This window comes from Shewanella loihica PV-4 (genome assembly GCF_000016065.1).
GTDB classification, from domain to species: domain Bacteria; phylum Pseudomonadota; class Gammaproteobacteria; order Enterobacterales; family Shewanellaceae; genus Shewanella; species Shewanella loihica.
The window spans coordinates 229,101-344,443 of the sequence record NC_009092.1; the positions used below are offsets into that span (position 1 = coordinate 229,101).

Consider the following 115,343-nt stretch of genomic DNA (forward strand, 5'->3'; position numbering starts at 1 on the left):
TATCGATAAGCAGGTTGCGCGTACCCAGCGTGACAAGCGTCGTCCACTACTTCAGGTTGAAGACCCAAGAGAAGTGTTAGAAAAGCTTGCTGAGATCCGTAATCCACTGTACGAAGAGATTGCCGATGTCATAGTCAAGACTGACGAGCAGAGCGCAAAAGTTGTTGCAAATCAAATTATTGACCAATTAGGCTTCTAAACATTAGGCGGTAGAATGGAACAGATTCAGGTTGAACTTGGTGTACGTAGTTACCCTATCTTTATTGGCCAGAATCTCCTCGAAAATAGCGATTACTTTTCAAGCTATCTTCAAGGCAAAAAAATTCTAATCGTAACTAATGACACAATAGCGCCTCTGTATCTGGCTAAGGTACAGGCGCTATTGGCTTCCTACCAATGTGCCGATCCTGTCATCTTACCCGATGGCGAGCAATACAAGACACTGTCGCAGATGGATGCGATTTTTACCTCGCTGCTCGCGCAGAATATGGGGCGTGATTCCGTATTAATTGCCTTGGGTGGTGGTGTCATAGGCGACATGACGGGCTTTGCCGCCGCTTGTTATCAACGCGGTGTCGATTTTATTCAGATCCCAACGACCCTGTTGTCACAGGTCGATTCTTCCGTGGGGGGCAAGACGGCCGTCAACCATCCCATGGGCAAGAACATGATAGGTGCCTTCTATCAACCTAAGATGGTTGCCATAGATACTGCGTGTCTGCATACCTTACCGGCCCGTGAATTTGCCGCCGGCATGGCCGAGGTCATCAAGTATGGCATTATCTGGGATGGCTCATTTTTCAGTTGGTTAGAGCAGAATGTTGCGGCGCTCAAATCGTTGGATGAGGCGGCGCTCACCTATGCTATCGCCAAATGTTGCCAGATTAAGGCCGACGTAGTGGCGCAAGATGAGACCGAACAAGGGGTGCGTGCCCTGTTGAACCTGGGGCACACCTTTGGTCATGCCATCGAGGCGGAGATGGGTTATGGCGTATGGCTCCACGGTGAAGCCGTGGCGGCTGGCACAGTACTTGCTGCGCAAACTGCATCTAAGATGGGGCTGGTGGATCAGTCAATTGTTTGTCGAATCGAAGCGATATTCGAGGCATTTGACCTACCAACAGAGGCCCCAGAGGCGATGGACTTCGAACAGTTCATCAAGCATATGCGGCGTGACAAGAAAGTGCTGAACGGAAAACTCAGACTCGTGCTGCCAAAGGCCATTGGCCAGGCAGAGGTGTATGGCGAGGTTTCCGAGTCCCTTCTACAAGAGGTCATTAGCCGCGCCTAGTTTGTGTGGTGATTAAGTGACATTTCAAACAGCTATTCTCTTACCCAGCCAGGAGTCTCTGCTACATAGATTGCAGCATGTGGTCTTGTATGGCCAGCAGTTGACTGTGTTGACGGGAGAAACCGGCGCGGGAAAGACCACACTCGCTACGGCGCTAGTGGACACATTGGATGATGTCAGCTCGGCCCTGGTTGTTTGTCCACAGCATGTCGATAGCGCCGAGATCCGCCGTAAGATCTTAGTCCAACTCCTAACCGAACCGGTTTTCGACGACGAACTGCCGCTGCCTGAGACCCTGTTGCGCCTCGGCGATGCCTTGCCCTCACACAGCCATATTGTGCTCGATGATGCCCAATATCTGCCGCTAGAGCTGTGGGCGGAATGTATCGTCTTGAGCCAGCTGAACATTGCGGGCAAAAAGCTTTCGCTGACACTAACGGCCCCCGCGGATTACTTAAATCAGATCTTGACCCAGCTACCAGAGACTCAGCGTCCGCTCTTGTTGCCTGTCGCCATATCGCCTTTAACCTTGCCAGAGCGTGAGGGTCTCTATTATACCCTGTTGCATCGCAGCGAAGAGACACCTTTTACGCCGCGGGATATTGTCAAAGATCAGCTGCAGCGTCAGCAGGGGACACCGGCCGAAGTCTTGAACCTGCTCTACCTGGCACTGCACGGTGAACCAGCAGCCCCCAAGAAAAATCCTTGGCCTGTCTATTTGGTCATAGGTGCCTGCATGGCTTCTCTGCTCGCCAGTCTCTATTGGTTGTGGGCTGAACCTGAAGAGCTCATGACCAAGTCTAAGGTGCAGACCGTCGCGGCGGTGCGCGCGGCCGCGTTTAACACTCAATATGGTCAGCGCCTGTTGAGTGCTTATTTCGAGCAAGGCTCACAATTGCGCAATACGTTGACTAAGTCTACTGATGCTGCGCTGCCTGCGACCAAGACTAAAATTGAGTCTGGCGACCAGATTGAAACGCTGACGCAAGCTCTGCCAGATGCTCAGCCAAGCAGCGCCTCGCCCAGATCTCAGTCTGATTCTCAGTTAAAAGAGGTGAGTGAAGAGCAGCGGCCCCAAGCTGAAGCTCTCACTTATCAAGAAGCGTCCGAGCCAGAGGTGGCTGAGCAACCGTCGCAAGTTGCAGGAGAAATAGAGCAAACGCAACAGAGTCAGGTATCGGATGAGGCTAGGGCTGCTAAGCCAGTGGAAACTTTTGCCCTGGTGCCGGTAAGCGAACCCAAAGAATCTCGTAAGTTGGCGGCATCGCAACCACACCCTGCGGGCTTTACGCTGCAGCTGGCGACGGTGAAACGCCTTGAGTCGCTCGATGCGACGATCGCCAAGCTGCCCGACGTTAATCAAGTGCAGATTGCCCGCTACAAGAGCTACTGGGTACTCCTCTATGGGCAATATACAGATAGGCAAGCGGGGCAGCAGGCCGCCCTCGATTTAGCCCAGACGAGTCAATTAGCCTCTCCATGGGTGAGAGCCTGGGTAGATTTATCCGGCTATGAGCTGCAACAAGGGGCAGTGAGTCGTGAAATTCATTAATAAACAGAGTACAATCGACAACTTGTTTTCATTGTGCACTCAATCGATTTAGATGATTAAAAAACAGAGAGCCTTCTTAAAATGGGCCGGCGGTAAATTTAAACTGGTTGATGCGCTCACCCAGCACCTGCCCGAAGGCGACAGATTGGTGGAGCCCTTTGTCGGCGCTGGCTCGGTATTTCTAAATACCCATTACAAGCGCTATCTGTTGTGCGACATCAATCAGGATCTGATCAATCTCTATCAGATAGTGCAATCCACACCGGAAAAATATATCACCGAGGCTAAGGCGATGTTTGTCGAAGCCAAGAATGATAAAGAAGCCTATTACCAGGTGCGCAGTGAATTCAATCAGACTCAAGATCCCTTCCTGCGCTCTGTCTATTTTCTCTATATGAATCGCCATGGGTTTAATGGTCTGTGTCGTTACAACTCTAAGGGCGGTTTCAATGTGCCTTTCGGGTCATACAAGAAGCCCTATTTCCCCGAAGAGGAGATCAAGGCCTTTGCCGACAAGGCGCAGGTGGCCGAGTTTAAGTGCATAGGTTATGAAGAGGCCTTCGATCTGACTCAGCCGGGCGATGTAGTCTATTGCGACCCACCTTACGCACCACTGTCAACCACGGCCAGCTTTACCACTTATGTGGGTTCGGGCTTTAGCCTGGACGATCAGGCACTGCTGGCGCGTAAGTCTCGTCATACGGCGATTGACAGGGGCATCCCCGTGCTTATCAGCAACCATGATATTCCCCTGACCCGTGAGCTATATCATGGTGCCAGGTTCGATACCATCCAGGTGCAACGCAATATCAGTCAAAATGGTAACAGTCGTAAGAAGGTCGATGAGCTGATGGCCCTGTACGATGACAGTTACCACAGCGAAAATGATTAAGCCCAGGCTAAGGCATTAGTTAAGGCATTAGCTAAGGTTCTAGTTAAGGCGGTTAACTAGGCGGTTAATCGAGGCTAGGCCAGCACAAGTTTCACGATAAAGATGAGTGAAGCGACCAGTGCGATGGCCAATAGAATCCCCATCACTATAAAGGGCACCGGCGAGCGGGACTGAAAGTCGCGAACGCGGTTTTGCTCTGTCTGTACGCCAAAGAAGGCGGCCAGGGTGCTAAGAAAGAGTTGCAGCAAGAGAGGGCCTAGAGGCGCTGTTTGCTGGTGGGAGTCACATCGTCCATGGGGCTGTCTTGATGACCATGGAGCAGCTCGAGCAGATCGACAAAGTGCAATTGATTAGAGCGGCTTCGACCCGTTAACCAATTACTCCAACTGACATTATCTGCCTGCTGGGCGCAGCGGTTCTTTGGGTGACTGGCGGGAAGTGAGGAGTTGTAGCTGGCGTTGCTATCGCACACGCAGGCCAGATTGGCCTCATCTTCACTGAGACTCTGAACGCCAATGGCGGTAAAGGCAACAACAGCGGCGGTGACGGTAAATACCGTTGCCGATTTCATCTTGGCTGAAGCTTTGGCCTTATCTCTCATCTCTACATCCTGTGAACATGGAAACCCCTAATCAGAGCATTATAGCAAAGGCGTTTATATTTTGAACATAATTTTTCGGTGAGGCGATTTGCCGCCAGTGAAATTTACTCAATTCTGAACCAGAACACGTTTAATCCAGCATCGCCTATAGAGGCTAGGCTTGGCTATAAGGTAGAATAGCGTAATTCTTATTCAGATTAGTGAGTTTATCATGCGTCCATTTCTAATTGCTCCCTCTATCTTATCTGCCGACTTTGCCCGTCTCGGGGAAGATGTCGAGGCCGTGCTTAAGGCCGGTGCCGATGTGGTTCACTTTGACGTGATGGATAACCATTATGTGCCTAACCTGACCATAGGCCCTATGGTGTGTAAGGCGCTGCGTGATTATGGCGTGACCGCCGATATCGACGTGCACCTCATGGTGAAGCCTGTGGATCGCATCATTCCCGATTTCGTCGATGCAGGCGCCTCTATTATCACCTTCCACCCAGAGGCCTCTGAGCATATCGATCGCACCCTGCAGCTGATCAAGGAATCTGGCTGTAAGGCTGGCCTGGTCTTCAACCCAGCAACGCCGCTGCACTATCTGGATCATGTGATGGATAAGTTGGACGTGATTCTGCTGATGTCGGTAAACCCAGGTTTCGGTGGCCAGTCATTTATCCCGTCGACACTGGATAAACTGCGTCAGGTGCGTGAGCGTATCGATGCCAGCGGTTTCGATATTCGCTTAGAAGTCGACGGTGGCGTTAAGGTCGACAATATCGCCGAAATCGCGGCGGCGGGTGCCGACATGTTCGTGGCCGGCTCGGCGATTTTCAATAAGCCAGACTACAAGGCGGTGATCGACGAGATGCGCAGCGAGCTGGCTAAGGTCGATGCCTAAGTATGAAAGCCCAATCTATTAAGGCGATCGCCTTCGATCTCGACGGCACGCTTATCGACAGCGTGCCGGATCTGGCCGCCGCCACCCAAGGCATGCTCGCCGAGCTTGCCTTGCCCCTGTGCGACGAGGAGCAGGTGCGAAGCTGGGTAGGCAATGGCGCCGCCAAGCTGGTGGAGCGCGCCTTGACCTTCGCCCGCGGTGAGGCGGCAACACAGGCCTATATCGATGCGGCAATGCCGCTGTTTAGCAAGCATTACGAGGCAAATCTGCAGCAGCACAGCCGCCTCTATGATGGTGTTAAGTCTGTACTCGAGCAGCTGGTGTCGCTGGGTTACCAACTGGCGATTGTCACCAATAAGCCCTATCGCTTCACCGTGCCTCTGCTGGAGGCCTTCGGCATAGCTCACCTGTTTAATCAGGTGTTGGGGGGCGATTCGCTGGAGAAGATGAAGCCGGATCCCCTGCCGCTGACGCACCTCAAACAGGCATGGCAGCTCGAAGATGAGCAGCTTTTGATGGTGGGTGACTCCCGAAACGATATTTTAGCGGCGAAAGCGGCGGGTATTTCCTCGATCGGCTTGACCTACGGGTACAACTACGGTGAAGATATTGGGCTCAGCGGCCCGACGGCCGTTTGTAACACATTTAGCGAAGTATTGGCGCAGATAACAGATAGCCAAATAGCATTGGAGCAATAAATTTTATGACTAAACCTATTGTGCTTAGCGGTGCCCAACCGTCAGGTGAATTGACCATTGGTAACTACATGGGTGCACTACGTCAGTGGGTTGCGATGCAAGATAGTCATGATTGCCTATATTGTGTGGTCGATCTGCATGCCATTACCGTACGCCAAGATCCGCAGAAGCTGCGTGATGCCTGCTTAGATACCCTGGCCCTATACCTGGCCTGTGGTGTCGATCCTAAGAAGAGTACTGTGTTTATCCAGTCGCAGGTACCGCAGCATACTCAGCTGGGTTGGGCGCTGAACTGCTACACCCAGATGGGTGAGCTGAGCCGCATGACTCAGTTTAAGGACAAGTCGCAGAAACATGCCAACAACATCAACGTCGGCCTGTTCGGCTATCCGGTATTGATGGCTGCAGATATCCTGCTGTACCAGGCAAACGAGATCCCTGTGGGTCAAGATCAGAAGCAACACCTTGAACTGACTCGTGATATCGCGACACGTTTCAACAATGCCTATGGCGAGACCTTCACCATTCCCGAGCCTTTCATTCCTGAGCTGGGTGCCAAGGTGATGTCGCTGCAGGATCCATTGAAGAAGATGTCTAAGTCTGACGACAACCGCAACAATGTGATCGGCCTGCTGGAAGATCCTAAAGCGGTCATGAAAAAGCTGAAGAAGGCGATGACAGACAGCGACGAGCCGCCGGTAGTGCGTTTCGATGTCGAAAACAAGCCAGGCGTCTCTAACCTGCTGAGCCTGATGTCAGGCGTGACAGGTCAGAGCATTGCGAGTTTGGAAGCTGAGTTCGAAGGTAAGATGTACGGTCATCTTAAAGTGGCTGCCGGTGAGGCGGTTGTCGGCATGCTTGAGCCGCTGCAGGAGCGCTTCAAGGAGTACAGAGCCGATCAGAGCTTCCTCAATCAGGTGATGCACGAAGGTGCCGAGAAGGCTCAGGCCCGCGCTGAGGTGACCCTGAAGAAGGTCTACGAGAAGATAGGCCTACTGCTCTAATCGAACAAATAAAACAGCCGGCATCAGCCGGCTTTTTTAATGGATAAATATTAAGGAGGACTCGCTAGTGCTGCTGAGTCAACCAGTGGACGAAGGCGGCGATGGCGGGCTCCTGCAGGCGGCGCTGCTTGCAGAGGAAGTTAAACTCGAAGCCGGTATCTATGCCGGCAAAGGGAAGGGCCACCAGGCGCTGCTTGGCGATATCATCCAGCACCATGAAGTCTGAGGCCAAGGCCACCCCCTGACCGGCAATCGCTGCCTCGATCGCCATCAACACATGGCTGAAGAGCTGTTGTTGTTCCTCCTCGGGTTGAGCCACTCGATGATGTTCAAACCAGCGCTGCCAGTCCAGCCCCAGTGGTCCCTCATCTACGGTGAGCAGCTGCTGGGTGCTGAGCCAGTCGAGATCCAGCTTGTCGCTGCTGCTGATAAGCTCCGGGCTGCAGACGGGGATCAAGCGCTCGGCGTGCAGTAGCTGTTGCCAGTAGCCCTTCTGATCTTGCTGGCCCGTGATAAACATGTCGGCGCTGCTGTGGGAGAGCACAGGGTCTTCGGTGATCATATCCAGGCGTACCTGAATCCCTGGATGTAGGCGGCGAAAGCCGCTGAGCCTGGGGATCAGCCACTTTACCGCGAAGGAGCTGTAGACCGCCAGACGTAGCGCCTCTGGCTTCTCGCCCAGTAACCTGAGATTTAGCTCTCCCAGCTCATTGAAAATCCTCGCCGTCTCCTGAAACAGCTGCTCGCCCTTGTCGGTGAGTCTCAGGCTGCGGCCCTCGCGCCTGAACAGGGGCAGGGCGAAGTGTTCCTCCAGTAGACGAACCTGATGAGACACCGCACTCTGGGTAATGCACAGCTCCTGCGCAGCCCGGGAGAAGTGCTGCAAACGGGCGGCGGCCTCGAATACCTGCAGCGCCCTGAGTGGGGGGATCTTTCTCATCAAGTGTCTCCTATACCTGTTTCAATAGATGAATTTAATTCATCTATGATAAGAAATCATCATTTTAGCTACAGTATCTTGCTCGCTATCATGCAGCCAGATGAATCTTGATGATGGAGGCTGTAATGCAGCGCAATCTGATGTTAGGCCTCGGCCTCTTGCTGCTGGGGAATGTGTTTAGCGCCCTCTACGATGTGTCGATCAAGTGGCTGCCAGCGCAGAGCGATGCCACCATGTTTCTGCTACTACGTCAGGTGACGGCGATTGTGATGATGCTGCCGCTCTGGTTGTACGCTGGCAGGCCGAGAACCGCCTTCTTGAAGCTCCACATGATTCGGGCCAATAGCGGCGCGGTCGGTGGACTATTGCTGATCCTCGGCTTGCTTTCCCTGCCTCTGGCGACAGTTAGCTCGCTGTTCTATTCAGCGCCCTTGATGATCATCGTCATGGGCATGCTGTTCCTCAAGGAGCGACTCAGTAGCCAGCAGATCCTGGCGACTGTGCTCGGTTTCATCGGCATTCTCATCATACTCAGGCCAAGCGAGATGAACCTGGCGGCGCTGGCGGTATTAGTGTCGGCAATTGTCTTCGCGGCCAATCAGCTGATGCTGAGATGGCTGCCCAGCAGCGAGGCGGCGAGCGTCACGGTCATCTGTTACAACCTCTTGAGCCTGCCCTTGGTGATAGGCTTTGCCGCCTGGCAGGGATTCGCGGGCTTTAGTTGGCCAGTATTGGGTATTGCTGTGCTGAGCAATATTTTCCTGCTCGCCTATCAGCTCTTTAGCGTGCCGGCCTATCGTAAGGCCCAGGCGGGCGAGATAGCCGTTGCCGAATACAGTGGTCTGTTGTTCTGTGTGCTGTTTGGCTGGCTCTGGTTCGACGAGTGGCTGGATCCTTTAGGCTGGCTGGGCGCCGCCCTGATCGTGTTGCCGACCATACTCTTGCCTGTGCTGACGCGAAGATGGCGTAAGGTGAGGAAAGCCAGGCTCGCCTAGGCGCAGCAAGCACCCGGCGTGCTAGCTGTTTGGCGTATCGAAGACCTTGATAACCTTGCGTACACCGGCCGTGTTGCGGGCGATATCCACCGCCAGATCGGCCTGATCGCGACTCACGACACCCAGGAGGAAGACCTCGCCATTTTCGGTGATCACCTTGATGCGGGTGACATCCAGATCTTTGTCGTTGAGCATACGCGTCTTCACCTTGGTGGTGATCCAGGTGTCGTTGCTGCGGGTGGTGAAGGAGGTCGGGTTACCTATGCGGATCTGATTGTGGATCTTGCCGCCCAGGTTAAGTTTTTGCACTGTGTTGATCGCCTTGTCACGCAGCATGGAGCTTGGCGCCTGGCCTATCATGAGCACGTTGCCGTTCATCGCCACACCAGTGATATTGGTTTGGTTCTTAATATCTTCGTGTGCCGCCAGGGCACTGGCGATCTGAAAGTCAGCGTTGGTGTCGTCCAGTTGGGTCGAGAAGCTGCGTTCATCGTTGGCCATCATGGCCCCACCCACTGCGCCGACCATCACGGCCCCGGCGCAGCCTTGTAACAGCAAGAGTACGGCTAGGATTGGGAGCAGAGCTCTCATGCCTGGTCATCCTGCGGGAAGAGGGTGCGGTCGATGTTGTCGCACAGGCAGTGGATCACTAACAGGTGCACTTCCTGAATACGCGCGGTGACGTTTGAAGGTACGCGCACTTCCACGTCGTTTGTGCCCATCAGACCGGCCATGGCGCCGCCATCCTTACCCGTGAGGGCCACGATCGTCATGTCACGGCTTAGCGCCGCTTCCATCGCCTTGATCACGTTACCCGAGTTACCACTGGTCGAGATGGCCAGCAAGATGTCGCCAGGTTGACCCAGTGCCAGGATCTGCTTAGAGAAGATCTCGTCATAGCTGTAGTCGTTACCAATCGCGGTGATGGTCGAGGTGTCGGTTGTCAGGGCGATGGCCGGTAGTGGCGGACGCTCGATCTCGTAGCGGTTCAGCAGCTCAGCAGAGAAATGCTGTGCATCGCCGGCGCTGCCACCGTTACCACAGGCTAAGATCTTGTTGCCGCCAAGTAGACACTGCACCATCATCTCGGCCGCCTTCTCAATAGACTCAGGTAGCGCCTCAGCCGCATCGATCTTGGTCTGGATAGAGTGGGTAAAACTGTCTTTAATACGTTCTAACATGGAATTATCCTTCAAAAATAAAACTGTTTAACAAGTCTTCACTTGCATAGTGGTGGCTGAGTGGAGCACTAAAAGGCGTTGGTGATCCACTGAATGTCATCGCCATCTATGGCCAGGAGATCGAAGCGACACTGCGCATCTATCTGATTGAGCTGCATATAATGGCTTGCCGCTCGATTAAGCCTTGCTATCTTGCCTCGGCTAACTGCCTGTAACGCACCGCCAAACTGTTTCGATTGGCGGTATTTTACCTCAATAAAAATCCATTTGTGACCTTGGCGCATTATGAGGTCAATTTCGCCAAATGGGTAGCGTACGTTTCGTTCGACCAGTTTGAGTCCCTGTTGTTCCAGATAGGCCAGCGCACGATCTTCCGCCTGCTGGCCCTTGGTGAGGTGCTCGGCACTCGTCATAGGGGTCTCAAATTGCCTCGCTGGTAACGTCCCCAGCTGAGCTGACGGTTAATCGTACCATCGGGCGACACGGAAAGCAGGCCGCTGCGACCCGAGTACTGGTAGCCGGGCAAAGCGCGCATCTGCGCCAGCTTACTCACCAGTTGCAGGGCATCGAAACCCATCACATACAGGCGTTTCTGGCTGTTACCCCAGGTCGGCCAGAGACGGGCGACCTCGGCGGTTTCGGCGTTAGTCTCGATCAACCAGGGAATATCGCTGATGGTCAGGTTATTCAGCTCCTGGGCGGCGGTGCGCGATTGGCTCTCGATACGGCTGCGGCTGGTGGTGTATAACGGCACCGGCTCGGCAAACACGCTGAAATTCACGTCGATAAAGGGCTTGAGCAGCGGCAGATCTTGGCTGCTGGCGATCATATAGATGGCGTCGATATCGCGGCGGGATCTAAAGTCGGCCTCGATCTTATTGCCCAGTAGCGTCTTGATACGGGCGATACGCTCCTTACTGTCGATCACCCCAAGGGACTTCTGCACAGTGACCTTCATCTCGTCGCCGCGCTTGTAGTAGTGGATCTCGGCCGCTTCATGGGTGAGCTCCTGCCACTTACCGTTAAAGGCCTCGGCCATGCGGCGACCGACTGCGTCGTCGCTGGCGAGCAGCAGCGGCTTCTCTATGCCGTCGTTATAGAGCTTCTGCGCGGCATCTACCGCCTCGTCGGTGGGTGAGAGCGCGAAGAAGAACTGGTCGTTCGATGGCGTGAAGCTGTCCACATGGTTGAGAAACAGCTGGGGCACCTTAGGCTGTACTTGAGCTTGAGCTTGAGCTTGAGCTTGAGCCTGTGCTTGAGCGCCAGGCTGCTGTTGACCATTGGCTTGCTGGCTGGCTTTCTGCTCCGCCTGCATCAGGCTCTCCACCTCAGACTGTAACAGTGGGCCTATGATGAAATCGGCACCGGCGGCAATCGCCTGCTGCTGTGCAAGCTCGGCGCCTTGGGCCGTGTCGAAGAAGTTAACCGATACCGAGTCGTCCGGATTGGTCAGGTAGCTGGAGATGATCCCCTGCTTGACCGTGTCGGCGATGGCGGCTCTGGGGCCGGTGAGCGGCAGCAAGACGGCAATCTTCTTTGGCTTGTAGGGCTTGGTATTCAGCGCGCGCTCGAGATCCGTCGGCAGCTTCTTGGCGCCCGGATGGCCTGGGTTGTCCTGCTGCCAGTTACCCAGTTGCTGCACCAATTGCTGAGGGTCTATGGCATAATGCTTGGCGATATAGGCCAGCTGCAGCCAGCCGGCAAAGATGGGGTTGCTGCTATCCTGACTAAAGGCCAGCAGTGTCTGCTCGTGCAGGGGCTGCAATATGCCCCAGATCTCGTCGTTGACTTCACTCGCCTCGGTGCTCGGCAGATAAGTCGCCAGCAGAGTGAGTTCCTTGGCCTGCTCGATTGGCGATTTGCTCAGCTGAAACAGACGCGCCTTGAGTTGATGGTAGGAGACCATCTGCCAGTTGGCGAGTCGCCACTTGCTGGGATAATTGAGTTGAGCCAGGGCCTGATCATAGTTGGCCGTCTGCTCCAGTACTCTGGCACTCAGGTATCTGTGCTCGGCCAGGATCTCTGGCTTGTTGACCAGGCTAGGTTTTACGGCCGCTAGCGTCTTGCTGGCATTGCCCGTGTCGCCTTGGTTGATAAAGGCGTGGGCGGCGAGCAGCATCAGACGGTTCTTCTGCTCGGCATCGGAAGCCTGCTTGGCATCCGCCAGGTACTCTGCAGGGCTTTGGGTGGCATTCACCAAAGAAACTTGGGTGCTGGTTTCTTTCACTGGGGTTGGCGCCGTGGCACAACCGAATAATACTGTGGCCAACACAGCGGCGGAGATAAATTTAGTTGTATTCAGTCTTTTTAACACAGGACTTCACTCTGGTAAGATGCTGGCTGTAGTTTAACCTTCTCTTACGCCTGACGAAAGTCTTGTGACAATCATTACAGAGGTAGATATGGACCTGTCGGTCGCACTTTACATAGTTCCTACTCCAATCGGTAACCTTGGAGATATCAGCAGCCGCGCCCTAGAGGTATTGAATCAGGTATCCCTTATCGCCTGTGAGGACACCCGCCATAGCGGTAAATTGCTGAGCCATTTCGGCATAGAGACCCGCAAGACGGCGCTGCATGATCACAACGAACGCGACCGGGCTCAGGGGATCATCCAGAAGCTGGCCAATGGTGAGTCTGTGGCGCTGATCTCCGATGCCGGTACGCCGTTGATCTCCGATCCTGGCTATCATCTGGTGTCACAGGTGCGTGAAGCCGGTTTCAAGGTGGTGCCGCTGCCGGGCCCCTGTGCGGCTATCACGGCGCTGAGCGCCTCTGGGCTGCCGTCGGATCGCTTCTCGTTCGAGGGCTTTCTGCCCGCCAAGGAGAAGGGACGTCTCGATAAACTGACCGAACTGAAAGAAGATCCTCGCACCCTGATCTTCTACGAGTCGCCACATCGCATCGTTCACAGCCTAACCTCTATCGTGGCGGCGCTTGGCGGCGATCGTCAGGTGGTGATGGCCCGTGAAGTCACCAAGACCTTCGAGACCTTCCTCTCTGGCCCCGCCGCTGAGGTGCTTGCGACAGTGAGTGAGGATCCCAACCAGCAGAAGGGCGAAATTGTGCTCATGTGCCACGGACATCGCACAGATGAAGATGCCGGCGTGCCCGCCCAGGCGCTGGAGACGCTAAAGTTACTGAGTCAGGAGCTACCGCTGAAGAAGGCATCGGCGCTGGCGGCGCAGATCCATGGGCTGAAGAAGAACGCCCTCTATAAGCTGGGCCTAGAGCTGGATCTCTAGTCGGCAACTATCGGCAGGCACTACGCCAATATATGGTGGTGCGCCGCGTCGCATTAGGCTATAATCCGCGCCGAGTTGGCCAGACAGTTGCCGCGCTCAATAGAGCGGGGAGGAAAGTCCGGGCTTCATAGAGCAGGGTACCAGGTAACGCCTGGGCGGTGTGAACCGACGACAAGTGCAGCAGAGAGAAGACCGCCAGTCTTCGGATTGGTAAGGGTGAAAGGGTGCGGTAAGAGCGCACCGTGCGGCTGGTAACAGTCCGTAGCAAGGTAAACTCTACCCGAAGCAAGACCAAATAGGGTTCCACTATTCTTAGGAATTAATGCGTGGCTCGCGTTGGAACCGGGTAGGTCGCTTGAGCCTGTGAGCGATTGCAGGCCTAGATGAATAACTGTCCACGACAGGACCCGGCTTATCGGCCAACTCAACACATTAGTAAGGCCCGTTTGTTTATGACAGACGGGCCTTTTCTTTTTTACAGCCCATTTCCCGTAGCCGCTCTCTCACAATATTAATAAGGCATGCTCTTGGGCGTAAAATCTGTTTGTGGCAAGCGGATCGGCTGCATCTGATATTTCTGGTAGATCTTATCCAGGCGTCCTTCCTGTAACAGCCTGAGAAACAGGTGATTAAACTGGCGCACTGTCTCGCTGTCGGTGAAGGCCTTGTTGAAGGCGACACAATACAGAATCGCCCTTTCGGCGCTGAGATAATGCAGCTGGCTCAAGCCAACCTGTCCGGCGTAGAAACGGCCCACATCCTTGTTGACATAGTAGGCGTCGAACCTGCGTTTCTGCAGCATGCGAACCGGCAAGGCATCGCCCTGGGGATAGATGTCGGTGAGCAGGGGCGGCAGCGACAGCTGCTTGAGTTTTTCCTGTTGGCGCATGAGCGAGGTGTAGGTGTTGGAGGGGCCATAGACGCCAATCACCTTACCCGCCAGCTGACTCAGGTCGGTGATCGGAAAGTCATTTAAGGTGTAGAAGCCGTATTCCGTCTGCACCAGCGGCAGGGAGAACCACATGGACTCGGCCCGCTCCCGGTTCCAGCCGAGAAAGATCCCCTTAGCCTCGCCGCTGGAAAACATGTGCATCGCTCTGCGATAGGGACGAATCGAGATGTCGCAACGTCCCGGCCACTGCAGGCAGATCGCCTGGGTCAGTTCCACCAATATCCCCTGGGCCCGACCTCGATTGTCCTCATAGCTAAAGGGAGCGAAGTCGTGATAGACGATATTGAGATCGCTTGCCTCGGCCCATGACGAAAGCGGCAGCTGCAAGAGCATGATCAATAACAATATTCTGAGTTTTGGCGAGATCATGATGCGCGTTCTACCTTTATGGCCACGACATCTATCAGTTTAGTCGCTGGGCAGGGATCTGCGCTGGGGCTAAAAATGGGTCTTTACCTGGAAGCGCCATTCCCAGCTGTTCACCTCGGCGCCGCTGGTAAAGGGGAGGGTGAGATCTATGTGGGCTACGTTGCCATAGCTGGAGCGAGAGGAGTAGATGCGTGCACCTATGCCGACGCTGCCGATGGGGCCCGAGGTTTCATTGTCTTGATCCGGGCCGCCGCTGGCCTGGCCGACATCGGTAAAGACCGCCCAGCCGAGTTCGGCCAGTTGGTACAGGTTGATGTTGGGGTAGTTTCTAATCTCGGCGCTGAATAACCATTGGTTGTCACCATGCTGGTAGTCGTTGGGGTAGCCGCGCACGCCTGTGTTGTCTCCCATGGCGAAGGGTGCGTCCAAGTAGTTGTTTTGCGAGGTGCTTAGGCGCACCTTTGAGTAGGCGGTCCACTTGGGATTGATCTGATAGAAGTACTCGGCGGTGGCGTTGACCTTAAAGTAGTCGGGCTGGCTGGTGGCGAATACCCCTTCGCCATCCATTCTGAGCAAGATTAGCTGATCGTCGCCCTTATAGCCACGGGAGGAGTACCAGTTGACATGGTAGCCCAGGGGGTTGCTGCCAGCCGTGTCCTGGGTCTCCAGGCCAAGTTTGACATAGTGTTGCCAACCCAGGTTGAAGTCTTCGTTATAGTTGATCAGATAGACGTTGTTGAGCACCTTATAGTCGTCTTCGATAAACTGATAGGCGACCCAGGGGTAGAGGAAGTCCCTGTTCTGGGGTAGTTCGCTGGTGGGGAACTGCGGGATATTGGCGAAGCTATGCTTGTCCTGGGTTACCCCGACTATGATGCGCGAGCGCCAGTCGTCCACCTTGTTCAGACGCCAGCCATATTGAGCATTGGCGTATTCCACCTTATGTTCAAACTCGTTCACGTCGAAGCCGTTCTGCCTTATGGTGTCGGTGCGCAGATCATCGATAAAATGGCCCGAATACATGTCTTTGGTATCCAGACGATAGAAGGGCTTAGTGAAGTCTAAGATGGTGGCCTGACCGTCGCTGTTGTCGTAAAAGTTGGCGGTGAGGGTCGAGTGCTTCACCAGCCAGTCGGTGGGCACGCGAAAGGCCAGCTGATAGCCGGTGCGATCGGCGGTCGACTTATATTTCAGGCGGGTACGTACCCCTAGTCCCAGCAGGTTATCCTCTTTGATGCCGACGGAAAACTTACTCTCGCCGCCGCTGTGACCGGCGCTGAAGGTGGGTAGCAGCGACCAGTTGTCCCAGGTTTCCACCAGTATGGTCTCGCCTTCGCCTGTCTCCTCTGCACCGGCATCTGGATCGCGTTGGGCAAAGTTGATCCTGGCATCGCGAATGTAAGGTTCATAACGCAGGATGCGCTGGGCCTCATCGAGATCCTTCTGCGACACCTTGTCCTTATCGTTGAAGCTGAGTTTGTTGAGTATGGTCGACTCCCGCGTGTTGATATGCAGGTAGTTGGCCCAGCGATGGATAAAGAAGGCGTCGGGATCCGACTCGTCGAAGATGGCGTTGCTGACCACCACTATCTTGTTGATCGACTTCTTCTGATTGAGCTGCGCCTCGTCGGCGGGGCTGCCGCCCGAGTTGAGCTGCTGAGTCGATGCATCTGCGGCTACCGCTTTATCTGATGCGCTCGCTTGCTGTGGCTCGGCCGCGCACAGGCCGCTCGCCAATAGGCAGCCAAACAGCAGAGAGTAGCGCGCACCAGTCAGCATAGCGATCATCCTTATCTTTGCTTTTATCGTTAAGGAGAACTCAGGGGGTTATAAGTTAGACACAATTTAATAACACACCCGCAACGCTAAATAGTCAAGCGGCGAAGATAAAATAAGCTGATGATTTTACTTGCGCAAATCCTGATGCAAGCGTCTAGACCGCATCAGGACTTGGCTGGTCAATTAGAGGGTACGACGCGGCGGTACGGCGACGTTGGCAAAGATGAGTCCGGCGATGAGCGACATGAAGATCAGGAAGATCTGCGTGCCAATGTGGGACTGGTTGAGCATGGTCTCGCCGAGGATAAGAGTGTTGAGGCCGATATAGGTCTTACTGCCGGGCACCAAGATCACTATCCCTTGTAGCAGGGCGATGGAGGCGGGCGACTTCATCCAGCGGGCATAGAGGTTAGAGTAGATCCCCACCGCCAGGGCGCCGAAGAAGATACCGATAGATTCCCCCAGATAGATCCCGGCCAACATGGCGGAGAAGAAGGCGACGATACCGGCGAATATTCCCCAGGGAGAGTCTTTTAGCCTGGCCTTGAAGATGATCACCAGCGCGGCGGAGAGCAGCGGCACGGCGGACCAGATAGCCCAGCGCGGCAGAGGTTCTGGCTCGAAATAGATTGCCTCACCAAAGATGGCGTTGCCTATCACCATGCCGAAAATGGCGCCGAAATAGAGCTTAAACAGTAACATGGAGGCGTCCATGATACGCGCCGTGCCCGAGATCAGATCCCGCGCCGCCAGTTCGGCCAGCCCCAGTGTCAGTGCCAGTCCGGGGATAAAGACTATGATGCCCGAGAGGATCACCACGGGGATATTGATATAAGGGTCGAAGTAGGCGATGCCGCAGGCGGCGATGGCGCACAAGATGGCGGCCAAGGGCTCAAGGGTCTCGGCCATGCGCTTGGAATGTTCGGCGCGGTAGACAAGGCCATAGACCATGAAGCCGAGCAGCGCCGACCAGAAGACGTCATTCCAGCTGGTGCCCATCAACATGGCGAAGGCACCGGCAGAGGTGCCAAAGGCCAGCAGGGTCAGCAAGGGACCATAGGGATTAGGCTTGTTAGCGATCTCTTCGAGTCGCTCTAGCGCCTCGGTCAGGGTGCGCTTGCCAGACAGAACCTCTTCCACCAACTCGTCGGTACGGGCCAGGGAGCCCAGATCCAGCTCGCCAGGCTTAACGCGCGCCATATGGTTGTATTCCTGATCTGTATCGTGTTGCAACACAAAGGTCATGGAGGTTGGCGAGATCAGAAAGTAACCCTCGATACCTAAGACCTTAGAGATCGATTGCAGATGGGCCTCTAGACGGTAGGCAGGGGTACCAAACTTGTGCAGGGCTTTACCTAATTTTATGATAAATCTGCGTTTTTCAAGAAACTCTGCGTTATCCAATTGTACAGTCCATGATGGTGAAATCTGGGGGTGATGCTCAAGCGAGCGCATCTTAACCTATCTTGTACCAAAAAGGTTAATGGCTTGGGAATTTTTTTAAATTCGGGTTAAGTTAGCCAAGGGCAGGATTTCCAGGCACTTTTCACTGGCTTGTCCAAGCTTTCAGTTAATAGGGCTAAAGGCTGTTATTTGCCAGGGTTGTAGTCTGGCGTGAATGAAATTGGTGTCATTAAGGATAGAGATATGTCGGTAAGCGTTTCGGGATTTTATATTGCTCTCACGGCCATCATGGCGGTGTTTTTCACCTATCGCGTGGTGCGCCTCAGGCGCGGACTCAAGATAGGCCTGGGCTCAGGTGGCAGTGAAGAGCTACGCCTCGCCAACCGGGTACATGCCAACCTCATCGAGAACGCCCCGATGGCGCTGCTATTGTTGCTACTCGCCGAGCTTAACGGCCTGGCACCCGTCTATCTGCATGCGGCAGGCACCGTTTGGCTGGTGGCGCGCATTCTACACGCCATAGGTCTGACCCAGGGGCGTGGCGGCTATCACTTCGGTCGTTTCTGGGGTGTGCTGCTCAGCTGGCTGGTGATACTGGCCCTGGCGGTGGTGAATCTGTTTTATTTCATCTTGGCATAGAAAATCGCCATTATTGCTGCTTTTTTGTTCACACTTAAGCAGGTTTCGCTGTTATACTCCGCCTCCTTTTAGTGGTCGCCGCTTGGCGACTACACTTACTCTTTGGTTTGAAAGTTAGGCAGTATCATACATGCAGGTCGAATCCACACTCTTTACCTATCCCAAGTATCTGGGCCGCAATGAAAAGCCGGCGCCCTTCTTGCCTATGTCGCGCAAGGAGATGGCCAAGCTGGGCTGGGATAGCTGTGACATCATTATCGTCACGGGTGACGCCTATGTAGATCATCCCAGCTTCGGGATGGCGGTGATCGGCCGCATGCTGGAGGCCCAGGGCTTCAGGGTCGGCATCATCTCTCAGCCAGACTGGTCGAGCAAAGAGGATTTCATGAAGTTGGGTAAGCCCAACCTCTACTTCGGTGTGACCGCGGGTAACATGGATTCGATGATCAACCGTTACACCGCCGAGCGCCGTCTGCGTCATGACGATGCCTATACGGCCGGTAACGTCGGCGGCAAGCGTCCGGATCGCGCCGTGACCGTCTATACCCAGCGCTGTAAAGAAGCCTATAAGCAGGTGCCCGTGGTGATCGGCGGTATTGAGGCCAGCCTGCGCCGCATCGCCCACTATGACTATTGGTCAGATAAGGTGCGCCGCTCGGTGATCTTGGACGCCAAGGCCGATATCTTGGTTTACGGTAATGCCGAGCGCCCGCTGGTGGAGCTGTCCCATCGTCTCGCCGCCGGTGAGAGCGTCGGTGACATCCATGATGTGCGCGGCACTACGGTGATCCGTAAAGAGCCCCTGTATGGCTGGAAGGGGATGGACTCGCGCAAGCTGGATCAGCTGCACAAGATAGACCCTGTTCCTAACCCCTATGGCGCCGACGATGTGGGCTGTCAGAATCTCTCTGGCCCAAGCGACGTCAAGGTATTCGATAATGACGCGCCTAAGCCTATTTCGGTGCAGCCGCCACGACCTAAGCCTTGGGAGAAGACCTATGTCTTGCTGCCAAGCTATGAGAAGGTCGCCGGCGACAAGTATCTCTATGCCCACGCCTCGCGCATTTTGCACCAGGAGCAGAACCCAGGCTGTGCCCGCGCCCTGTTCCAGCCCCACGGCGAGCGTGCCATCTGGGTCAATCCACCGGCCTGGCCGCTCAATACCGACGAGATGGATGGGGTGTTCGACCTGGCCTACAAGCGTGTGCCGCATCCCGTCTATGGCAAGGAGAAGATCCCCGCCTATGACATGATCAAGACCTCGATCAACATCATGCGTGGCTGCTTCGGCGGCTGCTCCTTCTGCTCTATTACCGAGCACGAGGGCCGCATCATCCAGAGCCGCTCGCAGGACTCGATCATCAAAGAGATCAAGGACATTCAAGACAAGGTGCCAGGATTCACCGGGGTGATCTCAGATCTCGGTGGCCCGACGGCCAACATGTATCGCCTGGGCTGTACCTCGGTGAAGGCCGAGAGTACCTGTCGCCGACTCTCCTGTGTGTTCCCCTCAATCTGTGGCCACCTGGATACCAACCACCAGGCGACAATCGATCTCTACCGCGCCGCTCGCGATGTGCCGGGCATCAAGAAGGTGCTTATCGCCTCAGGCGTGCGTTACGACCTGGCCACGGAAGACCCGCGCTATGTGAAGGAGCTGGCCAGTCACCATGTGGGCGGTTACCTGAAGATCGCCCCCGAGCATACCGAAGAGGGCCCGCTGAACAAGATGATGAAGCCGGGCATGGGCACCTATGACAAGTTCAAGGAGCTGTTCGACAAGTATTCCGCCGAGGCGGGCAAGAAGCAGTATCTGATCCCTTATTTCATCTCGGCCCACCCGGGCACCACGGATGAGGATATGGTGAATCTGGCGCTCTGGCTCAAGGGGGAGAAGTTTAAGCTGGATCAGGTACAGAACTTCTATCCGTCACCTATGGCGAATGCCACGACAATTTATCATACCGAGCTGAACTCGCTGAAAAACGTCAAGCACAGCAGTGAGACTGTCGAGGTACCTAAGGGCGGCCGTCAGCGTAAGCTGCACAAGGCGCTGCTGCGTTATCACGATCCGGCCGGTTGGCCGATGATCCGCGAAGCCCTGATTAAGATGGGTAAGGAACACCTTATCGGTGGCGGCGCTAACTGCCTGGTGCCGGCGGAAACCCGCCAGGAGCGCCAGGGCTATCGTGCCAAGACAGCTAACACACCTGCGGGTAAGAAGGCGGTGACCCGTTTCAGCGCCAACCAGTTCGATGAGCGTAAGGGCAATGGCCAAGGTAATGCTCAAGGTAAGAGCCAAGGCAAGGGCAAGTCTCAGGGACAGGCGGCAGGTAAGGGCGTTTCTGGCAAGGGAAGCACGGGCAAGGGAAGCGCGGGCAAATCAAGTGCAGGCAAGGCTGGCTCAAGAGGTAAGCCTGGCAAGCGTCCGGTGAAGAACGCCTGGGGCACTACGCCTAAGCATCAACGCTAAAGCATCGCTGGTCAAAACGATGAAAAAAGGGGAGTATCTAACCACTTCCCTTTTTTATTGCACAGGAGCTTCCAATGAGTGACTCACATCGCGGCCAAAATGGTGAGGCTGGAGTCGATGGTTACAGCGACGAGGGCTTTTGGCACAAGGTTAAGCAGTTTGCCAAGCTGGCCGGGCGCGAGGTGATCGACAATGCCCTGTGCCTCTACTATGCGGCGCAAAGGCCGGACACGCCCAAGTGGGCCAAGACGGTGATCTTCGGCGCCCTGGCTTATTTCATCACGCCGCTGGACGCCATACCGGATCTCACTCCTGTGGTGGGATTCTCAGACGATCTCGGCGCCCTGGCCGCGGCGCTGGCCATGGTCTGCATGTATATCGATGACAGCGTGAAGCGTCAGGCGGCCGAGAAGCGCTCGGCTTGGTTCGACTGATGCCTCGATTGCATTAGCCCGCCAGTCGTTCCAGAATCAGCCAGTCATCTAGGCTGAGTGCCTTGGCGCCGCCAAAGCTCAGGGAGATGAGATTCGCCGCCACCAGCTGCTCGCCGCTCAGATCCTGACTCTCCCAGGAGAGGCTCGGGGCGGCAATGGCATCACTTATCACCTCACACTCGAAGCCTGCCTTGACGGCGCTGCGACACAGAGTCTGCACACAGGCCTGGGCCATGGCGCCGACGACCACTAGTTTGTCTATGCCCATCTCGATCAATGTCTGAGACAGAGCTGTGTCGATGAAGCTGTCCACATAATGCTTGATGATGACAGGCTCATTGCCCTTGGGCGCGACCATGTCGGCGATCTCCACACCCTGGGTGCCTGCCTGGAAGAAGCTCGCCTCGGGATCCTTGAAGATGTGCTGCACATGGATCACCGGCAGTTGATTGCTGCGAAAATGATGTAGCAGCTTGGCCGCGTTGGCCGCCGCGGCCTCACAGTTATCCAGTGCGAAGCGGCCACCCTTAAAATAGTCGTTTTGCAGATCTACCAGCACCAGGGCGCTGCGCATCCGTGGCGCCAGGGGCTCGCTCAGCTGGGTCAGCACGCTAAAATCATCCTCTTCTAGATACCAGTGGCCGTCGTCGGCCAGGGTCCACAACTCCTTACTGATAAACCCGCTGGCGATGTTCATGCGCCAGTTGGCTGAGAGGATTGCCTGACTGTCGCTGAGCACCTTGATCTCTACATTGCGATAGACCAGCTCACCGGGATTCTGCTGGGCGAAGCCGAGCCAGAACTGGCTAATGGCTTCAACGCCATCGAAACGGCCGAAGGGAGAGACCTGCATCTGTGCCTCTGGCAGATAGCGGGCGATGCAGTCGGCAAAGGCCTGACGGTTGAAATCGGCAATCCAGGCTTGGCTGGCTTGCATGACGGCTTGGCGGATAGATTGACTCATGTTGGCTCCTCGTAAGCTACTCGAATTAGTCGTTGGAACTAGTTATTAGGACTAGTCGCTTGAATCTGTTGAGGCGCCAGTCTATTGTTATTTCTTATTGTGATATTTAGGTCTTGATTGATAAGAATGTTCAGAAAAAACGAACAAAAGCGGCTGGCATATCAGATGTTGGTATTCGACGAGGTGGTCAATCAGGGCTCCTTCACCGCCGCGGCCGAGGCGCTCGGTCATACCAAGTCGGCGGTGAGCCAGTATGTGAGCCAGCTGGAGCAAGATCTCGGCGTCAAGCTGCTGACCCGCAGTACCCGCCAGCTGCATCTCACCACTCAAGGGGAGGCGATGGCTCAGCGCAGCCGTCAGCTGTGGCGCCTGCTGACCGAAACCCTGGAGGCGGCCCATGACCAGCAGGCGGTGCCCGGTGGGCGCATGGCGATCACCGCGCCCCTGGCCTTCGAGGCGCCGCTGCTCACCCCCATCATTGCCGAACTCTGTGGCGAGTTTCCGCAGCTGCTGCCAGAGATGCACTATGACGATGCCCGGCTGGATATCTTGCAGCACAACCTGGACATGGCGATCTCCGTCGGGCCGCAGAAAGACAGCGGCTATCATGCGATTCCTATCGGCCGACTCGACAGCGTCCTGGTGGCCGCCCCTAGCTATATCAACCGCAGCGCCGCCATTACGGCGGAGAGTCTGCGGGGTCACAGCCTGATAGTCCTGCCCTGGCAGCGACCTCTGGTGCTGCAAGGCCCTAGCGGTCTGGCCTTCGAGGCGGCTAAGGAGATCAAGGTCAACACCTCCATCAGCGCTATCAACAGCGCCATTGCAGGTGTCGGCATTGCCCTGGTGCCCTCAATCTTTATCGAGACTGAGCTTGCCGAGGGCAAGCTGCAGCGGGTGCTACCCGAGCACAGCGGCCCGTCGCGAGAGGTGTTTGCCATTCACGCCTACCAGCAACAGTTACCCCTGGCGTTGCGTTTAGTAGTGGAGAGGTTGAAAGAGGCCTTCAGGCAGAAGGCCCCGGTAAGCGGCTGAGCCTTGTGCCTCAATCGAGTTTGAACTGTCCCACTATCTGTTCCAGCTGCTGATTGGCGGTGGCCAGATTAACGGTTTCGTTGCGGCTCGACTCGCCGCTGCGAGCCAGTTCGTTGGCCATGTCGCAGATGGCGCTCATGTTGCGGGTGATCTCGGCCGAGACAGAGCTTTGCTCTTCGGCGGCGGTGGCGATCTGGGTGTTCAGGTCGTTGATCTGATTAACCGAACTGCCGATGGCGTCGAGATCCGTGGCGACCCTCTCAGTGGTGCTGGCGGTTTCCAGACAGGTCTGCTTGGTGACCTCCATCGAGTGGATCGCGCTGTTAGAGGCGTCTCTGAGATTGCTTAGTGTCTCCTCAATTTCCGCCGTGCTGTCCTGGGTGCGCGCGGCAAGGGCCCGCACCTCGTCGGCCACCACGGCAAATCCCCGTCCCTGCTCGCCGGCTCGAGCGGCCTCGATGGCGGCGTTGAGGGCCAGTAGGTTGGTTTGGTCGGCGATGTCACCAATCACCTTGAGCACCTGGGTGATATTGATGGTGTCACGATCGATCTGACCTATCTTGTCGGCGGTATGTTCCACCTCCCTAACTAGGCGGTTGACCGTCTCTGTGGCCTGAGCCACTACCTGCTTCGATGCCAGCGCCTGTTCGTTGGTGAGTTGGGTAAAGGAGGCGGTCTCGCTGCCATTTTGGGCGACGTCGTTGGCGGTGGCGCTCATCTCTTCCACCGCGGCGACTATCTGCTCTGTCTCTTTGGTGTGAGCCGACAGGATATGGCGATTGGTCTCTGTCTCCCCATTGAGTCGCTCGACACTGCCTGAGATATGGGCCGAGGCTTGCAGCACCTCGCGCATCATGGCCTGCAGGTTGGCGATAAACTGATTGATCCCCATGGAGATCTGCCCCAGATCGTCCTCGCAATGTATCTCGAGTCGTTTGGTGAGATCGCCGTTGCCCTTAGACAGTTCGGTAACCATGGCCTTGAGCGACAAGATAGGGCGATAGAGGAGGTACAGGACCCCAAGCAAGATGCTGATGGCGCACAGCAACATGATGGCGGAAGAGACGAGGGCGCTGGTAAGGGCCTGGTCGACCACGGCGTAGGCGTTCGACTTGTCCAGGCCGATGAAGAGGAACCACTGCTTGCCATTAACCAGGGGGATGGCTTTCGAGAAGCCCAGCTTATCGACGCCGTCGATGCGATATTCCTGCATCACCTCGTCGCTACCGATGATTTTCTGCTGCACCTGAGGTAGGCCGAAGTCGCTGAAGCGGCTGCCACTGACCAGGGTGGGGGATTCTGACGCCAATACCTTGCCGGTTTGATCTGTGATGAGGGCGACCGCCCCAGGATAATCTATGGCACTGACAACATCATGAAGATAGGTGAGTTCTATATCACCCAGCACCACGCCGTCGCCCAGGTTCTTCAGGATGGAGATCACCTTGTGGCCCGAACCGTCGTCTATGTAGATGTCGGTGACGTCCAGCTGAGTTGTGGCCTTACCCTGCTGATACCAGGGGCGGGTTCTGGGATCGTACTTGCCGGGGATCGCCTTGCCGTTTAGCCACTTGTCGCCGGTTTCGGTGGAGTAGGCGCTGCCGTCATCGAAGCCGAAATAGATGCGGGCGACCCCGGAGAGATCTGTGGCGAGACGCGCGGTGTTGACATAGTTGTCCTGGTAACTCCCCAAACGGTAGTGGCGGGCCAGTTCATCCATTGCCTGGGCCTTGGCGCCAAACCAGGTGGCAACCTTGGCCGACTCGTTACGGGTGACGCCGGTGAGTTTGTCGTTAACCCTGGCGATGGTGGCCTCTTTAATCTGGACGTAGGAGAGCCAGTTCGAGATCAACAGGCAGAGGGCGACTAAGGTGACCATAGAGGCCACGAGTGATTTCTTGAATCCCATCAATTACTAACTCCATGAGGTGTGGAATAGAAGAGGCCAGAGATGGCCTCTTCTGGAGGGAGCCTGGTCGGGAGGTTAGCCTTTCCAGTTTAAGTTGAAGTCATAGCGGAAGCCGACGGTAACGGCGCGATCGTCGTTTAGGTTGTCGTAGTTCTTATCCAGGTACTCAAGGTGTACGCGCACGTTGGCCAGCGGGTTCCATTCCAGCGTGGTGTTGAAACCGTCATAGTCCATAGAGCTGATATCCTCGATACCGTCTTTAAACTGGAAGTAGCCCAGCTTGATCTTGTACTCGTTGCTCAGTGGATAGGCTAGGGCGGTATCTAAGGTGCTGCCGCTGCGATCGCCATGTTGCACCTGATTATCGAAGTTGTATTGCTTGTCCTGGTAGCTCGCCGCCAGGTAGAGGCCGTTATCGAAGGTATAGGCCACCACACCGCCCAGAGTCTGGTTGTCGCCGTTTACCTGGCCGTTCTCCAAACTGTCTTGAGTGACATAGCCCAGACCCAAATGCAGGGCTCCGACATCGTAACCTACGCCTATGTTGACGAAATCCGCGCCTGTGTCGCCCTTATCGCCGTCAAACTGGGCGCCGGCCATCCAGGTGAAGCCGCCAGTGACCAGCTTGTAGGTCACGAAGTTGTCGACGAAGAAGGGACTTTCATGGTCGTAGGCGTAAGGGCTGTTGCCGTGGTTGAAGATATCCACGTATTCGGCGATCAGGCTGTATTGGGCCGGACGTTGTTTACCTATGCCCACCTGGCCGTAGGGGGATGCGATGGCCACATAGGCCTGTCTCGCCTTGCCGAAGTTACCAGAGTTGGCGATATCGACACTCCATTCACCCTGGGCGATGGCGCGCCAGCCGTCGGCAAACTCAGTGCTGGCCTTGATGCCGACGCGAGAGAGGGCGTCTCTCACATCCCAGGTTTCATCAGTGCTGTCGTCGAGGTAGCTGAGTGTCGGACGGATAGAGCCGTACAGGCTGACTTCGCTATTCTTGAACTGTGACGGCGCGGCTTGGGCTTCTAGTTGGGCGATGCGCTGGTTGAGTGCCTCGACCTGTTCACTCAAGGGCTGCTCGGCGGCATAACCCTGAGTCGAAGCGAGTGCCATTGCGGCGGCGATCATTGAGGTGCGAAAAATAATCTTATGGTTTTTCATGGCTTTCTGCCTTCAATTGGTTTTCTTAGGCATGCGAGTCTCCCTCCTGCCATCTTGTCGATGGAGGATAGGGGCGCCGCAGGCGTTTAAAAAAGGGAGTTAATAGGCCCATGACATCTGCCATGGGCCGGGTTTTGGTTAAACCTTGCCAGCCTTCTTCAGGTCGGCGAACCAGAGGTTGTGATGCTGTTTGGCCCAGTTTTCGTCACAGTAGCCAGAGGTCATGTTTGACATGCCGCCTTCGGACATCACGGTCGCCATGAAGATATGCACCACAGAGAAGGCGCTGATGATGACGGTTGAGGCAATATGCAATACCAGCATCAGATTGGCCGTGTTCTTGGTGACGCCATAGGTCTCGGGGAACATCATCGCCAGGCCAGAGACCACCATGACACCGCCGAACAGGGCGAATACCCAGAACCACAGCTTCTCACCCGCGTTGGCAAAGCCCGCATCGGGATGCTGTTTCTTGCCGAAGTTGATGTAGCCGCCCAGTACGGCAAACCATTTCAGGTCATAGCTTGCGGGGAACTGCTTAGGCGCCCACATCAGTACCATCAGCACATAGCCGAGGATGAAGGGGAAGGCCATCAACTCATGTAGGCTGCTGGATAGGCCCACCAGGGCCGACCAGGAACCCGCGTTCATGCCAGGCTCGAAGTAGAAGCGGCCGCCGCCGAGCACCAGGCCGGTGAGGATCAGCAGGATGCAAGGGATGGCACCCAGCCAGTGCACACTGACGCTAAGGCCTGACCAACGCTTGATCAGCTTACCCGAGAAGCCATGGTCCAGTTTAGAGACGCCGTTCACCACCACGAATAGGATGAAGAGGGCGGTTACGCCAAACAAGCTGGCAAACAGGGCGAAGGCGATGGTATCGGTCGCGCCCAGGTAGCCCAGCAGCGACTCGTCGGCTTGCTGTGGAATCGACGCTGGCATCAGCAGCTCAGGCTGAGTCGGTAGGCCACGGATCTCAGGAATATCACCAGAGATGGCGTGCTCCTGAATGGTTTGCCACTGCTGCGGCTGCAGGGTGGCGGTCTCTTCGGCCAGTGCATAACTGGATGCAAACAGACCGAGCACAATAAGGCTTAACCATCTTATTGCTTTACTCATTGAAAACTCCTTGCGACATCGCTGGTCGCGTTGGAATCTGCCTGTCGCCAGGCAGACTCGTCGATCATTCGGCGCCGTCTAGGCTGGGCGCCGCTTGAAGTTGTTGATTGATAAACTGCAGTAGCTCGTGAGCCAACAGCGGCCAGAAAGGCTGTTTCGCATGTTTGGCAATGCCCTCACAGAATGGAGTGATCCAACGCCCGAGATGGGTTTGGATAAACTCCGCCGCGAGTTCATTGAGCGCCTCGACATGTTCGCTGTTTTCCAGCGCTTGTTGCTCGGCGGCCATGGCGTGCAGGCAGTAAAGGAACTCGAGTTCGTTACCGATAAAGTCGGCCGGCTCGTTGAAGCTATCGTCGATGACCAGACCAATTTGTTGGTAGAACTCGGCCACCCTGACGGTTTCCTCGGTGAAGATCTGATGATTGCCACTGAGGTAAACCGATTCATAGGGGGCGACTAACAGCTTGTATGGCCCGATACACATGCGATTAAAATCAAACTCCAATTCGGATGCGTCGTCACTGAACTTGCGTGCCTCTATGAGTAGCGGGCTGTCTGGCGACTCCTGCTCCAGGTAGGCGATTAAGCCTGCGAGAGCCTGAGTATCCGAGGGCGCGAACATCATAGATTTGAAGGCATGGTAAGCCATTGCCGTTGGGCCATATTCTGCTGTCATTATGCGCGTTCCTTAATGATCACTAGGTTAGGTTTGGTGATGCAATCGCCATAGCCTATGCCTTGTTTGCTTGCCGATGGACGCTTGAGCACCTCTTGCAGATTGCCGACATCCAGGCACTCTACCGGGCAGCCACTCACACACGCGGGTTTCATGCCGCGGTCCAGCAGCTCCACACACATGTTGCACTTGTCTGCCTTGCCGTCGTCCTCGCGGATGCTGACGGCCGCGTAAGGACAGGCGCTGGCACACAGGCCACAACCGGTACACTTCTCACGGTCCAGCACCACGATACCGTCATCGCGCACATGGTAGGCTTTCGCCGGGCAGACCATGAGACAAGCGGGGTTTTCGCAGTGCATGCATGAGTGGGACAACCAGACATCGATAGCGCCATCGTCACGCTTCACTTCATAGCGATCGACTTTACGGAATCTATGGTTCTCGGGCAGTTCATTGTGGATCTGGCAGGCAACGGTACAGGCACCGCAACCGACACAGTTCTCTTGTCTGAACACAAAGCCCACTTTCTTATTTAACGACATCGTTTACTCCTTAGGCTTTGGCAATCGCGACGCGAGTGGAATGATACGCAGAGCATCCACCCATATCGGTCAAGGTGTCGGTGGTGAGGTTGTTGGTACAGCTGTCTTTGCCCTGTGGGTCCATGCGACGCCAGTTATTCTTCGGCGCCATAACTGTTCCTCTGACCACCTGGGTAGAAACCTGAGCGATAAAGTGGGCCTCACCACGTTGGTTGCTGAGCCTTACCCTGTCGTTGTTCTGAATGCCCAACTCTTTGGCATCTTCGGCGTTGATCTTGGCGAAGTAGGCCGGGAAGTTACGAATGTACTTCACGTTGTAGAAAGAGCTGTTGGCACGCTGCGGAATGGCAGGAGACAGCAGACGGAACGGCAGTGTCTTCTCTTCCTGTACCATCTCATCTTCCGGCAGGCCGAAGTCGATCACTGGGTGGTAGCCGGCTTCTTTCATCATTTCTGAGTAGAATTCGATCTTGCCGCTTGGCGTCTTATATTTGCCATCGCCGAAGTAAGGGCGTTGGTCATATACGGTGACAAACTTGTCGCGAATGATCTGCTCATAGGTGATGTTATTGTGTCTGAAGGCGGGCTCTTCCGTGTCGAGGAAGTCACGCAGGATCTGCTCATAGTCCACACGCATCTCAGGGAAGCGGTCTAGCCCCATGCGGGCGCCCAGCTCCTTGAAGAAGATCCAGTTGTCTTTCGACTCGCCGAGTGGCTCGATCACCTTCTCAGAGGTCTGCATGTGATAGCAGTTGTAGTCGGTACCCATGTCTGGGAACTCGAACTGGGTCGCAGCCGGTACGATAATATCGGCCAGCTCTGCGGTGTCTGTCATCAGGAAGTCGTGAACCACCAGGAAGAGGTCATCACGCATCGCGCCGCGGCGACAGGCATTCGAGTCCGGTGCAACCGAGACGAAGTTACCGTTGTAGTTGATCACCGCCTTAATCGGTTTGATCGGCTTGCCATAGGCCATTGGGTTCTCTGGGTCGAGCGCCTTGGCTATCTCCGTCATGTTGACGTGGCCTACTGTGTCTGGGTTCGGGTGGATATGATCCGCACGGCCCTTGCTGTAGTTCAGGCTGTCATCGGCCTGGGTGTTGTCATAGATGAAGCCGTTACCTATCTTGCCGTACTGGCCGGCAACCGCGTGCATCATGGCGATGGCGCGAGACATACGGGCGCCGTTGTAGTTACGCTGCATACCGTAACCCAGACGCAGTACAGACAGCTCTGACTCGCCATAGACGCGGGCGAATTCGAACATCTTGGCCTTAGGCACGCCGGTGACACGCTCGATCTCTTCGTAGCTCATGGTGTTGAGGCGCTCGAGCAGCTGGTCATAGCCAAGGGTGTTGGCCTTGATGAACTCGAGATCCGCTAGGTCATGCTCTACCAGGTACTTCATGATACCTGTCGCCAGGTGGGTGTCGGTACTCGGCTTAGGCTGCAACCAGATATCGGCCTGAGAGGCGATAGGGGTGCGCACTGGGTTAACTACCAACAGCTTGGCACCTCGGTCACGGGCCTGGTTGATGAACTTGATGCCGTGCACGTTGGTGGCCGTCTCGTTCTGGCCCCAAGAGATGTAGCAGTTGGTATAGATGTTGTCGTATGGATCCGGGCCCTGGTAGGTACCTGTCACCGACTTCAAGCCTTCATAGGCGGCGAACACACACACCTTACGGTCGAGCTTGCGGGCACCAACGGCGTTGAAGAAGCGGCTAGGTCCGCCGTATTTACCGATAACCCCTTCGTGGCCCGAGTAGCTGTAGGGCAGGATAGAGTCGGCGCCGTGATCTTTGATGATCTGCTGCAGACGGCTGGCTATTTTGTCATAGGCCTCATCCCAAGAGATGCGGCGCCATTTGCCTTCGCCCTTCTTGCCCGCGCGTTCCATCGGGTGCAGGATACGGTCGGCGGCATAGGTGTATTGCACATAGGCATGGCCTTTCACGCAGGGAGAGGTGCCCATCTTCTTCAACTCTGAAGCGCCTTCCACGTAGGTCATGCGGCCGTTTTGTACCGTGAACTTCAACAGACAGCGGTCGGCGCAGTTACGTTGGCAGGTGTGGTACTTAATTTCTCCTTGGCGTTTCAAGAGTTTGTCGGGCGCGCCGCCTTTTTCGCCTGCACTGGCTATGCCGGGCATAAGACCGGATAGCGAGCCGACGACGGAGCTGGCTCCGACACCTTGCAAGAAGGTGCGTCTGTTCATTTTCATAAGTGTTCCCCATCTTGATGCGTCTTAAGACGCTTTTTACAGACATTGCTCAAATGTTTGTGAGTCAAAGACTCGCTGCATACCTGTTTTGTTATCGTTTTTCGATTTAAAAAGATGGCAAGACCAGCTGCGAAAGGGGTATGCAAGAGTGCCTCTGGTAGCTTGTCGGTCTCGCCATCAAAATCCTTGTCAGCGTTCTGCCGCCCTGCGCCAGGCGCTTTCCAGGCCGCAGATGAGCTTAGACTTCACCCAGTTGAAGGCGGCCGACTGATTCACGTTGCCATATAAGAGGTAATTGCCTATCTCGCGGTTTTCCCGGCGACGAATACGGCAACGCTTGGCCAGCTCTTCGGGCAGCTTGACCCACTGCACAGCGGGCAACATGTCGACGAACTGGCGGGTAAATTCGTTGCAAACTAAGGTGATGGCGTCAGACTCGCTCAGCAGGCGCATGGCGGTGGCCACGCTGTCGGTATAGCCGTCGACCTCCATGCACAGCTCCTCTTCGCGGCAGAGGTTCACCAGCAGCGGGCAACTCAGGTCGTCATAGTTGTCTATCTCTAGGCAGGCATATTGGGTGATGTTGGCGAGGGTGAGTTCCTGCTTGAGGATCGGATGGCCGGTGCGCGCCAGGATGTAGAGATTGTCTGTTGCCGAAAACATCTCGGCGTTGAGGTTCTTACCGTTGAAGCCTTCATAGACCACCACGAAGTCGACATCGCCATTGGCGAGATCGCTGCTGCAGTCATGGGTCAGCACCCTGACATCAAACTTCATGTTGGGCGCCTCGGTGAGGATCTCGTTGCGGATCACCTGTTGTACTGGGTAGATGAACTCATCGTAGGCGTGAATAACATATTGGCCGCCCGATTCAGCCGGGGTAAATACCGAGTGCTGCATCTCGAGCTTTTGATAGTGGGCCACCAATTCTCTGGCCATAGGGATCAGCTGGTGGGTCTTCTCCGTCGCGACGAAACCGGAACAGCGACGAATAAAGAGCGAGTCTTTAAATATGTCTCTTAAGATCTTAAGGGTGCGGCTGACACCTGAAGGCGTAATACCCAGTTCATTGGCAGCCTGATGACTCTGCCCGTGTTCATAGACGGCGATGAACACTTTTAATTGATTGTAATTAAGTTGGTCAATCTTATTCATGGTTGTGAACTGGGTAAATATATTGAGTTATTATCATCTATATATATCTACACACGTTCAGTGTTGAAAGTCACACTTTTAATATGGCCATTATTTAAAGTTTGCATTACTTCTCATGTTTTAATATCTGCATTTTGCAAAATGCGATATTTAAAATTTGCAGTCCTTATATATCTCTCAGTCTAACTGGTACGAACGAACAACTTGTAGGCGGGCTATAGGCTAGGCCTTGCTATCTCTGGGGTAAACCTAAGTTGCTGTTTAGGTGAGATAACTGTTCGATTTGTGAACTTTCGATTTTATTTCATCAAATTTAAATTTATTTTTAATATGAGATGTTCGTCTTTTTATCGCTACTATTATACCCGCTCTCTATAAATAATTTCATAGAAATTATATTTTTATTTGAATCGTGATCTCTATTTAGTTTTCAATTTATAGCTTTATTGTCTGTTGCAAGTTTTATTATTGCGTGTGTATTTTAAATAATAAGAAACCTTCCAGAAGTCATGTTTTTATTTTAGAAAAACATAGTTAAGGATCTCGTTATGTTAGATCGGCGCTCGATTTTAAAAATGGCGGCAGGTGGAGCTCTGCTTTCATTGGTGCCCGCCAGCACGCTACAAGCGAAAACCCTTGGAAAACGCTATGCCATGGTGTTTGACGTTAGACGTTGTACCGGATGTCTCTCTTGTACCGTTTCATGTTCCGTTGAAAATCAAACCGATGCGGGTCGATGCCGTACCCGCGTCAATCAGGCTAGCCTGAGCTTGGGTGAGCGCATCGCTACCCTTGCGGTGCCGAACCAATGTAACCAGTGTGATAATCCTGTCTGCACTCAGGTCTGTCCGGTAGAGGCAACCTACAAGCGTAAGGAAGATGGCATAGTGGTGATCGACCACGAAGAGTGCATTCACTGCCAGCTGTGTGTCGATGCCTGTCCTTATGGCGCGCGCCGCAAAGATGAGAGCCTGGATAACCCGCCCGAGAAGTGCAACTTCTGTATTCACCGCGTCACTCAGGGGCTGTTGCCTGCCTGCGTCGAGACCTGTATCGGCGGCGCCCGTACCTTTGGCGACCTCAACGATCCCGACAGCCAGGTCTCTAAGCTGGTGCGGGACAACAAGGTCTACGCCATGCTGTCCGAGGCTGGCACCTCGCCCAACATCTTCTACATTGGCTTACCGACATCGACCGATGATCAAGCCATTTTGAATCTCAATTACCTCGATTGGCAGCGCTAGGAGTCAAAGATGGATAGACGTAAGTTTTTAACTCAAGCCGGTCTGGTATCTGCCGCGACCATCACAGGTGCCGCCTGCAGTCGAGTCGATGCCGAGTCTGAGCCCAAGAAGACCCAGGACATTTCACGCTTTGGTCATCCCGTGGCGGCCGAAGGGGGCTTCGATGCCCAGGGTAAATGGCAAAAGACAGCAGGAGTACGCACCGTCTATTCCCGCTGCTTTAGCTGTTACAACATCTGCGGCCTCAGGGTGCGAGTGGATGAGAAGACAGACAGAGTCTTGAAGGTGGGGGGCAACCCCTATTGTGAGAACAACTCCGGCTCGCCACTGCCGCTGAGCACAGAGGTGAAGCAGAGCTTTATCGCCCTGGCGGGTGAGGCGGGGCTGAAGAATCGCGCCACCACCTGTGCCAAGGGGGCCAGCTGCGTCGATTCGGTGGACGATGAGCGCCGGGTGACTCGGGTGCTAAAACGCGCGGGCAAGCGCGGCGGTGGCGAGTGGGTCACCATCAGCTATGAACAGGCACTTGCGGAGATTATCGAGGGGGGCGATCTCTTTGGCGAAGGCCATGTCGATGGCCTGCGCGCCATTCGCCAGCTGGATCAAGAGGTGAAGCCGGGCCATAGCGAATTTGGCAGCAAAGCGAATCAGCTGTTTGCCACCTTCTGCGCCGAAGATTATTTGCGCGGAAGCTTCTATTCTCGCTTCATGATGCAGTCATGGGGCACGGTTAACCTGGGGACTAAACACGCCTACTGTGGCGCCGCCCAGGCAACGGGTTATAGCCTGGGGATGGCGGCCGGATTCGAAGAGTGGCTCAACGATGTCGACTGGGAAAACGTCGAGTATGGCCTGTTTATGGGCACCAGCCCAGGCTCCTCGGGTGTCAGCCTGAACCGCGTCGGTCGAGGTCTTGCTAACAGCCGTGTGGACCGTGGCTTTAAATATGTGTGTGTCGACCCCCTGCTGCGTACCACGGTCGCCGCCGATACCAATGCCACCTGGCTACCGGTCAAACCCGGTCAGGATGCGGCATTCTCCTTTGGGGTGATCCGCACCATGCTCGAGGAGCAGTGGTTTAACAAGGCGCACCTGGAAAATCCGAGCCAGAAGGCGGCCGAGGCCTCGGGTGAGCTTAACTACACCAACGCAGGTCACCTAGTGGTGATGGATCCTAAGCACCCAGAGTATCGCAAGTTTGCCAAGGCGAAAGATTTTGGTCTGGGTGGCGATGAGGCACTGATCATCAAGGCGGGCACTCAGACCTTAGCGTCGGCGGAGTCAGGCGACAAGGCCGAGCTGTTTGTCAGCAAACGTGTCACCGACAGCCGTGGCCGTAAGGTGACCTTGATGTCGTCTCTCTATCTGCTGCGGGCCGAGGCCCAGCGCACCAGCATGGAGGAGTACGCCAAGCGCAGCGGCATTGCGGTAAAAGAGATGCGTCAGGTGGCGAAAGATCTGGCGCACTATGGCCGCAAGGCCTGTGTGGCAGGCAACGGCGGCACCAACTCATCTGATGGTTTCGTGATGGGCTGGATCTGGGCGACGCTTAATACCCTGGCGGGTTCCCACGATGCCAAGGGCGGCGCCATCTATGGCAATGGCCCCATCGGCGGCATGGAAGGTTTGTACGATCTGGCCAACATCGAAGGTGGCGTGTCGCTGGACGGTATCGTCAACGCCTGTCGCGATGGTGCCTACGAGGCCTCGACCGAATATCGTCTCAAGGTGGAGCAGGGTAAGAACCCTTATCCCGCCAGCACCCCTTGGCATGAGGTTCTGCCCGCCATGAATGCGGCCGAGCAGTGGACCAGCCACGCCAACGGCGACCCCTACAGCGCCAAGGTGCTGTTCAACTGGCGCAACAACTTCCTCTATAGCGCGGCGTCTATCAGTCAGGAGGTTGTGGCCAGCATCGCCGATCCTAAGCGTTTGCCGCTGGTGGTGGGGATCGACTGCCACATGAACGAGACCAATCGCTACGCCGACTACCTGATCCCGGATCGCTCCATGCTCGAAGAGTATGCGGCGGATCGCATGTGGGGCGCCCATAAACTGGGCGTGGTGGCGGCATCGCCTGTGGTGACTCCGAGAACCGAGAAAAATGAGGCGGGTGAGCATATCTGCATGGAGCAGTTGCTGATCGATATCGCCCTCAAACTCGACTTGCCTGGCTTCGGTAAGGGTGCCCTGGCGAGCAGCGATGGCCGTAAGGTGGACCTGTTAACCTTCGAAGATTGGCACGCCAGATACCTGGCCAACGTGGCCGCCCAGTGCGAGCAGCTGCCTAAGGTGACCGAGGAAGATCGCCTGTGGGCCGGGTTGGATTACGCCATGAAGCCGCTCAAGCCAAGACTTACCGCCGAGGAGGCCGCCAAGGTCGAGGCCCTGCTGTCACGCGGTGGTTACTACCAGGAAGATGACCGTTATGACGGCGACTTCATCAAGGGCGCTGGGCCTAAATGTCTGCAGATCTATCATCAGGAGGTAGCGCAGCTGCGTCATGCTTACTCGGGCGAGTTTTACCCAGGCACGCCGACCCTGCAGGAACATAAGTTCTGGAACGGTGACACCTGGGAGAGCCATTGGCCCCAGAGCGAATATCCGCTGCTGTTCTCCAGCTACAAGGCGACGGTGCGCTCTAATTATGCGGTGGCCTTCAAGCGGATCGGTGAGATCAGTCCCACCAACTTCGTCTATATACACACAGATACCGCCAAGGCCCAGGGGCTGAAGGATGGCGACCAGGTGCGCATAGTGACCGCCAACGGCAAGCCCTGCGTCGGCACCCTGCAGACAGATGTGGGGGTCGCCAAGGGGGCAATCTGTGTCTCCCATGGCTTTGGTCATAGCGAGGGCTTTGGCGGTGACGATCGCATCATCAACGGCGAGAGATTAGCGGGAATCGCCAATCGCGCCGGCGGCACGGCGGTTAACCAGATGATCCCGGCGGATCCGACCCGCAACGGCGCCGCCAGTATGCTCAACGACTACTGGACCGGAGCCAACTGCCGTCACGGCATTCCGGTGCGGGTGGAGAAAGCCTAATCCTTGAATCGAATCATTAACCAAGCATAGTTTTAACCATAGCTTTTCTAAACATAGTTATCCTGTAAACCTTTCCCCCGTCGCCTCGGCTTCGGGGGCTTTTTTTATTCAGCTTCAATTTATCTGTTCGTGCTAGTGTGAAGGTTCAATTTGATGGAGCATAAAAACAAGATGACTAAATCCCTATCACTATCTCTTGGCGCCAAATCACTTGGTGTTAGCGCCGCCCTATTGTTAGCCGCCCCCGCCATGGCCACCACAACCGAGCAGACTCAATTTTTCGATGCGATTGCCGCCCATTGCGGCCAGGCCTTCGAGGGTAAGGTGACGGCGGGTAACAGTGCCGACTCGGCCTTCTCGGGTAAGCGTCTGGTGATGCATGTGCGCGAGTGTAGCGACAGCGAGCTCAAGGTGCCGTTTCATGTGGGTGAGGATCACTCCCGCACCTGGGTGATCACCAAGACAGACACAGGGCTGCGCCTCAAGCATGACCACAGACATCAAGATGGCAGCGAAGACAAGGTCACCATGTATGGCGGCGACACCCAAGATGGCGGCAGCGCCGAGCTGCAATCCTTCCCGGTCGATGCCTACTCTATCGACAGCTTCAAACAAAATGGACTGACCCAATCGGTCACCAATGTGTGGCACATGGGGATCACCGAAAGCCAGTTTATCTACCGCCTCACCCGAGAGAATCGCGACTTTAAGGTGGAGTTTGATTTGACCAAGCCGGTTGCCTTGCCGCCTACTCCATGGGGGCATGAGTAGCCTTGGAATGAAGGCTGGGCATTTTGCTTTGATGCCTGGCCTAACGGTTATTGGGGAGACTATTTGTCGGGCGAACCTTCATTTGAATTGATAGCCTGCGGCTCGCTTATGTGCAGATACATCTGCTACACGCCGTGAAACCTTCCATGGTGGCTCGACGATGGCATCCCTGCCATCGACGTCCGCAGATGCATCTACACTCGGTATCTAACGTCTCTTCGATTTGGCGTTTTGCGCGATGTTAGCGGTTAGTGGGGGTTGGGCTTGCAAAGGAGGGTTAGAGGAGTAAGCTGGTGGGCCATCTGCATGGGGTTGGGTGATAACCCTTATCTCATCTTGCTAAGGATTGCTTCCATCGTTTCGCATAAGGACATCATGAATACGCTATTTACTTACATCAAGGCTATCCATCATCAAGCGAGTGATGTGGCCATCATAGATAAGCTTACTAAAACAAATCTTTATTGCGATGATGGTGTGCAGATCAATGAAGAAGAGACGAGTTATCACTTCGATAACGGCGTGGTGATCTGCCATCGGGTCGAGCGTGACAATGCGCCGAGCGAGCTGCTGTGCGAAGAGTGCTGGATAAGCTATGAGGTGATCGATAGCGCGCAGCATGCTATCACCCCCTGTCGAAAGACTTTCCATAACGCCTGTCAGGAAAGCTTTTGGCTAAAGATGCAGGCGAGCATCGCCTAATCACACTAGGCTATAGTGTTTCCCTCTTTGAGTAAGACCTTCCCATGACGACTGAATTGACCACCGATCGTACCCGCATCCGCCTCTTGGAAGGCCATGAAGCCCAGATGTTGCTGCGATACTATCTTGAAAACCGTGAACATCTGGCCCCCTGGGAGCCTGAACGCCGCGACGATTTCTTCATGCTTGCCCATGCCCAATCTGTCGTGGCCGAGAATACCCGTCTGTATAAGGCGGGACTCGCCTTTAGATTCGCCATCCTGAATCGAGAGCAGACTGAGATCATAGGGCTGTGTAATATCACCAACCTGGTGATGGGGATTTTCAAGGCGGCAAACCTCGGCTATTCGGTCGCCGAGCGCTACCAGGGACAGGGCTACATGAGCGAGGCGCTGCGGGCGCTACTTGACTTCGTCTTCCACGAGGTGGGGCTGAATCGCGTGATGGCCAACTACATGCCTAACAATGAAAAGAGTGCCCGGCTGCTGGCCTCACTAGGCTTCGAGCGTGAAGGCTATGCCAAGTCTTATCTCAAGATTGCAGGAGAGTGGCAGGATCATGTCCTAACCGCCAAGTTGAATCCCAATCGGGATAAAGTTTAGGAGGTTTTATCTCAGCGCTAGCATCCGCTGGAATTCTTGTTGGGGGGATTTCTGAAGGCCGAACCTTCATTGCTTTCGAACACCTGTCCGGCGGAGGATGGATTTTTAGGCTTTGTAGCCTTTGACTGCATTTGGTATTTGTTGGGGTTTTGAAGGCCGAACCTTCATTGCTATCTATCGCCTGCCCGGCGAGGGATGTGCAAGCACTCTTTTGGCACGCTGTGAATATGTCCCTATACGCTTCACGGCGGCGTCCATGCCGCCGAGAGCCAAAAGCGTGCTTACACCATGTATCTAACGTCTATCCGATTTGACGGTATTTGGATGAGTCGGGGGTTAAAGCGCTAAGCTATTTATGCCCCTTTTCACGTTAGGGTAAAAATTCCTACAGTACTAGTTAACAGATTTTGCCCTACAAATTGTAATCCTCATCAGAGCGTAAATGCGATTCAATGTCACCAATAACTTGGGTTATCTATCGCTTTCAAGCATGTTGGTTTGCACACAACGTGAGGGACCGCTTCACCGACTAAAGATTGTGCAATCCAACCTTCAGGGTAGGACAAGTCCAACGGAGCTTGAATTACGTCCTGACTGATTGTAACGAATCCTGTTTTTGAGTAAAAGTTGATATCCCCGTAAGTAATGGCAACGGTGACGCCTTTTTCTTTCAGTGTCGCTAAGCCAAATTTGATCAATCCTTGACCTACACCTTGCCCATGACAATCTGTTGCAACGGCCACGGGGGCTAAAAGGAAGATGTTTTCACCATTTGGAAACGATAGGCGAGAGAAAATGATGCTACCGACAATGCGTTCACTTTCATCTTGAGCAATAAACACATAAAGATCCTCATCTTTGGTTGGTAAAGTGAGAAAGTCTTCCACGAGTTTTGCAATTAATGCACCTTCTTCTTTACCTTCTGAATCCGAAAATGTGTCCTTGAACAGTGTAATGACTTCTTGAGTTTGTTCTTGTTTGTACAATGCGTATTTCATATCTCTATCTCTAGTTTGCAAGTTTTAAAATAAAGTACTGATAGGTAAAGTCTTTTGCGGCACTGCGCTCGTAAACTGAAATCTCTTTCTTAATGTCCAGTAACGCTTGGGACGCAGGCATAACAGCTTGTAATTCCTCAACTCGGCCTTGCAGCGGTTGCCAGTAGTTTTGCCATGCATCGACGCCTAATGAGAAGTGTTCGATCACGTCGTAGCCATGCTTTTTGAACAGAGTGAGTCGTTTAGGTATCGATTGAATATCTGGGTAATCTGCCAGCCAAAACTGTTTTGTCTCTTCGTCGGGAGAGTCAGTGAGCCAAACCAAGTCACTTACCATCAAGACGCCATTATCTTTTAACAGAGGCTTCCATTGTTTTAGTGCGTTCTCCATTCCCATAATGTAGACGCAGCCTTCCGCCCAAATGGCATCAAAACTCTTTGCCTGAAATGGCAGTTCCGTCATGGAGGCACAAACAGGAGAAATCCGCTCATGTAACTGTGCATTTTGGATTTTTTTATTGAGCTGTTCGATGGCGATAGGCTCATTATCCACGGCGGTAATGTGCGCGATACTGTTATCGGCTAGCAGTAATGTTGAGGTGCCAGTGCCACAACCAATGTCTAAAATATCGGTCATTGTCTGAGGAGACATTAATGAAATCGCTTTTAAAGAGTCCTTGTGACTCCCTGGCCCCCATCTTTCTAATGTTGCAAAGACCGTCATAAAGTCTTTCATGTAACTCTCGTGTTCGTTCATATCTTTTGATAACCACTTTAATCTGAGCGCTTCTTTTTCACTGTAACCCTGCGTACTTAACCAGTTTAAGTAAGCGTTAGGTGCACTTTGACTCAGAGAATGGTGTAACTCTCTTTGTGGACGTTCCCCAAGTAACGCCAGTAGCAACTCACGAGCGTGGATTTTTTTATCAATCTCATGGTTGAGTTGCGTTAGCCGATTTTCCAATAAGCTTCTACTTAACTTCGCGTCCAAGCATTGTTCGCACTCCTTCAATGAGAGTCCTGCGCTTTGAAGTTGCTGAATCAATAACAGTCGCTGCAAATCGTTTTCGCTGTAATAGCGATATCCATTGTCAAGACGCTGGCCGTTAATCAGCCCTAACTTCTCGTAATAGAGTAAGGTGGTGCGAGAGATACCCGCCTTCGCTGCCAGTTCAGAAATCAAATACATGTGCGATTTGACCCAAGTGTTTTTAGTATTGGGATAGTATGAACTGTAGAGTAGTAGACAGGTCAAGTAGACTTGTTCGAATTTTTCGCCAACAGTGGTGGAAGTGAGGTGAGGGCTGTGGATTATTTTGAGTTATTAGTAGGTAGTTAGTAGCCAGTTTTCAATGCCAGAACTTATTTATGAATAGCTAAATTAGCAAACTTCCTAAAACAGTTTTATCCAGGGGTTTCTCAGCGCGATCCTAGCTAACAAACTCCTGTCCACGGATGATTCTGATCACCCTGAACGACTGCTTGATCGATGGCTATCAAGGCTGGAACAGTTTCAGTTTATAGCCAGACTTTATGTTGACCAATAATATCGAAGAGGAGGTCAACATGAGAAAGTTATCTTCGGGAAAATGCAGCGGCATTAAACGACCATTCAAGTTGGAAGAAATTTGGCGAATTAGAACTAGGCTAGAGCTTGAAAACGACCTAATGCAGCTTGCACTATTGAACTTAGCCATAGATAGCAAGTTGAGAGCGAGTGACTTGCTAAAGCTACACGTTTACGATGTTTCTTCGCAAGGTGTTATCTATGAAAGGGTTCAGTGCATCCAACAAAAAACGGGGACCGATGTCCATTATGAGATTACTCCGAGAACACAGCAAAGTATTAGCCGATGGATCTTTTCAGCATCCCTAGAGGCAAGTAGTTTTCTATTTCCGAGTAGCCGACGCTCAGGGCAGCCTATCAGCTACTCATTCTATCGCTCAATTATCAGAAACTGGGCTGCAAAACTGGGACTGAATGCTGACTATTATGGAACTCACTCCATGCGTCGAACTAAAGCTACTTTGATCTATGCCAGAACGAAAAACATTAGGGCGGTTCAGATTCTACTTGGACATTCGAAGGTAGATAACACTATTCGATACCTTGGCGTTGAGCTAGAAGACGCTCTGAGGCTTTCTGAGAAAACAGACTGCTGATAAGCACCTCTACAGGCTTTTCTTCGCGTCTGAAAAGCCTGTGCCCCACTCTTTACATCATATTGGTGCTACTTGCACGCAGTACAACTTATCCACAAATAAGACAACCAAGCCGAGTTAAACGTAGGCTTGGTTGTTGTGACATTAAGTTCTAGTTCTAGGGTATAAGATAATCAAACTCATGATACCGATTAATACAGCGGCAAAAACCGAAGTAAAACGCACGAGGTCATCTGAAATCGCACTGATACTTGTTGAAGTAATCCCATAGAATACTAAAACCACATAACTTGAATACATCAGTTGAATTGAGTTATAGCTAGCTTTCTTTGTAACGGCATGAATCCCCATAAATAAAGCACTGACGACAGCAACACCCACAGTTCCTACCAAATTGACTTGCAGCAAACTCATGATTAGGGGAGGAATGGCATACAGCACGCTCGCGTATGTTGTAAGCAGCCTTCTTAAACCATAATCTTTACCAATACTAGGATCAGGATCTTTAATCATTAACGCGACGATGATGGTAATAATCGTACTTTGCTCTAAGTCCAATTGTATCGTACACACCATCATGGTCATGACAATGACCGCTTTGAGCAAGGTTTGCCAATCAAGCAAATATTTCGTTGTCGAATTGACAGGTGGCATGTTTATCGCGAGTGGCTCACCTCGTGGAAATAGTAGGTAGGCCAAATAGGCGGTGAAGCCAGCGATAAAAATATTTTTTAGCAGAGCCATGGGGATTTGCTCAACGCTAATCCCTTTTTGCTGCGTAAAAACAGCAATCATTGCGGTTGAGACAATCAGCAATATAGCAAATACATCTTGCGAATTTTTCTTGGTACGCTCCATGCACCAGTAAAAAATTCCAAACAAGAACAGATAGTAAACATGTACGTAATCAATCAATAGTTCACTCATTAGTGCCTGAAACCAAGCAGTAATGAATAAAATTCCCCCCATAACAAACACCATAATTACAGGCGGTGGTTCATGAGTTGTAGTGAGAAAAACCGCACACATCGCTGGAGCGAGTAAAGGCAAATCCGTCCCATATACATATTGCCAAAACAGCAAAAGGACAGGGAATACCGCAACTCTTATAATTGGGTTAGCGGCACTATGATACATAACTGATATAACTCCATGCCCAGATCCACAAATCTTGTAGTCTCTCACCTAGGTAGCTTTCATCAGGGTAGAAACCCACCACAGCTCGACCACCGTATCTCAGATTTAGATCGGCAGGCAACGAAGTGAACTCGATATTGACGGGGAAACGCTGTGCTTTTGAACTGCTTGTTGGTGAGGTCATAAGGCCATTACTGGCATCTTGGGCAAGGCTACCATTACCGCTACTTCCCCAACCGATTGAAGAAATTTTTCCTTCATAGACCTCTCCTGGGGTTGCATCAAAAACAATTTTGACTTTATCGCCAGGCTTTAGATGAGCCAGTGAATTCTCTCTCACCATGGCCGTCAGCCATAAGTTGTTGTTATTGATAAAGGTAAGAAGTGGCTGCCCAGCAGCAGCATAATCGCCAACAGCAACATCCATATTAGTGATCACACCATTAGCAGGTGCTGTCAGTTTGGTGTGATTGAGGTTTAGTAGAGCCTGCTCTTGTCGGTTTAATACCGATTGGATTTCAGGGTTATCAATTCCTCTCGGGCCAAACTCTTGTTTCGCTTTTTCTAGTGCTGATGACGCTTGAGCCAACCCCGCTTGGGCCGTCTCTAGTTCGGCGATTATGTTATCCATTACCGCTTGACTTATCGTTCCTTTATTGGCAAGTACGCGATTACGCTCCACATTCTTCTTGGCATTATTGACCTTAACACGAGCTGCGACTTCATTTGCTTGAGCGACACTGATTGCTGCTGAATCCGCTTCATAAGACTGAGCTGCTTGTTGCAAATCAAATTTGGCGGCCTTAACGGCTAATTCAAAAGGACGCGGATCGATCGTGACGAGTTCATCTCCTGCCTTGACAATACTATTGTTAGTAATAAGTACTTGTGAAATAGGGCCAGATACTTCTGGGCTAATGCGGATCAATTGGCCATTTACTCTAGCTTGATCTGTCATTGGCGTCATTCTGTCCGCCCATAAGGTATAAAGCCAAAGAGCAGCAACTAAGGCAAAAATGTAGTAAGTGAAAGAGCGAGCTTGGCTAATTTTTTTATCGCTTTGTTCAGCACTGGTGTGGACATTGTTATCTGACATTTTCTGTTCCTACTGTCGTTTACTGAGGTTGTTCCAGTAAATTTATCTTTTTATAAATGATACTTTTCTTAGTTCGTACTTCGACGGCAATGGTAATGATGAATGCAAATAGGCCAACCAGTGCAACAGCACTTGAAGAAGAGACCATCACTTCGCCAGCGTATTTTGTCCAGATCACAGCTATTGCCACAAACCAGCCAAATAACGCTGCTGCATGGGTGACTGCAATAGGAACAAGGTGAGACCAAAAACCACTCTGAAGTTGACTAATGTGTTGTGGGTGGGATTTGTTGAGCTGATGAATAAATAGCTTGGATGTGATCAACGACAAAATGATCCCTAAACCAAAAGTTAGAGATACCGCTTGTCCCCACACAGTCACTTCAGAATTCGTGATCACGTTAAGCGACATTGGTACGCTATCCATTCCCTTGAAATGGTGGCTCGCAATATAGCCATTGATAACGCCGTTAATCACGCCACCAATCAATGAATCTTTCACTTTGATATCCACGTCTAGCACCTTCACTGTTGTACAATAAACTCTTACTGATTATAACGAGAATGTTCGAATAAATGCATATCAAACATGACCATTTTTGATACTGTTGCGACTAGAGCATACTTGTGCGCCATGATAACTGTGGAAAGGAGTCAATCATGAATCTCGATAAAGCGTTGTCAAATATTAGCGAGAAGAATAACTTCATCTACTTAACGTTAGCTTTAATCATGCTGTTAATTGCCGCCGCCCTCGTTCAACTACTACAAGACAATGTGATCGAATACGTCATACAGGGGATTATGGTAGTGATTTTTATTGTTTGCTTTGTAAGTTTGCGCTTTGATCGAAAGTGGACGCATTTTTTAAGAGGTTTAGCCGTGGTTTGGATAGCTGCTATTGCCGCGAAACACCTCTTTCATATCAAAGAGATGAGCATATTGATGCTTTCTCTGACTTTTGTCTTTTTCTATGGCACTTTCCAATCTTTAGTAAGAAAAATCTTGTTTTCAGGCCAAATAGACACCAACAAACTTATTGGTTCTGTAGCCCTATTCTTATTGCTTGGTTTAATGTGGGCGGTGGCTTACCTTTTGTTACTTGAGCTAGACCCTTTCGCATTTCGCGGGTTAGAAGCAATTCCATGGGAAGATAATTTTTCTAATAGCGCTTATTTTAGCTTCGTGACCTTAACCACTCTCGGTTATGGGGATATCAGTCCAGTGACTCCAATTGCGAAAACGTTAGTCTATTTAGAGTCGGTTGTTGGTGTTTTTTATATGGCAGTAGTGGTGTCTAGTTTAGTCAGTTCGAATTTAGGTAGAAACGCGGCTAGATAAAAGATATCCCTTAAGTGGTCAAGTTATCGCTAATGACAATTGCTATATTCACATTGCTTCATAATATGATAAGGGACTGTTCCGAACCTTACTTTCTAATCAGTATTGCCGTTTGAGTTTTGGATTAGTAAACGTTATGTCAAAAAGCAGTATGGTTTTTTAGCTCTAAATGATTTCTGTCCAAAAGTGATTTTGCTTTTAACTTTTCAGTCAGGTTCAAAAGCGGCTAAATCGAAGAGATGGAAAACTTGGTGCAGGTGCGTCTGAGGCCTTCGGCAGCATGGATGCTGCCGTAGAGCGCCCAGGGACGGGTTTACAGCGTGCCTCAGAAGTACCTGCACGAATGGCTTGCCGCAGGCAATAAGTTCACCATGAAACTATGGCTTCAAACTCCCTTCATAAACACCTCAGAAGGTTGAAGCTTCACTCTGAGAAACCAATCTGCCGTAATGGCCTATCAGCTTATTAAAGTTGTCCCGGGGGCCGGGAAGAAAGGAGGGAGCCATCTGACTCCCTACCAGATGCCCGCTATTTGGGTTCAAAGGTAAAAGACTGCCCGGCCAGTGCGGCTTCATACATCAGGCCACCCTTGGCGGCGGTGAAGATTGCCATGCCGTTGATGTAGGCGGCGCTGGCGGCCTTGTTGGCCCCCGAGTGGCCTGCGCCCGCGGAGTTACCTGTGGTGCCCACCTGGGCATTGGCGCCGACATTGATGGCGACCGCCGAGGCGGTGGCGCCGAACTCGAAGCTGCCGCTGGTAAACTCTTGATAAGCTTTGGCATCTTTGAAGAAGATGATCTCGCTGTAGGCCTGTCCGCCGAGCTGGAAGCCAATGGACAGCTGGGTCAGGCTGGAGTCGCCGGTATGGGCACCGCCCTTGTAGACACGGCCCTTACCGTAGGCGGCACCTATGCCTATGCCGCCCTTGCCGACGGTGGGAAAGATGGCGTAGCCATAGGCGGAGTTGAAAAACTTCTGGGTGTCCGGGGCTTTCTTGAAGTTGGCGATCGCCTCGCTGTAGCTGTCGGCGGCGAGCGTCATGGGGGACGTCAATAATCCCAATGCCACACAACAGCTTAGAATTAAGGTAGACAGATACTTATGCATGATGACCTCCATCGATTTGGATGGTTTTAGCATAGTTCGACTGATTAAGAATGAAAACGGCTGTTGATTAAAAAAGCGCCAAAATTGGCGCTTTTTCGATTGATGTCAGCTCGGGTTCAGCTAACAAATAGGCTTTTACTTAGCTTCGTCCATCTGCTTACCCAGCACATAGTGCTCGAACCACAGCTTGTCCCAGTCCATCTTGGCCTGTCTGTGCTGGTACTTGCTCAGACCATGGCCCTCACCCGGATAGACCACCAATTCGACCGGCACATTCAGGTAGTGCTTCAGGGCGCGGTAGAGCCCCTGGGCATGACCCAGTGGCACACGCTGGTCGTTTTCGCCTATGTGGATCAAGGTCGGTGTCTTGATCTTGTCGGCATGGGTCAGCGACGAGCCGTGGGTGTAGGCCTCTGGCTTCTCCCAGGGCAGGCCCTGCATGAAGTTGATCACATGGCCTGGGGTATCCTCCAGCATCCACTGCAGACGCTGGTCGAATACGCCGGCCCCCGAGCTGGCAGCCTTGAAGCGATTGGTGGTGCTGATGAGGGCGTTGGTGAGATAGCCACCGTTGCTCCAGCCCATCACCGCCATCTTGTCACCGTCGGCGATGCCCTGTTTGATCAGATGATCGACACCGGCCATGATGTCGGCCACCTCGATCTCATGCTCCTGGCCCACTAGGTCCGTGAGGAACTTGTCGCCATAGCCGGTAGAACCGCGGTAGTTAGGCGAGAGTAGCGCCCAGCCGTTGGCGGTAAAAGTGCTGCGCCCGTAGGATCTGTGTTGCAGCGCGTAGGGGGTGGCCGAGGTCGGACCGCCGTGGATCTGCACGATCAGCGGCAGCGGGCCGTCACTCTTCTTATAACCTGCGGGCAGATCCAGGATCCCCTCCACCTGGCTGCCGTCCGGCGCGGTCCATTTCACTATAGAGATCTCTGGCAGGATCCAGCTGTCGACCTGAGGGTTGATGTTGGTCAGCCGCTTGTACTTGGCCTTCTTGCTGGCGGCATCGGCGATGAAGAGGTCGCTGAAATGATCCAGGCCGTTGTGGCTGAAGGCCAGTTTCTTGCCATTGTGGGTGAAGCTATAGCTGCCCATTACCAGATCGCCAGCCAGTACGGTACGAGTGTCCCCTTGCCCCTGGTTATCTATCTCGCTACAGAAGAGTTTGACCCTGGCGTGGTCGTAGCCGCGATAGCAGAGCTCGTCGCTGCCTGGTCGCCAATGGATGTCGCTCGAGTTGAAGGTGACATCACCCTCTGTCTTCACCTGAATTAGCTTGGCCTTGTCATCTTTAGGCTTAACCACAAACAGCTTGCCCGGGTGGCCATCGAAGTCGATACGAAACGCCAGGCGTTGGTTGTCTTCATGCCAGGCCAGGCCCAGTAGCCAGCCATAAGGCGAGGGCGCCTGTTCGCGCCAGGCGCTGTCTTCCAGCACCTTGTTTTGCTGTGACTGGGTGTTGAACACCTCTATGTTTGACCAGCCTTCCAGGTTGACCAGTTCGTTGTCCTGGGTGGTGATACGGGCGATCTGGCTGGCGTCCTGGTTGACGCTGAAGTTCCACACCACCTTGTCATCGTCCAGTACTAGGCTCTGTTGGTAGTGGTCGAGATCTAGCTTGTAGAGGGGGTTGGTAGTGACCTTGCCGTGACCATACTTAGGCGCGCCGTGTTTGGCTCTTACCTTGGCCCAGATATCTTTGTCTGTGGTGGTCTTGTTGGTGAGGAAGTAGAGGCTCTTGCCATCTTGGCTGAGCTGGAACTGTTTTACTCCCTCGGCTTCCTTGGTGACAGGGACAGCTTCTGTGCTGCCCAGGTTGATTCTGAACACCTGAGCCTTGCCGTTGTAGGGGGCCTTGTTGTCTTCGCGGCTCTGCTTGACCAGATAGTAGATGGCGCTTCCGTCTGGGCTCCACTGAGGGCTGGATTCGCTCTCGTTGGTGAAGGTGAGGCGGTTGGTCTTGCGTGACTTGGTATCGATAAGCCAGAGATCTTTCTGCGCCTTGTCCAGCTCCTTGTCCCAGCGGGATTCTAGCCAGAGTGCATGTTTGCCATCTGGACTGAGCTGAACATTGCCCATGTTGCCTATGGTGAAAAAGTCATCCGTGGTGATCTGGTGAGTACGCTCGGCGGCCAATACGCCGCTGCTCAGTCCCATGGCGCCCGCACAGATCGCCGCCAACGCGGTGAGTTGATATCCCCTTCCCATCTTGATCCCTTCTCTAGTGATTGCTTGAGTAATTCTTGTTAATTGAGGTGGTTAAGCCCGGATACATTAACGCAAAACCGCTTAGGTATAAATTGAGTTAATTATTTTTTGTCGGATTGCAGCAGTTGTTGCAGATAATTGAGCTCTTCGGCGTTCAGCAGCTGACGGCTGCTGCTTGGACGCGCCTGGGTTTGCAGGTCTGGGGAGAGGCGGCCCCTGAGATAGGCAGACATGGTGATCTGCTTGAGGCCGTAGAGGGCCAGCAGGTAGAGGCTAAGGAGCAGAAACAGTCGGGTGCTCGCCTGAGCTGCCAGGCTGACCTTATCCCCCAGCAGGTAGGGCAATATGACTAATCCCATACGCACCAGCCAGTTGGTCAACATGGCCAGTGTCAGCGCCAGTAGCCATCTGAACTTGATATCCTTGAGACTGTCCTGATGGGCGCGGTGGGCCCGGCCCTTGAAGCGGCGCAGCAGGCGCCAGATGGCGTAGAAATAGAGACCGGTCTGCAGCACCAGCAGCAGGGGTAGCACAGTACCCAGCAGGGTGACATGGTTAAACTGGGTCACTCTGCTGGTCGAGACCAGCTGGCGCATCTCACCGCTCAGCAGCGCGCTGAGGCCTATCACCAGCACCAGGGCGATGGCGGGGATGAAGTGGCGCGACAGGCCGATAGAACCCTTGATGTCATGCAGGCTGCGATAGCAATAGAGATACAGCATGGGCATCAGCAGGAAATAGGCCGGGATCAGCAGGATAAAAAGTTGTTGCAGCGGCAGGGGCGAGTTGTCTCTGTTGAGCAGGCCGGTGAGAAAGTAGAGGGCCAGTAGGCTGAAGATGGCGCCTAGCAGCTTGTGGTTGTCGTTGCGATCACGGTAGAGATACCTGAGGTAGAGTCCCAGGCCGATACAGTGCAAGCCGCCCAGCAAAGAGAGCCACCAGTATCCTTCGAATAACAAGCCGTGAGAGTGCGTATCCATAGTGCTCATTGTTGACGCAAAATGGCCGGCGAGGCAAGCGTGAGGTGGGATTTCGCCTCGAAATGCCATCAAGGGTTAAGGCGCTGATCTCAGCTTGAAAATAACGGGTTAACCCAAGGTGAATTTTGGGCGTTATTGGCGCGGCTAATCGCAGGGGTGACTGCTGGAACCGCGCCCCGACCTAAGAGGAGGGTTTCTGCTCCTTGGCCAGACGCAGGTGGCGGTTAGATGCCGCCGCGGGCGGCTTGCCCGGCACAGGGCCGCGTTCGGCCCACAGGTGACGTATCGCCATGATGGGGTGGGGCAGCAGCATGCGCGGGCCGGAATAGATCATTATCTCTCTCGCCTTGGCCTTCGGCTCAGGCTTGTAGCAATGCACAGGGCACTTGTTGCAGGTGGGTTTGTCCTGACCGTAGGGGCAGCGGTCGAGCCTGGTGTGGGCATACTCGAGAAACTCGCTGCATTCTGGGCAGTTAGCCACATCGCCCTTGGCTTGGCAGTGGTCTTTGCAATAGATATGTACCATGGCGGCGATGGTCTTAAACTCTCGCAGCAGCTTACCACTTAGAATCTCTTGGCTCATGATATATCTGACTTCTTTACTGGGTTATAGCTAGCCTAGCCCGAGGCGAACGGGAACACAAAAGCAAGCGGCGAAATTATGAAGATGCGCACAAAATGGAACTTTTAGCCGGCTCAGTCCGCCGCTGAAAATCAAGGCAGAAAAGGTCATTTTTACCCCCTAAGCATGATTTTCACGGCTGTTTTTGATACCCGAGCGAAAAAGAGGTATAAATATTTGATTTATAGCAAGAGAATCGACTAATAATATCGGTTAATATCTAGACATATTTGCGATATGAAAATGCCTGATACTGGGCGCGATTAATCAACGGTGGATGATAATGAAATATATAGCCATTATTTTGCTGGTAGCGGTGGGCGTTTACCTGTACAAACGAGCGCAGCGACTGGCACAGGAAGAGCAACAAGCAACCCAGAAACCGGTTGAAAAGGTGGTATCAGGCGAGGCCGTGAATGTGCCTAGCCAAGAAGCGGATCAGGAAGCGGAAAAGGTGGTCTCGACCCCAGCGGATGAGGGCGTGACCTTCGAACCTGTCGAGCCCGCTGAGACAGAGGCTGTTGAAGAAACTGTTGTCGAGCCCGTTGAGCCCGCAGCTGTCGAAGAGACTGTCGTAGAAGTTGCCGAAGAGAAGAAACCGACCGAGGCAGTACTTGAGGTTGAACAAGCTCCCGAGCAGCTTGCTGAAGAGCCAGAGCCAGAGCCAGAGCCAGAGCCAGAGCCAGAGCCAGAGCCAGAGCCAGAGCCAGAGCCAGAGCCAGAGCCAGCCTTCAAGATGCTGGCGGTGACCGACGAGTCATGGACGAATGACAAGCTGAGCGCGTCTTTAGCTCAATATCGCGCCGAACCAGAGGCCGAAGGCAAGCATGTGGCGCTGCTACAGGCGATCGCCGAGTGTTACAAGCAGCGTAAGCAGGAAGAGTACCGCGAATATGGCGCCGCGCTGTCGCCATACTATCAATCGCTGTTTGCGGCTCTGCCAGCTCCTACCAAGGAGAAGGGCGTCGGTTTCATGCACCTGGCCACTCTGCTCAACGACTGTGGTGACTTCGACGGTGCCATCGCAATCTGTCAGGCGGCCATAGGTTATGGCCTCTCAGACGGTACGGTTACCGGTTTCGAGGGACGTATCACTCGCATCGAGAAGGCCAAAGCGAAGGCGCAGGCCTGATCTTAGGCCCGGCAGTAATCTACTGCATCTCGGCGATTAGCCGTGTAAACTAGTCAAGCAATACTAAAGAGGCGATCTGAGTGTCGCCTTTTTTATGTCCGGAACATTTATGCCCTATCCGCAGGATGACTGGTAAGAGTCCCTGGGATGGAAAGAAAATGACGTTATGTCCGGAACATTTATGTCTCTGGTCGCAGGGCCATATTGGCCTTGGTTTAGGTTGGACAATCTGTGGTAACAGGAGATTAAAATGCGCAGCATGATGGCTTTCGCGGCGTTACTATTAACTATGACGGCTTGTACTCAGGTGCCACAATGGACCCTCTTCTATTATCCCGATGCGGCGCCGGGTGAATCCGCCGAGGTGCTGGCGAGTCAAGGTGAGCTGGATCAGCACATAAGCGGCTACTATCTGCAGCTAGATCAGTGCCTGGCAAAGGGCGCCGGTATGGTGAAGCTGAGTCAGACGGGTAGCGGCAGTTATCTGTGCGGTGAACTATGTCAGCGCAATGAGGCGGGCGCGCTTAAGTGTCAACGCCTGGAAACTCTGGCAAGCCAGTGAAGCATAAGGGTTAGCCAATGAAGTTTAAGCAAGATTATTTCGACCAGCTGAGCGGGTTTTATTCCCAGGTGACCCCTCAGGGGCTGCCGCGCCCTCAGTGGCTGGCATGGAGTGAAGATGCCGCCGCGCTAATTGGGCTTAAGCAGCCCGATGATGAGTTGCTGCAGGGGCTGGCGGGCAATCAGGCGATCCCGGGTGCCAGCTATTATGCCCAGGTCTATAGCGGTCATCAGTTTGGCGGCTACTCGCCTCAGCTTGGCGACGGCCGCTCCATCATTCTCGGTGAGGCCGAGGGTCCACAGGGCTACTGGGATGTGGCGCTCAAAGGCGCGGGCATGACTCCCTATTCCCGCCATGGCGACGGCCGCGCCGTGATGCGTAGCGCGGTGCGTGAGTTTCTGGTTTCCGAGGCGCTGCATCATCTCAATATCCCCACGACACGGGCCCTGGCGGTGATCGGCTCTGACCTACCTGTATGGCGTGAGACCCAGGAGACGGCGGCCATTACCGTGCGTCTGGCCAAGAGCCATATCCGCTTCGGTCATTTCGAGTTCTTCTGCCACAGCGAGCAGGGCAGCAAGGATAAGCTCAAGCAGCTGCTAGACTTTACCCTGAGTCAGCACTATCCCGAGTTGAGCCGTGATCAGGCCGGTTACATCGCCTGGTTTAACCGTGTGGTGGCCGATACCGCCAAGTTGATCGCCCACTGGCAGGCCGTCGGCTTCGCCCATGGGGTGATGAACACAGACAACATGTCGATTCTCGGTGACAGCTTCGATTTCGGCCCCTTCGCCTTCCTCGATACCTTCGAGGAGGACTTTATCTGTAACCATTCGGATCCCAATGGTCGCTATGCCTTCGGTCAGCAGCCGGGCGTCGGCCTTTGGAACCTGCAGCGTCTGGCCCAGGCCCTAGTGCCGATTATCGCCTCGGACGATCTAATCGCCGCCCTCAATACTTACCAACATCACCTGGTGCAGGCCTATTTGGTCTTGATGCGCGATAAGCTGGGCATCAAGTTGGTTGAGCCGGCAGGCAGCGAGCGAGATGAGGCGGACCTACAGCTGATCGGCGGCTTTACCCTGCTGATGGAGGCCAACCGTCTGGATCATACCAATACCTGGCGCCGCTTTGCGCAGCTGGATCCAAACAGCCAACATTCGTCTCTGAGGGATGATTTTATCGATCTCGCCGGTTTCGATACCTGGTATCAGGCCTATCAAGAGCGCCTGGGACAGGTGAGTGATGTGGCCGGCTGGCAGGCGGTGCGGGCACAGGTGAACCCTAAATATGTGCTGCGCAACTATCTGGCCCAGGAGGCGATTATCGCCTGTGAAGAGGGCAATACCCAGCCACTGGCCGAGCTACACCAGCTGCTGACACGCCCCTTCGACGAGCAGCCGGAGAAGGAAGCCTACGCCAAGCGCCCACCCGAGTGGGGCCAGGGGCTTATCATGTCCTGTAGCAGCTAGCCGGCCGAGATAACCGCGCGTGGGCCTAAAAAAATCAGTTTGAAGAGGCAGGGAAAACCCTGAGTAAGTTATGAATCAAGAGTTGAAGATCAGCGCCATTAAGGTCGAGCCCCAGGCCAAGAGCCTGTCGATTCTGGCCGATGTGGATTTTGACCGCTTCCATCCTTTTGCCGAGGCGCTCGTTAAGGCGCTGGATTGCCGGGTGATCGAGCGTCACTGGGGCGCGGATAGGCATCAGTGGCTGCTGGAGTTCGAGGGCAGCCTGTTGCAGCTAAATTATGAGTTTTATGGTGATGTTTGCTGGCTGTCTGTGGAGCGCGACGATGAGGTCGAGGTGCTCGTCTATCTGGCCAGCCTATTGGAGTCACAGCTATGACAGAATCGATGCAAGGGGCGGGGTTTCATTTTCAGGCCTTGACGCCGGATCTCATCCTGGATGCCATAGAGTCTGTGGGCATCTACCCCGAGACAGGGCTGTTAGCGCTCAATAGTTATGAGAACCGCGTCTATCAGTTTCGCTGCGATCTGGGGCGACGCTATGTGGTGAAGTTCTATCGCCCCGAGCGTTGGAGTAACGAGCAGATCCAGGAGGAGCACGACTTCTGCGCCGAGCTGGTGGAGGAGGAGATCCCCGTGGCGGCGCCTGTGATCATCGAGGGACGCTCACTGCAGGATTATCAGGGCTATCGCTTCGCGCTGTTTCCCTCCATGGGCGGGCGCGCCTTCGAGGTGGATAACCTGGAGCAGCTCGAGGAGGTGGGGCATTTCATCGGCCGTATTCATCAGATGGCCAAGCGGCGCCCCTTTGTGCATCGTCAGACCCTGACGCCTAAGCTGCTGGGCGATGAGTCTCTGGCGTGGCTCAAGGGCTCAGATCATGTGCCGCCCAGCCTTGAGACCGCCTATTTCACCATAGTGGAGCAGGTGCTGGAGAAGGCGAAAGCCATCTGGCATCAATATCCCACCGAGGCGATACGCCTGCATGGGGATCTGCACCCCAGTAACATCTTGTGGACCCCGGATGGTCCGGGCTTCGTGGACCTGGATGATGCCAAGATGGGGCCCGCGGTGCAGGATATCTGGATGATGCTCTCGGGCGAGCGCTCGCACCAGACCCTGCAGCTTGAGGTGTTGCTCGAGGCCTATGAGGAGTTTTGTGATTTCGATAATCGCCAGCTGCATCTTATCGAGTCGTTGCGGGCGATGCGCATGCTGCATTACAACGCCTGGTTGAGCCGCCGCTGGCAGGATCCCGCCTTTCCGATGCATTTCCCCTGGTACGGCGAGGAGAAATATTGGGAGCAGCAGATCCTGGCCTTCAAGGAGCAGCTGGCTAAGTTAGATGAGCCGCCGATCACCCTGATCCCCTATTAGTCGGGGCTAATTTGGCTGTAATTTGTAACAGAAAAATGAACTTATCCGCTTGAGGTGGACTCCAAACCACTTTAAGGTATGGTCAATCTTTTTGTCATAGTGGTGCTGAGGCACTGTTAAGGAAGCATAATGAAGAAAGCGTTATTGGTAGCACTGGCACTCTTAGTTGCCCCTATGGCGGCACTGGCCGCCGACTACAAAGAGGGAGTTCATTACACAGTGATCAACGATGGCCCGGCTACGGCTAAGCCTGAGATCGCCGAGTTTTTCTCTTTCTACTGCCCACATTGCTACAACTTTGCCAAGACACAGGTGCCTAAGATCAAGGCTAACCTGCCAGAAGGCGTGGTATTTAAGCAGAACCATGTTGAATTTATCGGTCGTGAAATGGGCCCAGAGATGTCTCGTGCCTTCGCCGTAGCGAATCAGCTGAAGGTTGAAGACAAGATGGAACACGCGCTGTTTGCCGCTATCCACGACAAGAAGCAACGTTTCGTTAGCCGTGACGATATCCGTCAGCTGTTCATCGCCAATGGCGTAGATGGCAAAGATTTCGATGCCGCCGCGAACTCTTTCATGGTGAGCGCACAGATGGCGCAGATGAAGCGTGCCACTGAGAATGCCAAGCTGTCTGGCGTACCTGCCCTGGTTGTGAACGGCAAGTACCGTGTCGAGACTGGTGCGATTAAGTCTTACGACGAACTGCTACAGATCGCTTACTACCTGACTAGCTTGAAGTAATCGGCAGTCGGTTATCGAAAGGGGCTTAGGCCCCTTTTTTGTTGCCCAGAATAAAAAAAACCGTATTTCCGGTCGCTGTGGAAATACGGTTATTGAGCTAAAAAGCTCTATTTACCCTGAGTAACTGCTCCAATCTACCAGCGTGTCAAAAATTTGGCAAGCGCCAATTTTTATTTCGCCTAGTCTATTAGTCTGATAGACAAGGTAAATTTTTAGCACTATGGCGCACGGGTCAAATTTCGCGAAAAAAATGCTCAGAAAATTGAAACTAACATGGTAAAAGACCTGTCGAATCTAAGTATAAAAATAAGAACGCAGAGTCTTGCTTGGAGGTCTCATGAGAGTTTTTCCTGTCTACGCGCCGAAATTGATTGTCAAACATGCCCGAATCTTTGTTTCTGGGGTGATCTGGGTGAAAGACCTGGGACGATTAGAGTTCGAGAAAGGAAAATTTTTGCTGCCGCGTCAGAGCCTGCCTCAGGTAAAACGCGCCATCATGGAATTGAATGAAATGATTGAGCACCAACATAACGAGGCGAAGACGGCTTAGGTCTTCGCTCATCGAACGCGCTTATCTTAAGAGCCTCAGGCTCCTTGTATAAGCGCCTCTCCTCTGAAGTTATTCGCTAACTTCGTCGTTCAGCAGACCCACAAGCCCGGTGACTTTCTCGTTCCAAGAGGTGAGATCTTGGCTCAGCTGTTGGTTCTGTTCGTTCAGGGTATGGTTCTTCTGCTTCTCTTCTTCAAGCTCCATTTTCAGTAGCTCAATGGTTTCGAGTGCCGCTTGGATTTTTGTCTCCAGCTTGGACAGTAGTTCAAGGCTCATGGGGAGGTCCTAATAGTTTCTGGATGGTGCTTCGATTCTATCAGTGCGGCTATCTGAGTGAATAGCTAATTCGTGCTAAATGTCTAAAAATCCATCTATATATGGATTAAACATTGTTTATTTCGTCGGCGCGGCGAGCATCCTACCTTAAAGGGCCTGTAGCCGACCTGTCGGCGAGCTCTGCCGTTAATCTTCTCGTGATTTGTCTGCCGGTGCGATCACCACACGATCGAACGCCGCGCCCTGGGTTAAGGGGGTGATGGCCTGAATATGATCCAGGCGGATCGCCTGCTCGCCCGCCTCGTTTCTCACGGTCAGGTACTCGCTCTTATCCGCCTGGGTGGTGAGTGTGATGGCGGTGGCCCTCATCTCCCCGGTCGAGGTCTCTATGAGCAGCTGATAACCCCTGATGCAGGCCAGCTCCAGGTGGTCGTGAACATGACAGTCTATGATGCGGTAGGGTTGCATAGGATTTCCTTAGGTTAAAGCGTGCGTCCTTGAACGTAAATGGCGCGGCGCCGGGTCTATTGAGTAGACATATATCATCTTGGAGGAGAAGCCGCCTTGAGTAAAGTAGCCCTCTTGTTCATGTTGAGCCTGTTGGCTCATCCCACTTTTGCGGCTCAGACGCTGACGCAGTTTCATAAGCGCAGTGGTGAGCAGCAACCTCTGGTGGTCGAGCTGTTTACCTCCCAAGGCTGTAGTAGCTGTCCGCCGATGGAGCGATGGCTCTCGGGATTTAAACAAGAGACCGGCCTCTGGCACTATTATTTCCCGCTGGCATTTCATGTGACCTACTGGAACTATCTCGGCTGGAAAGATCCCTTCGCTAAACGCGCCTTCAGTCAGCGCCAGTATGATTACCTCAATCACAAGGGGATTTCCCAGGTCTATACGCCGCAGCTGGTGATCAATGGCCGTGAGTGGCGCCCTGGCGGGCAGGCGCTGCTGCCCGATGAGTCCGATAAGAGAGCGCAGGTGGGCAGATTAAGTCTGACCATAGCGGGGCAAGAGTTCACGGCCAGCTTCGACAGCCGATTGCCGAGCAATCAAGGGCTCACCCTGCATCTTGCCCTGCTGGGCAGCGGGCTTGCGACTCGAGTGGGTCGGGGAGAGAACAGAGGTAAACACCTGGTGGAAGACTTTGTGGTCTTGAGCCACGGGCGTTATTCGGCGTTAGCTCGCCAGCCCCTAAATGACCCGGCCTTGCTTGAACAGGGCTCGGCTAAACAGGGCTCGGCTAAACAGGCTTTGGTTGGACAGGCTTTGGCTGGACAGGCTTTGACTGGAAAGAATTGGGATAAACAGACTGTCACCTTTAGCGGGAACATTGAGCCGCTCGTTAAGGCGGATAATGCGCCTAAGCGTTTGGCCTGGGTGGCCTGGATCGAACAAGATCATATTCCCTTGCAGGCCGTGGGTGATTGGCTGCTGGTCGAGGAAGCGGATTAAGTGGCAGAAACAGATAAATATCACCCAATAAAAAAGCCCCTTGGGGGGCTTTCTCGTAAAGACTCGGCTTAGAAGCGGTAGTCTACAGACAGGTAAACCTGTTGGCTGTCATCCAGTGAGAATGATGCCTTGTCGCCAGCGTCTGACGCGAAGCTTCTCTCATAGTCTTGCTTCAGGTAACGGTAGCCGATCTCTGTGCTCAGGCTGTCGTTGATCTTGTACATGAAGCCTGTTTGACCACCCCATACGAAGCGGTTCTTAGATTCCAGTACGTCTGTGTCTGGGCTCACATGGTTCACACCGGCTGTCGCACCGATAAACCAGTTGAACTTGTTGTTTGCATCCAGGCCAACCAGGTAGTCGTAAGACATCAAGAAGCTCTGCTGCTTAGCGAAGTCATCTGAGTTGTAAGAGTAAGTACCGTATACGCGGTTGTTGTCATTGAGGTAAACACCGCCACGTAGTTCATAGATCATATCGCTATCTGAATCTTTGAAGGTGCCCTTGCTGAAGCCAGGATCGACCGCTTCGGTGATCTCTGCCTTGTAGTTGTTCTCTTGTGAACCGATACCGCCACCGATGAACCAATCTGCTGCCATAGTTGGCGCTGACAATGCTGCGGTGATGACTGCGGCTACTGCTAATGTCTTCTTAGTCATAATATGCTCTCTTTTAAAAGGTGGTGTTGTTTTCGTTGAGGGCATAGTAAGTTAGCCTTGCTGAACCAAAACTGAATGAGATCTGCAAGTTAGTTTCTATTTGTCTTGCCGATAGGTGGATTGCTTGTGTGACGAAATGAGCGGGCTACTCCTGTGAGTGGGCCGTTTGATAAAGGAGTGAAACCATGAAATTGGTGTTTGTACATGGATGGAGTGTCACCAGTACCCAGACCTACGGCGAGTTGCCCCAGGCGCTGCTTAAGCTGGCCCCCGAGGCCTTGGCCCTGGATATTCAGCACATCTATTTAGGGCGCTATATCAGCTTCAACGACGCGGTGACGCTTGAGGACCTCAGCATCGCCTTCGAGGCCGCGCGCCGCGCCGAACTGGGGGATGAGCCCTTCTCTGTGATAACGCACTCCACTGGTGGCCCCCTGATGCGCCACTGGCTGTGTCGCTATTACAAAGAGACTGAATCGGCGCCGCTGCTACACCTGATCATGCTGGCGCCTGCCAATCATGGCTCGGCATTGGCACAGCTGGGTAAATCCAGGGTGAGCCGGCTCAAAGCCTGGTTCGATGGTGTCGAGCCGGGTCAGCGGGTGCTGGACTGGTTGGAGCTGGGCAGCGACGGACAGCACGAACTCAACCTGAGCTGGCAGCAAAAGGACTGGTTAGGCGCCGGCGTCTATCCCTTCGTGCTCACCGGAGAGGCCATAGACGGTGCGCTTTACGACTATATGAACAGTTACACCGGCGAGGTTGGCTCCGACGGTGTGGTGCGGGTGTGCGCCGCCAACATGAACTTTGTCTACGCTAAGCTGGCGCAGCAAACTGGGATTCAGTGTGAGAGCTTCGATGGTGAGTGCACCGAAACCTTGGTGCTAACGGAGTTGACTCAGGCCGTTGAGCCTTGCGTCTTAGGGATTGTGCCTAGGGCGAGTCATAGCAATCGCAAGATGGGGATCATGAACTCAGTGACCCAGAGAAATGCCGCCAACAAGCCGGTGGTTGCCGACATCCTGGACTGTCTTGGGGTCGCTGACCGTGAGAACTACCGTCAACTCAGGGAGCAGATGGCTGTGGCATCCGAGGCGAGCCGGAAGCCGCCACGGTACTGCATGCTGGTGGTGAGGGTGTTCGATAATCTGGGCCATAGGGTGACCGATTTTGACTGCTATCTGCTGGCGGGCGATGAGTATCACGCCTCCAAGTTACCCCACGCCATGGTGCTGGATAAGCAGCGCAACAGCGTCAACGGTAACGTGATCACCTTCTACCTGGATGCCAATAAGCTCTTCAAGATACGCGCTGGCAAGCTGGGGCTTAAGTTGATCCCAAGGCCCGCAGAGGGTTTTTGTCATTACAAGAGCGCCGAGTTTCGCTGCGAGCCCGAGCAGTTAACCCATCTGTTTGGCGCCGATCATACCCTGATGCTGGACATTCAGCTAGAGCGCTATATCGCCCCCAATACCTTCAGCTTTACCAAGATTGGCGACTCAGAGGATTTCAAGGGGATCTCCCCAGAAGGTTAAGACTAAAAAAGCGGAGCCCTAGGCTCCGCTTTTTTAGGCATGGCTGCCGAGACTATTTCTTGAAGAAGGCTTCGTTGGTGCCGTAGGGGCCTAAGTTTAGGTCGCGCTTACGTATGGCATCTACGCGGTCGAAGGCTTCTTCGGCAACGCGTAGGTTTTTCACGTCTTTACGCCAGTAGTATTTGAAGCCGTCGAAGTGGGCGTTGTTCGGATACCAATAGATTACGCCAAGGCCTTTTTCAGACATGATAGGCGTGTTGTGGATGGTGGCACCCGGAATGTAGAAGTATTGGCCAGTACCCAGCTTCTTAAATTGGTTGTCCGCCAGGGTTTGTCCCTCGCCGTTGACCACATAGTAACATTCAGGTTGACCGTGGAAGTGAGGTGCATGGTCTGACTTGCCACCATCGGTAATACCAATCACCACAGGGCTATCAGATAGCTCTTTCCAGATGTAACCAACGGGTGACTTAGTACGATCACAGTCTTTGACTTCTGAAATGTTGCCATCGTCATCCAGGGTCTTGCAGAAACGCTGATCGGCGGCGATGCTGTCGTTGGCCTTGATGGTGGTGAAGTCGATCTTGCCCGCTTCCCAATCCGCAATATAGGCCTCAACTTCAGGGTTACTGCACTGCTCAGGCATAGTGTCCTGTGGTGAGTAAGGTGTGCTGTCGTAAGGCACTGGCGTCATCTGCTGAAATGGCAGCTGTGCATGATTGCATTGCGGGCCTTGAGCCACGGCTGTGGTTGAAGCCAGTGCGGCAACACCTAAGAGCATTTTTAGTTTCATCATTCCTGTCCTATTTTTTGCGGCCCTTGGGCCGCGCTATTTTGGGTGTAAATTTGTGTATGGACTAACGATAAAGTGATTAGTTTGTTGTAAAGGTGAAATGGATCACGCCACTTTTTTAACAGCAAACTTATTCGTGACTTGGCTCGCGAATAATCTTACCTATCGCAGGTCTCATAGCGAAAATTGCATGCTCAGCTGGGCATAGTTGGAGGCGCCTTTTGGGCGCGGAGCCGCGGCATCTCTAATGGCGTCATCAATCTCATAGCGTCCGAGTTCGACGCCGACACTGAGTGCCTGTGTGAGATCGGTAAACAGGTTGATGCCCCAATGATGACGATCCGTCTGCTCTACTTGGGTCGTGGTATGGCCGTAGAAGAGGGTCGAGCGGCTGCGCTCGGTCCAGAAGTGGCGATAGGCAAACATGCCCGACAGCGAGGTCTCGATCTCGCCATCGAAGATATCCTTGGCCGCATCTGTGCCCACATAACGTCCCAGATTGCCGTAGTGCAGTTGAAGGCGTAGGTCATCTCGCGCATAGGTGAAGAGTTTGGCCCCCATAGAGAGCCCTCCGCCCCACTGCCGGCTGTCAGCTGGGTCGAGATAGCGAATCAGGGCAGATACCGACACATTGCCCCAATCACCCGCCTGGTTGTAACGAATGATTGTGTCGGGGAGATAGTCGTTACTGGTGTCTATCCACTGGGTTTTATCCTCATTATGTTGGGCCGTGGTGCCATAGGTGTAGGGGTTTTCCAAGGCAAACTGCCAGTGGACCGTGCTGAAACAGAACTGTGTCTGTCTTACCATTGCCTGACCGACTAAGGGGCCGCCGAGATCGGCTGTTTCAGCAAAGCTGGAGGTGTTGACCAGGGTCGACCAGGTTTGTCCGGCAGTGATGCCTTGATACTGAATGAAGGCGTGCCTGAGTCTTGGAGCATAAGAGTTGGAGATGATGGGATTACCCTGGGCGGAGCCGACAAAGTCTATCTCGGCGAAGCCGAGGATCTGTTCATGATCGAGTCTGATATTGAAGCGGCTCTCCTGAGCGCTAAATTGGGTTCGTTTAGCCGATGGAACCACCTGGCCGCCACCGGCCCAGCTGTCCTGAAAGGCAATATTACCGTCGACATAGCGTGCATTGGCCTTGAGAAATCCACCCAACTCTATGCTGGTGGCATGAGCCGTTATGGCTGGAAAACTGAGGCAGATGAGGGCACAGCTTAGGTATGTTTTCATAGTCTTGGTGTTGATTGATACAGAGGGAAATGAAAAAAGCCCTATCAGATAGGGCCAGATTTAAAATGCGTTCGCGCTTGGGGAGCCGCATCGAATCTCAATAAAGGGAAAAAAGGCAGAAACTGGGTGAGAGCGAGCCGATTTCTGCTGGGTACTTAGGTTGCTCCTTAGAAGTAGTAACCGAAGTTGATGTTGACCCGTTTGTCCCAGTCGTTGCCGACCTCCGGGAGGCCCACATGGTCGTTGTTGGCGGTAGAGAAGGTCATGTTCTTACCCATGACGAAATCGACCATGGTGTAAGTTGGGCCTGCCGCAATGGCGCAGCCGGTGACGTTTTGCATGCTGTTGTCATAGCTGTTGTCGGCGACATCCGGGGTCATCACGCCAAAGTCGTTGTAACACTTCACGCTACCCCAGTCGGTGTCGAAGGTCTTGGCGATGTTGGCGCTGTAGGCCTGGCCCTTGGAGGCGATCTCATACTGCCAGCTCACCACAGAGACACCTATCTTGTTGGGATCTACGGCGTCGGCGGCGTCATATTCATACTGCATCGCCTGTAGCTGAAGGTTCCAGCCCTTGTAGCTGCTGTCTAGGTGCAGGGCTACGGCATAGCGGTCGCCGTTGTTGCCCGTTTTGCTGTTGTAGATCTGACCATATTGCACAGAGCCACCTAGCGTCGTCGATCCGCCTTCATGCTCCAGGGTATAGGTTTGGCGCACGTTGAACTGGTTAGTCTCTTCGTTGTGATACTCGGTGCCGTTGATGGTGCCTGTGTAGAGATCGGTGGCGTAGCGCTTGTTCTCTGTCGGGCCGTACTCCGGGTTCTTGTAGAAGGCCAGATCTGTGTGCCAGCCATTTTTCTCATACACGGCCTTGATACCCACATCATGATCATCTTCGAAGCCTAGGTAGTAAGGGATACCGAACCACCAGCTGTTAGAGATGAAGTCGCGGTTACCAAAAGGCACCTTGTTGATACCGAACTGTAATTGCCAGTCTGGGTCTATGTTGTAGTAGCCATAGCCATATTTGATATAGTCTGTGCTTGAGGTGAAGCGGTATTCTGCCGCCAGGCCCCAGTCACCTTTCTTGCCGTTAAACTTGATGGCGGCCATATCGAAGGTCAGGTCGCCGCCCTTGTCTTTAGAGGCCTCGCTATAGTCTTTGTAACCATAGTTAACACGTACCGCGCCGCCGACATTGATGCCATCTTCTTGCTCCTGGGCATACGCCGTAGAAGCTGAGAGGGCTATCGCGGTGGCGACCATGGACAACATAAATTGAGTGGTCTTTTTCATCATCATTACCTATTTGTATTTTTAAGTATTTACTTCAGAAGTCGTTACATCTCACCAAACCAGGTGCGGTGGCACTCGGCGCACACCGGAGCCTTCTTCTCATGCTCGCCATGGCAGGCCAGGCAGCTCGCGCCCTGGTTGTAGTGCAGTGACTTGTGCGGATGGGCTTCGGGGATTGCCAGCTTGCTTTCGTCTACTGGGATGCTGTTGATCTCGCCATGACACTCGACGCAGGCGCTGTCGGTGGCGTTCTTCTTGCCCGAACCCTGATGGCAGCCTTGGCAGCCATCCTGATAGATAAACTCGTGGTTGGTGCGTCCCTGGGTCTTACCCTTCATCTTGACGAGTTCGCCCGCGTAGACGCCCGATGAGAGTGCTAGCCCGAGTAGGAGGGTTACAATACATTTGTTCATAGTGATTAAGCCTGCGCGTCAGATTTGATGGTTTCAGAGACGACGATTCCCATCGCCAAACATTCGAGACAAGAGGTTGAGCTGAGTCTGGCCTCGCCGTGAATGCCACCCGTGACCTCTCCTATGGCGTAGAGCTTCTTGATGGGCGACATGGAGCGGCCATCGATAACTCGGGCGGCGAGATCGGTCTTCAGACCGCCCATGCAGTAGTGCACCTTAGGCCAGATGCGCGAGACCACAAAGGGGCCGGTGAGTACTTCGGCCGTGTCCATCTTACGGTTGAACAGTGGGTCTTTGCGGGCGTTAACGTGGCCGTTGTATTCGTTAATGGAGCGCTTGAGCTCGGCCGCAGGGATGTTGAATTTGCTGGCTATCTCATCGAGGCTGTCCAGTTTCCAGGCCATCTTGTCGCGCAGTGCACGCACCACACGGTCGTCGTCCTTGTATTTCTCGTAGTTAAATAAGACCACAGGGTAGGCGGGACTGTTGTCCGGGTAGCGGTTCTTCATGATGGCTTCGGAGCAGGTCTTGCGATCTGCACGCTCGTCCATGAAACGCTTACCATTGAGGACGCTGATGGCCGCGCCCTGGTGCCAGCCGATGGAGAGCAGGGCGTTTGACCAGCCAAATCCGCCCTCGTCCGGGGAGCCCCAGTGACCCGTCTGGATTAGGTTCATGTGCACGGGCAGGGCGCCGTGTGCCATGGCGGTGAGGGTGACCTCGCCGGTGGCGCCAAGGGCATTGGTGCAGTCGAGTGTCGGGTCCAGTGAAGGGTCGACCATCTCCCTGAGTTTCATGTTACGGGCGAAACCACCATTGGCCAGGATGACCGCCTTGTTCGCTCTGATGTAAATCGTGCTGCCAGTGGTGATGTCGGGGAAGCGGTAGTTCTTACGCACCTTGACGCCGACGATCTCTTGACCGTCCATGATGAAGTCTTCGATGTAATGTTGTAGACGGTATTCGACACCTTCTCTAACACCCGCCTCGTACAGCTTGGTGGTGATATCGCCACCCGAGCCGTGTTGAGTACGTATGGCGCGGGCCTTGTTATGGCCGCCGACTTGAATGTTAAAGCCGTCGCGAAATTTTACGCCCGTGCCGATACATAGTTCGTAGGCATCTAAGGCTCTATTGGCGATCTGGCGCAGCGCCGTCTCATTTTGCATGCCGCGACCCGAGATGATCTGATCTTTGACCAGCTCTTCTGGTGAGTCGTCTTCGATGCCCTGGGCCAGTTGAATGGGATTCTTGGGAATGGCTAGCCAGCCGCCGTTGATCGCCGAGTTACCGCCGATGACCTGCATCTTCTCGAGTACCAATACGGATTTAATACCTTGACGCTTGGTGTTGAGGGCGGCAGAGAGTCCGGCGAAGCCTGAACCGACTATTATGACATCATGAGACTCGTCCCATTTAATCGCCTGGCACTCTTTGGCCAGGCTGGTGCTGGGGAGCGCGGCGGCCATGCCACCTATGGCTGCACCCGCACTAAGCTTTAAAAAATTTCTTCTGTTGTGCATCTAAAGTGTCCTCTGTCTCTGTATGCAGGCAAAGATAGAGGTTCTGTGGAGGGCTAAAGTTGAACTAAGTCACGGTGTTTTCTGGGTGGCAAACTTATTCGTGAACCATGTCCCGAATAATTTTTCTGAAATGTTTCTATATGGTCGAAAAGTTGGCGTAAGTGTATACGGGGTGAATATTCCTGGGTGAATGTTTGTTTGACGTAATTCACAAAGCGGTGCAATAAAGACCTCATTGCGTGAGGTCAGTCCCGATTAAATCGGCGTTCGCTGTAATTCAAAATCAAAATCAGCACATACTCTCGGCTTCTCTATGATTAAGGTATAAACGATGAAATGTCCCACTGAAACTTTGCCCATGATGCGTTGCAATCAGATATTGGATGCCGCCGAGCGGCTCATCGAGTCTCAGGGGATCGTCTCGTTCAAGTTCTCTCAGTTGGCCAAAGAGGTGGGGTGTTCCACCGGGACCCTGTATAAGTTTTTCGAGCGTAAAGAAGATGTGTTGGTGTGTTTGTTTTTACGCAGCGCCACCTCGAATCATCTGCCGATTTTTATCGATAAGCATCCGGAGCTGAGCGAGTTGGAGAAAGTGCTCCTGCCTGTATTGTTCACCTTCGAAACCATCAGCCGCAGCAAGAGTTTCTTCACCCTACGTTCGGTCTCGGTTAACACCATGGTGTGGCAGCTGGCCAGCGATGAGAAAGTGGAGCGCTTTAAGAAACGCATCAACGCCTTCTGGGGCTGGTTTACCGACTCGCTCCATGCCGCCGTGGAGCAGGGAGAGTTACAGGCCACACCGCTACAGATCAAAGAATTGGTGCAGGGGCTAACCTTCTATCTAACCGGTTCATTGACTCAGTTTGAGAGTCAATTAATCGCGCCCGAGTATCTGTCTAACCGGCGAGAAACCTGTTACCGCCATCTGGCCAAGTTGATGGGGCAGTACAAGTGGAACCAAGCATTAACCCCTGAGCTGTTCGATAGTCTCGAGGCGAGAACCAAGGCATTTTTTGACCAACATTACCGCGACCATATGACCTGCGCGGCCTGCAGTGCCCTATCTGGCGTAAATCTGAAAGATCGCCCTGCCTGCGTCAGACAGGCTTATCAATAAAAAGCCCTCGATAGGGTCGAGGGCTGGGTCAAATTTGTCGCGGTAGTGTGATTAGATGAGCAATAGCGCGGCCCTAATGGTTTTAGCAAGATGGTGCATTCGCTTTCTCGCCTTGTGCTGAGTTGTCGCCCGGTCGCTATAGGAGGAAAAGCCTTAGGTGTAAGAGCTAGGCTGTTTAAAAATCTGTACTGCATAGAGGATGAAGAATTTCGTGCCAGACCGCTTATGGCTTGACTTTAAAGCAGGGCGTCCATAGTCTGCTAGATCAGTATTCAAGGTGGTATGCAATGCAAATAAATTATAATTTAAAACCTGCGTCTGAACGCCGAACACAGCAGTTTAAGCCCGAAACCAATGTTGGCTTTGGCAATCTAAGAACTGACCATATGTTTTTGATGGATTACCGCGATGGGGAGTGGCGGGATCCTAGGGTAGTCCCTTACGGACCATTCGAGATGGCACCGGGTGCCATGGCACTGCACTATGGGCAATCCATCTTCGAGGGCGCTAAGGCCTTCATGCATGATGATGGTGAGATCTATACCTTCCGTTTAAACAAGAATGCCGAGCGTCTCAACCTGAGTGGTGAGGTGGTCTGTATTCCTCCTGTTCCCGAGGCGATGCAGCTGGCGGGTATCAATGCCCTGATCGACGTCGACAGGCTGTGGTTTCCGATGCAGGATGGGGCCTGTCTCTATATTCGTCCCTTCGTGTTTGCCACCGAAGACCGACTCTCGGTGAGCCCGAGCCAGCAATATACCTTCTGTGTCATGTTGAGCCCAAGTGGTGCCTATTATGCCGATGGCTTCGATAAGGCGATTCGTCTGCTGATCACCGAGCGTTTCCACCGCGCGGTATCGGGTGGCACGGGTGCTTCAAAGGCGGCGGGTAACTATGCTGCTTCGCTCAGGGCGGGTAAGGCCGCAGCGGAATATGGTGCGGCCCAGGTATTGTATCTCGATGCCAACAACAAGCAGATCGAAGAGGTGGGTGCCATGAACCACTTCCATGTGCTTAAAGATGGCACCATTATCATACCTAAATTCACCGACACCATTTTGAAGTCGATTACCTCGCAATCCATCATGGAGCTGGGAGAAGCGCTCGGCTGTGAGGTGCGCCAAGAGACGGTCATGCTGGACCAGTTTATTGCCGATATCGAATCTGGTGAGATCGTCGAGGCCGGTGGTTTTGGTACCGCGGCCGTGGTGTCGCCTGTGGGCTCCTATATTTTCGAAGACCATAGAGTATTGACGGTCGGTGATGGTCAGGTGGGCGAGCATACCCGCCGCATCTATCAGGTGCTGACGGATATCCAGAAGGGTAAGCGTCAGGGTCCTGAAGGCTGGATGCAAAAGGTTGAGCGCGTCGCGCCTTAACTCTTGAATCTGATATGAAAAAGGCGCCTACGAGGCGCCTTTTTTAATTGAACATCACGATGGCGGAGACCCGCACCGGCTGGGCAGACTTATTGTCGACTGTGGCGTTAAATCTCTGCTCGCTAAATCTGGCTAGCAGAGCTTCTTTTTGCTCGGGTGAGATGGATAGATCGTCGAGTTCGAGATCCACTAACTGCCCCGAAGGATTGATGCCAAAGCTGATATTGAGTTTCTGTTTTTGTTCGATCAATCCCTGCCAATTCAGGGTGTTGTTTTGGATAACCCAATACTTGCTTAGCTGCGCTGGAGTGACCTCTAGGTAGTCTCTCTCTGACTGAGCGATGAGATTGCTCTGACAGGCTGAGACAAATAGGGGTAAGGTTAATAGCGCAAGTAAGCGGAAAAGCGATGACGGTTTGTGTCTAGCGATAAAATGAACTGGATTCACAGCGACTACTCTCTGCCAATGCATATCTATGCATTTAGTTTGGTCATTCAGGCAGGCAAGTATATTAACATTTAGTTAAAATTTGTAGTCAATTTTATGACATTTACAATAATTTGGCGTGAAGAGTGAGTGACATCTGATTTTAAAGAGAAAAGGCCTTGCCGGAAGGGAGGGGCAAGGCCTTTTCAAGTCGATGCCAACGCGTGTTCGCTGGCATGAACCCGGTTAGCGCTACTCTGCCTGTAGCGCCTTAAGTCGTTTCTCTGTGTTGATTCGCCCCTGTTCGATATGACGGCGCATCAATAGGCTGGCCAATTCGCCATCGCCAGCGGCAATGGCTTCGACTATGCGTCTGTGTTCGGCGATCGCCCTGGTCGGCCGGCTCTCGCTGGTGCATTGATAACGATACATGCGCAGCAGGTGGTAGAGGTTACCGATAAGCGTTTCCTGCAGATGGCGACTGCCGCTGGCGCGTATGATGCGGTAGTGAAAATCCACATCGCCATCTTGCTGAAAATAGGTGTCGCCCTTGGCCAGCGCCGCTTCCTGGCTATCCATCAGGCGTTGCAGCTGCATCAGTGCCGTCGGCGTAATGTGTTTCGCGGCCAGCTCGCAGGCCATGCCTTCCAACACGCTGCGCAGACGGTAGAGGTCGTTGAGTTCATCTATCGACAGCTGTGCCACGCGGGCACCGACATGGGGAATTCTGACGACGAGGCGGCGACGCTCCAGGGTTAGCAGGGCTTCCCGGGTAGGGCCGCGGCTGATGCCGTAGCGTTGGGCAAGCATCTGCTCGTTGATCTTGCTGCCGGGGGCCAGCTCTCCCTTGATGATACTGGTCTGGATCGCCTGTAAGGCCTTATCCGCCAGGGTGAGTGCGGGCGTCTCTGTGTCTAATGTGGATAAGGCATCTAACGCCATGGGCTTGCTCATTAAGGGATTGGATGAGTCATGAAATTAGTGCGGCAAGCATGGATTGTCAACAATATATGGCTAAAACTTAAGTCTAACGCAAGTTTTTAACCGTTATATCTGTGAGTTACTGATGCTTGGCAGGTTTTGCTAGGTGATTTTGTTGACAACTTGAGGCATTCGCCGCTTGGGAGGGCGGCGAATGGGGCTAAGGCTAGCGGCTCTCGGCCAGGGAGCGGGTCTCTTCGCTAACCAGCTGATCTGAGTTGTAGCGGGTCAAGATCTGGTGAATTTGCTCATCTTTCTGCTGCCAGACGCCGTTGAGCCAACGCTGGAACTGAGCACGACACTCGGCGTCGTTGAAATATTGCTGATCGTCCACCTCAGGCACCGGCATAGATTCGATGCGCACCACGATACGTTTCACCTTGCCGTGCATCACCTCGGATAATGTGTTGTCAGCCGAGTCGGGATAGACCAGGGTGACGTTAAGCAGGCTGGTAAACTGCTCGCCCATGGCCGAGATGGTAAAGGCGATGCCGCCTGCCTTGGGGCGCAGCAGATAGCGGTATGGAGAGCGCTGACGAGCCTTCTTCTCCGGGGTGAAGCGACTACCTTCCACATAATTGATGATAGAGGTAGGAATGGTCCTAAACTTCTCGCAGGAGCGGCGGGTGGTCTCTAAGTCTTTGCCCTTGAGTTTAGGGTTTTTACGCAGCTGCTTGGCGCTGGTGCGATTCATGAAAGGCATGTCCAATGCCCAGCAACCAAGGCCAAGGAAAGGCACATAGAGCAGCTCTTTCTTCAGGAAGAACTTGAGCATAGGGATGTTGTTACGCAGCACATAGGTGAGGGCGGCGATGTCGAACCCGCTGAGATGGTTGCTGATCAGCAGGTACCAGCCATCTTTCTTCAGTCCTTCCAGGCCTTCGATGTCCCACTCTATCTTGGCGATCAAGAACAGTATGCCACCGTTGATGCAGGCCCAGCTCCACATGCAGCGATTCATCAAGTGAGCGATCCCGGTGCGCAGCAGTGCGATCGGTAGCAGGAGTTTAATTATGCCGCCAACGCAGATCAAAGTACTCCATAACACAGTGTTGATGATCAACAAGGTCAGGCTAAGCGCAAACAGGAGGGGTCCGGGTAAAAAATTTAGCATCTTTCTAAAGCACCTTATCTGCGGTTATTGCTGCGCCATTTTCGTTAACATGGCGTCCTTTTCTTGCCAGATACGATTGAGTTGTTCCTGAAAACTGATCTTGTAGGCGCGATCATTGAGGTAGTCGCCACGCATCTCGGGAGCGATTTCGCTGACCTTGATGTGGACCCTGACCTGTTTGACCCGGCCGCAGATATAGTCCCAGTAGCTGGGTGTGTTGCCTGGATAATAGATGGTGACATCTACTAGCTTGTGGATCTGATCGCCCATCGCCGACAGGGCGAAAGCCATACCACCCGCCTTAGGCTTGAGCAGGTGGTTAAACTCTGAGTTTTGCTTTTGATGTTTCTCGGGTCTAAAGCGGGTGCCCTCGACAAAGTTCATCACACTGACCGGCTTAGTCTTAAACTTGGCGCAGGCCTTACGGGTGATCTCGATATCTTTGCCCCTGAGCTTTGGATTCTTGCGCAGTTGCGCGCTTGAGTATCGGCGCATGAATGGGAAGTCTAGCGCCCACCAGGCGAGGCCCAGCACTGGCACGTAGAGCAGCTCCTGCTTCAGGAAGAATTTCAGGAAAGGGATCTTATGGTTGAAGATACGTTGCAGGACCAAGATATCTACCCAGGATTGGTGGTTGGCGATCACCATGTACCATTCCTTGGGGGAGAGATTGCTGTCGCCTTCAATCTGAACATCTACCCGGTGGAACAGACGTTCGATTAAGGTGTTGACGCTGATCCAGGCGGTCGCGCAGTGATCCAACAGGTAGCTACACAGGGTACGTAGCGGCGTGACAGGGATAAGTTTTATTATACTTACCAATAAGATAGGTATTACCCAAAAAAGGGTGTTGATGACATAACAGCTAAATGCCAAGCTGCCTCTTATTAGTGATAACACCGCGCCCATTAAAGCCCCCATAAAAAATTCGGAGACCTATGTTACTCGCCTGAGCCCATTAGCTCAATCTTATCCTGTTCATCTTGCCAAGATAACCCTGTTTTAGATAAGGATATAATTGGTCTCAGTAAGGCGTTTTCAGGCTATTGAGCAGACGATCCATGGCACGATAGCCAAGTGCTTGGGCGATGTGGTGGCGGGCGACATCTTTGCTCTGCTCAAGATCGGCTATGGTGCGGGCAACCCTCTGCAGCCTGTGATAGCTGCGCACCGAGAGCCCGAGCTGGTTGACACTCTGCTCGAGAAACTCGAGATCCTTCTGGCTGAAGCCTGCGGTTTGCGTGAGCAGTTTACCGCTCAGCTCAGCGTTCAGCACTCCGGCGCGGCTCAGCTGGCGCTCTCTGGCCTGATGCACTCGCTGAGCAACATCTCGGCTGGTTTCACCACGCTGACTGCTGGTGAGTGTGCCTTGGGGCAGCCGGGGCACCTCTATGGTGAGATCGAAGCGATCGATGAAGGGCCCCGAGAGTCTGGCGAGATAGCGCTGGATCTGATCTGGGGTGGCCCTGGCGTTGGCACTGTCGCCGCAGGGGCTGGGGTTCATGGCGGCGATCAACTGAAAGCGGCTGGCAAAAGTGAGCTTGGCGGCGGCACGGGAGATCACCACCTCGCCTGTCTCCATCGGCTCTCGCAGGCAATCGAGCACCTTGCGGGGAAACTCGGCCACCTCGTCGAGGAAGAGCACGCCGCGATGGGCAAGGGAGATCTCGCCCGGCTTGGGATGGCTGCCACCGCCCACAAGTGAGATGGCCGAGCTGGTGTGGTGAGGGCAGCGAAAGGGGCGCCGATAAAAGGCCTGCATGGGAATGCTGAGCCCCGCCACCGAGTGAATGGCGGCGACCTCCAACGCCTCGTCATAGTCCAGTGGCGGCAGCAGCTGCATCATGCGGCTGGCCAGCATCGTCTTGCCCGTCCCAGGAGGGCCGAGAAACAACAGGTTATGATTGCCGGCGGCGGCTATCTCCAGGGCGCGCTTGGCCTGATATTGGCCTATCACATCGCTGAGGCACTTGTGGTCGGTGTCAGCCTGAGTATCCAGCCATTGCAGATCTTGGGTCAGGCCGGGCAGCGAAGCCTGACCGTGCAGGTACTGGGCTAAGCCTTGCAGGTGGGCGGCGAAGAAGCACTTTCGATAACCGACTAGCTCGGCGTCGCCTCGATTCTCCAAGGGGAGGACTAAGGTCTTGTCCTGTTTACGGGCATCTATGATCACCGGCAAGATGCCGCTGCAGGGTCTTATCTGCCCGGAGAGGGCCAACTCGCCGATGAACTCATGATCCGCCAAATGGGTATCGGGCACCTGCTTGGAGGCGGCCAGTATACCGATGGCGATGGGGAGATCGTAGCGGCCCCCCTGTTTGGGCAGATCCGCAGGAGCCAGATTGACGGTTATTCTGCGTTGAGGAAATTCAAACCCGGCATTGATCAGGGCGCTGCGCACCCGCTCCTTGGCTTCTTTGACTGAGGTTTCAGGGAGTCCCACCAGGCTGAAGGCGGGCAGGCCATTGCTGAGATGCACTTCGACCGTGACTTCGGGAGCTGCCACGCCTAGGCTGGCGCGCGTGGTGACGCAGGCGATGGCCATAAACAAATCCTTTTGTTTTTGTTATTAAACCTGAAAGAAAGTGTAGCAGGAATACGTTTTTTAGGCGTTCTGTACAAAATTTAGTTGCCTATTGGCCAATTTCTGATAAAAGGTGCTCCATATTCTCAGCCGTCTCTTATTGCGGCACTGTTCCCCCCAATTCGGCATCTTGAGGTGGTATCTCAATCACGTCTTATGAAGGCGTAAGTCACTATAATTGTCGGCGTCTTCACACTGCATACATCATTTAGGGTTAATGTCTCTTAGTCCCCATCCCTGGGGAGCGCTTGGCCGTTGCAGGCCTGTCTGAGCTTTAGGTTAGGTTTAAAATGAGTCTACTAGATAACATGTTGATTATTTTGCTGTTAATCGGCACCAGTTGTTTTTTCTCCATGTCGGAGATCGCCCTGGCGGCGGCACGTAAGATCCGTCTGCGTCAGCTGGCCGACGAGGGAGATCCTCGCGCGGAAAGGGTGTTGCAGCTGCAGGCCCATCCCGGCAGCTTCTTTACCGTGGTGCAGATAGGGCTAAACGCGGTGGCGATCATGGGCGGTATCGTCGGTGAGTCGGCCTTTACCCCTTATATCAGGGCGGGGCTAGAGTCCTGGGTGGCCGATCCCTGGCTCAGCCAGCTCAGCTTTGTGTTGTCATTCATCATAGTGACCAGCCTGTTTATTCTGATCGCCGACCTGATGCCTAAGCGAGCGGCCATGGCGATGCCCGAGCGGGTGGCGCTGGTGCTGGTGGGGCCCATGACCTTCTGCATCCGCCTGTTGACGCCCCTGGTTTGGGTGTTCAACGGTCTGGCCAATGCCATCTTTCGTCTATTGCAGATCCCCACGGCCCGTAACGACCAGGTGACCTCTGACGACATCTATGCGGTGATGGATGCCGGCGCCGAGGCGGGCGTGCTGGATAAGGATGAGCAGCAGATGATCGAGAACGTGTTCGAGATGCAGACGGTACCTGTCACCGCGGCCATGACGGCGCGGGAGAGTCTGGTCTACTTCCTGCTGCAGGACGATGAGGAGGTGATCAAACGTAAGATCGCCGAGGATCCCCATACCAAGTTTTTGGTGTGTGACGGCCAACTGGACACCATCAAGGGGGTCGTCGATGCCAAGGAGTTGTTGATTCGGGTGATCAATGGCCAGAGCATCACCCTCAAGGACAGCACCTTGGTACACAACTGTCTGATCATCCCAGACAGCCTGAGCCTGTCGGAGTCGATGGAATATTTTAAGAATCACAGGGCCGACTTTGCCGTGGTGATGAACGAATATGCCCTGGTGGTCGGCATAGTGACCACCAATGATCTGCAGAGCGCCGTGATGGGCGCCTGGTCACTCCATGAGAGCGAGGAGCAGATCATCGCCCGGGATAAGGATTCCTGGCTGGTGGATGGCGTGACGCCCATAACTGACGTGATGCGCGCCTTCGGTATCGAGGCCTTCCCCCAGAGTCAGAACTACGAGACCATCGCCGGCTTCATGATGTTCATGCTGCGTAAGATCCCCAAGCGTACCGATTTTGTGAATTTCGGTGGCTACAAGTTTGAGGTGGTGGATATCGATGCCTATAAGGTGGACCAGCTGTTGGTCACGCGCATCCCCGCCGAGGCGACGCCGCCCCTAGTGGCGGCAGTCGAACAATAATAAGCCGTGTGACAGCGGCTAGACAGTCTCAGGGGCTGAACTGCCCCAGAGGCGCAGGCATGTCGGTCACCTGTGAGAAGGTCTCATAGTCACTGTTATTCTGTTTACTGCGATACATGGCGATGTCGGCATGCTTCATCAGGGTCTTTCTGTCGTCGCCATCTTGGGGGTAGAGGGCTATGCCTATGCTGATGCCGACGGCGAGCAGATGACCCTCGCAGTGGATATCCTCTATCACTGCCTTTTGGATCTGCTTAGCCAGACGCTGCGCCTGGCCAAGCTCGCTCTTGGGCAAGAGCACGGCAAACTCATCGCCGCCCAATCGCACCGGTAGCGCCTGGGGCGGCATGATGCGCTCGATACGGTAGGCGATGATCTCCAGCACCTTGTCACCGGCATCATGGCCCAGGTTGTCATTGATCATCTTGAAGTCGTTGAGATCCATCATGATGAAGCCGAAGGGAGAACCATTCTCCTTGATCAGCCGCTCCATGGTCTCATACAGCATGTGGCGGTTGGGTAGATCGGTCAACGAATCGTGATAGGCCTGGTAATGTTTATCTTCTAGCGTGTCTTGCAGCTTGACTATGGTCTTCATGCTCATCTTGACCACCAACCAGACGAAGGCGCCGCCGGCGGAAAACACCAGAGACACCACGGTTTCCAGCGGGCCTGTTTCCCGGTTGAGTAGCATCCACAGAAATCCCAAGTAGCCGAAAATAAACATGCCAATCATAAATAGCAGCAGGTGCCAGCCTTGGGTCTGTGGCGGTTTCAGCTGGCAGATCTGATAGGTAGGAATGAGTGATGCGAGCAGTCCCATCAAACCGATCAATACGATAAAAATGGCAAAGGCGGTCATGTCTCCCCCTTTCGGCGCATTGGCGTTGAGTGTGTCATTCCTTGGCATGGACGTGTCGACTTAGTTTTGGAGTAAAGGTCACGTCGGGTTCGCCAACTGCTTGAAAGTCTTGTGGCTGAGATGTCGGTATTAAGTATAGGCTAAGTTGGCTACAAGGTAGGTGGCCGCTCGGCTTATCTCATCGCCTACGCAATAAATTTAGTGCTATTGGTTTGGCACTGTAGGCGTGACTCAATAGGTTTGGCTCAATAGGTTTGACTCAGTAGCTGCAGGTGATGCTCGAGCAGGGGGCGTAACTTGCCCTGTTTGTTGAGGCTGTCGACCTTGGCATCGAACAGCTGCTTGATGGTCTCTTTGTGGGGCGAGTTCTTCGAGATCAGCATATAGAAGGGTTCTGGCTTGGCGTTGGGGGCTGTGATGCCGGCAAGCCTGGTGTAGAAGTCTTCCATCTTGTTGATGGCCAAGGTGCCGCTGAGTGTCTCCTTGCGGGCGAGGAAGAACTGGCAGCGCTTCTTGGTGAGCATCTCGGGCAGGTGAGCCAGGCTGCGGATCTGAAACAGGTGAAAGTCGGGCTTAAGGCCGAAGTTTTCATAGTTGAAGTTCTTGATGCCGCACACGCTGCCGTAGTGGTTGAGCTCTTCGAGGCGCTGCACCTCTACCCCCTTGGGAAAGTCTGACTTGAGATAGTAGTAGCTGGGGGTCAGATAATAGTAGGGGGTGGAGATCAGATAGTCGCGACGGCGCTCGCTGTTGAGCGACGCGCTCATGGCCGCATCGACCGTGCCCTGTTTGACCTCTTTCAGGCAACGATTCCAGGGCAGGGCAATCACTTTATGGCTCAGCACGCTCTGACCGAAGGCAAGGTTGAGTATGTCGATGTCGTAGCCTATGCTGCGGGGCTCCACGCTCTGGTTACGGTCGAAATAGTTAAAGGGAGGAAACTCGGTGTTTTCGACGCATATGGTGACAGAGGCCGTGGCCAGGGCGGGAAGGGCCGAGAATAACAAGGCGAAGCCACAGCATAAGCCAGTGACCAAGCGTCCCCATGACACCATAGCTAACCTCTTGAAAATTCTTCGATGAAATCAGTATAGCAGAGGCCTGCTTTAAGCAAGTTTTTTGCTAATTGACCGCATTGAGTTCTTTGACGAAGGCGGCGATCACCGGCTCATCTTCACGGCTTTTCTTGCTGCAACAGCCCAGCTCGAAGGGGGGGATGGCGACCGGCGAGCTCAGCTGCTGGATCCTGTCTTTCACCGGGCTGTTTTGAATCACCACCTCGGGCGTGATGCTCACCCCACAGCCCAGTGCCACCATGGAGGCTATTGCCTCCTGCCCCGAGACCTGGGCGTAGACATTGGCACTGAGCCCTAACTGCTTGAACCAATTCTCGATTCTTAGTCGTCCCGGGCCATGTTCCGGCAGGATGAAGGGCAGGCGATCCCAAGGAATATAGGGCTCGGTCAGCAGCTCCTGCACCGCGCATTTGAAGGTAGGGGCGATGATCACCAGGGGCACATTGTCTATCTTGATGAAATGCAAGGACTCGGGCAGGGACTCGGGCTTGGCGGCGATGCTGATGTCGGCGCGGTTCTGCCGCACCATCTCTACCGCATTGGCGGCGTCCCCCGTGGTGAGGGCGATCTCCACCAGGGGATGTTCGTTACGAAAGCGATCCAGCAGCGCCGGCAGATGACTATAGGCGGCGGTGACCGAACAGTAGATGTTGAGGCGGCCGCGCAGCAGATCCTGTTTGGGATCCAGCCTGTGTTTCAGCTTGCTCCAGTTATCCAGAGTCTGCTCGGCAAAGTGACGATACTCCACCCCTGCATTGGTGAGGGTCACACTGCGATTGTCGCGCTCGAACAGCTTGGCACCGACCTCTTCCTCCAGGCGCTGCATGGCGCGGCTCAGGGTAGAGGGGCTGACATGCATCTGCTGGGCGGTGCGGGCAAAGTGCAGGCTGTTGCTCAGATGCAGATAGAGTTTGATGGTACGAATATCCATGGTGGCGCCTTACTTTTTTAGCTTGATTCGAGAGTGAAATCGGCCCTTACATTATTGCAAAAAATGCAATGTGACGTTTCGAATATATCATTTTAAGCAATAAAAGACATGGGCTATAGTTGATCTCATTCACAGCTTGGCCAAGGCGGTTGAGCCCATTTTCAACGGTTTCGTTTAAAGGTAGGGAATCTGATGGCTAATTACTTTAACTCTCTGAATTTACGCCAACAATTAGAGCAGCTTGGTCAGTGTCGTTTTATGGACCGCAGCGAATTTAGTCAAGGCTGTGACTATATCAAGGGCTGGAATATCGTCATCCTGGGCTGTGGCGCCCAAGGCCTTAACCAGGGCCTCAACATGCGCGATTCGGGCCTGAATATCTCCTTTGCCCTGCGCGAGCAGGCGATTGCCGAGCAGCGTCCTTCCTACCAGAAAGCCACTGGCAACGGTTTCCGTGTCGGCACCTTCGAAGAGCTGATTCCTGATGCGGATCTGGTGCTTAACCTGACCCCAGACAAGCAACACACGGATGCAGTTAATGCCGTGATGCCACTGATGAAGCAGGGCGCGGTACTCTCTTACTCTCACGGATTCAACATAGTGGAAGAGGGAATGCAGGTGCGTCCCGACATCACAGTCATCATGGTGGCACCTAAGTGCCCGGGTACCGAGGTGCGCGAAGAGTACAAGCGTGGTTTCGGTGTACCTACCCTGATCGCCGTGCACCCTGAAAACGATCCTAAGGGCGATGGCCTGGAAGTGGCCAAGGCCTATGCCAGCGCTACCGGTGGCGATCGCGCCGGCGTGCTGCACTCCTCTTTCATCGCCGAGGTGAAGTCAGACTTAATGGGCGAGCAGACCATCTTGTGTGGCATGCTGCAAACCGGTGCCATTCTGGGCTATGAGAAGATGGTGGCCGACGGTATCGAGCCAGGCTACGCCGCCAAGCTTATCCAGCAAGGTTGGGAGACTACCACAGAGGCGCTTAAGCATGGTGGTATCACTCACATGATGGATCGTCTCTCAAACCCTGCCAAGATCAAGGCATTCGAGATGGCTGAGGAGCTCAAAGCGATTCTGCAGCCACTGTTTGAGAAGCACATGGACGACATCATCAGCGGTGAGTTCTCTAAGACCATGATGGAAGATTGGGCCAACGACGATGCCAACTTGCTGAAATGGCGCGCCGAGACCAACGAAACTGGCTTCGAGAATGCCCCTGCATGTGATGAGGCGATCGACGAGCAGACCTACTTCGATAAGGGGATCTTCCTGGTCGCCATGATCAAGGCGGGTGTGGAACTGGCCTTCGATACCATGGTTTCAGCCGGTATCGTCGAAGAGTCGGCCTACTATGAGTCGCTGCATGAGACACCGCTTATCGCCAACACCATCGCCCGTAAGCGTCTTTACGAGATGAACGTGGTGATCTCTGATACCGCCGAATATGGCTGTTATTTGTTTAACCATGCGGCCGTGCCATTGCTGCGTGACTATGTGAATCAGATGTCTCCCGAATACCTGGGCGGCGGCCTGAAAGACAGTGGCAACGGCGTCGACAACCTGCGTCTGATCGAGGTGAACGATGCTATCCGCCATACCGCGGTTGAGTACATAGGCGCCGAGCTTCGCGGTTACATGACCGAGATGAAGCGCATCGTAGAAGAAGCTTAATTATCAATACATTAATCCACGGTTTTTTAGTGGTTGGGCCGAGTCCTCTCAGTTTCGAATTGTCGGACCTGGGTCGGCCCAAGAGTCAAACCCGAGAGTCACATGAGTAGGGAAATATCTGGTCTTGATTGGCTTGCTAGCGCTGCCCGAGACGCCTGTGAACAGGCTTTTTACAGATAGTCGCAGGTTTTGGTTGTGTTATTCGTTGGCTTTGTGGTATTGATTAAAAGGTCGGCTAAATTGAGTCGACCGAGATACAGAATTTAAGCAAACAAAGATTAGGAAACAGAAAGACACCATGTTTAACCAAGCTGCCCTCCTCATTATTGAGATTATTACCGTAGTGATTATTAAATCACAGCGGGGGCATCGCATGGCGCGTCGACACACCTAATCAGGTCAAGATTGCAACAAGAACCCCCGCTCCGAAAGGACCGGGGGTTTTTTGTTTTTAGCACTCATGACTTGCTTAACCCAGAAAAACACTTAATTACGCAGGATAGGGCAGATGGAACAAGGGCAGAAGATCAGAGGCGCAGACGCCGTCATCAAGGCATTGGCCGCGCACGGCGTGACCACGGTATTTGGTTATCCAGGTGGCGCCATCATGCCCATCTACGATGCCCTGGTCGGTGCGCCGGTTGAACATCTGCTCAGTCGTCATGAACAGGGCGCCGCCTTCGCCGCCGTAGGGTATGCAAGAGCCAGCGGCAAGACGGGGGTCTGCTTCGCCACCTCGGGCCCAGGAGCGACCAATCTGGTGACCGTCTTGGCCGATGCCCTGCTCGATTCTGTGCCTCTGGTTGCCATCACGGGTCAGGTGTCTACCGCGGTGATCGGTACAGACGCGTTTCAGGAGATCGACGTGCTGGGCATGTCGCTCTCCTGCACCAAACACAGCTTCATGGTGACAGATGTCGAGGAGCTAGTGCCTACCCTGTACCGCGCCTTCGAAATCGCCGCCTCCGGCCGTCCCGGCCCTGTGCTGGTGGACATACCCAAAGATATCCAGATCGCCCTGCTGGACTACAAGGCGCCGCTCCAGGCGATACAACCCGAACCCCAAGTGGACCCTAGCCTGCTCGAGTCTGCTAAGAATCTGATTGCCCAGGCACAGCGCCCCATGCTCTACGTGGGCGGCGGTGTCGGCATGGCGGGCGCGGTCGAGCAGCTGCGCGACTTCATCAATCAGAGCGGCATGCCCTCGGTCGCGACCCTCAAAGGGCTTGGCAGCATAGCCCATGACCATCCGGGTTATCTGGGAATGCTGGGCATGCACGGCGGTAAGGCGGCCAACCTGGCGGTGCAGGAGTGCGACCTGCTGCTGGTGGTCGGCGCCCGTTTCGACGACAGGGTTACCGGCCGTCTGGCCAGCTTCGCCGAGCATGCCAAGGTGGTGCATCTGGATATCGATATCGCCGAGCTGGGTAAGCTTAGACGCCCGGATGTCGCCATCGCCGGGGATCTGCGTGAGATCTTGCCTGCGTTGGCGCAGCCGCTGGAGATCGCCCCCTGGCTGGCCGAGGTGGCCAGATTGAAAGCCCAGCATGCCTGGAGCTACGACAGACCCGGTGAACTGATCTTCGCGCCTAAGCTACTCAACCGTCTGGCGGCTAAATTGCCTGAGGACAGCGTGGTGGCCTGCGACGTGGGTCAGCATCAGATGTGGGTAGCCCAGCATATGTGGTTCAGACGCCCGGAAGATCACCTCTCAAGCGCAGGTCTGGGCACCATGGGGTTTGGTCTGCCGGCGGCGATCGGCGCCAAGGTGGCCAGACCCGACGCCTGTGTGGTGGCCGTCTCAGGCGATGGTTCTTTCATGATGAATGTGCAGGAACTGACCACCATCAAGCGACGTCAGATCCCGCTCAAGATCCTGCTGATCGATAACCAGAAGCTGGGGATGGTGAAGCAGTGGCAACAACTGTTTTTTGAAGAACGTTTCAGCGAGACCGACCTTTCCGATAACCCGGACTTTGTCACTATGGCCTCGGCCTTCGACATCCCGGGACGCACTATCACTCAGGCGGGTGAGGTGGAGTCGGCGCTCGACGAGATGCTCGATGCAAAGGGGCCTTTCTTACTGCACGTAAGAATCGACGAGGCCCACAACGTTTGGCCTTTGGTGCCGCCCGGCGCCAGTAACCGCGACATGATGGATGAGATGGAGAAGCAGACATGATCTATAACCTAGCCTTAACCTTAGCCCAGCAACCCGAGGTGATAGAACGTGTCCTGCGAGTCACACGTCACCGTGGATTTAAGGTCACAGAGATGGATATGCACCTGGGTGACAATGGTACCACCCGGCTCGGCATGGTGGTGGAGAGCGAGCGCGCGCTCGAGCTTCTGAGCCATCAGCTGAACAAACTGATCGATGTCACCGAGTGCGAGGTCCTTTCGGCCAAGCCCGCCGCGACAAGATACCCCCAACACGCAAGCGCCTAAGACGCGAAACAGACAGGTGAGAGAAGATGGCCGCAAAAACAGCAGAGTTGATTTGGTTTAATGGAGAGATCATGCCTTGGGGGGATGCCAAGGTACACGTGATGTCGCACGCCTTGCATTACGGCACCTCGGTGTTCGAGGGGATCCGCGTCTACGACACGCCACAGGGACCGGCGGGATTTCGCCTAACCGACCATGTGCAGCGCCTGTATGACTCGGCCAAGATCTATCGCATGCCAGTGCCCTATAGTTTCGATGAGACCATGCAGGCCTGCCGCGACATAGTAAAGAGTAATAAACTCGACGCCGCCTACATTCGTCCCCTGGTGTTTTTCGGCGACGTAGGCATGGGGATCACCCCACCTAAGGATGCGAAGTGCGATCTCATGGTGGCCGCCTTCCCTTGGGGGGCTTACCTGGGTGAGGGCAGCATGGAGCGCGGCGTCGATGTGGCCGTGACCTCCTGGAACCGTCTGGCACCGAATACCATACCTACCGGCGCCAAGGCGGGCGGTAACTATCTCTCCTCGCTGCAGATCTCTACCGAGGCCAAGCGTAACGGCTTCGATGAGGGGATCGCGCTGGATGTCAACGGCCTGGTAAGCGAAGGTGCCGGTGCCAACCTGTTTGTGGTCAAAAAGAACAAGCTCTATACCCCGCCAGCTACGGCCGCCATCCTGCTGGGGATCACCCGAGATACCATCATTACCCTGGCGAGAGACCTGGGGTATGAGGTGGTCGAAGAGCCTATGTCGCGCGAGTTTCTCTATTTGGCAGACGAGATCTTTATGACAGGAACCGCCGCCGAGATAGTGCCGGTGCGCAGCGTCGATCGTATCGAGGTGGGCGCCGGTGGCCGCGGCCCAGTAACCCAGGCCTTGCAGGCAAGCTTCTTTGGCCTGTTTAATGGTGAGACCCAGGATAAGTGGGGTTGGTTAGAGCTGCTTTAACCTCCCGGCTGCAAGTTTTAAGATAAGATTAAAACCTCGGCGGTGGATTTGCCGTCGAGGTTCCAATTTAGCTCAGGTGGCCAGGCCGCCAACGCAACAGAAGGAAAGTGTCATGGCAAAACTACGTTCAGCTACCAGTACTCAAGGGCGCAACATGGCCGGGGCGCGCGCCCTCTGGCGGGCGACCGGGGTAAAAGACAGCGATTTTGGTAAGCCGATTGTCGCCATTGCCAACTCCTTTACCCAGTTTGTGCCGGGTCACGTGCATCTTAAGGATATGGGCTCGCTGGTGGCTGGTGCCATCGAAGAGGCGGGCGGTATCGCCAAAGAATTCAATACTATCGCCGTGGATGATGGCATCGCAATGGGCCACGGCGGCATGCTCTACTCTCTGCCATCGCGTGAGCTGATCGCCGACAGCGTCGAGTATATGGTCAACGCCCACTGCGCCGACGCCCTGGTGTGTATCTCCAACTGTGACAAGATCACCCCAGGCATGCTGATGGCGGCGCTCAGACTCAACATCCCCGTGGTGTTTGTCTCCGGCGGCCCCATGGAGGCGGGTAAGACTAAGCTATCGGACAAGCTGATAAAACTGGATCTGGTGGATGCCATGGTGGCCGCGGCCGATGATCGCGTCTCGGACGAAGACAGCGAGAAGATAGAGCGTAGCGCCTGCCCAACTTGTGGCTCCTGCTCGGGCATGTTTACCGCCAACTCGATGAACTGCCTGACCGAGGCCTTAGGCTTGTCGCTGCCGGGCAATGGCTCGCTGCTGGCGACCCACAGTGATCGCCGCGAACTCTTCTTAGAGGCCGGTCGCCGGGTGATGGCGCTGGCTAATCGCTACTACCGCGATGATGACGAGTCGGCGCTGCCACGCAATATCGCCAGCTTCAAGGCGTTCGAGAACGCCATGGCACTGGATATCGCCATGGGCGGCTCGTCTAATACCGTATTGCACCTTTTGGCTGCGGCTCAGGAGGCCAAGGTGGACTTCACCATGGCCGATATCGACCGCCTGTCCCGTCAGGTGCCGCACCTGTGTAAGGTGGCGCCGTCGACCCCTAAATATCATATGGAAGATGTGCACCGCGCCGGTGGCGTGATGGGCATCTTAGGTGAGCTGGACAGAGCCGGCCTGCTGCATACGGATGTCAGCCATGTGGCCGGCGAGAACCTCAAGGCGGTGCTGGTCCAGTATGACTTGGTTCAGACCCAGGATGAGGCGGTACAGCAGTTCTATGCCGCCGGTCCTGCCGGCATTCCCACCACCAAGGCCTTCAGCCAGAGCTGTCGCTGGCCGAGCCTGGATGTGGATCGCCAAGAGGGCTGTATCCGCACCCGCGAATTTGCCTTCAGTCAGGAGGGCGGCCTGGCGGTACTGTCCGGCAACATCGCGGCCGATGGCTGTATCGTCAAGACCGCCGGGGTCGATGAGGCTAACCATACCTTCGTGGGCCATGCCCGCGTGTATGAGAGCCAGGACGACGCCGTGGCCGGCATCTTAGGCGGCGAGGTGGTTGCCGGTGATGTGGTAGTGATCCGTTACGAAGGCCCTAAAGGCGGTCCCGGCATGCAGGAGATGCTCTATCCCACCAGTTACCTGAAATCTAAAGGGCTGGGCACCTCTTGTGCGCTTATCACCGACGGACGCTTCTCCGGTGGCACCTCTGGGCTCTCTATCGGTCATGTGTCACCCGAGGCGGCGGCCGGTGGCACTATCGCATTGGTGGAAACCGGCGATCGTATCGAGATCGATATCCCTGCACGCTCTATCACCCTGGCGGTGAGCGACGAGGTGCTCGAGACTCGTCGCCAAGCCATGCAGGCCCGTGGCAAGCAGGCCTGGAAGCCGGTTAATCGTGAGCGCAGCGTGTCGCTGGCGCTGAAAGCCTATGCCATGCTCGCCACCAGTGCCGATAAGGGCGCGGTGCGCGACGTCAGTAAGCTGGAGGATTAGTATGTTGGCCCTTGCCTCTCAGTCTCAGCTGGATCTCGCCCACTATTATCTGCAGAAGATCTTGCTGTCGTCGGTTTATGATGTTGCCAAGGTGACGCCGCTCTCCAGCCTCAACAAGCTGTCGGCGCGCCTCGGCTGTCAGGTATTTCTCAAGCGTGAAGATATGCAGCCGGTACACTCCTTTAAGCTGCGCGGCGCCTACAACCGTATCGCCGAGCTGAGTCAGGAGGAGTGTCAGCGGGGCGTGGTGTGCGCTTCGGCGGGAAACCATGCTCAGGGGGTCGCCATGTCGGCCTCGGCGCGTGGGGTGAGTGCGGTGATCGTCATGCCCCAGACCACGCCGGATATCAAGGTGGATGCGGTGCGCCGCCTCGGCGGCACTGTGGTGCTATATGGCCAGTCCTTCGACATGGCCAACGAGCATGCTCAGCAGCTTGCCCGCGATGAGGGACGTATCTATGTGGCGCCATTCGACGATGAGGCGGTGATTGCCGGGCAAGGCACGGTCGCCCAGGAGATGCTGCAACAGCAGCGGGATCTCGAGGTGGTGTTCGTGCCCGTGGGCGGCGGCGGCCTGATCGCTGGTATTGCGGCCTACTATAAGGCGGTGATGCCCCAGGTGAAGATCATCGGCGTCGAGCCGGAAGACTCGGCCTGCCTCAAGGCGGCACTGGAAGCCGACGAGCGGGTGGTGCTGTCTCAGGTGGGCTTGTTTGCCGATGGCGTGGCGGTGAAGCAGATAGGCGCCGAGCCCTTCAGGTTGGCCCGCGAGTATGTGGATCAGGTGGTGACCGTCACTTCCGATGAGATCTGCGCCGCGGTCAAAGATATCTTCGAGGATACCCGCGCCATCGCCGAACCGGCGGGGGCGTTGTCACTGGCGGGGCTAAAGAAGTATATCGGTGACGAGGGCAAGGGGCAGAAGGTGGCGGCGATTCTCAGCGGCGCCAATGTCAACTTCCACAGCCTGCGATACGTGTCCGAGCGTTGCGAACTGGGTGAACAGAAGGAGGCGATTCTGGCGGTGAAGGTGCCGGAGCATCCGGGGATCTTCCTGCGCTTCTGTGAGCTGCTGGAAAAGCGCGCCATGACAGAGTTTAATTACCGCTTCTCTAGCCGTGAGAAGGCGGTGGTGTTTGCCGGTATTCGCCTGTCTCATGGCCAAGCTGAGCTGGACGAGATAGTGGCACGGCTCGAGGGCGATGGTTTCGAGGTGCAGGACCTGTCTCACGACGAGACCGCCAAGCTGCACGTGCGCTACATGGTCGGCGGCCTGCCGCCAGAGCCGCTGCAGGAGCGTCTGTTTAGCTTCGAGTTTCCCGAGCATCCTGGCGCCCTGTTTAAGTTTCTCACTACCCTGCGCAGCAAGTGGAACATCAGCCTGTTTCACTACCGCAACCATGGCGCGGCCTACGGGCGGGTGTTGGCCGGTTTCGAGGTGCCCGAGAGCGATAGCGTCGCCTTCCAGCAGTTTCTTACCGAGCTGGGCTTCGTCTATCAAGAAGAGACCCAAAGCCCGGCCTATAAGCTGTTTCTGGATAATCGCGACTAATGTTTTTTGCTTTCGCGAGCAGAGACAAACTTTAACGTTAAAGGGACGCGATGGCGCCTTTTTTTATGTTATCTTGCAACAGATTCAAAGCAATAAGATGCCAGTTATACCAATCACGGTAAGTAAGTGATCAGAAATAGCACAGGAAAAACGGTCGAGAACAAGGCAGAATTTTTCGATAAGTAGTTATTCTACAATCAAAAATAGTAACGCCGTTATCGGACGTTTTAACAAGCTAGCATGATCAGTTATTTACTACGATTGGTTTTATGGCACGCGAATAACTGTTCATCCGTAGGGTGATGATGGGGCGTAAAGCCTTCGTCATCAAATCAAAACGACAGTTAGCCTTAACCCTAACTGCTCAAGCTAAGGCTTGATAGAGGATATGAGATGTTAGCAGCACCCAAAGTTACCCCTTTTAATCCCCCACGCCGAGTCTTGATGGGCCCGGGCCCGTCGGATGTCTATCCCGAGGTTCTGGCGGCGCAGGCAAGGCCGACCATAGGCCACCTGGATCCCCTGTTTGTCGGCATGATGGATGAGCTTAAGTCGCTTATCCAATATGCGTTCCAGACCGAAAATGCCATGACGTTAGCGGTATCAGCCCCAGGCAGCGCTGGCATGGAAACCTGTTTCGTTAACCTGGTGGAGCCAGGCGAGAAGGTGATCGTCTGTCGTAACGGCGTGTTTGGCGAGCGTATGCGCCAGAATGTCGAGCGTGTCGGTGCGACCGCCGTGGTGGTGGACAACGAGTGGGGCACGCCGGTATCACTGAGCGATGTCGAGGCGGCGCTTAAGGCTCATCCCGATGCCAAGTTTCTCGCCTTCGTGCATGCCGAGACCTCAACCGGTGCGCTGTCGGACGCCAAGGGCTTGTGTCAGCTGGCCAAGGCCCACGATTGTCTGTCGATCGTCGATGCGGTGACTTCCCTTGGCGGCGTGGAGCTCAGGGTCGACGAGTGGGGCATAGATGCTATCTATTCGGGCAGCCAGAAGTGTCTCTCCTGTGTGCCGGGCTTGTCACCTGTCTCTTTCTCGCCGGCGGCAGTAGAGAAGCTCAAGGCGCGTAAGACGCCGGTGCAGAGCTGGTTCCTGGATCAGAGCCTGGTCATGGGTTACTGGAGTGGCGATCAGGGCGCGGGCGGTAAGCGCAGCTATCACCATACGGCGCCGGTCAATGCCCTGTATGCCCTGCATGAGTCGCTACGCTTGCTGGCCGAAGAGGGGCTGGAAAATGCCTGGGCCCGTCATCACTCTATGCACGCATTACTGCGTGACGGACTGGAAAATCTGGGGCTTAAGTTTGTGGTCGAGGAGGGCTCGCGTCTGCCACAGCTCAACGCAGTTTATATTCCTGAGGGCGTCGACGATGGCGCCGTGCGTAAGCAACTGCTCGAAAACTATAACCTGGAGATAGGTGCCGGTCTGGGCGCTTTGGCCGGTAAGGCCTGGCGTATCGGCCTGATGGGCTTCGGTGCTCGGCGCGAGAATGTCGCCCTATGCCTAAGAGCGTTAGAGGAAGTGCTGCGTTAAACCAACTGCAAATTTAAAAAAGGGGCTTAGGCCCCTTTTTTGTTGTTAGCGCCTCCCTATTTAGAGGGAAAACCTTTGATTTAGTCTATCGTGGTGCCATAAGCGATGAGTGCCAGGGTGGCCAGAATGGCGACCGAGGAGAAAATGGTGCCCAGTATGGCGAAGATCTTCTTGCGTTGTTTCTGCACCAGGCCGCCAATTCCCAGCCCCAGGGCTACCAAGGCTAGACCGATGAAGGCAAAGATCAGCATGCCGACGACGATTGCCTCGGGCGATGTCTCATCTATGCCACCGGGTGTGGTGGCCTCCATGACGCCCGCCACTGTGACTATGCCAAAGATTAACAGGGTTGCGATGATACTCAGGGTAAAGGCGGCGATGCCCAGGCCCGAGTGTTTAAACTCTGGCTGGATAGTGGGTTGGGTGGGCTCCTGCGGGCTAGCTTGGGCAGGCGCCTGTGTTGTTGGTGTCGGCGCTGGCGCGCTGTCGATGGATGCAGTGTCCATGAACGATTCCTTTCGATAAATAGTGTCATTCAGAGCATACCTAAGTCTCTCCCCGCTGTCTTTAAAAATGTGGCCGACTCAGACATGGTTAAAACGGCTATAACCTCATAATAATATTGCCTTTGTTTTGCATTGAACTAAAGGCGTTTTTACATGGCAATAAGGGCATATTCTGTGCCTGAACACTGCCAAGACAAGTGATTTTTCACCTCGATTTGATCTGGATTAAGCCAGCGCTAGATAGCCCCTTGCGGTCCGTAAAAAGCGGGACTAAGGGACTAAAATTAAAGTAAGGAGCCCGGAGGGCTTGCGCTTTGGGCTGTTCGTAAATCCTCTGAATCTTGCCTTATGGAGATTCAACCAACAAAGGAGCTTGTTATGCGATCTTTCTTCCCCTCAATCTTTCATAAAGATGATCCGCGAACCGCTCTGCATTCGCGGCTAGACAATGTATTCGATGATTTTGCTAAAGACTGGTTAACCACTTGGCCTAACACGCGCGCCGAGCTGGGCGTGATGCCTGCCATTGATGTCAAAGAATGTGCCGAATATGTCGAGATCAAGGCTGAATTGCCCGATATGGAAGAGAAGGACATCGACGTCGACATCCGCGGTAATTATCTCACCATCAGCGGTGAGAAGCGTCATGAGCAGGAGAAAGATGAGAAAGGCTATCACCTGAGAGAGCGCTCATTCGGCTCGTTCCAGCGGCAGATCCCTTTAGGTTTCAACATCGACGCCGACCAGATCACCGCTAAGTACAAGAAGGGCGTGCTCGCCATTCATGTGCCAAAACCCGCCGAGTTGCAGCAAGATGCTAAGAAGGTGAAAGTCGACTTTCATGAGTAGCAAGTGAGGTGTGTTAACAGCTATAGCAAGTCAATCGAATGTGAATCGAAGGCGCCCAGTTGGGCGCCTTTTCACTGAATTACGCAGGGTTAATAATATAAGCAGATTGCCGGTGGAAGTTGTGCGTCTTCCGGTGCGATTAATTGGGGGTATAGCTCGGTCATGTCAGCATAGAATTTTGTGTATTTTAACCGTAAAAGTGCCATTAATCTGATATGTGCTGGCTGAATTGGCGGTTCGAGTGACATGATAAGCGGTAAATAGGTCATGAGTTGATCCGGATTGAACCTATGATCACTCGTGTCTAACAAGAGATATAAAGGATCCCGTCCAACCACTCTTTCGGGGTAGAGAATGTGCTGCGAGATGAGATAATTAAGCAGTTGAAGATCTTCTTTTGTAATCGCTATGTCGAGCAGGCTCTTACCAGAATAATCGAGCTCGTCGATATCTATACCCTGCGCAATAACGTCGACAATTTTACTCTTGGTGGCGTCGTATAACAGCGAATAAGAGAGCCTTTCCTGATGCAGGCGACTGGTCTGTAAAGGTACAAAATAAGTGGAGTCGTAACCTAGCAGTTGATAGAAGAAATGGCGATATTCCGCTTCATTAAGCTGCGCCTCTTCTAACACGCTTATGGCTTCGGAGATCTTATTCTCGCGGGCGAACCCGTAGACCTTATCTTTCAACTCTCTATCGTGAAGGTAACTTACCCCAAGTGCTTTCGGTGCAAATTTTGAAGAACAGTCTGCCAGGATAGGATCGATTTCATTGAGGGTTTCTCTGGTAACAGTTTTCCCCTCATTAGTGAGCTTAGTGGTGAAAAAGTCGAGATCCCGAGGTTGCCACTCTTGATCGACTCGAGCCACAATTTTCTTGCATTGGTTGCGCTCGGACTTTGAAGCAATAGTTGTTAGCTGCTCTGCGAGTTCTTTCTCGAGAGCTTGCATTAAGGCGCTCTGTTTATCGAACCTCAGGCCCTGCTTGGGGAGGATTTGGGCCAAGACTAAATCGTGAGTTTGCTGTAGGAAGGCTATTTGCTGGGCGTCGAAACTGTAAAAGTGCCTTGGGAAGAATCCTTTAACACTCTGTTCTGTGTTTGAGATGAAGTTTGCCGGGCTCCCCTGTGACTGCAGGAGTCTGATGATCTCTATCTGGTGCTTAAAGACTTCATCATCGCTGAGTTTGTTCATTCGGAATCGATAATCGAGGCCTGCAAGGGCATATTCCATCGTCGTGCCCAGATAGGGATCATTAGTCAGTTGGCTACCTTTGTTTAGTAGGGCCGAGACCACTTGATTGCGACCATGAAAGGCTGCGGTATCGATAAGATGTAAGGTTTCATTCTGAGTAATACCGTAGCCGAGCAAAGCGTTGACATCCTCGATTTGATTGAGTGCTTGTAGCAATAGTGTTTGAGGTAAGCTCTCTTGTTTCAGTAGCCAATTTAGATCATCAATTGAAATCTCTGTGGATTCAAGCAGGGCTAGTGCTTCATCTTGGGTTAACTCAGCTATGTTTGTGAGTTGTGGCTGCGGAACAGCTTTTTCTACGCGAACGAAACTCGGTAAATCGGGTATCAGCGCTTTTACCTGCTCGCCTAGGCTGCGATTAACCTGGCTTAGCTGAGAATTATGTTTGAGCTGTTTGGCTCGCCAGCTGCCTACAAAGTTTGCGTTGAGAAAGTGGCCCATAGCCAGGGTAATGTCGTCTATGGAGTAGCCTTGTTCGAGTCGTTGATCCCAATCTTGCTCTCCGGCCCATTTTTGCTTGAGATCCTTGGCAGATTGAAGCGTATTACGGCAATCGGCGTAATTTAGCCCATTGAGCGCTTGCGAATGGCTTGCAGTGTCAGGTGCCACATTAGCGGATTTATCGGTAGGGGCATTGGGTGTATCGGCTGCTTGAATAGGGACAGTGAGTGAACTGTCACGCGTCTGCCAATAGAGGATAAAGGCCACAAATAGAATGATGGCGACAAAAAATTTTTTCACTATGTTTCAATCCCTAAAACAATTTTGATGGTTAAATTTTTATTGTCGCCATTCTAGCATCTCGAATCGCAGAGGAAAAATTAGCCCTTGATGCCAAGCGAGTGGCGAGCCTCAAGGGCAGAAGATTATTCGTTTAGTGCTAAGTTGAGCTGTTCCTCCCGCCACCAGGCGACGCTTTCGGGCGTGTTGTGAATATCCAGTACCTGTCCCACGATTGGCGTGATGAGCTGTGTGTTTGCATCGGCGGCCAGGGCGGCGATGCGCTCCAGCGGCTCGTACCAGCTGTGAAAGGCCAGGTCGAAGGTACCGTTGTGGATCGGCATCATCTGACGTCCACCCAGATCCAGGTGGGCCTGTAGGCTCTGCTCCGGCGTCATATGGATGCTGGGCCAGTCTTTGTCATAGGCGCCCGTCTCTATCATGGTGAGATCGAAGGGGCCGAACCGTTCGCCTATGGCCTTGAAGCCGTCGAAGTATCCCGAGTCGCCGCTGAAGTACAGCTTGCTCCTGTCAGATTGAATGACATAGCTGGCCCAGAGGGTCTGGTTTTTGTCCCAAAGTCCCCGGCCGGAAAAGTGCTGGGTCGGCGTTGCCGTGATGCTGAGTTTGCCAAGCGTCACGCTCTGCCACCAATCCAGCGGCTGCACCTTATCATTGGCGACGCCCCAACGAAGCAGATGTTGCTCCACGCCCAGAGGGACGATGAAGCGTTTCACCTTGTGGTGGAGTTGCTTGATGCTCTCTTCGTCCAGGTGATCGTAATGGTCGTGGCTGATCAACACGCCATCGATCTCGGGAAGCTGCTCGAGGGCGATCGGTGGTTGATGGAAGCGTTTAGGGCCGATAAAGCTAAAGGGCGAGGCCCGGTCGCTAAAAACGGGATCGATCAACCAGGTTTGGCCCGCTATCTTGAGTAAGATGCTCGAGTGGCCCAGGCGGATCACGCTGTCCTGAGAGTCAGGTAGCGCGGCGATGCCATCGCGGGTCAGTGGCATCAAGGGGATTGCCTTGGAAGGACTGGCATCGATTCGCGTCTCGGTCAGGTAACGCATTAGGATGGCGCCCATGCCGCTGTTCTCGGTGAGATTGGTGGCGGTATTTTGAAAGCCGCCATCTGACCTGTGGTGTGCGGCAGGCTCTCTGCTGGCAAGTTGATCACCTGAGGCCAGGGCTTGCGGCGCCGAAGAGGAGTTGATTAGGTTAGATGTCAGCATGCCGCCTCCGAGTATGATGCCAAGTGAGATGAGATATTTGCGTTTCATTGCAATCACCAAATGTAAACTAGTCAGTGTAGTTTACATAATCTTAGTTTAAAAAGTAAACTAATAAGTGTAAAATAATTGCAATTCGCCAAGGTAAACCTAATAAGTTATTTAAAATGATAGAGAAAAAATTAACTCGCTCGGAGCTGAAACGCGCGGCCATCGTCGAGGCAGCCAGTGTGGAGTTTCAAAATAAGGGATTTAGCCTAGCGAGTATGGATGACATTGCCAAACGTGCCGATGTGTCCAAGCGCACCGTGTACAACCATTTCCCCAGCAAAGAGGCGTTGTTTAGTGCCATCATGCTCGAGATGATGGAGATGCTGTGCGCCTTCGAATCTTTACCCTTCAGCGCCGAGGAGAGCCTGGCTTCACAGTTGACCCAATTGGTGCAGCACGAGATTAAGCTGTTAAGTGCTAAGGGGTTTATCGATACGGCCAGGGTGATTATTGCCGAGGCGATTCACAAGCCGGAGCTGATTCAAGACGCAATGTCGGAGTTTAGTAAGCAGGAGTCGCCACTGGCGAACTGGTTCAATCAGGCAATCGCCGCCGGTGCGTTAAAGGCGAAGGATAGCGAGATCTTGGTGGTTCAGTTTACCGCGGTGATCAAGGCCTACTGCTTCTGGCCTCAGTTGATCCAGGGTGAGCCTCTGCCGAGCCAGGCCAAGCTCGATGAGATAACCCAAACTGTGGTCGAGATGATCATCAAGCAATATACCTAGGGCTGGCTCCCCGGCCATTGGTGGTTGCCCAAATAAAAAGCCTAGTCATATCCCAATGACTAGGCTTTTGCGTATCTGAGCTTTAGACCGACCTTTTATGCTCACCTCAGGTCGACTTACTCGCTAAGCCTTAGGCGGTCAGCAGCTGCAATATGATGGCGAGGATCAGCACTGGGCAAACATATTTCACGTACACAGGCCAGATGCGCCAGAAGAGGCCGTCGAGCTTGGCGCCTTCCTGGGCGGCGATCGCCTTGAGCAGGCTGTTTCTATGCCATACCCAGCCAGTGTATAGGGCGATGCCCAGGGCGATAAAGGGTTGGGCGCGCTCCGTGGTCAGGGTGATCACAAGAGCGAATAGGGCATCGAAATTAAACACCATGATAGTCGCCAGCAGGGCGATACCACCGCCCACCAGATAGGTGGCGCTGTGACGCTGAATCTCTGTCTTCTCCACCATATAGCTGGTGGGCACCTCGACAATCGAGATGGCCGATGTCAGCCCGGCTATGGTCATCAGGATGAAGAAGACGATGGCGATCAGCTGCCCAGCTAAGCCGCCCAAGCTGTCGAACAGCGCCGGCAGTACGGTGAACACCAAGGTATCGGCATTGAGCAGGCTACCATCGGCGGCGAAGATCTGAACGCCGTTGTGTTGGGCCACATACATGGCGGGTATGATCATCAAGGCGGCGAGGAAGGCGACGCTGGTGTCGGTCAGGGTGACGTAGGCAGTCAGCTTAGCCAGGTTTTCCTGCCGATTCAGGTAGGCGCCGTAGACCATCATGGCGCCTGTACCCACGGTGAGTGAGAAGAAGGTCTGGCCTAAGGCGCCGATAAGCACCTGAGGTTCCCAAATGCGTCCGAAATCCGGCACCAGTAGGGCGTTTAGCCCCTGGCTCGCACCGGGCTGAGTCAGAATATAGGCGACGCCCAATATCAAGATTGCCAACAGCAGTGGCATGAGTCGCTTGGACCAAGCCTCGATCCCCTGCTGTACCCCCTGGCGAATCACTAAGACCACCATGAGAATAAAGATTAGGGTAAAGAGTAGATTACGCTCCAGCGAGAAGCTGGTTAACCAGAGGGCAATATCTTGCATTCCCACTAGCCTGGCGATTGGCGCCAGGGTGAAGCTGACAAACCAGCCAGATAGGATGCTGTAGAAGGTGCAGATCAGGGTGGCGGTAATGATGGAGGCGAAACCTATGGTCTTGCCCAAGTTACGACTCAGCTTGCTGCTGCCCAGCTTGGCCATGGCATCGGCAGGGTTGGTCTGGCCGTGGCGGCCAATCATGAGTTCGGCGACCAGCATGGGGTAACCCAGCAGGAAGATGAGCACCAGATACACCAAGAGGAAGGCCCCGCCACCATGGGTTGCCGCCTGAGTGGGAAATCCCCAGATGTTACCGACACCGACGGCCGAGCCAGCAGCCGCCATGATAAAGCCTATGCGTGAGCTGAAATGCCCTAAATCTTTTGCGCTCATCTATCCCTACCTCAGTGTTAAAGAGGGCGCATCATAGTCCTTTATTATAGTCGGTCAAGGGTGGTAAATGGCGTGGATTAAGGTTAAGACTTTGTTGTTATCGCGTCATGCTGCTATTTTTTGAAAACCAATTTCGCTTCCTTGCTTCATTGGCGAAATTATTGCGATGGTCCCGTTGAGACAGGCGTCGACGCGATAGGATTGCGCGGCTGAAAAAATGAGAATCTGTGTGATTTATCATGCTTTATCGTCTTGAGTGCCGAGTTCAGGCAGGGGAATAGCGGTGCGGCTCTTGACCTGTTTAAGCACGAAGCTTGAGCGTATGCCAGCGATATGCGGGTTGCTGGTGAGCTTCTCTAGCAGGAAGTGTTTGAAGGCATCCATGTCTCTGACTAAGACCTTGAGTTGGTAATCGGCGTCGCTGCCTGTCAGTAGGGCGCATTCGAGTACCTCGTCATAGCCGTCGATGGCCTGCTCGAATGCATCGAGTATCGCTTGGGTGTGTTTTTCCAGCCTCACCTGCACGTAGGCGGTCAGGGTTAACTGAAAGTAAGGGGCATCGACTAAGGCGGCGTAACCGGCGATGATGCCCGCCTCCTCCATCGCCTTGACCCGGCGCGAGCAGGGCGAGGGCGACAGGCCGACGCTTGCGGCCAGATCTTGGTTGGCCATGCGTCCCTGGGCTTGCAGTAACTTGAGGATCTGAATGTCGGTCTTGTCGAGTTGTAGTCTTGTCATGTCAGTCGCCGGGTAAGAGTAAACCCTTGTGGAAGTAAAATACTGTTTCAGTTAAACATTAGCCCAGTTAGGCACTAGCCTTGGCCGATGGCGCGCCATTTCTCGGTGATCAGCAAGGCGAGCAGGGCGATAAGGCCGCCGAGCAAGGATGCCGCCAAGACATCTTGAGGCCAGTGCATGCCCAGTAACATGCGGCTAAACCCCATGGCCAGCGCCCATAAGCATAACAGAGCGGCGAATAAAAACCTTTGCGCCGCCAACAAAAAATAGCTTACGACTAGGGTGAGCGTCACCGCAAACAGGGTGTGACCCGAGGGAAACGAGTAACCCACCTCATCTTGCCAATGCTGGGCTATCTTGGGGGAGAGGGATAGCTTGGTCTCCTGTGGCAGCTTGATCTCCTGTGATAGCTTGGCAACCTCTTGTGCCATCAATATCCGCCGCGTCGGCTGACTGGCCTGATAAAAACCGCTAAGCGACAGCCCTTGGTTCTCTGCCAAGAATTGCACATTGGGTCTGGGGTGGCCGAAGTAAGGCTTGAGAAAGTGATTTAGCCCCAGGCTGAGCCCCATGGCGAGGCAGACGCTAAACAGTAGAGGCACTAGCTGTTTGCGTGGCAGCAACAGATAACAGGCGAGAAGCAGGGCCAGCACGGTGAGCACACCATAGGGCGCCGTGCCCGAGCTGGTTAAGCCAAAGAGTATCTGCGCCTTGAGGGAACTGAGCTCGAGCCAGGGAAACAGGCTTAGTCCGCCTAAGTAGATTGCGGCGGGGATCAGCGTCAGACCGCTCCAGAGTAGCACCACGGAAAAATAGAGATTGGAGGGTGGATTCGATCTCATAGGTGTGCTCTTAAAACTTCCTGTTTGAAAAATACGGTTATTGAAAAGCGCTAGGCTAACCCGCTTAGGCGGCGCTGGCTAGTCTGGCCAGCGCCTGAGGTGTTATTTACTCTTGCGAAGGTGTTGATGGTGCTTCGATCTGGTGACGAGTCAGGTACATGAGGAGCAGCAGCACCATCATCAGCAGGCCAGATCCCATCAGCAGCGCATAGTCTTCCAACTTCAGGATGGAGTAGAGCACGCTGTAGAGCGCCAGTAACATGATGGCCATGAAGGCGCCGCGCCTGTTACTGGCGGTCACGCTGGCAATATAGGCCGAGACAGACAGCAGTGGCACAGATGCCGCCAGCAGGTAGGCATAACCGAAGCTGATATGCTCCGACAGGGAGAGCAACAGCAGATAGAAGAGCGCCATGGCGCTGGCGACCAGCAGATACTGAATCGAGCTTAAGACCTGCTGTTGCCCCAGCTCGAAGATCAGCAGCATGGTGCTGGTGAGCATGATAAACAGCAGACCATATTTGACCGCACGCTCTATCTTGCCGTAGTGGGTGACAGGCTCAAACAGGGTGGCCTGAGCCGCGATCTCCTGCAGATTGACCTCCTGGGTCTTGGTAAAGACCTGGGGATAGTTGCGGGTCAGGTGGCTCACGTCCCACTGGGCGCTGAAGCCCTGGGCGGTTATCTGTCGCTCGGTCGGTAGCAGGCCGTGAAAGCTTGGATGCGGCCAGTCCGCGGACAGGGTAACCTCAGTCTGCTGTCCTATGGGCAGCACAGAGATCCCTTGAGAGCCCCGTAGGCTGATATCGAAGTTGACCGTGAGTTGCTCACTGTCGGGACTCAGGGCTATCGGCTGATGAAAGCCGCGGTCGAGCCCCCTGAGCTGCTCCAGCCCAGTGCCGGGCATGAGTCTTTGAGGCGCGGCCGCTTGCTGGTCGGCCTTGGCGGCGAAGCGGTTGAGCTTGTCGATGGCCTGGTTGGCGGAGATGCCAAACACCAGCCTGGCTTGGTCGGGATGCAGGTTGACTAGGTTGGGTAAGGAGTAGGCTTCGAGGCGAAACTGCGCCGAGCCCGTGACCTGAGACTGATAGACCAGAGAGCGGAAGATGCCGCGGGAGAGGAAGCTGTGTTTGAGCGAGACGGCGAGGTTGAGCTGCTCCGGCAACACCACGAGTTCGCTGTCGTAGGTGTGCCTCGCCTTGGTCATCTTGCCCGTGTCGCTGATGCTCTCCTGCACCACCTCATAGGTGTAGGGGATCACCAGCGCAGGTCCGGCAATGGTCTGTTGCTCGCCCCAAGAGCGGCCTATCTCGTTGACCATGCCGTGGTACAGATGCTGCCTGTCTGAGGTGAGGCTCTCGATGAGGCCTAAGGGGATCATAGCCACTAGGGTAAGGATGGCGATGAAGATCAGTTTCTTGCTCAGTGGGCTGTTGGCCAGGGGTAACCGACTTAACATAAAAATCCCTCTCAATGACGGTCTGGGTGTATTGCGCCATTACACCATGAGTCGCGCCAAACAGGCGGGCATAGCGATGACCAATTGTGGCAAAACGGGGGCAATTGCAGATGTTGTAAGAGGTGATAGGCGAGTGATAAGAAGAGAATAAAACAGCCAACAAAAAAGAGCGCCGAGCGCTCTTTTTCATGGATGGACGACGCTTACGCGGCCTAGTGCGATTTAAGCCTCGTCTTGCTGTCTGAGTTTGGCTTCCAGGGCATCGACCTGCGCCTGTAGGGCTTCGAGCTTCTCGCGGGTCTTCAACAGCACGTGCTGCTGCACATCGAACTCTTCGCGCGAGACAAGATCTAGCTTCATCAGCTGGTTTTGCAGAACCTGTTTGCTCTTCTCTTCAAACTCACCGGCAAACTGCTTAAGCCCGCTGGGGAGGTTATCGCTTAGCTGCTTAGCTACTTCTTCGATCTTTTTGGGGTTAATCATCTTTTCTGTCCGCCATTGGCCATTTTATGCTATGCCCGAATTGTACCTAAGCCTACTGGGATGACAACTAAAAACCGGTCGCCTGACACCAGGTTGAGGGCAGGCTCACGTCGGTAGCTTATCGGTCGCACGCGCTTAAGCTTAGATGACCACCTGGATATTTTTGTCTGAGCTATGGCGAAGATTCTGGTATGATCCCTGGCCGATCTCACGAATTCTCTAGTTGGTAGCCGTTAGTCAATGAAGCTCAATCCCGGTCAAAATGATGCTGTTCACTATGTCTCTGGTCCCTGTCTGGTGCTTGCCGGCGCGGGCAGTGGTAAGACGCGTGTGATCATCAATAAAATTGCCTATCTGGTACAGAAGTGTGGTTATCAGGCGCGCAACATCGCCGCCGTGACCTTTACCAATAAGGCGGCGCGGGAGATGAAGGAGCGTGTGGCCCAGTCGATGGGACGCAAGGAGGCCAGAGGGCTGTGGATCTCGACCTTCCACACCCTGGGGCTTGAGATCATCAAGCGCGAATATAAGGTGGTCGGCCTTAAGCCCGGCTTCTCCCTGTTTGACGACCAAGATACCCTGGCGCTGCTGAAAGAGCTGACCGAGAAGGAGTTTGACGGCGATAAAGATCTGCTGCGCATGCTGATGACGGCCATCTCCAACTGGAAGGGCGACCTGATGACGCCAGACGGCGCCATCAAAACCGCCAGAGACGAGCAGTCACAGTTATTTGCCTTGCTCTACCAGCGCTATGCTCAGCATATGAAGGCTTATAATGCGCTGGATTTCGACGATCTTATCCTGCTGCCCACCCTGCTGCTGCGGCACAAGCAGGAGGTTCGTGAACGTTGGCAGAAACGCATTCAATACCTGCTGGTGGATGAGTATCAGGATACCAACACCAGTCAGTATGAGCTGGTGAAATTGCTGGTTGGTGAGCGTGCCCGCTTTACCGTGGTAGGGGACGACGATCAGTCTATCTACTCCTGGCGTGGGGCCAAGCCGCAAAACCTGGTGCTTTTGGGGAAGGACTTTCCCAATCTTAAGTTGATTAAACTCGAACAAAACTACCGCTCCAGTCAGCGGATCCTGCGGGCAGCCAACATATTGATCGCCAATAACCCCCACGTCTACGACAAGTCACTGTTCAGCGAGCTGGCCTATGGTGAGCCGCTGCGGGTGCTGATCGCCGCCAACGAGGAGCAGGAGGCCGAGCGTGTGGTGGCCGAGATGATCCGCCACAAGTTTGTGGGCAAGACCCAGTTTGGCGACTATGCCATCCTCTATCGGGGCAACCATCAGTCGCGCCTGCTGGAGCGCGCCCTGATGACCAACCGCATCCCCTATAAGCTCAGCGGTGGCACCTCTTTCTTCGGCCGCGCCGAGATCAAAGATATCATGGCCTACCTGCGTCTGGTGGTGAATCCCGACGACGATAACGCCTTCCTGCGAGTGGTTAACTTGCCCAAACGCGGCATCGGCCCTGCGACCCTGGAACGCTTGGGTAACTATGCCAATGAGCAGCATATCTCCATGTTCGAGGCGATATTCCATAGCGAGCTGAACCACCATCTGCCGCCGGCGGCCATGTCGGCCCTGTATCAGTTTGGCAAGTTTATCGTCGATACCGGCGAGGCGGCGACCCGTGGCGAACCGGTTGAGGCGGTGAAGCAGCTGATCCGCCACATCAACTACGAAGACTATCTGTACGAGACCAGTACCAGTGCCAAGGCCGCCGAGATGCGGATGAAGAACATCTCCGAGCTCTACCGCTGGGTGACCGAGATGTTAGAGGGCGATGAGCTGGACGAAGGGATGACGCTGCCGGAAGTGGTGACCCGTCTGACCCTGAGAGACATGATGGAGCGCAACAGCGAAGACGAGGCCGGCGATCAGGTGCAGCTGATGACACTGCACGCCTCTAAGGGCCTGGAGTTCCCCTATGTCTTCATGGTGGGAGTGGAGGAGCGCATCTTGCCGCACCAGACCAGCATAGATGAAGACAACGTCGAGGAGGAGCGCCGCCTGGCCTATGTGGGGATCACCCGGGCGCAGAGGGAGCTGTGGTTCATGATCTGCCGCGAGCGGCGCCAGTTTGGTGAGGTGATGCGTTGTGAGCCCAGCCGCTTCCTGATGGAGCTGCCCCAGGACGATCTGATCTGGGAAAACCGTAAGCCGCCTCAGTCCGAGCAGCAAAGAGTGCAGTCGGGCCGGGCCAACATCGCCAACATTCGGGATATGCTGAAAAAGTAAATTGCTAAGGCGGCGCTCACCTATGGTGATTAGGCTGAGATGCAGCCGCTCGGCCGCTTTCTGGGCTCGGGCAGCTTACTGGGATCGATAGACTCACCCAGGGCCTGGCCCTGACCCTGATCGAAGCCTAGGCTGACCAGCTGCTGCCTATGCAGATCTGTCTTAACCCCTTCCACAAATAGCGTCAGCTCGAGCGCCGAGGCGGTCAGCTGATGCGCCTTAAGCAGGCGTTTCTGCTGCGGATTATTTAGATGACTGATATAGCTAGGGTCTAGCTTCAGGCCGCTTAAGGGCAGGAAGCTGAGGCTGCTCAGTGCCGTGTGGGCGCTACCGTAGGCGCACAGGCCTAAGTTGATGGCCTGCTTAGCCAGGAGGTCGAACGCCTGAATATGGCTGTCGCTGTCGGCGACAAAGGCCTTCTCGTTGAAGAATACCCAGATATCGTCAGCTTTATAGTAACTCTGCTTGATGCGATTCTTCAGCTTGCGCACCGCATGTTTATGTTTCAGGTGCTGACTGGCGAGTTTGATGTGCAGCTGCACCTGGCCGTCGACCTGCTGCATCACCTTGTCATAGTCACTGTTGAGCTGGTCGAAGAGATAGAGATCCAACTCCTTGGTCAGGTTGCAGTGCTCGGCGATATTGCTGAGCTGATCCTGTTTGATCTTGCCTAGCTGTTCATGCTGCCAGTAGAGCCTTGGCTCCAGGGCGAGAACCTCCTGGGTCGCCAAAGCCAACACGGGGAAATACTGCAGCGCCAACTCTTGTTTGGCGATCGCCTCTCTGAGCTCTATCTCCAGGGTGATGTCATGGCTCTGCTGATGGCTGGTGTTGTGATCGAAGATGACGAAGCAGCCCTTGCCGTTGGACTTGGCCTGATACATGGCGGCGTCGGCGTCCTTCAACAGCGACTCGCTGGTGTCGCCGCTGCTGTGGCCGCTGAAGGCGATGCCAATACTGGCGCCCGAGGTGAAGCTCTGATTCGATAGCTGATAGGGCTCGCTCAGCTCGCCTAAGATACGCTCGGCCACCTCGATGGCGTCGCTATTGGTGTTGATGCTGTCTAGCAGGATCACAAACTCATCGCCGCCGATACGCCCTAAGGTGTCGTTGCTCCTGATGCAGAGGTTGAGGCGACGGGCGGTTTCAATCAGGAAACGGTCACCCTGCAGATGGCCCAGGGTATCGTTGATCAGCTTAAAGCGGTCGAGGTCGATAAACAGCAGGGCAAACCTGTCTCTGGCGTGGCGCCTGACATGCTTGACCGCCTGGGCTAGGCGCTCCATGAACATGGCTCGATTGGGTAGGCCGGTCAGGGTGTCGTGGCTGGCATCGTGTACCAGCTGCTGCTCGACCTTGCGGCGCTGGGCGATCTCCTTTTCGAGATCCTGGTTGAGCATCGCCAGGGCGCGGGTGCGCTGGGCGACTTTCTCCTCCAGCTGTTCATAGCTCTGTTTCAGCGACTCTGCCGATAGCTTACGCTCGATCGCCGCGGCGATGTGCTGCGAGACGAAAGTGAGCAGATCCAGATCTTTCTCCTGGTAGGTCTGCGACGGGGTAAAGCTGTAGATGGTGAGCGCGCCCTTGACTATGCCTTGAATAAACAGGGGCACGCCTATCCACTGATGTATGGTCTCGGCATAGTTGAGCTGCGGCGCCTTGGCGTAGAGTTGCCCCGCCTTGATCAGCGCCTTGATGTCGCTGCCATCGAGCAGCAAAGGGCGCTTATGCTTGAGAATAAACTCTGTCAGACCATCGGCCAGAGGGCGCCTTTGCGGCGCGCCTACGTTGAGCTGAGAGACATAAAAGGGAAAATGCAGCTCACGGCCATTGTCTTCCAGCAGGGCGATATAACAGTTATTGGCCGGTAGCAGGTGGCTGATCACCCTGTGTAGCTCGCGATAGAAGCTCTGGTGGTCTATGGTCGCATTGGATAGCTCGGCTATCTCAAACAGCGACTTCTGCAGGTTTTCCGCCCGTCGCCGCTCGGTGACCTCCTGCTTGAGCTTATCGTAGGCGACGCTCAGCTCCTTGGTTCTGTGCTCAATTGCGGCCTCGAGATTGTGTTGGTACTGCACCCTCTCGATAACGCCCGAGATATGCTGGCTGATGAAGGTCATCAGCTCGACCTCTATCTCGCCATAGGTGATATTGGCATCGTAGCTCTGCACGGCGATCACCCCTATGGTCTGATCGCTGCTGAAAATTGGGAGCCCTAGCCACTGGTGGCAGCTGGATCCTCGACTGACGATCTCGCCGCTGGCGAGCAGCTGCTCAAACTTGTCGTCATCACACAGCAGGGGTTGCTGACTGCGCAGCACATAGCCGGTGAGGCCGCTGTTGAGCGTGGTAGATAACTCTTCGCTGGGGTAAAGCTGGCTTGGGTGCTGGTCCTTCTCATCGACGAAGAAAGGCACGCCTAATTTGTTGGTTTCTCTGTTGAGGATGGCGATGAAGAAGTTGTCTGCGGGGAGCAGGCGATTGAGATTGGTTTGGATACCAGCATAGAAGTCTTCGGCGCGCTCGACTCGAGCGGCAAGATTGGAGATATCCAATAGCGTATTTTGGACGATCTCAGAACGCTTGTACTTCCGAGCCAGGCTCTTTAAGCGAGATATCCTTTTATATAAACGCCCAACTTCACGGGGTGAATGTTGGTCTGTTTTATCCCTAAACATGGTTCCGCCAATCACAAGTAGTTATATTTTTTCGCTAGGATTTGGGGTAATGGTTATTGATAGCATAAAAAAGCAGCACCACCAAGTCATTATTTTGACGTTGTCAGCTTAATATCACCTTAAATATGCTAAAACTTGAGCAAACGCGTAAAAAAATACGTGTTTGCTATAGACGCGCAGTAAAATAATCCATACTATATGCGGCGCTAACAAGGCAGGCACCCATAGCTCAGCTGGATAGAGCGCACCCCTCCGGAGGGTGAGGCCGAGGGTTCGAATCCTTCTGGGTGCACCAGTTGGATGAGGGTCAAGTTAGCGTTAAGAAGTTAATATCAGTGGTGATTGTAGCTCAGTTGGTAGAGCCCCGGATTGTGATTCCGGTTGTCGTGGGTTCAAGTCCCATCAGTCACCCCACTTCTTCTTGCAATAGACTTCACGAGTCATTCTTTTCCTTGATATAGTGAAGCGAGGCGGAACCTCGTAAAATATCCCTTGTTTCGGTGATTAGCGCAGTCCGGTAGCGCATCTGGTTTGGGACCAGAGGGTCAGAGGTTCGAATCCTCTATCACCGACCAGTTTCCAAGTGAGTGATGTATCAAGCATCATTGACTGATAAAAAAAGATTTTCGGTGATTAGCGCAGTCCGGTAGCGCATCTGGTTTGGGACCAGAGGGTCAGAGGTTCGAATCCTCTATCACCGACCAATCCTAGATAAGCCCCTCGAGTCATCGAGGGGCTTTTTCTTTGCCCGTTTGTTATTTCCTAATGTTTGTCTTTACCGAATAAAACGCGCCATCAAGGTAAAAAAAAGCTGCCCAAGTGGGCAGCTTTGTCGTTTATAGCTCGACGCGGGTGGGCGGGTAGATATAGCCCATGTAGGCGTTGGCCTTGAGCGGCTCGAAGCGTGCTAGTTGCGGCTGCTCCTGAATACCGGTGACGATGATCTGGATATCTAGGCCTCTGGCGACGTTCACCAGGGCGCGGCACAGCTCGCTGTTGTGCTCGTTCTCGTCATAGTAGGCGAAGGACTGATCCAGCTTGACGTAGCTAGGTCTTAGGTTTTGCAGGTAAGACATAGAGCCAAACTGACGACCGAAGTGGTCGATACCGAAGTGAGCACCATTGTCGCGAATGATGTTGCATAGCGCCTGGCAGGCATCGGGATCGCTATAGACGCCGGCTTCAGGGATGTCGAACACGATTCGCTGGGCGAGCGGCGTATTGCGCAGGAACTTGTTGAGCCACTGGTGGAAGGTCGTATCGCTCAGACTGTTGAAGGTCAGGTTGATGGCGATAGGCTCATAGTTACGCTCCAGCAGTCCGTTATCGACTATGGTCTCGATCAGGCATCTGTCCAGCATAGAGCCCAGTGAGAGCAGCTCCACATAGGGCATAAACTGGCCTGCGTGGATCTCTTTATCGCCAATGGTGAGCTGACAGTAAAGCTCGCGCTGCACCACCTCATCCTTATTGGTGTGATAGACAGGCTGCCACTTGAACTGGAACTGCTTGCTGCTGATGGCGGCACTCAAATGCTCTCGCCACTGCTCACGGGTGTAGAGCTGCTTCTCGTTGCTCTCGAACCAGTGGAACACCTTGTTGTCGGCGATTGCTTTCTGCAATGCATTATCCGTCTGCGCCAGGATGTCCGATACCGTCATGTTGTCGGTGCGCTGGGCGATACCTATGGCAAACTGCTCATTGGGCTTACAGCCCGCCTTAGAGATCTCCTGATTCACGGTTCTAATCAGGGTATGCAGATACTTGCTGCTCTGCTCCTGTTCGGCGCTGGTGATCAGGAAGGCAAATTCGTAGGCGGCGATACGGGCGATGACAGACGGAGCGATCTCGTCCAGTTGCTCCTGCATCTTCTCGGACAACAGGCGTATGGTCTCATCACGTACCTGATAACCATACTTGCTGTGTACCTCTTCGAGCCAGTCGAACTTGGCCATCATCAGCGAGCCATTGTTGGGTTCGCTTAACCAGCTGTTGAGGCGGCCCATCATATATTGCCTGTTAGGCAGCTTAGAGACCTGATCTACCAGGTTCTTCTTACGCAGCTCAGTCACCTCTTCGTCCAGTGAGCTGAAGATCTGCTTGAGCTGATGAGACATGCTGTTAAAGGCCTCGACCACGGACTTGAGTTCTGAGGTCTTTGGAATGGCCATGTCAGGGCCAAACTTGCGCTGGGCGATCTCGGCCGCGTGCTCGGCGATCTCATGCAGTGGTCTTAGGATCCAGGTTAGCCCGAAGCGCGCCAGCATGATGGCGAGTAAAAACAGGATAGAGATGACTATGATGGCGTTGGTTAGGGTGCGCCACAGCTCGTTGTAACCAAAGCCTGGGTGTGCGGTGATCTCCAGGTTGGCTAACTGGATCCAACCCGAGGTGATGGTGCTTTCGCGTTTAATGGTTTCGAAGAATCCCAGGTCGATAAACCATTGGGGAACACCCTCGATTTTAACGTCGTTTTCCCACACCTGTTGTTTGCCGTCGACCAGCCAGGTGAGCTTCACCTGTTGGTAATAGCCGCCTTCGAAGATGACGTTGATCAGCGTCTCGGCGCCGACAATATCACCCGCTTCCAGATCGGGAACCAGCATGATCCCCAGACTGTGGCTGGTGTTATTGAGATCGGACTCCATCTGCTTGGTCAGAAAGCTTTGTGTCTCGGTAAATTGGACATAAGCCAGGCTGATGACAACGACCAAGAACAGGCCAAAAAGCAGTGAGTATATCTGTCGAAACAGTGTCATTGTTTTCGCTACTCCAATCTTAACTTAGGCATTTTGAGTCGCTCAACACCTAATCTATTTTTGAGATCATTCCATTTTTCAAGGCGTTCCGATGAGCCTGCCAGCACACCGCGACCTTTCTCTTTGTTTAGCCACAACTGACGACCGTTAAAGCTGTATACGGGGATCAGATCTTGTCTCTGGGTGGCTGGTTTAATCTGTCTGTCCAGGTTATCCAATACCAAGGGGATGGAGCCGGGCGTGTCATAGTAGGCCAACACCATATGGTACTGATTGACCGAGGTGGCCTTAACCATAGTGATCCGCAGCTTGTCATCGGGCACCCCCAGCTGCAGCAGGGTGAAATATTTGGCGATGGAGAAATCTTCACAATCGCCACCATTTACCCCGATAAACTCCATCGGCGTGGCCCAGTAGTTACTGACGCCCCACAACTTGATGTCGTCGACAAACCTAAACAGATTGAAAAAGTTATTTACCTTGGTGATCTTCTCTTGTTCACTCAGGCCCTGCGATTCATCCAGTACCTTAAACCAGGCGGCGACGCGCATACCTGCGCGCTCACCGTATCGGGCTTCTAGGGTGGACTTAATGTAGTTGGCGTCGAGTGTTTGCGTCGGAGAAGCGTATAGGCAAGAAAACCCCAGGGCCGTTGCCACAACGCAAAGTTGGCAGACCCTTTGAAAGCGTTTTTGCCTGCCAATTTTGGCTTTCATCTTCTCCGACTATTTTTTATTTTACTTGTTCATCAACTGTGTAGATGGTCCACTTCATATCGGCCTTGGTATCTTCACCCGTTACCTCTGCGATCACGCGGCGGTTACGTGTGTGTGCCATCTTGGTATGAGTAGGATCTACCGGTCTGTCGTAGCTGTAGCCTATGGCCGTCAGACGATCGCTGGCGATACCGAATCGCTCAGACAACAGCGAGGTCACGGCGTCGGCGCGGTTTTGCGACAGCGCTAGGTTGTGCTCATAGCTACCCGTCTTACTACAGTGACCTTCGATGGTCACCTTAGTGTTGGGGTACTGTCTCATGAAAGTCGCAACCACTTCTACCTGATCATAGTACTGAGGATCTATGTAGTAAGAATCGTTGGCAAACAATATCTTAAGTTCTTGACGCTCATTGATAGGCTTAATCTTACCACAGCCGTAGTTGTCTATGGTGGCACCTAGCACTGTGTCGTTACAGCGCTCACGGGCGACGATGACGCCATCTTTATCTTTGTCGTTAAGATCGAATACCTGATTGGTCGGGGTATCCATGGTTACTATGTCGCGCGAAGCGCAGCCGCCCAGTAAGGCGACGCTTAGAATAATCAGTAAGGCTTTCATTATTTTACTCCCCCTTCATATTCGCGCTCACCCTTCCAAACCTCTGGGCGAGTCACACGAAGCGATTCCAGTAGTCTACCCGTAGCGTTAAGGATGCGATATTCGGAGATGATCTCGTCGTATTCGGCATCGAGGTAATCCTTACGCGCTTCAAACAGTTCGTTTTCGGTATCCAGCAAATCCAATAGGGTGCGCTGGCCCAGGTTGAACTGTTGGCTATAGGCGACTTGCGTATCCTTGGCGGCGATGACGTGATCGCGGATATACAGCTTCTGCGGCTCTAGCATCTCGTAGGCGTTCCAAGCCAGGTTGACCCCTTCGACGACCTGACGGTAAGCACGTTGACGAATCTCTTTCGCCTCGCCAATCTTGTAGGCCGCTTCCTTCTCGCGGGCTAAGTCTTTACCACCGGCGAATAGGTTGTACTTCACTCGTACCATAGCGATAAGGTCATTGTTATGACCACCGACATTTTGTGAGGCGAAGGCTGAGTAGCCATCTTCGCCATCCAGGTTATCGTTCCAGTTACCACCCAGCTCTAGCGACAGCTTAGGATAGTAGTTGGACTGGGCAGATGAACGCTCGTTCTCTGCCGCCGAGATATCACTCGCGGCCGATTTCAGAATAGGATGGTTTTCCTGGGCAACCTTGAGACCGTCGGTGAGGTTGGTCGGCAGCATATCGTCATCGGGGACCGGGACGATCAGGTTTTCCGGCTCTTTCTCGACGATACGGATAAACTGCGCCTTGGCATCGAAGAAGTTATTCTTTGCCGCGATCACGTTGGCGTTGGCACGTGCCAGACGACCTGTGATCTGAGACAGGTCGGCGACTGAGCCCAGGCCTGAATCGGTACGCTGCTTAATCTGATCGTAGATGTCTTTGTGACTCTGCAGGTTTTTCTCTGCCAAAGTCAGCACCTGCTCACTGCGGATATAGTTAACATAGACCTTGGCTACATCTAGCGCGATATCTTCGGCCGCGGCAAACAGAGCCCATTGGTCGGCGCTGGCTTCGAAGCTGAAGCGATCCACTTCGCTCGAGGTGTAGAAACCGTCGAATAGCATTTGTTTGATGCTAAAACCGACTTCACCACGCATCAATTCGATGACGCCATCCTTGTCAACATCGCCCTGGCCTGCACGGCGTCGGGTAGATGGACTGTTTGTCTGTTCCCAGCCATAGCCACCACTGATATCAACAGTAGGCATGTAACCGGCGATTGCCTGATTGACCTGCTCTTCACGCGCCTTGAAGCGATTAAATGCGATGCGAATATCTGGATTGGTATCCAGCGTATGGGCCACAGCCTGTTCTAGCGTTTGGCTAGAGGCTGCCCCCGGTATCAACATCGCACTAATGGCGAGTGCCATGGCACTGCGCTTTAGTTGATGCATGGTTTGCTTACTCATTTGGTTAACCCCCCTGGTTATTGTTGTGAACTTAACGTTCACGCAGAGCAGTGTCTCTTGCTCTCAAAATTGGATTAAGTATGTACTCCAGAACGGATCTTTGCCCAGTGATGACATCTACCGTGGTTAACATGCCAGGTATGATGGGCATCAGGGTGCCGTCGTCTTTCGTCAAACTTGATAGTTCAGTTCTAACCCTTACAAGATAGAAACTGTTTCCCTCTTCGTCCTGTGTTGTATCGGCACTGATGTGCTCCACAACGCCATTGAGGCCACCGTAACGCGTGAAATCGTAGGCGGTAACTTTGACAACGGCGGGTAAGCCAGGATGTAAAAATGCGATATCTTTCGGAATGATCTTGGTTTCGATCAGCAGCTGATCTTCCGATGGCACTATCTCAATGATGTCGATGCCAGGCTGTACAACACCACCTAAGGTGTTGATATGAACTGTCTTAATGGTGCCATTTACCGGCGACACTATCTCGGCCTTGCTCACCTTATCGCGCGCGCCCACCTGGGCCTCGTTGATGCGCGACAGACGTGTCTGCATCTCGTTGAGCTGGGTGCGGGCCTCGGCGGCGTAGACGAACACGGCCTCGCGGCGCTTCAGGATGGCTTCATCCTGTGATGCCTTGAGCTTAGGCCTGAGTAGCCTGAGAGAACTCAGCTCGCCGCGAATGTCGTTGACGTTACGTTCAAGCTTGAGCAGTTCGACCTCGGGCACAATCCCCTTGTCTGCCAGCGGGCGGGTTAGCTCGAGCTCGCGGGTCACCAGCTGGAAGCTGGTTGTCAGGGTGTTGATCTTAGAGGCCAGCTCTTCGGTTTCCTGCTGTTTCTGTTGGATCTGGCGCGCCAGGATCTCCAGCTGGTTGCTCAGGTTGTCCAGTCTGCCCGAATATTCGTCGCGCTGACGCTCGATTAAGTCGTGTTCGCTTTCGGTCAGCTCAGGCGGGAACTGTAGCGGCTGCTTGGCGATCTTCACCTGTTCGCGCCAGTCGGCGGCGACATCTGAGATGGTGATGCTGTTAAGCTCGGCGCGCAGACGAATAACGTTGGCCTGCAGGCTGTAGACCTCCTGCTCCTGCTGAGCGAAGTCTGAACGGAAACGGGTGTCATCTATGCGAACCAAGGGTTGGCCCTTGGTGACCGTCATGCCTTCGCGGACATAGAGCTCTTTCATGATGCCGCCATCCAGACTCTGAATCACCTGCACCTGAGACGAGGGGATCACCTTGCCCGTACCTGTGGTCACCCGGTCGAGCTCGGCAAAGTAGGCCCATACCAGGAAGCTGAAGGCGAGGGCGGCCAGGGCCCAGATGATCAGCCTGTGGCTGGTGGGCGCATCTGTCATCATGGCGCCATAGACGTCATCGACCATCTCGAGGTCTTGAGTCGTTAAGTGCTTACTCACTCTTCGGCCCTCCCGATAACAGCCCCTTGGCGAGCTGGTTGAGCACCTGCTCCTTCGGACCGTCGGCCACCAGATGGCCACGATCTAATACCAAGATGCGGTCCACTAAGTTGAGCAGGTGCATCTTGTGGGTGATCAGCAGCAGGGTGCGCTCCTTAGAGACATTTCTCATGGCGCGGATAAATTGCTTCTCGGCGCGGGCATCCAGGCTGGCGGTCGGCTCATCCATCAGGAGTACCGGTGGGTCATTCAAGGTGGCCCTCGCCAGCGCGATAGTTTGGCGTTGACCACGGGAGAGGGATTGCCCCCCCTCGCCGACCTGTTGATCTAAGCCTTCGGTCTCGATATCGGTAAACTGGTTGACGCCAGAGAGCTGTACCGCACGGATCAGTTGATGCTCGGTGACCTGACGGGTACCGAACAATATGTTGTCGCGAATCGTGCCGTGGAACAGTGTGATGTCCTGTGGCAGGTAACCGAAGTTTCTACGCAGATCCGTCGGGTGGATCTGCGCCGAATCCAATCCGTCATAGCGCAGGCTACCTTTGGTCGGTTGGTAGAGGCCTACCAACAGCTTGGCCAGGGTACTCTTGCCCGAGCCGTTGCGTCCTATGATGGCGATGCGCTCACCCGGTGCGATCGACAGCGACATGGGGTGCAGCACGGGTCGCTCAGAGCCTGGGTAATTAAAGCTGACATGATCGGCATTGATCTGCCCTTTCAGACGATGTTTGCTGACCAGATGGCCTTTATTTTCAAACTCATCCTCTTGGGTCATGATCTGATCAAGCTGTCTTAGGGCGCTGGCGGTATGGTTGCCTCGGGTCATCAGGCCTGCCAACTGCGCCATGGGTGAGATGGCGCGGCTCGACAGGATAACCGCGGCGATAATGCCGCCCATTGAGATGTCGTTATCGGCGACACGATAGACCCCTAAGATCACCACGCAGACCACTGAAAGCTGCACGGTAAAATTGGCGACGTTGGTGACCGAGGTGGAGATCTTCTTCACCTTCAACTGCCAGTTGGCGGTATGACCTATCATCTGCTGCCAGCTCTTCTGCACTAAGCCTTCGGCGCCACTGGATTTTATCGACTCGATGGAGGCCAGGGACTCGATAAGATGACCGTGTTTTAGGCTGGAGAATTTGTTGCTCTCTTCGATAGCCGCTTTGAGCCTGGGTTGCATCAATAGGGTATAGCCGATAATGATACAGCCGCCGATCACAGGAATGATGGCCAGGTCGCCGGCGACGATATAGATGATCAACATGAAAAACAGCGCGAACGGCAGATCGACCAAGGTGGTGATGGTTGCCGAGGTTAAGATCTCGCGTATGCTGTCGAACTCGCCTAGTTGCCGCGCCATGCCGCCTATGCTGGGGGAACGCTTCTCTAGCGGTATGCCGATAGCCTTAGCGAAAAGCCGCGATGACACTATGATATCGACCTTCTTGCCGGCGACGTCGATCAGGTAGGCCCTGAGTTGTCGCATAATTAAGTCGAAGATATAGGCGATGCCGGCGCCAATGGCGAGCACCCATAGGGACTCGAAGGCGAGGTTGGGCACCACCTTGTCATAAACGTTCATGATAAACAGGGGGGATACCAGGGCAAACAGGTTAACCAGCACTGAGGCGATTAGGGCGTCGCGGTAGATAGGCGCTGAATCTTTCAGGGTCTGAATAAGCCAGTGAGTGCGACTGTCGTGTAGATGCAGATCTAAGCCCATGTCGCCACGGTATTGCTGCTTCACGAGGAACAGATAGCCGACATACATGGCCTCGAGCGCCTCAATGCTGAGCTCTTCCTCACCACCGGTTTCTGGTAGCTGAATGACGGCCCTGTCTTTGTCTATGTCGATCTCTCTTAATAGACAGGCATTCTTATCTTTGAGGAGCAAGATACAAGGCAGAAGAATAGGCGAGATCTGATCCAGTCCCTTACGGGTGAGCTTGGCTGCTAAACCGGCTCGACCGGCAGCCTGAGGCACAAGTTCTGGTGTCAAAATGCTCCCCGACAGCGGTAGGCCAGCGGCTAATGACTCGCTGGAGCAGGGGCTGCCGAAGTATTCTGTCAATAACACTAAACTGTCTAACAAGGGATCGACAGTCACTCTTTGGGAGGCTGAAACTGTCCATTGTTCAGTTTTTGGAGACGCTGAAGCTTGCACCTTAAAAGCTTATCCTTAAGATTTTATTATAAAATTATCGTAGAACAATTATAGAAGTAATACCAAAACATCACCAAAGTAAAAATGACACCAATTAGCCGAAACTAGTTGGTGCCATTTGTTACTGACCTTTATTAAGGTACTAGATGCTGGATCTGACTATCATCGTCTTGGGTTGTCGGTACTGCAAAGCTCGAAGCCGCCTGGTTCACGTTGGCATTATCTACGATTAATGCACCGTTACCCTCTGAGCCCAATAAACCGTTGATGATTTGACCATCGGTTGTGCCAAGATGGCTCAGGTCGACGCCGTCGAGGACGATCGTCTGATCCACATGACCATCATTATTGGCATCAATCTCGATAGTGGTTGAACCATTATCAACGGTGAAGTGCAGGTAGTCTTCCAAGTTACCGCCATTCTCTCCCTGGAGCAGATCGCTCAGATCCAGTTTGTCCTGGTTGATATCGAAATCGGTAATGTGGTCGGTACCCGTATCACCTTGCTGCCAAACGAAGGTATCGGCTTCGCCATCGGCCTTACCTGTGCCACCGGTTAGGGTGTCATCGCCCAGGCCGCCGATAAGGATATCTTCTCCGGCGCCGCCGATCAGCATGTCGCTGCCGTGACCGCCAAGCAGCATATCATCGCCGCTACCACCATGAAGCTCATCATCACCGCCCTGACCGAAGAGGATATCATCTCCTTGGTTGCCGGCAATAATGTCGTCGCCGTCATGGTCGCGTGAGGTGTCGAATAGCGCAGGGTTGGCTGCTACGAACTCGTGAACATCTTGGATTGTAACGGTTGAAGCATCTTCACCCAGTTGCAATGCTACATATTTTTGCAGTGCTGCGTAGCCCTGACCGTCGATGCCATCAAACTGTACGAGATCGCCAAAGACGATGTCATTACCTTCACCAGCGTTAACAGTGTCATCACCCTGAAGTAGCATCTCCTTAGAACCTAAGATAATGCTCGCCAGGTCACTCACATTGATATTGGTGGCTACGTTACCATCTGAATCATAAGGGGTAAGCTTGTTTAGACTTATACCGCTGCCTATGCCAATAGCTTCTACGTTAGACAGGGTATTTAGCACTTGGAAGGCAGCCAATGCTTCAGACTCTGCCGTGACGTCTGTACCATTACCATTACTGTATCCAGAGGCGATCTTCGCGACATAGTAGTCGCCATTTTCGTCTACTCTGATAGAGCCAATTTGGCGGCCATCCATATCGTATCTTGAATAGCCCGACCAATAGTTGATGTTGCCGTATTCGTCAATTATCACTTTTCCGCGATAAGTTAACTCTTTTCCTGGAATATAATCATTAAGAAGATCTGATAGGGTTCTATCGTCTCCGCTTCTGTAATTATCGGTATAATAAACCCACACATCTTCAGGATCGGCATCAACGTTGTAGTTGTTGGTTTCACCGTCTGTGATGAAGTAGGTGAGGTTTGTGCCTGTGTTCGAAGCGGCCGAGCCATGGCTAAACCAATCGATAACCGTCTCAAATGCCGCCTCATAGTTGGTTCTGCCATTGTCGCTGCTGATTTCGTTCAGTACGCTCTCTAACTTAGAGATAGCATCTGAATCGGCTAGATTAACGGCCACATGTGCCTTAGTGCCGCTATTGAAGTCGACAAGTAATACGTTCACAGTACCGGAAGTCGCACCGCCAACGCTGGCCTTCAAGGTATTGAAGACCTGAAGTAGCTGGTCTTTAGCCGATTCAATTCGGTTCGAGCCCATACTTCCTGACGAATCCAGGATAAAGGCGACATTGTAGTTTTCGCCTTGTACTACCTGTATGCCAGTTGTGTCACTGACGATGACATCATTATCTTCGCCACCATTGATCACGTTGTCGCCATCGGTGCCGTTGTCATAGTGGTAGTTTCTCAGCGAAACATCCAGAGTAGTCTGGCTAGACGCGCTATCAGAGTTGCTTTGTTCAACTGAGCTTGCCTTAATGGTCAAGGTGAATTCCAGATCGCCATTGTAGCTATCGTCCGCCTTGATGCTGAGGTTGCCCAGTTGGTTAACTGCGACTGTCCAGCTGCCATCAGCATTTAGTGTGCCGGCGGATAGCGAGACGCCACTTGGAACGCCTTGAATGGTTACGTCTGTCAGTGACTCACTACCATCTCTGTCGACGAGTGCCACGTTTATATCCAGGGCGACTTCGCCTTGGACTACGTCACCAGTACTTGCGCTCAGTATAGGTGCATCGGCGACGGCTACGACATTCAGATCGAGAATAGCCGTGTCACCCGTATTGGTGAGATATTCAATCTGTGGCAGCGTGCCACTCCAATGCAGGTTTGGTTCGAACGTAAAGCGACCATCTGCGTGGATACTCAGTTTGCCTTCAGCAAGGTTAATGGTGCTGCCATCTGCCTGATATGTATTTCCTGATAGCTTAAAGCTAACGATAGATAACTCGTCATCAGGATCGATATCATTGGTGAGCAGGTTACCAGATAGGTCATGATCTTCTGTTCCGCGAACACTATCATTTACCGCTTCCGCATAGTCACTGACAGAGACGGTGATAGTGGAAACAGCCTTCTGTCCCAGAGCATCGACGCCGACAATGTTGATGCCGCTAATCACTAGATTCTCGGTCGACACATTATGTGGGAAAGAGGCCAACAGTTCGGCAGTTACGCTAACGCTTCCCTCTTCACCACTTTCGATACGGTCACCATTGAGAGTAAGACGGATAGCCTCTTTACCCATGAAGGTGCCGATGAGCTGTCCTTCATCATTAAATGACCAGCTAATCTTCGCATTGACGCCAGAAACATGAATGTTATCCGTATCGCCAAACTGGAATGCCGTAATCGACTCACTGCCAGACTTGAAACGCAGCGACTGTGAGTCTGACTCGGTGCCATCTTTGTAAAGATCGGCTTCGCTCAGCATAGATACAGCATTTGAAGTCAGCGCCGTTGGAGCCGTTGTCGTGCTGCCTGGTGCATCCAGATCGACATGGATAGAACCTGTTGAGGTATCACCGTCGCTGTCGGTTACATCGACCACAAAGTCGAGATCTACATCCACGGTTGAGCTGACGATGTTTTCCGCCGAAGTACCAGTAAACTGGAAGTTGGAATGATTATCCAACGAGCTGGTAGAGATCTCGATATAACTGATTTCACCAAGGTTTCCAATGGTCTGCCCGTTGGTTATATCGCCTTCACCTAGCAGATTGCCATCGGCATCATAGGCCTTGAAATGAATATAGGTGGCGCCGTCAAAACTGACTGAAGCCGAAGCCACATCATTGGCATAGTCAATAATCAGATTTTCGCCTTGATCGACGAAGGCATTCGCCACACCGAATCCGTTGGTGTTGCCGTTTACTGTACTGGAGATATTGCCAACAGTCGATGTGAGCGAGAACACCATAGCGTTATTTGGATCTACGTCATTGATGTCGTTGTCGATGATGTAGTTAGTACCGTCGAAGGTGACATACACTGCAGGCGTGTTACCGCCCTTACCGCCACTCATGTTGGCAACGGTAACTGTGCTGAGTTCATCGATGGCATGTTTCAGGTCTAGCTGAT

101 protein-coding genes, 4 tRNA genes and 1 other RNA gene (2 of these 106 cut by a window edge) are annotated in these 115,343 nt (G+C 53.8%); 47 read left to right on the plus strand and 59 right to left on the minus strand.

What is annotated here, in order from left to right; all coding sequences use genetic code 11:
• The 4 genes in view from aroK to SHEW_RS01130 are tightly spaced (at most 52 nt apart) and all read left to right on the plus strand, a layout consistent with a single transcriptional unit that may run on beyond the window.
• Positions 1-199, plus strand: partial view of a shikimate kinase AroK gene (aroK, locus tag SHEW_RS01115; RefSeq protein ID WP_011864020.1) — the final stretch only. It extends 317 nt beyond the left edge of the window; 199 of the gene's 516 nt are visible here — the last part of the coding sequence; the start codon falls outside the window, past its left edge; it ends in the stop codon at positions 197-199.
• A gap of 15 nt (positions 200-214) precedes the next feature.
• Positions 215-1,291 carry a 3-dehydroquinate synthase gene (gene aroB, locus SHEW_RS01120; protein WP_011864021.1) on the plus strand — a complete coding sequence of 359 codons (1,077 nt, stop codon included), beginning with the start codon at positions 215-217 and terminating at the stop codon, positions 1,289-1,291.
• Between the two features lie 16 nt (positions 1,292-1,307).
• Positions 1,308-2,843, plus strand: coding sequence for an AAA family ATPase (locus SHEW_RS01125; protein ID WP_011864022.1), 1,536 nt, complete (start codon positions 1,308-1,310; stop codon positions 2,841-2,843).
• A 52-nt stretch (positions 2,844-2,895) separates the two neighbouring features.
• On the plus strand, positions 2,896-3,735 hold the full coding sequence (locus SHEW_RS01130) for a Dam family site-specific DNA-(adenine-N6)-methyltransferase (RefSeq protein ID WP_011864023.1): 840 nt from the start codon (positions 2,896-2,898) through the stop codon (positions 3,733-3,735).
• Positions 3,736-3,809: 74 nt separating this feature from the next.
• Here the strand turns inward: SHEW_RS01130 and SHEW_RS20225 are convergent, their stop codons facing one another.
• Both SHEW_RS20225 and SHEW_RS01140 read right to left on the minus strand, forming a co-directional pair.
• Positions 3,810-3,983 carry a DUF2970 domain-containing protein gene (locus SHEW_RS20225; protein WP_011864024.1) on the minus strand — a complete coding sequence of 58 codons (174 nt, stop codon included), beginning with the start codon at positions 3,981-3,983 and terminating at the stop codon, positions 3,810-3,812.
• An 8-nt stretch (positions 3,984-3,991) separates the two neighbouring features.
• The gene (locus SHEW_RS01140) at positions 3,992-4,336 is read right to left on the minus strand and encodes a hypothetical protein (RefSeq protein ID WP_011864025.1); all 345 of its coding nucleotides are present in this window, start codon (positions 4,334-4,336) and stop codon (positions 3,992-3,994) included.
• 211 nt (positions 4,337-4,547) lie between these two features.
• On the opposite strand from SHEW_RS01140, the gene rpe reads away from it, so the two are divergent.
• The 3 genes from rpe to trpS are packed head-to-tail and all read left to right on the plus strand — an operon-like array spanning position 4,548 to position 6,924.
• The gene (gene rpe, locus SHEW_RS01145; protein ID WP_011864026.1) at positions 4,548-5,222 is read left to right on the plus strand and encodes a ribulose-phosphate 3-epimerase; all 675 of its coding nucleotides are present in this window, start codon (positions 4,548-4,550) and stop codon (positions 5,220-5,222) included.
• 2 nt (positions 5,223-5,224) lie between these two features.
• Positions 5,225-5,920: a phosphoglycolate phosphatase gene (locus tag SHEW_RS01150; RefSeq protein WP_011864027.1), complete on the plus strand. Its 696-nt coding sequence runs from the start codon at positions 5,225-5,227 to the stop codon at positions 5,918-5,920.
• A 5-nt stretch (positions 5,921-5,925) separates the two neighbouring features.
• Positions 5,926-6,924: a tryptophan--tRNA ligase gene (gene trpS / locus SHEW_RS01155; protein ID WP_011864028.1), complete on the plus strand. Its 999-nt coding sequence runs from the start codon at positions 5,926-5,928 to the stop codon at positions 6,922-6,924.
• 64 nt (positions 6,925-6,988) lie between these two features.
• On the opposite strand, the gene SHEW_RS01160 is transcribed toward trpS, so the two are convergent.
• Positions 6,989-7,864, minus strand: a complete 876-nt coding sequence (locus SHEW_RS01160; RefSeq protein ID WP_011864029.1) for a LysR substrate-binding domain-containing protein — start codon at positions 7,862-7,864, stop codon at positions 6,989-6,991.
• Positions 7,865-7,989: 125 nt separating this feature from the next.
• On the opposite strand from SHEW_RS01160, the gene SHEW_RS01165 reads away from it, so the two are divergent.
• Complete coding sequence (locus SHEW_RS01165) at positions 7,990-8,859, plus strand: DMT family transporter (protein WP_011864030.1); 870 nt, start codon at positions 7,990-7,992, stop codon at positions 8,857-8,859.
• Positions 8,860-8,880: 21 nt separating this feature from the next.
• On the opposite strand, the gene dolP is transcribed toward SHEW_RS01165, so the two are convergent.
• From dolP to SHEW_RS01185, 4 genes are all read right to left on the minus strand, one after another.
• A complete protein-coding gene (gene dolP, locus SHEW_RS01170; protein WP_011864031.1) occupies positions 8,881-9,450 on the minus strand; it encodes a division/outer membrane stress-associated lipid-binding lipoprotein in 570 nt (189 codons plus the stop codon).
• On the minus strand, positions 9,447-10,040 hold the full coding sequence (locus tag SHEW_RS01175) for a phosphoheptose isomerase (RefSeq protein WP_011864032.1): 594 nt from the start codon (positions 10,038-10,040) through the stop codon (positions 9,447-9,449). Before SHEW_RS01175 ends, dolP begins: the two co-directional genes overlap by 4 nt.
• Before the next feature lie 68 nt (positions 10,041-10,108).
• Positions 10,109-10,453, minus strand: coding sequence for a YraN family protein (locus SHEW_RS01180; protein WP_011864033.1), 345 nt, complete (start codon positions 10,451-10,453; stop codon positions 10,109-10,111).
• Complete coding sequence (locus tag SHEW_RS01185) at positions 10,450-12,354, minus strand: penicillin-binding protein activator (RefSeq protein ID WP_011864034.1); 1,905 nt, start codon at positions 12,352-12,354, stop codon at positions 10,450-10,452. The genes SHEW_RS01180 and SHEW_RS01185 overlap by 4 nt, the downstream gene beginning before the upstream one ends.
• Before the next feature lie 88 nt (positions 12,355-12,442).
• Between SHEW_RS01185 and rsmI the strand changes: the two genes are divergently transcribed.
• Positions 12,443-13,285: a 16S rRNA (cytidine(1402)-2'-O)-methyltransferase gene (rsmI, locus tag SHEW_RS01190; RefSeq protein WP_011864035.1), complete on the plus strand. Its 843-nt coding sequence runs from the start codon at positions 12,443-12,445 to the stop codon at positions 13,283-13,285.
• Positions 13,286-13,356: 71 nt separating this feature from the next.
• Positions 13,357-13,716: RNase P RNA component class A (gene rnpB, locus SHEW_RS20190), an RNA gene on the plus strand.
• An 80-nt stretch (positions 13,717-13,796) separates the two neighbouring features.
• Here rnpB and SHEW_RS01195 read toward each other — a convergent pair.
• The 3 genes from SHEW_RS01195 to SHEW_RS01205 form a co-directional block, all read right to left on the minus strand.
• Positions 13,797-14,606, minus strand: coding sequence for a substrate-binding periplasmic protein (locus SHEW_RS01195; protein ID WP_011864036.1), 810 nt, complete (start codon positions 14,604-14,606; stop codon positions 13,797-13,799).
• A 69-nt stretch (positions 14,607-14,675) separates the two neighbouring features.
• Positions 14,676-16,385, minus strand: a complete 1,710-nt coding sequence (locus SHEW_RS01200) for a ShlB/FhaC/HecB family hemolysin secretion/activation protein (RefSeq protein WP_011864037.1) — start codon at positions 16,383-16,385, stop codon at positions 14,676-14,678.
• A 183-nt stretch (positions 16,386-16,568) separates the two neighbouring features.
• The gene (locus SHEW_RS01205; protein WP_041406264.1) at positions 16,569-17,789 is read right to left on the minus strand and encodes a threonine/serine exporter family protein; all 1,221 of its coding nucleotides are present in this window, start codon (positions 17,787-17,789) and stop codon (positions 16,569-16,571) included.
• A 243-nt stretch (positions 17,790-18,032) separates the two neighbouring features.
• On the opposite strand from SHEW_RS01205, the gene SHEW_RS01210 reads away from it, so the two are divergent.
• From SHEW_RS01210 to SHEW_RS01220, 3 genes are all read left to right on the plus strand, one after another.
• A complete protein-coding gene (locus tag SHEW_RS01210; protein ID WP_011864039.1) occupies positions 18,033-18,428 on the plus strand; it encodes an MAPEG family protein in 396 nt (131 codons plus the stop codon).
• Between the two features lie 130 nt (positions 18,429-18,558).
• Positions 18,559-20,901 (plus strand): YgiQ family radical SAM protein, encoded by a 2,343-nt coding sequence (locus tag SHEW_RS01215; protein ID WP_011864040.1) that lies wholly within the window; start codon positions 18,559-18,561, stop codon positions 20,899-20,901.
• A gap of 74 nt (positions 20,902-20,975) precedes the next feature.
• Positions 20,976-21,335, plus strand: a complete 360-nt coding sequence (locus tag SHEW_RS01220) for a YkvA family protein (protein WP_011864041.1) — start codon at positions 20,976-20,978, stop codon at positions 21,333-21,335.
• A 13-nt stretch (positions 21,336-21,348) separates the two neighbouring features.
• Here the strand turns inward: SHEW_RS01220 and SHEW_RS20050 are convergent, their stop codons facing one another.
• Positions 21,349-22,299 (minus strand): cysteine hydrolase family protein, encoded by a 951-nt coding sequence (locus SHEW_RS20050; protein ID WP_011864042.1) that lies wholly within the window; start codon positions 22,297-22,299, stop codon positions 21,349-21,351.
• 126 nt (positions 22,300-22,425) lie between these two features.
• Between SHEW_RS20050 and SHEW_RS01230 the strand changes: the two genes are divergently transcribed.
• Entirely contained in the window at positions 22,426-23,334 is a 909-nt protein-coding gene (locus tag SHEW_RS01230; protein ID WP_223294749.1) for a LysR family transcriptional regulator, read from the plus strand.
• Positions 23,335-23,344: 10 nt separating this feature from the next.
• Here the strand turns inward: SHEW_RS01230 and SHEW_RS01235 are convergent, their stop codons facing one another.
• The 7 genes from SHEW_RS01235 to SHEW_RS01265 form a co-directional block, all read right to left on the minus strand.
• On the minus strand, positions 23,345-25,243 hold the full coding sequence (locus tag SHEW_RS01235; protein WP_011864044.1) for a methyl-accepting chemotaxis protein: 1,899 nt from the start codon (positions 25,241-25,243) through the stop codon (positions 23,345-23,347).
• Between the two features lie 75 nt (positions 25,244-25,318).
• Positions 25,319-26,407, minus strand: coding sequence for a porin (locus tag SHEW_RS01240; RefSeq protein WP_011864045.1), 1,089 nt, complete (start codon positions 26,405-26,407; stop codon positions 25,319-25,321).
• Positions 26,408-26,545: 138 nt separating this feature from the next.
• The gene (locus tag SHEW_RS01245; protein ID WP_011864046.1) at positions 26,546-27,526 is read right to left on the minus strand and encodes a formate dehydrogenase subunit gamma; all 981 of its coding nucleotides are present in this window, start codon (positions 27,524-27,526) and stop codon (positions 26,546-26,548) included.
• A gap of 64 nt (positions 27,527-27,590) precedes the next feature.
• Positions 27,591-28,205, minus strand: a complete 615-nt coding sequence (locus SHEW_RS01250; RefSeq protein ID WP_011864047.1) for a TorD/DmsD family molecular chaperone — start codon at positions 28,203-28,205, stop codon at positions 27,591-27,593.
• Positions 28,205-28,750 (minus strand): 4Fe-4S dicluster domain-containing protein, encoded by a 546-nt coding sequence (locus tag SHEW_RS01255; protein WP_011864048.1) that lies wholly within the window; start codon positions 28,748-28,750, stop codon positions 28,205-28,207. Before SHEW_RS01255 ends, SHEW_RS01250 begins: the two co-directional genes overlap by 1 nt.
• A 10-nt stretch (positions 28,751-28,760) precedes the next feature.
• The gene (locus tag SHEW_RS01260) at positions 28,761-30,974 is read right to left on the minus strand and encodes a molybdopterin-dependent oxidoreductase (RefSeq protein WP_011864049.1); all 2,214 of its coding nucleotides are present in this window, start codon (positions 30,972-30,974) and stop codon (positions 28,761-28,763) included.
• Between the two features lie 189 nt (positions 30,975-31,163).
• Positions 31,164-32,129: a LysR family transcriptional regulator gene (locus SHEW_RS01265; protein WP_011864050.1), complete on the minus strand. Its 966-nt coding sequence runs from the start codon at positions 32,127-32,129 to the stop codon at positions 31,164-31,166.
• 548 nt (positions 32,130-32,677) lie between these two features.
• Between SHEW_RS01265 and SHEW_RS01270 the strand changes: the two genes are divergently transcribed.
• From SHEW_RS01270 to rimJ, 5 genes are all read left to right on the plus strand, one after another.
• Positions 32,678-33,373, plus strand: a complete 696-nt coding sequence (locus SHEW_RS01270; RefSeq protein WP_011864051.1) for a 4Fe-4S dicluster domain-containing protein — start codon at positions 32,678-32,680, stop codon at positions 33,371-33,373.
• A gap of 9 nt (positions 33,374-33,382) precedes the next feature.
• Complete coding sequence (locus SHEW_RS01275) at positions 33,383-36,421, plus strand: molybdopterin dinucleotide binding domain-containing protein (protein ID WP_011864052.1); 3,039 nt, start codon at positions 33,383-33,385, stop codon at positions 36,419-36,421.
• Positions 36,422-36,592: 171 nt separating this feature from the next.
• Positions 36,593-37,192: a hypothetical protein gene (locus tag SHEW_RS01280; RefSeq protein ID WP_041406861.1), complete on the plus strand. Its 600-nt coding sequence runs from the start codon at positions 36,593-36,595 to the stop codon at positions 37,190-37,192.
• Positions 37,193-37,567: 375 nt separating this feature from the next.
• Entirely contained in the window at positions 37,568-37,894 is a 327-nt protein-coding gene (locus tag SHEW_RS01285) for a hypothetical protein (protein WP_041406269.1), read from the plus strand.
• A 44-nt stretch (positions 37,895-37,938) separates the two neighbouring features.
• Positions 37,939-38,496 carry a ribosomal protein S5-alanine N-acetyltransferase gene (gene rimJ, locus SHEW_RS01290; RefSeq protein WP_011864055.1) on the plus strand — a complete coding sequence of 186 codons (558 nt, stop codon included), beginning with the start codon at positions 37,939-37,941 and terminating at the stop codon, positions 38,494-38,496.
• Between the two features lie 455 nt (positions 38,497-38,951).
• On the opposite strand, the gene SHEW_RS01295 is transcribed toward rimJ, so the two are convergent.
• Entirely contained in the window at positions 38,952-39,494 is a 543-nt protein-coding gene (locus SHEW_RS01295) for a GNAT family N-acetyltransferase (protein WP_011864056.1), read from the minus strand.
• Positions 39,495-39,504: 10 nt separating this feature from the next.
• On the minus strand, positions 39,505-40,683 hold the full coding sequence (locus SHEW_RS01300; RefSeq protein ID WP_011864057.1) for a MerR family transcriptional regulator: 1,179 nt from the start codon (positions 40,681-40,683) through the stop codon (positions 39,505-39,507).
• 377 nt (positions 40,684-41,060) lie between these two features.
• Here SHEW_RS01300 and SHEW_RS01305 point away from each other — a divergent pair, with 377 nt between their 5' ends.
• Positions 41,061-41,657, plus strand: coding sequence for a tyrosine-type recombinase/integrase (locus SHEW_RS01305; protein ID WP_011864058.1), 597 nt, complete (start codon positions 41,061-41,063; stop codon positions 41,655-41,657).
• A gap of 144 nt (positions 41,658-41,801) precedes the next feature.
• Here SHEW_RS01305 and SHEW_RS01310 read toward each other — a convergent pair whose 3' ends face one another.
• From SHEW_RS01310 to SHEW_RS01320, 3 genes are read right to left on the minus strand one after another with little or no spacing between them, the layout of a single operon-like run.
• Positions 41,802-42,794 (minus strand): DUF2955 domain-containing protein, encoded by a 993-nt coding sequence (locus tag SHEW_RS01310; protein ID WP_011864059.1) that lies wholly within the window; start codon positions 42,792-42,794, stop codon positions 41,802-41,804.
• Positions 42,784-43,890: an HlyD family secretion protein gene (locus tag SHEW_RS01315; protein ID WP_011864060.1), complete on the minus strand. Its 1,107-nt coding sequence runs from the start codon at positions 43,888-43,890 to the stop codon at positions 42,784-42,786. Before SHEW_RS01315 ends, SHEW_RS01310 begins: the two co-directional genes overlap by 11 nt.
• A gap of 19 nt (positions 43,891-43,909) precedes the next feature.
• A complete protein-coding gene (locus SHEW_RS01320; RefSeq protein WP_017041459.1) occupies positions 43,910-44,404 on the minus strand; it encodes a hypothetical protein in 495 nt (164 codons plus the stop codon).
• Between the two features lie 146 nt (positions 44,405-44,550).
• Between SHEW_RS01320 and SHEW_RS01325 the strand changes: the two genes are divergently transcribed.
• A complete protein-coding gene (locus SHEW_RS01325; RefSeq protein WP_011864061.1) occupies positions 44,551-45,231 on the plus strand; it encodes a potassium channel family protein in 681 nt (226 codons plus the stop codon).
• Positions 45,232-45,759: 528 nt separating this feature from the next.
• Here the strand turns inward: SHEW_RS01325 and SHEW_RS01330 are convergent.
• The 4 genes from SHEW_RS01330 to SHEW_RS01345 all read right to left on the minus strand — a co-directional run bounded on the left by SHEW_RS01330 (position 45,760) and on the right by SHEW_RS01345 (position 50,115).
• Complete coding sequence (locus SHEW_RS01330) at positions 45,760-46,338, minus strand: lipid-binding SYLF domain-containing protein (protein ID WP_011864062.1); 579 nt, start codon at positions 46,336-46,338, stop codon at positions 45,760-45,762.
• A gap of 135 nt (positions 46,339-46,473) precedes the next feature.
• The gene (locus SHEW_RS01335; RefSeq protein ID WP_011864063.1) at positions 46,474-48,552 is read right to left on the minus strand and encodes a S9 family peptidase; all 2,079 of its coding nucleotides are present in this window, start codon (positions 48,550-48,552) and stop codon (positions 46,474-46,476) included.
• Positions 48,553-48,653: 101 nt separating this feature from the next.
• A complete protein-coding gene (locus SHEW_RS01340; protein ID WP_041406272.1) occupies positions 48,654-49,541 on the minus strand; it encodes a hypothetical protein in 888 nt (295 codons plus the stop codon).
• Between the two features lie 172 nt (positions 49,542-49,713).
• Positions 49,714-50,115, minus strand: coding sequence for a nitrous oxide-stimulated promoter family protein (locus tag SHEW_RS01345; protein WP_011864065.1), 402 nt, complete (start codon positions 50,113-50,115; stop codon positions 49,714-49,716).
• A 322-nt stretch (positions 50,116-50,437) separates the two neighbouring features.
• On the opposite strand from SHEW_RS01345, the gene SHEW_RS20795 reads away from it, so the two are divergent.
• From SHEW_RS20795 to SHEW_RS01380, 7 genes are all read left to right on the plus strand, one after another.
• Positions 50,438-51,286, plus strand: a complete 849-nt coding sequence (locus tag SHEW_RS20795; protein ID WP_011864066.1) for a hypothetical protein — start codon at positions 50,438-50,440, stop codon at positions 51,284-51,286.
• A 250-nt stretch (positions 51,287-51,536) separates the two neighbouring features.
• Entirely contained in the window at positions 51,537-51,848 is a 312-nt protein-coding gene (locus SHEW_RS01355; protein WP_011864067.1) for a hypothetical protein, read from the plus strand.
• 17 nt (positions 51,849-51,865) lie between these two features.
• Entirely contained in the window at positions 51,866-53,320 is a 1,455-nt protein-coding gene (locus SHEW_RS01360) for a protein adenylyltransferase SelO (protein ID WP_011864068.1), read from the plus strand.
• Between the two features lie 70 nt (positions 53,321-53,390).
• Positions 53,391-53,696, plus strand: a complete 306-nt coding sequence (locus tag SHEW_RS01365; protein WP_011864069.1) for a DUF3630 family protein — start codon at positions 53,391-53,393, stop codon at positions 53,694-53,696.
• On the plus strand, positions 53,693-54,694 hold the full coding sequence (locus SHEW_RS01370; RefSeq protein WP_011864070.1) for a serine/threonine protein kinase: 1,002 nt from the start codon (positions 53,693-53,695) through the stop codon (positions 54,692-54,694). Before SHEW_RS01365 ends, SHEW_RS01370 begins: the two co-directional genes overlap by 4 nt.
• A 129-nt stretch (positions 54,695-54,823) precedes the next feature.
• Positions 54,824-55,435: a thiol:disulfide interchange protein DsbA/DsbL gene (locus SHEW_RS01375; protein WP_011864071.1), complete on the plus strand. Its 612-nt coding sequence runs from the start codon at positions 54,824-54,826 to the stop codon at positions 55,433-55,435.
• A 337-nt stretch (positions 55,436-55,772) separates the two neighbouring features.
• A complete protein-coding gene (locus SHEW_RS01380) occupies positions 55,773-55,985 on the plus strand; it encodes a DUF1107 domain-containing protein (protein WP_011864072.1) in 213 nt (70 codons plus the stop codon).
• 69 nt (positions 55,986-56,054) lie between these two features.
• Here SHEW_RS01380 and SHEW_RS01385 read toward each other — a convergent pair whose 3' ends face one another.
• Positions 56,055-56,261 carry a cell division protein ZapB gene (locus SHEW_RS01385; protein ID WP_011864073.1) on the minus strand — a complete coding sequence of 69 codons (207 nt, stop codon included), beginning with the start codon at positions 56,259-56,261 and terminating at the stop codon, positions 56,055-56,057.
• 186 nt (positions 56,262-56,447) lie between these two features.
• A complete protein-coding gene (locus SHEW_RS01390; protein ID WP_011864074.1) occupies positions 56,448-56,729 on the minus strand; it encodes a Rho-binding antiterminator in 282 nt (93 codons plus the stop codon).
• A gap of 96 nt (positions 56,730-56,825) precedes the next feature.
• Here SHEW_RS01390 and SHEW_RS01395 point away from each other — a divergent pair, with 96 nt between their 5' ends.
• On the plus strand, positions 56,826-57,713 hold the full coding sequence (locus SHEW_RS01395) for a DUF1223 domain-containing protein (protein ID WP_011864075.1): 888 nt from the start codon (positions 56,826-56,828) through the stop codon (positions 57,711-57,713).
• 68 nt (positions 57,714-57,781) lie between these two features.
• On the opposite strand, the gene SHEW_RS01400 is transcribed toward SHEW_RS01395, so the two are convergent.
• Complete coding sequence (locus SHEW_RS01400) at positions 57,782-58,372, minus strand: outer membrane beta-barrel protein (RefSeq protein ID WP_041406277.1); 591 nt, start codon at positions 58,370-58,372, stop codon at positions 57,782-57,784.
• A gap of 185 nt (positions 58,373-58,557) precedes the next feature.
• On the opposite strand from SHEW_RS01400, the gene SHEW_RS01405 reads away from it, so the two are divergent.
• The gene (locus SHEW_RS01405; RefSeq protein WP_011864077.1) at positions 58,558-59,907 is read left to right on the plus strand and encodes an esterase/lipase family protein; all 1,350 of its coding nucleotides are present in this window, start codon (positions 58,558-58,560) and stop codon (positions 59,905-59,907) included.
• Between the two features lie 52 nt (positions 59,908-59,959).
• On the opposite strand, the gene SHEW_RS01410 is transcribed toward SHEW_RS01405, so the two are convergent.
• From SHEW_RS01410 to SHEW_RS01430, 5 genes are all read right to left on the minus strand, one after another.
• The gene (locus SHEW_RS01410; protein WP_011864078.1) at positions 59,960-60,703 is read right to left on the minus strand and encodes a cupin domain-containing protein; all 744 of its coding nucleotides are present in this window, start codon (positions 60,701-60,703) and stop codon (positions 59,960-59,962) included.
• A gap of 171 nt (positions 60,704-60,874) precedes the next feature.
• Positions 60,875-61,939: a hypothetical protein gene (locus SHEW_RS01415; RefSeq protein WP_011864079.1), complete on the minus strand. Its 1,065-nt coding sequence runs from the start codon at positions 61,937-61,939 to the stop codon at positions 60,875-60,877.
• Between the two features lie 167 nt (positions 61,940-62,106).
• Positions 62,107-63,240: a hypothetical protein gene (locus tag SHEW_RS01420; protein WP_011864080.1), complete on the minus strand. Its 1,134-nt coding sequence runs from the start codon at positions 63,238-63,240 to the stop codon at positions 62,107-62,109.
• 41 nt (positions 63,241-63,281) lie between these two features.
• A complete protein-coding gene (locus SHEW_RS01425) occupies positions 63,282-63,650 on the minus strand; it encodes a cytochrome c3 family protein (protein ID WP_011864081.1) in 369 nt (122 codons plus the stop codon).
• 5 nt (positions 63,651-63,655) lie between these two features.
• Positions 63,656-65,173, minus strand: a complete 1,518-nt coding sequence (locus SHEW_RS01430; protein ID WP_011864082.1) for a flavocytochrome c — start codon at positions 65,171-65,173, stop codon at positions 63,656-63,658.
• Between the two features lie 331 nt (positions 65,174-65,504).
• Between SHEW_RS01430 and SHEW_RS01435 the strand changes: the two genes are divergently transcribed.
• On the plus strand, positions 65,505-66,290 hold the full coding sequence (locus SHEW_RS01435) for a TetR/AcrR family transcriptional regulator (RefSeq protein ID WP_011864083.1): 786 nt from the start codon (positions 65,505-65,507) through the stop codon (positions 66,288-66,290).
• A 287-nt stretch (positions 66,291-66,577) separates the two neighbouring features.
• Complete coding sequence (locus tag SHEW_RS01440) at positions 66,578-67,669, plus strand: branched-chain amino acid aminotransferase (RefSeq protein ID WP_011864084.1); 1,092 nt, start codon at positions 66,578-66,580, stop codon at positions 67,667-67,669.
• 43 nt (positions 67,670-67,712) lie between these two features.
• Here the strand turns inward: SHEW_RS01440 and SHEW_RS01445 are convergent, their stop codons facing one another.
• The 5 genes from SHEW_RS01445 to SHEW_RS01465 all read right to left on the minus strand — a co-directional run bounded on the left by SHEW_RS01445 (position 67,713) and on the right by SHEW_RS01465 (position 72,736).
• Positions 67,713-68,117, minus strand: a complete 405-nt coding sequence (locus tag SHEW_RS01445) for a hypothetical protein (protein WP_150099931.1) — start codon at positions 68,115-68,117, stop codon at positions 67,713-67,715.
• 231 nt (positions 68,118-68,348) lie between these two features.
• Positions 68,349-69,038 carry a GntR family transcriptional regulator gene (locus SHEW_RS01450; protein WP_041406280.1) on the minus strand — a complete coding sequence of 230 codons (690 nt, stop codon included), beginning with the start codon at positions 69,036-69,038 and terminating at the stop codon, positions 68,349-68,351.
• Positions 69,039-69,243: 205 nt separating this feature from the next.
• Positions 69,244-70,191 (minus strand): 1-acylglycerol-3-phosphate O-acyltransferase, YihG family, encoded by a 948-nt coding sequence (yihG, locus tag SHEW_RS01455; protein ID WP_011864087.1) that lies wholly within the window; start codon positions 70,189-70,191, stop codon positions 69,244-69,246.
• A gap of 24 nt (positions 70,192-70,215) precedes the next feature.
• Positions 70,216-71,100, minus strand: a complete 885-nt coding sequence (gene yihG / locus SHEW_RS01460) for a 1-acylglycerol-3-phosphate O-acyltransferase, YihG family (protein WP_011864088.1) — start codon at positions 71,098-71,100, stop codon at positions 70,216-70,218.
• Positions 71,101-71,215: 115 nt separating this feature from the next.
• Positions 71,216-72,736: a YifB family Mg chelatase-like AAA ATPase gene (locus SHEW_RS01465; RefSeq protein WP_011864089.1), complete on the minus strand. Its 1,521-nt coding sequence runs from the start codon at positions 72,734-72,736 to the stop codon at positions 71,216-71,218.
• A 329-nt stretch (positions 72,737-73,065) separates the two neighbouring features.
• Between SHEW_RS01465 and paeA the strand changes: the two genes are divergently transcribed.
• Positions 73,066-74,391 carry a polyamine export protein PaeA gene (gene paeA, locus SHEW_RS01470; RefSeq protein ID WP_011864090.1) on the plus strand — a complete coding sequence of 442 codons (1,326 nt, stop codon included), beginning with the start codon at positions 73,066-73,068 and terminating at the stop codon, positions 74,389-74,391.
• 28 nt (positions 74,392-74,419) lie between these two features.
• Here paeA and SHEW_RS01475 read toward each other — a convergent pair whose 3' ends face one another.
• The 3 genes from SHEW_RS01475 to ilvY all read right to left on the minus strand — a co-directional run bounded on the left by SHEW_RS01475 (position 74,420) and on the right by ilvY (position 77,260).
• Entirely contained in the window at positions 74,420-75,301 is an 882-nt protein-coding gene (locus SHEW_RS01475) for a diguanylate cyclase domain-containing protein (RefSeq protein ID WP_011864091.1), read from the minus strand.
• A 197-nt stretch (positions 75,302-75,498) separates the two neighbouring features.
• Positions 75,499-76,308: a substrate-binding periplasmic protein gene (locus SHEW_RS01480; protein WP_011864092.1), complete on the minus strand. Its 810-nt coding sequence runs from the start codon at positions 76,306-76,308 to the stop codon at positions 75,499-75,501.
• Between the two features lie 67 nt (positions 76,309-76,375).
• The gene (gene ilvY, locus SHEW_RS01485; RefSeq protein WP_011864093.1) at positions 76,376-77,260 is read right to left on the minus strand and encodes an HTH-type transcriptional activator IlvY; all 885 of its coding nucleotides are present in this window, start codon (positions 77,258-77,260) and stop codon (positions 76,376-76,378) included.
• Positions 77,261-77,452: 192 nt separating this feature from the next.
• Between ilvY and ilvC the strand changes: the two genes are divergently transcribed.
• The 7 genes from ilvC to SHEW_RS01520 all read left to right on the plus strand — a co-directional run bounded on the left by ilvC (position 77,453) and on the right by SHEW_RS01520 (position 87,383).
• On the plus strand, positions 77,453-78,934 hold the full coding sequence (ilvC, locus tag SHEW_RS01490; RefSeq protein ID WP_011864094.1) for a ketol-acid reductoisomerase: 1,482 nt from the start codon (positions 77,453-77,455) through the stop codon (positions 78,932-78,934).
• Between the two features lie 508 nt (positions 78,935-79,442).
• Positions 79,443-81,116: an acetolactate synthase 2 catalytic subunit gene (gene ilvG, locus SHEW_RS01495; protein WP_011864095.1), complete on the plus strand. Its 1,674-nt coding sequence runs from the start codon at positions 79,443-79,445 to the stop codon at positions 81,114-81,116.
• The gene (ilvM, locus tag SHEW_RS01500) at positions 81,113-81,382 is read left to right on the plus strand and encodes an acetolactate synthase 2 small subunit (RefSeq protein ID WP_011864096.1); all 270 of its coding nucleotides are present in this window, start codon (positions 81,113-81,115) and stop codon (positions 81,380-81,382) included. Before ilvG ends, ilvM begins: the two co-directional genes overlap by 4 nt.
• Positions 81,383-81,408: 26 nt before the next feature.
• Positions 81,409-82,332 carry a branched-chain amino acid transaminase gene (locus SHEW_RS01505; RefSeq protein ID WP_011864097.1) on the plus strand — a complete coding sequence of 308 codons (924 nt, stop codon included), beginning with the start codon at positions 81,409-81,411 and terminating at the stop codon, positions 82,330-82,332.
• Between the two features lie 112 nt (positions 82,333-82,444).
• Positions 82,445-84,295: a dihydroxy-acid dehydratase gene (gene ilvD / locus SHEW_RS01510; protein ID WP_011864098.1), complete on the plus strand. Its 1,851-nt coding sequence runs from the start codon at positions 82,445-82,447 to the stop codon at positions 84,293-84,295.
• A gap of 1 nt (position 84,296) precedes the next feature.
• On the plus strand, positions 84,297-85,847 hold the full coding sequence (ilvA, locus tag SHEW_RS01515; protein WP_011864099.1) for a threonine ammonia-lyase, biosynthetic: 1,551 nt from the start codon (positions 84,297-84,299) through the stop codon (positions 85,845-85,847).
• Between the two features lie 393 nt (positions 85,848-86,240).
• Positions 86,241-87,383, plus strand: coding sequence for a pyridoxal-phosphate-dependent aminotransferase family protein (locus SHEW_RS01520; protein WP_011864100.1), 1,143 nt, complete (start codon positions 86,241-86,243; stop codon positions 87,381-87,383).
• 80 nt (positions 87,384-87,463) lie between these two features.
• Here SHEW_RS01520 and SHEW_RS01525 read toward each other — a convergent pair whose 3' ends face one another.
• Complete coding sequence (locus SHEW_RS01525) at positions 87,464-87,889, minus strand: hypothetical protein (RefSeq protein WP_011864101.1); 426 nt, start codon at positions 87,887-87,889, stop codon at positions 87,464-87,466.
• Between the two features lie 378 nt (positions 87,890-88,267).
• On the opposite strand from SHEW_RS01525, the gene SHEW_RS01530 reads away from it, so the two are divergent.
• The gene (locus SHEW_RS01530; protein ID WP_011864102.1) at positions 88,268-88,738 is read left to right on the plus strand and encodes an Hsp20/alpha crystallin family protein; all 471 of its coding nucleotides are present in this window, start codon (positions 88,268-88,270) and stop codon (positions 88,736-88,738) included.
• Positions 88,739-88,827: 89 nt separating this feature from the next.
• On the opposite strand, the gene SHEW_RS01535 is transcribed toward SHEW_RS01530, so the two are convergent.
• On the minus strand, positions 88,828-90,735 hold the full coding sequence (locus SHEW_RS01535) for a hypothetical protein (protein ID WP_011864103.1): 1,908 nt from the start codon (positions 90,733-90,735) through the stop codon (positions 88,828-88,830).
• A gap of 125 nt (positions 90,736-90,860) precedes the next feature.
• Positions 90,861-91,997, minus strand: coding sequence for an MBL fold metallo-hydrolase (locus SHEW_RS01540; protein WP_150099932.1), 1,137 nt, complete (start codon positions 91,995-91,997; stop codon positions 90,861-90,863).
• 116 nt (positions 91,998-92,113) lie between these two features.
• Here SHEW_RS01540 and SHEW_RS01545 point away from each other — a divergent pair, with 116 nt between their 5' ends.
• Positions 92,114-92,722 carry a TetR/AcrR family transcriptional regulator gene (locus SHEW_RS01545; RefSeq protein ID WP_011864105.1) on the plus strand — a complete coding sequence of 203 codons (609 nt, stop codon included), beginning with the start codon at positions 92,114-92,116 and terminating at the stop codon, positions 92,720-92,722.
• A 130-nt stretch (positions 92,723-92,852) separates the two neighbouring features.
• On the opposite strand, the gene SHEW_RS01550 is transcribed toward SHEW_RS01545, so the two are convergent.
• From SHEW_RS01550 to ubiK, 5 genes are all read right to left on the minus strand, one after another.
• On the minus strand, positions 92,853-94,211 hold the full coding sequence (locus SHEW_RS01550; RefSeq protein WP_011864106.1) for a sodium-dependent transporter: 1,359 nt from the start codon (positions 94,209-94,211) through the stop codon (positions 92,853-92,855).
• A 237-nt stretch (positions 94,212-94,448) separates the two neighbouring features.
• Entirely contained in the window at positions 94,449-94,949 is a 501-nt protein-coding gene (locus SHEW_RS01555) for an Lrp/AsnC family transcriptional regulator (protein WP_011864107.1), read from the minus strand.
• Positions 94,950-95,023: 74 nt separating this feature from the next.
• Positions 95,024-95,791, minus strand: coding sequence for a phosphatase PAP2 family protein (locus SHEW_RS01560; protein WP_011864108.1), 768 nt, complete (start codon positions 95,789-95,791; stop codon positions 95,024-95,026).
• A gap of 106 nt (positions 95,792-95,897) precedes the next feature.
• Positions 95,898-97,250, minus strand: a complete 1,353-nt coding sequence (creD, locus tag SHEW_RS01565; RefSeq protein WP_011864109.1) for a cell envelope integrity protein CreD — start codon at positions 97,248-97,250, stop codon at positions 95,898-95,900.
• Positions 97,251-97,472: 222 nt separating this feature from the next.
• A complete protein-coding gene (gene ubiK, locus SHEW_RS01570) occupies positions 97,473-97,733 on the minus strand; it encodes a ubiquinone biosynthesis accessory factor UbiK (RefSeq protein ID WP_011864110.1) in 261 nt (86 codons plus the stop codon).
• Between the two features lie 240 nt (positions 97,734-97,973).
• Between ubiK and rep the strand changes: the two genes are divergently transcribed.
• Positions 97,974-99,986 carry a DNA helicase Rep gene (rep, locus tag SHEW_RS01575; RefSeq protein WP_011864111.1) on the plus strand — a complete coding sequence of 671 codons (2,013 nt, stop codon included), beginning with the start codon at positions 97,974-97,976 and terminating at the stop codon, positions 99,984-99,986.
• A 29-nt stretch (positions 99,987-100,015) separates the two neighbouring features.
• Here rep and SHEW_RS01580 read toward each other — a convergent pair whose 3' ends face one another.
• Complete coding sequence (locus SHEW_RS01580; RefSeq protein WP_011864112.1) at positions 100,016-102,664, minus strand: sensor domain-containing diguanylate cyclase; 2,649 nt, start codon at positions 102,662-102,664, stop codon at positions 100,016-100,018.
• A gap of 218 nt (positions 102,665-102,882) precedes the next feature.
• On the opposite strand from SHEW_RS01580, the gene SHEW_RS01585 reads away from it, so the two are divergent.
• The 4 genes from SHEW_RS01585 to SHEW_RS01600 all read left to right on the plus strand — a co-directional run bounded on the left by SHEW_RS01585 (position 102,883) and on the right by SHEW_RS01600 (position 103,368).
• Positions 102,883-102,959: transfer RNA gene (locus SHEW_RS01585), tRNA-Arg, on the plus strand.
• Between the two features lie 43 nt (positions 102,960-103,002).
• Positions 103,003-103,078, plus strand: a tRNA-His gene (locus tag SHEW_RS01590).
• A gap of 84 nt (positions 103,079-103,162) precedes the next feature.
• A tRNA-Pro gene (locus SHEW_RS01595) sits at positions 103,163-103,239 on the plus strand.
• 52 nt (positions 103,240-103,291) lie between these two features.
• Positions 103,292-103,368: transfer RNA gene (locus SHEW_RS01600), tRNA-Pro, on the plus strand.
• Positions 103,369-103,500: 132 nt separating this feature from the next.
• Here the strand turns inward: SHEW_RS01600 and SHEW_RS01605 are convergent.
• From SHEW_RS01605 to SHEW_RS20635, 7 genes are all read right to left on the minus strand, one after another.
• Complete coding sequence (locus tag SHEW_RS01605) at positions 103,501-105,423, minus strand: bifunctional diguanylate cyclase/phosphodiesterase (RefSeq protein ID WP_011864113.1); 1,923 nt, start codon at positions 105,421-105,423, stop codon at positions 103,501-103,503.
• Positions 105,424-105,431: 8 nt separating this feature from the next.
• Entirely contained in the window at positions 105,432-106,139 is a 708-nt protein-coding gene (locus SHEW_RS01610) for a transglutaminase-like cysteine peptidase (protein ID WP_011864114.1), read from the minus strand.
• A 16-nt stretch (positions 106,140-106,155) separates the two neighbouring features.
• Positions 106,156-106,761: an OmpA family protein gene (locus tag SHEW_RS01615; protein ID WP_011864115.1), complete on the minus strand. Its 606-nt coding sequence runs from the start codon at positions 106,759-106,761 to the stop codon at positions 106,156-106,158.
• Entirely contained in the window at positions 106,761-108,173 is a 1,413-nt protein-coding gene (locus SHEW_RS01620; RefSeq protein ID WP_011864116.1) for a TolC family outer membrane protein, read from the minus strand. The genes SHEW_RS01615 and SHEW_RS01620 overlap by 1 nt, the downstream gene beginning before the upstream one ends.
• Before the next feature lie 31 nt (positions 108,174-108,204).
• The gene (locus tag SHEW_RS01625; RefSeq protein ID WP_011864117.1) at positions 108,205-109,587 is read right to left on the minus strand and encodes an HlyD family type I secretion periplasmic adaptor subunit; all 1,383 of its coding nucleotides are present in this window, start codon (positions 109,585-109,587) and stop codon (positions 108,205-108,207) included.
• Complete coding sequence (locus tag SHEW_RS01630; RefSeq protein ID WP_011864118.1) at positions 109,580-111,760, minus strand: type I secretion system permease/ATPase; 2,181 nt, start codon at positions 111,758-111,760, stop codon at positions 109,580-109,582. Before SHEW_RS01630 ends, SHEW_RS01625 begins: the two co-directional genes overlap by 8 nt.
• A 134-nt stretch (positions 111,761-111,894) precedes the next feature.
• Positions 111,895-115,343 carry the 3' portion of a retention module-containing protein gene (locus SHEW_RS20635; RefSeq protein ID WP_150099933.1) on the minus strand. 10,939 nt of this gene lie beyond the right edge of the window, so 3,449 of the gene's 14,388 nt are visible here — the last part of the coding sequence; the start codon falls outside the window, past its right edge; its stop codon occupies positions 111,895-111,897.

What these genes read in the sequence shown, in the direction of transcription:
- SHEW_RS20050 (WP_011864042.1), bottom strand. Translation starts at nt 22,299, where the DNA reads ATGAGTCAATCTATCCGCCAAGCCGTCATGCAAGCCAGCCAAGCCTGG.
- SHEW_RS01475 (WP_011864091.1), bottom strand. Translation starts at nt 75,301, where the DNA reads ATGCCAAGGAATGACACACTCAACGCCAATGCGCCGAAAGGGGGAGAC.
- SHEW_RS01210 (WP_011864039.1), top strand. Translation starts at nt 18,033, where the DNA reads ATGTCGGTAAGCGTTTCGGGATTTTATATTGCTCTCACGGCCATCATG.
- SHEW_RS01140 (WP_011864025.1), bottom strand. Translation starts at nt 4,336, where the DNA reads ATGAGAGATAAGGCCAAAGCTTCAGCCAAGATGAAATCGGCAACGGTA.
- SHEW_RS01430 (WP_011864082.1), bottom strand. Translation starts at nt 65,173, where the DNA reads ATGCACAACAGAAGAAATTTTTTAAAGCTTAGTGCGGGTGCAGCCATA.
- ilvY (WP_011864093.1), bottom strand. Translation starts at nt 77,260, where the DNA reads ATGGATATTCGTACCATCAAACTCTATCTGCATCTGAGCAACAGCCTG.
- SHEW_RS01605 (WP_011864113.1), bottom strand. Translation starts at nt 105,423, where the DNA reads ATGACACTGTTTCGACAGATATACTCACTGCTTTTTGGCCTGTTCTTG.
- SHEW_RS01335 (WP_011864063.1), bottom strand. Translation starts at nt 48,552, where the DNA reads ATGGGAAGGGGATATCAACTCACCGCGTTGGCGGCGATCTGTGCGGGC.
- SHEW_RS01270 (WP_011864051.1), top strand. Translation starts at nt 32,678, where the DNA reads ATGTTAGATCGGCGCTCGATTTTAAAAATGGCGGCAGGTGGAGCTCTG.
- rimJ (WP_011864055.1), top strand. Translation starts at nt 37,939, where the DNA reads ATGACGACTGAATTGACCACCGATCGTACCCGCATCCGCCTCTTGGAA.
- SHEW_RS01530 (WP_011864102.1), top strand. Translation starts at nt 88,268, where the DNA reads ATGCGATCTTTCTTCCCCTCAATCTTTCATAAAGATGATCCGCGAACC.
- ilvC (WP_011864094.1), top strand. Translation starts at nt 77,453, where the DNA reads ATGGCTAATTACTTTAACTCTCTGAATTTACGCCAACAATTAGAGCAG.
- SHEW_RS01295 (WP_011864056.1), bottom strand. Translation starts at nt 39,494, where the DNA reads ATGAAATACGCATTGTACAAACAAGAACAAACTCAAGAAGTCATTACA.
- SHEW_RS01245 (WP_011864046.1), bottom strand. Translation starts at nt 27,526, where the DNA reads ATGAGTAAAGCAATAAGATGGTTAAGCCTTATTGTGCTCGGTCTGTTT.
- SHEW_RS01340 (WP_041406272.1), bottom strand. Translation starts at nt 49,541, where the DNA reads ATGAGCACTATGGATACGCACTCTCACGGCTTGTTATTCGAAGGATAC.
- SHEW_RS01130 (WP_011864023.1), top strand. Translation starts at nt 2,896, where the DNA reads ATGATTAAAAAACAGAGAGCCTTCTTAAAATGGGCCGGCGGTAAATTT.
- yihG (WP_011864088.1), bottom strand. Translation starts at nt 71,100, where the DNA reads ATGGGCGCGGTGTTATCACTAATAAGAGGCAGCTTGGCATTTAGCTGT.
- SHEW_RS01465 (WP_011864089.1), bottom strand. Translation starts at nt 72,736, where the DNA reads ATGGCCATCGCCTGCGTCACCACGCGCGCCAGCCTAGGCGTGGCAGCT.
- SHEW_RS01420 (WP_011864080.1), bottom strand. Translation starts at nt 63,240, where the DNA reads ATGATGAAAAAGACCACTCAATTTATGTTGTCCATGGTCGCCACCGCG.
- SHEW_RS01380 (WP_011864072.1), top strand. Translation starts at nt 55,773, where the DNA reads ATGAGAGTTTTTCCTGTCTACGCGCCGAAATTGATTGTCAAACATGCC.
- dolP (WP_011864031.1), bottom strand. Translation starts at nt 9,450, where the DNA reads ATGAGAGCTCTGCTCCCAATCCTAGCCGTACTCTTGCTGTTACAAGGC.
- SHEW_RS01220 (WP_011864041.1), top strand. Translation starts at nt 20,976, where the DNA reads ATGAGTGACTCACATCGCGGCCAAAATGGTGAGGCTGGAGTCGATGGT.
- SHEW_RS01325 (WP_011864061.1), top strand. Translation starts at nt 44,551, where the DNA reads ATGAATCTCGATAAAGCGTTGTCAAATATTAGCGAGAAGAATAACTTC.
- SHEW_RS01405 (WP_011864077.1), top strand. Translation starts at nt 58,558, where the DNA reads ATGAAATTGGTGTTTGTACATGGATGGAGTGTCACCAGTACCCAGACC.
- SHEW_RS01400 (WP_041406277.1), bottom strand. Translation starts at nt 58,372, where the DNA reads ATGACTAAGAAGACATTAGCAGTAGCCGCAGTCATCACCGCAGCATTG.
- SHEW_RS01160 (WP_011864029.1), bottom strand. Translation starts at nt 7,864, where the DNA reads ATGAGAAAGATCCCCCCACTCAGGGCGCTGCAGGTATTCGAGGCCGCC.
- creD (WP_011864109.1), bottom strand. Translation starts at nt 97,250, where the DNA reads ATGTTAAGTCGGTTACCCCTGGCCAACAGCCCACTGAGCAAGAAACTG.
- ilvA (WP_011864099.1), top strand. Translation starts at nt 84,297, where the DNA reads ATGTTGGCCCTTGCCTCTCAGTCTCAGCTGGATCTCGCCCACTATTAT.
- SHEW_RS01260 (WP_011864049.1), bottom strand. Translation starts at nt 30,974, where the DNA reads ATGAAAATGAACAGACGCACCTTCTTGCAAGGTGTCGGAGCCAGCTCC.
- ilvD (WP_011864098.1), top strand. Translation starts at nt 82,445, where the DNA reads ATGGCAAAACTACGTTCAGCTACCAGTACTCAAGGGCGCAACATGGCC.
- SHEW_RS01525 (WP_011864101.1), bottom strand. Translation starts at nt 87,889, where the DNA reads ATGGACACTGCATCCATCGACAGCGCGCCAGCGCCGACACCAACAACA.
- SHEW_RS01520 (WP_011864100.1), top strand. Translation starts at nt 86,241, where the DNA reads ATGTTAGCAGCACCCAAAGTTACCCCTTTTAATCCCCCACGCCGAGTC.
- ilvM (WP_011864096.1), top strand. Translation starts at nt 81,113, where the DNA reads ATGATCTATAACCTAGCCTTAACCTTAGCCCAGCAACCCGAGGTGATA.
- SHEW_RS01360 (WP_011864068.1), top strand. Translation starts at nt 51,866, where the DNA reads ATGAAGTTTAAGCAAGATTATTTCGACCAGCTGAGCGGGTTTTATTCC.
- SHEW_RS01230 (WP_223294749.1), top strand. Translation starts at nt 22,426, where the DNA reads ATGTTCAGAAAAAACGAACAAAAGCGGCTGGCATATCAGATGTTGGTA.
- SHEW_RS01300 (WP_011864057.1), bottom strand. Translation starts at nt 40,683, where the DNA reads ATGTATTTGATTTCTGAACTGGCAGCGAAGGCGGGTATCTCTCGCACC.
- SHEW_RS01580 (WP_011864112.1), bottom strand. Translation starts at nt 102,664, where the DNA reads ATGTTTAGGGATAAAACAGACCAACATTCACCCCGTGAAGTTGGGCGT.
- SHEW_RS01285 (WP_041406269.1), top strand. Translation starts at nt 37,568, where the DNA reads ATGAATACGCTATTTACTTACATCAAGGCTATCCATCATCAAGCGAGT.
- SHEW_RS01165 (WP_011864030.1), top strand. Translation starts at nt 7,990, where the DNA reads ATGCAGCGCAATCTGATGTTAGGCCTCGGCCTCTTGCTGCTGGGGAAT.
- rsmI (WP_011864035.1), top strand. Translation starts at nt 12,443, where the DNA reads ATGGACCTGTCGGTCGCACTTTACATAGTTCCTACTCCAATCGGTAAC.
- SHEW_RS01235 (WP_011864044.1), bottom strand. Translation starts at nt 25,243, where the DNA reads ATGGGATTCAAGAAATCACTCGTGGCCTCTATGGTCACCTTAGTCGCC.
- SHEW_RS01310 (WP_011864059.1), bottom strand. Translation starts at nt 42,794, where the DNA reads ATGTATCATAGTGCCGCTAACCCAATTATAAGAGTTGCGGTATTCCCT.
- SHEW_RS01550 (WP_011864106.1), bottom strand. Translation starts at nt 94,211, where the DNA reads ATGAGCGCAAAAGATTTAGGGCATTTCAGCTCACGCATAGGCTTTATC.
- ubiK (WP_011864110.1), bottom strand. Translation starts at nt 97,733, where the DNA reads ATGATTAACCCCAAAAAGATCGAAGAAGTAGCTAAGCAGCTAAGCGAT.
- SHEW_RS01480 (WP_011864092.1), bottom strand. Translation starts at nt 76,308, where the DNA reads ATGGTGTCATGGGGACGCTTGGTCACTGGCTTATGCTGTGGCTTCGCC.
- SHEW_RS01240 (WP_011864045.1), bottom strand. Translation starts at nt 26,407, where the DNA reads ATGAAAAACCATAAGATTATTTTTCGCACCTCAATGATCGCCGCCGCA.
- SHEW_RS01265 (WP_011864050.1), bottom strand. Translation starts at nt 32,129, where the DNA reads ATGAATAAGATTGACCAACTTAATTACAATCAATTAAAAGTGTTCATC.
- rep (WP_011864111.1), top strand. Translation starts at nt 97,974, where the DNA reads ATGAAGCTCAATCCCGGTCAAAATGATGCTGTTCACTATGTCTCTGGT.
- SHEW_RS01370 (WP_011864070.1), top strand. Translation starts at nt 53,693, where the DNA reads ATGACAGAATCGATGCAAGGGGCGGGGTTTCATTTTCAGGCCTTGACG.
- SHEW_RS01540 (WP_150099932.1), bottom strand. Translation starts at nt 91,997, where the DNA reads ATGAAACGCAAATATCTCATCTCACTTGGCATCATACTCGGAGGCGGC.
- SHEW_RS01505 (WP_011864097.1), top strand. Translation starts at nt 81,409, where the DNA reads ATGGCCGCAAAAACAGCAGAGTTGATTTGGTTTAATGGAGAGATCATG.
- rpe (WP_011864026.1), top strand. Translation starts at nt 4,548, where the DNA reads ATGCGTCCATTTCTAATTGCTCCCTCTATCTTATCTGCCGACTTTGCC.
- SHEW_RS01560 (WP_011864108.1), bottom strand. Translation starts at nt 95,791, where the DNA reads ATGAGATCGAATCCACCCTCCAATCTCTATTTTTCCGTGGTGCTACTC.
- SHEW_RS01410 (WP_011864078.1), bottom strand. Translation starts at nt 60,703, where the DNA reads ATGATGAAACTAAAAATGCTCTTAGGTGTTGCCGCACTGGCTTCAACC.
- SHEW_RS01365 (WP_011864069.1), top strand. Translation starts at nt 53,391, where the DNA reads ATGAATCAAGAGTTGAAGATCAGCGCCATTAAGGTCGAGCCCCAGGCC.
- SHEW_RS01375 (WP_011864071.1), top strand. Translation starts at nt 54,824, where the DNA reads ATGAAGAAAGCGTTATTGGTAGCACTGGCACTCTTAGTTGCCCCTATG.
- SHEW_RS01280 (WP_041406861.1), top strand. Translation starts at nt 36,593, where the DNA reads ATGACTAAATCCCTATCACTATCTCTTGGCGCCAAATCACTTGGTGTT.
- SHEW_RS01545 (WP_011864105.1), top strand. Translation starts at nt 92,114, where the DNA reads ATGATAGAGAAAAAATTAACTCGCTCGGAGCTGAAACGCGCGGCCATC.
- SHEW_RS01195 (WP_011864036.1), bottom strand. Translation starts at nt 14,606, where the DNA reads ATGATCTCGCCAAAACTCAGAATATTGTTATTGATCATGCTCTTGCAG.
- SHEW_RS01255 (WP_011864048.1), bottom strand. Translation starts at nt 28,750, where the DNA reads ATGTCGTTAAATAAGAAAGTGGGCTTTGTGTTCAGACAAGAGAACTGT.
- SHEW_RS01555 (WP_011864107.1), bottom strand. Translation starts at nt 94,949, where the DNA reads ATGACAAGACTACAACTCGACAAGACCGACATTCAGATCCTCAAGTTA.
- SHEW_RS01330 (WP_011864062.1), bottom strand. Translation starts at nt 46,338, where the DNA reads ATGCATAAGTATCTGTCTACCTTAATTCTAAGCTGTTGTGTGGCATTG.
- SHEW_RS01435 (WP_011864083.1), top strand. Translation starts at nt 65,505, where the DNA reads ATGAAATGTCCCACTGAAACTTTGCCCATGATGCGTTGCAATCAGATA.
- SHEW_RS01345 (WP_011864065.1), bottom strand. Translation starts at nt 50,115, where the DNA reads ATGAGCCAAGAGATTCTAAGTGGTAAGCTGCTGCGAGAGTTTAAGACC.
- trpS (WP_011864028.1), top strand. Translation starts at nt 5,926, where the DNA reads ATGACTAAACCTATTGTGCTTAGCGGTGCCCAACCGTCAGGTGAATTG.
- SHEW_RS01425 (WP_011864081.1), bottom strand. Translation starts at nt 63,650, where the DNA reads ATGAACAAATGTATTGTAACCCTCCTACTCGGGCTAGCACTCTCATCG.
- SHEW_RS01620 (WP_011864116.1), bottom strand. Translation starts at nt 108,173, where the DNA reads ATGAGTAAGCAAACCATGCATCAACTAAAGCGCAGTGCCATGGCACTC.
- SHEW_RS01150 (WP_011864027.1), top strand. Translation starts at nt 5,225, where the DNA reads ATGAAAGCCCAATCTATTAAGGCGATCGCCTTCGATCTCGACGGCACG.
- paeA (WP_011864090.1), top strand. Translation starts at nt 73,066, where the DNA reads ATGAGTCTACTAGATAACATGTTGATTATTTTGCTGTTAATCGGCACC.
- SHEW_RS01610 (WP_011864114.1), bottom strand. Translation starts at nt 106,139, where the DNA reads ATGAAAGCCAAAATTGGCAGGCAAAAACGCTTTCAAAGGGTCTGCCAA.
- SHEW_RS01175 (WP_011864032.1), bottom strand. Translation starts at nt 10,040, where the DNA reads ATGTTAGAACGTATTAAAGACAGTTTTACCCACTCTATCCAGACCAAG.
- SHEW_RS01250 (WP_011864047.1), bottom strand. Translation starts at nt 28,205, where the DNA reads ATGACAGCAGAATATGGCCCAACGGCAATGGCTTACCATGCCTTCAAA.
- SHEW_RS01385 (WP_011864073.1), bottom strand. Translation starts at nt 56,261, where the DNA reads ATGAGCCTTGAACTACTGTCCAAGCTGGAGACAAAAATCCAAGCGGCA.
- yihG (WP_011864087.1), bottom strand. Translation starts at nt 70,191, where the DNA reads ATGCTAAATTTTTTACCCGGACCCCTCCTGTTTGCGCTTAGCCTGACC.
- SHEW_RS01415 (WP_011864079.1), bottom strand. Translation starts at nt 61,939, where the DNA reads ATGAAAACATACCTAAGCTGTGCCCTCATCTGCCTCAGTTTTCCAGCC.
- aroB (WP_011864021.1), top strand. Translation starts at nt 215, where the DNA reads ATGGAACAGATTCAGGTTGAACTTGGTGTACGTAGTTACCCTATCTTT.
- SHEW_RS01390 (WP_011864074.1), bottom strand. Translation starts at nt 56,729, where the DNA reads ATGCAACCCTACCGCATCATAGACTGTCATGTTCACGACCACCTGGAG.
- ilvG (WP_011864095.1), top strand. Translation starts at nt 79,443, where the DNA reads ATGGAACAAGGGCAGAAGATCAGAGGCGCAGACGCCGTCATCAAGGCA.
- SHEW_RS20795 (WP_011864066.1), top strand. Translation starts at nt 50,438, where the DNA reads ATGAAATATATAGCCATTATTTTGCTGGTAGCGGTGGGCGTTTACCTG.
- SHEW_RS01200 (WP_011864037.1), bottom strand. Translation starts at nt 16,385, where the DNA reads ATGCTGACTGGTGCGCGCTACTCTCTGCTGTTTGGCTGCCTATTGGCG.
- SHEW_RS01450 (WP_041406280.1), bottom strand. Translation starts at nt 69,038, where the DNA reads ATGGCGTTAGATGCCTTATCCACATTAGACACAGAGACGCCCGCACTC.
- SHEW_RS01315 (WP_011864060.1), bottom strand. Translation starts at nt 43,890, where the DNA reads ATGTCAGATAACAATGTCCACACCAGTGCTGAACAAAGCGATAAAAAA.
- SHEW_RS01275 (WP_011864052.1), top strand. Translation starts at nt 33,383, where the DNA reads ATGGATAGACGTAAGTTTTTAACTCAAGCCGGTCTGGTATCTGCCGCG.
- SHEW_RS01215 (WP_011864040.1), top strand. Translation starts at nt 18,559, where the DNA reads ATGCAGGTCGAATCCACACTCTTTACCTATCCCAAGTATCTGGGCCGC.
- SHEW_RS01615 (WP_011864115.1), bottom strand. Translation starts at nt 106,761, where the DNA reads ATGAAAGCCTTACTGATTATTCTAAGCGTCGCCTTACTGGGCGGCTGC.
- SHEW_RS01305 (WP_011864058.1), top strand. Translation starts at nt 41,061, where the DNA reads ATGAGAAAGTTATCTTCGGGAAAATGCAGCGGCATTAAACGACCATTC.
- SHEW_RS01355 (WP_011864067.1), top strand. Translation starts at nt 51,537, where the DNA reads ATGCGCAGCATGATGGCTTTCGCGGCGTTACTATTAACTATGACGGCT.
- SHEW_RS01180 (WP_011864033.1), bottom strand. Translation starts at nt 10,453, where the DNA reads ATGACGAGTGCCGAGCACCTCACCAAGGGCCAGCAGGCGGAAGATCGT.
- SHEW_RS01440 (WP_011864084.1), top strand. Translation starts at nt 66,578, where the DNA reads ATGCAAATAAATTATAATTTAAAACCTGCGTCTGAACGCCGAACACAG.